Here is a 112,628-nt window from a genome sequence, read left to right as displayed (position 1 = left end):
GAAGACCGCGCCCGACACCCCGGCGATCAGGCCGATGCCGGCGGCGGCCAGCAGCAGGTGCGGTTGCTGGAGCAGGTCGGGGCCGATATGCAGGCCCGTGTAGAGCGGTTCGAGGCCGCCGTGCCACTGGCTGACCATGGTGCCGGCCACCGACGCCAGCAGCAGCGGCATCAGGCGCTGCACGGCCAGGGCGCCAAACACCACTTCGGCCACGAATACTGCGGCCGACAAGGGCGTGTGATAGGCGGTGGCCAGGCCCGCCGCCGCGCCGCACGCGGTCAGCATGCGGCGCATGTTGCTGTCGCCGGCGGCCTGGTCGGCGCGCCCGGACGGAAAGATCGATCCGGCCAGCGCGGCCAGCTGGATCATCGCGCCTTCCTTGCCCACCGAGCTGCCCGAGACGATCGAGCAGAACGACGACAGCGCACGCAGCAGCGTGATGCGTACCGGCAGCCGGCCCGTGCCGCGCGCCACGGCTTCCATGTATTCGCTGGGCAGGGTCTCGCTGCGGGCATAGTGCCGTGCCGCCATCAGCAGGGCGCCGGCCAGGGCGCCGCCCGCCACCGGGATCACGACCCGCCAGGCCAGCGCCAGGCCCGCGAAGATCAGCACGATGTCGGCGTCCCTGCCAAACATGACCAGGCCGCTGGCCTCCAGCGCGTCCTTGAACAGCGTGGTCACGATGCCGGCCAGCAGCCCGACGGGGATGGCCGCAAAGAGCGTGACTTCCTGGTCTTCGACGAAACGGAACCGCATGGCGATGGGGAAGGGCGATGGGAGCGGGCTGGGCGCGCCGGCACCGGGTGGCCGTCATGATAGCGCAGCGCCACCTGGCGCCGACGAGCGGCGCGCCAGTTTCCACAGACTGGTACACTACGGGCCTTTCCAGCCCGGGAACGGGGGCAATCGACCCATCCCGCCGGCCCTGACCCTCAGGTACGGTTCTCTACCCGAGCTGCCCCACGATTGGCGCACATCTGCTGCGCAACGGGCAGCCGAAGCGTCATTTCATGTCTTTTTCCGATCTCGGCTTGTCCGACAAGCTGGTGCGTGCCGTGGCCGAACAGGGCTACACCACGCCGACCCCGATTCAGGCGCAAGCCATTCCCGCAATTCTGAAAGGTGGCGATCTCCTCGCCGGCGCCCAGACCGGCACCGGCAAGACCGCTGGCTTCACCCTGCCGATGCTGCAGCTGCTGGCCGAGGCCGCGGCGCACAATCCGGCGCCTCGCGGCGGCCGCCCGCAGGTGCGCGCCCTGGTACTGACCCCCACGCGCGAACTGGCCGCCCAGGTCGAGGAAAGCGTGCGCAACTACGGCAAGTACCTGAAACTGCGCTCGATGGTGATGTTCGGCGGCGTCGGCATCAATCCGCAGATCGATGCGCTCAAGCGTGGCGTGGACATCGTGGTGGCCACGCCCGGCCGCCTGCTCGACCACGTGTCCCAGCGCACCATCGACCTGTCCCACGTGGAGCTGCTGGTGCTCGATGAAGCCGACCGCATGCTCGACATGGGCTTCATCCACGACATCCGCAAGATCCTGAACGTGCTGCCGGCCAAGCGGCAGAACCTGCTGTTCTCGGCCACGTTCTCGGACGATATCCGCGCGCTGGCCGACCGCCTGCTGAACAATCCCGCGTCGATCGAGGTGGCCCGCCGCAACACCACGGCCGAAACCGTGGCGCAGCGCGTGTTCCCCGTGGACCGCGACCGCAAGCGCGAACTGCTGGCCCATCTGGTGCGCCAGCACGACTGGCACCAGGTGCTGGTCTTCACGCGTACCAAGCACGGCGCCAACCGCCTGGCGGAACAGCTGACCAAGGACGGCCTGTCCGCGCTGGCCATCCACGGCAACAAGAGCCAGTCTGCCCGCACCCGTGCGCTGACCGAATTCAAGGCCGGCACGCTGCGCCTGCTGGTGGCCACCGACATCGCCGCGCGCGGCATCGATATCGACCAGCTGCCGCACGTGGTGAACTTCGACCTGCCCAACGTGCCCGAGGACTACGTCCACCGTATCGGCCGCACGGGCCGCGCGGGCGCCGAGGGCGAGGCGATCTCGCTGGTCTGCGTGGACGAGCATGGGCTGCTGCGCGATATCGAGCGCCTGATCAAGCGCCAGATCGAACAGGTGACGCTGCCCGGGTTTGAAGTGGACCCGAGTATCGCCGCCGAGCCGATCCAGAAAGGCCGCCAGCAACGTGGCGGCGGCGCGCAACAGGGCCGTGGCGGACAGCCGCGCGGCAACGGTGGCGGCGGTGCCAATGGCGGCGAGCGCCGCGCCCCGCGCGCCCCGCAAGGACAGCGCCAGGAATCGGCGGGTCAGCCGAGCCAGCCGCGCCAGCCGCGTCCCGCCCAGGGCACGCAGCCGGCACGTGGCGAAGGCCGCAACGGCAATGGCAATGGTGCGGGCAAGGGTGCAGGGAACGGCGCTGCCAAGCCGGCCGGCCCGCGTCCGCAGCAGGCCCGGGCGCAACAGCAACCGCGTCAGCCGCAGGCTCGCCCGCAGCAGCCGCGTCCCGCACAGGACGCCGTGGCTGCGGCACCGGCCCGCAATCGCCGTCCGGCGCCGCAGGCCGCACTGCTTGGCGGCAGCCGCAAGCCCGCTCCCTGATCGGACCCGACCATGGCCCACCCGGATAACCCGCTGTCAGACGACGATGTCCCGTACGCGGGTCTGACGCCCGAGTGCATCCTCGATGCGCTGGAGGCGGCGGGCTTCTATCCGGATGGCCGTCTGCTGGCCCTGAACAGCTACGAGAATCGTGTCTGGCAGGCCGGCATCGAGGATGCCTCGCCCGTGGTGGTCAAGTTCTACCGGCCCGGCCGGTGGAGCGACGCCGCCATCCTCGAAGAGCATGCCTTTGTGCAGCAACTGGCCGACGCGGAGATTCCCGCCGTGCCGGCGCTGCCGCTGCGCATGGGCGAAGCGCCGGCCAGCACGCTGCTGGCGCACGCGGGCTTCCGCTTTGCCGTGTTTCCGCGCTGCGGCGGCCGCGAGCCGCCGCTGGACCAGGCCGCCACGCGCACCTGGCTGGGCCGCTTCATCGGCCGCATTCACGCCTGCGGTGCGGCCACGGCATACCAGGCACGGCCGGCGCTCGATGTCGACACGTTCGGCGTGGCCCCGCGCGACTATCTGCTCCATCACGACTGCATTCCCGCCGATCTGCTCGCGCCCTGGCGCGCAGCCGTGGACCTGGCGCTCGATGCCGTGCGCCGCTGCTACGAGCGCGCCGGAGACGTTCGCCTGCTGCGCCTGCATGGCGATTGCCATCGCGGCAATGTGCTGTGGATCGACGAAGCCGATGCGCGCGGTCGCGGCACGCCGGGGCCGCACTTCGTCGACTTCGACGACAGCCGCATGGGCCCGGCGGTGCAGGACATCTGGATGCTGCTGGAAGGCGATCGTGCGGCGATGCAGGACCAGCTGGCCGACATCGTGGCCGGCTACGAGGACTTTGCCGATTTCGATACGCGCGAGCTGTGGCTGGTAGAGGCGCTGCGCACGCTGCGCCTGCTGCACTACAGCGCGTGGCTCGCCAGCCGCTGGCGCGATCCCGCGTTCCCGGCCGCGTTTCCCTGGTTCGGCACCGCGCGCTACTGGCAGGATCGCATTCTGGAACTGCGCGAACAGATCGCGCTGATGGACGAACCGCCGCTCTGGGCGGCCTGATCCGTCCGCACCGGCCCGCCTGGGCCGGTCATCGCGTCAAGCCTGCGGCTTGACCTTTTCCTCCGCCTTGACCATCACCACCGGACAGGTGGCATGTGCCAGAACGCGGCCGGCTACCGAGCCGAGTACGGCGTCGAAGAACGACCCACGCCCGTGGGTGCCCATGACGATGGCGCTGGCATTCACCGACTTCGCATGACCCAGGATCTTTTCGGGCGGATAGCCATGCAGCGCATGGCGCTCGAACGGGATCTTCGCGGCCTCCAGGATGGCGCAGACCGACGTCATGGCCTTGTCGCTGGCCTCGTTGTGCCATGCGTCGATGGTTTCCTTGCTGACGAAGGCACGCACCTGGCCCGTGACGTCGGGCGACACGTGAACCACGTGCACCGTGAAGCCGGTCTGCAGCAACTTGCCATCGGCCAGAAAGCGTGCGGCGGCGTCGCTGAAGGCGGAACCGTCGGTGGCAAGCACGATATTGGACATCGGGGGCATGGCGCAATCTCCTAGGTTGAAACGCTACGGGCGCACGGCGGGCGCGACGTGATCATCATGGCACGCAGACCGTGCTCACACCGTAACGTAGATCAAATCAACGCCAAATTTTTAAGGGTTTCACGATTGTCATCTGCGCAGCAATATGTTCCAGCGCTTCGCCGACACACGCGCTTCGGCCCGTTTGTGGACGCAACGGCTCAACATCTGAAATTTCCGTAAGAAAACCCGGAAATTTCAGCATGCATTTTCAGCCCGTTCTGCCGCTGGCAAGGCGCAGGAAAGCCTAAGCTGCCCGCTGTTCGCATTCACGGAGACCTGGCATGCCTAACGCAATCGTTATCGATCCGCATATCGCCGTTCGCAAGACCGTCTGCAACATACTGGAGACCGCTTCCGGCTTCCAGGAAGTCCGCGTTGCCGCCGGCGGCGCCCCCGGGCTGCTGGCGCTGCGCGACCGCCCGGCCGATCTGGTCGTCATGGACCTGCAGCTCGACGACCTGCCCGGCGACGCCGTGCTCGAGGAAGTGGTGTCGACCTGGCCCGTCACCTGCGTGCTGGTGCTGTCGGCGCAGCGGCGGGCCGCGGAGCGTGCATTGCTGGGCGGCGCCCATGGATTTATCGACAAGGGCGCCGGGCTGGAAGGGCTGGCCGACGCCGTGCGCGCGCTGATGAGCGGCTACGCGGCGTTTCCGCTGAAGGCGTTGCCGACCTTCCGCCGCGTGGCGGCCAACCCGGCGGATCCGAAGGCCCTGCTGAGCCGCCGCGAGCTGACAGTGCTGCGTCTGCTGGCGGTGGGCCATTCCAACAAGGCGATTTCGGATGTGCTGGAGATCAGCAACAAGACCGTCAGTTCGCACAAGGCCAGCATCATGGACAAGTTGGGGCTGGGCTCCCTGATCGATCTGGCGGAATTTGCGCGCGTGCATCGGCTCTTGCCCACGGAGGGCGAGCCGGGCCCGCGCGCGCCCAAGCCGCGCGTCAGGCGCAACGACGCCGCGGCGTTCTAGGCGTGTCCCGCGTAAATGGCGGCGTTCAGCCCCGCGTCCCGCAACGACACGGCCCCGATGTGGTTGGCCGCGAGGATGCGGTTCCCGGGATGCGCCGCCGCGAAGCCACGCGCGCGAAAGACGGTCCACAAGAGGACCGGCACTTGCCCGGTCCTGGCGGTCCCTTATCCGGCATAATCCCAGCCACACCGCGCCGCATCCGGGGCGGCACGGTACTGACTGGGTTTTGCAAATGAACGCGCCGAAGACGGAGACGTCAGACAACTCGCACGAACGCCAATTGGACGACGACTGTCCGCTGCACTGGTTCGACGCGGACCGGGGCGCGTTCGAAGACCTTGAGCGACGCATCGCCGAGCATCCGGCCGACTTCTTCGCCAGTCAGGATTTCGATCCGGTTGGCGCGTGCGCCACGCGCGAGGCGCAGTTCTCCTCGGTAGACCTGCCTGAGGATCCGACCGCGCCGCAGGCGCACGCCGACCATCTGTTGCACGATGTGTTCCGTCACGTGATGCCGGTGGCGTCGCCGACCTTCGTCGGACATATGACGTCGTCGCTGCCGTCTTTCATGCCGTCGCTGGCCAAGATCGTGGCGGCGCTGAACCAGAACGTGGTCAAGCTGGAAACGTCGGGCGCGCTCACCGGTCTGGAACGCCAGGTCATCGGCATGCTGCACAAGCTGGTCTTCGCGCGCGACGGCGGCTTCTACGCGCAGTGGCTGCACAACCCCGAGCATTCGCTTGGCGCGTTCTGCGCGGGCGGCACCACGGCCAACCTGGCGGCGCTCTGGGCCAGCCGCAACAACGTGCTGCGCGCACGCGGCGACTTCCCGGGCATCCACAGTGCGGGCCTGATGGCGGCGCTGCGCCACTACGGCTACGACGGACTGGCGATCGTGGTGTCCGAGCGCGGCCACTATTCGCTGCGCAAGGCCGCCGACGTGCTGGGGATCGGCCGCGACAATCTGGTGCCGGTGGCGGTCGATGGCGATGGCCGCATGCGAATCGACAAGCTCCGCGAAACGCTCGCGGACCTGAAGGCGCGCAATGTCCGGACGATGGCCATCGTCGGCATCGCCGGATCGACCGAGACTGGCGCAGTGGACCCGCTGGACGCGATGGCCGACGTGGCGCAGGAAGCTGGCTGCCACTTCCATGTCGATGCCGCCTGGGGCGGCGCGACCTTGCTGTCCGAGCGCGAACGCGGGCGCTTTGCCGGCATCGAACGCGCCGATTCCGTGGTCATCGACGCACACAAGCAGTTCTATGTGCCGATGGGCGCCGGCATGGTGCTGTTCCGCGATCCGGCCTGGACGCAGGAGATCATCCAGCACGCGAACTACATCGTGCGCAAGGGCTCGGTCGACCTGGGCCGCCACACGCTCGAAGGCTCGCGCGGCGCGGCGGCCGTGATGCTCTACGCCAACCTGCACCTGCTGGGACGCAAGGGCCTGGCCAGGCTGATCGATACCGGCATCGACAACGCGAAATTCTTTGCCGGACTGATCGAGCAGCAACCCGATTTCGAACTCGACAGCCGCCCGCAGCTTTGCATCCTGACGTACCGCTACGTGCCCGAAGCCGTGCGCGCGGCGCTGGTGTCGGCGTCAACCCCGGCGCAGAAGCGCGAGCAGCTCCAGCAGGCGCTGGACGCGCTGACCATCAGCATCCAGGAGATGCAGCGCGACGCGGGGCGGTCATTCGTGTCGCGCACGCAACTGACATCGTCGCAGTGGGGCGGCAGGGCGATCGCGGTCTTCCGCGTGGTGCTGGCGAACCCCGATACGACGTACGACATCCTGAAGGGCGTACTGGCCGAACAGCGCGCGCTGGCCGTGCAGAGCCCGATGATGGCGCCGCTGATGGCGCTGCTCTGATCCGTTGGGCGGCAACCGCCGCTACCGCTGGCGCAGATACGTTGCGACTGCCCGGGCCCGGAGACGGGCCGTTGCGCGCGCCCCAAAGCAAAAAGCCGCAATCCCGTGAAGGACTGCGGCTTTTTAAATAGATGGTGGCGAATCAGGGATTCGAACCCCGGACCTGCGGATTATGATTCCGTCGCTCTAACCGACTGAGCTAATTCGCCAACGAAGATCGAAATTATACCTTTGGTTTTCGGCCTGTCAACACCTTTGTGACAATTTTCTGCAAGCTTCGGCGATTGCCCAAAAAAATGGCAGACCCGAGGGTCTGCCTGGAAGGAGCGGCTGGCCGGTAGGCCAGCCATCCTGAGCGAGGGTTACCGGTTGTATCCCTCCGGTGAATGCCTGGATTGCCTGGTCGTTGTCGTGTGGCCGCTTAGTCGTTGGCGTAGATGTCCACGTCCTTGGTCTCGCGGACGAACAGCGCGCCCAGCACGAAGGTCATGGCAGCGATGATGATCGGGTACCAGAGGCCGTAGTAGATATTGCCGTTCTGGGCCACCAGCGCGAACGAGATGGTTGGCAGCAGGCCGCCGAACCAGCCGTTGCCGATGTGATACGGCAGCGACATCGACGAATAGCGAATGCGGGTGGGGAACATTTCCACCAGCATGGCCGCGATCGGGCCGTACACCATCGTGACATAGATGACCAGGATGACGAGGATCACGAGGACCATGATCGTGTTCATCTGGGCCGGGTCGGCCTTGGTCGGATAGCCGTGCGCCGTCATCTCGGTGCTGACCGACTTCTTGAAGTCGGCGATCTGCTTCTTGCTGGCGTCGTCGAACGCGCCGTTGCCCACGGTGGCGTTGAAGGCCTTGATCTCCTTGTCGCCGATCTTGACCGAAGCCACGGTACCGGCCGGGGCGTTCACCACGTCATAGCTGGCCGATGCCTGGGCCAGCGTCCGCTTGACGATGTCGCACGAGCTGCGGAAGTCGATCTCGCGGGCGATCGGGCTGCCCTGGAACGAGCAGGTGGCCGGGTCGGCCGTCACCACGATCTGGGCCGACTGCTGGGCACGCTCCAGCGCCGGGTTGGCGTAGTGGGTCATCGCCTTGAACAGCGGGAAGTAGGTCAGCACGGCCAGGGCGCAGCCCAGCATGATGATCCACTTGCGGCCGATCTTGTCCGACAGCGAGCCGAAGAAGATGAAGAACGGCGTGCCGATCACCAGCGCGCCGGCGATCAGCAGGTTGGCCGTCTTGGCATCGACCTTCAGCACCTGGGTCAGGAAGAACAGCGAGTAGAACTGGCCCGTGTACCACACCACGGCCTGGCCGGCGGTCAGGCCCACCAGCGCCAGGATCACGATCTTCAGGTTGCGCCATTGGCCGAAGGCTTCGGTCAGCGGTGCCTTCGACGTCTTGCCCTCGGCCTTCATCTTCTGGAAGGCCGGCGACTCGCTCATCGACAGGCGGATGTACACCGACATGGCCAGCAGCAGGATCGAGACCAGGAACGGGATACGCCAGCCCCATGCGTCGAAGTTCGGGCCGGTGGCTTCGCGAACCAGCAGGATCACGATCAGCGACAGGAACAGGCCCAGCGTGGCCGTGGTCTGGATCCATGCCGTGTAGGCGCCGCGCTTGCCGTGCGGCGCGTGTTCGGCCACGTAGGTAGCCGCGCCGCCGTATTCGCCGCCCAGTGCCAGGCCCTGCAGCATGCGCAGCAGGATCAGGATGATCGGGGCCGCCCAGCCGATGGTGGCGTAACCGGGCAGCAGGCCGACGATGAACGTCGACAGGCCCATGATCAGGATGGTCACCAGGAAGGTGTACTTGCGGCCGATCATGTCGCCGAGGCGGCCGAACACCAGCGCGCCGAACGGCCGCACGATGAAGCCCGCGGCAAAGGCCAGCAGCGCGAAGATGAATGCCGAGGTCGGGTCCAGGCCGGCGAAGAACTGCTTGGCGATGACCGCCGCCAGCGAACCGTACAGGTAAAAGTCGTACCACTCGAACACCGTGCCGAGGGAAGAGGCCAGAATGACCTTTTTCTCTTCCTTCGTCATCGGCGCATTGTGGGCCGCAGGTACGGTCCCCACGTTTTGCGCGTTTGCCATTTGTTGTCTCCTCCGTTTCCGTTCTTCCGTCGAAAATCTTCAGGTCCCCGCCGTCAGGCCCGTCTGCGTGTGCGCGTACCGGCCCATTGCGCCAAGGTTGGAACGATTGTGGGAGGCGAAACTTACTGAGTTCTGACAGATTCGAGGCAAACCGGGTGGAATCCGTCGGGGTATACGCTAGGCAAATCGGGCCGTTGCCGGGCCCGGGGCGTGCTGCATTGCGAGGCATTCCGGGCGCGGCCCGCCAGCCGCGGCGCCGGGGCGGCGTCTTGCGCCGCAGCAAAGGGCGCGACCCGAGAGGAAACCCTTAGAAGGGCGCGCGGCGGGGTTTTCCGCTGGCGTTGTCAGGCTCGGCGGGAGGCGCCGGATGGGCGTCGATGTCGGCGTCCGTGCGGGCCAGTTCGTGCTCGCGGGCGTGCATCTCGTCGTCGGCGCGATTCATGCGCCAGGCGTACAGCGCCGCCATCAGCACGTAAAGAATCAGCGATCCCTGCGCGGCCATCCAGAACGAAAAGGGCCAGCCCATGAAGTCGAAGCGCAGTTCGCGCGCGAACCAGCTCACGCCGAACGTGATCAGGAACCAGGCCGCCAGCAGGCCCACGATCCATCGCACGTTGTGGTGCCAGGCGCGCCGCTCCAGCGGCGTCATGCGGTCGCGGGGCGTTTTCCTGCTCATGCCGGATTCTCGTCCGGGGCGAGGCGGCGCAGCGTGATGCGCAGGCGCGCGCCGGCCAGCCGCGGCGACGCCTGGTACACGTTGTCGTCGATGGCTACCTCGCCGCCATGCTGCTGCACGATCTCGCGCACGATGGCCAGCCCCAGCCCGCTGCCCTCGGTGTTGGTGCCCAGCACCCGGTAGAAGCGTTCCATCACCCGTTCGCGCTCGGCAGGCGCGATGCCCGGCCCGGTGTCTTCCACGTCCAGGTATGCGAACGGCTCGAAGGCGTCGCTGGCCACGCGCACGGTGGCATGGCCGCCGGCAGGCGTGTAGCGGATGGCGTTGTCCACGAGGTTGTTGAGCATTTCGGTCAGCATCAGGCGGTTGCCGGTGATCATGACCGGGTGATCGTCGGCCTCCAGCCCCAGGTCGATATTGCGCGCCCACGCCTGCGGCAGCCAGTCCTTGACCACGTCGCGAGCCAGCGCGGCAAGGTCCAGCGGCGCCATGCCACCGGCGCCAGCCAGGTTTTCCATGCGCGCCAGCGACAGCAGTTGCGTCACCAGGTGCGCGGTGCGCTCCGAACTGCCGGCGATCTGCGCCAGCGACCGCCGCAGTTCCTCCGGCGACTGCTCGCGCTGCGCCAGTTCGGCCTGCATGCGCAGGCCCGCCAGCGGCGTCTTCATCTGGTGCGCGGCATCGGCAATGAATCGCTTCTGTGTCTGCACGGACTGGTCGAGCTGGGCCAGCAGGTCGTTGAACGACGCCACCAGCGGTGTGATTTCCTGCGGCGCCGCGCGTTCGTCGATCGGGCTCGTATCGCCAGGGTTGCGCGAGCGGATGCGCTGCTGGATGGCGGTGAGCGGCGCCAGCCCTCGTGTGAGCCCGAACCACACCAGCACCACGGCCAGCGGCAGGATCACGAACTGCGGCAGGATCACGCCCTTGATGATCTCGTTGGCCAGCCGGGCACGCTTGTCCAGTGTCTCGGCCACCTGCACCAGCACCGGCTGGTTGCCGCCGACGTTTTTCAGATCGACATAGGTATAAGCCACGCGCACATCGTTACCGGCCACGCGGTCGTCGCGCATGGACACCAGCCCGGCATGGCCCTGTTCCTCTTCGGACGGCAGCGGCAGGTCGTGGTCGCCGGCCACGTACTCGCCGCGCTTGCCCACCACCTGGTAATAGATGTTGTCGGTCTCGTCGGCCCGCAGGATCTCGCGCGCCGACAGCGGCAGCTGCAGCGTCACGCGTCCGTTCACTTCGCGCACCTGCTGCGACAGCACGATGGCGCTGGCCTCCAGCGCGCGGTCGAACGGCCCGTTGGCGATCGACTTGGCCACCAGGTAAGTGACCGCGATGCTCATCGGCCAGAGCAGCAGCAGTGGCGCCAGCATCCAGTCCAGAATCTCGCCGAACAGCGATCGCGGGGCGGGATGGGCCGAAGTTTCCTCGAGATGGGGCAGGGCGTCCGCCAGCGCCGAATCCTCGGCGGCGGCATCGGCCAGCGTGGGGCGCGCGGCCTCGGGCAGCGGGGCGGCGCCTGCGGCGGGATGGCGTCGCCAGGGCAGGCGCAGCAGGCTCATGGGCGGTTCGCGTCAGCCGTGGGTAGCCATGGCCGGCTGGAATTTCTCCAGGCAGTAGCCCAGGCCGCGCACGGTAGCGATGCGGATGCCGCCCACCTCGATCTTCTTGCGCAGGCGGTGCACGTAGACTTCGATGGCGTTGTTGCTGACTTCCTCGCCCCATTCGCACAGGTGGTCGACGAGCTGTTCCTTCGACACCAGCCGGCCGCTGCGCGTGAGCAGGATTTCGAGCAGGCCGATCTCGCGGGCCGACAGGTCCAGCATCTGGTCGTTCAGGAAGGCGATGCGGCCGACCTGGTCGAAGGCCAGCGGGCCGTGGCGCATCAGCGTGGCGCCCCCGCCGGCGCCGCGCCGCACCAGCGCACGCACGCGTGCCTCCAGCTCGGACAGCGCAAAGGGCTTGGCCATGTAGTCGTCGGCGCCCAGGTCCAGCCCCTTGACGCGCTCGTCCACGCCGTCGGCCGCGGTCAGGATCATCACCGGCAGCATCGCGCCGCGCGCACGCAGCCGCTTGAGCACCTCCAGGCCGGGCATGCGGGGCAGGCCGAGGTCCAGGATCAGCAGGTCGAAGCTCTGCGTGGAAAGGGCCGAGTCGGCTTCCACGCCATTGGCGACGTGATCGACGGCATAGCCGGAATGGCGCAGCGACCGAGTCAGGCCGTCTGCCAGCACGTCGTCATCTTCGGCGATCAGAATCCGCATGGTTTGTCTCCACCCTTGTCACCTTTTTTGTGCCGGCATCGCCGGCCGCCGGTTTGCGGTGCCGGTGGGGCTTGCCAAGCATACTGTTTTTTTATACAGTACCCGACATTCCGCGCGAGTCGTCCCGGAAGGGACTGCGCAGGGCCGGGACTGGCGAGTCCAGGCGCCAAAAAACCTTCGAAAGCCCGCCGAAATGGATCGGAAAAGGCTTGAAAAGCAGGCGCCACGCCGCATGCGGCCTATTTATACACCAATTGACCACCCATTGACTGAAGGACGACCATGGACGACAAGAAGGCCGGCGCCGGCGTAAGTGCTGAGAAGCAGAAGGCGCTTGCCGCCGCGCTCTCCCAGATCGAAAAGCAGTTCGGCAAGGGCTCGATCATGCGCCTGGGCGATGGCGACGTCGAACAGGATATCCAGGTGGTGTCCACCGGATCGCTGGGCCTGGACATCGCGCTGGGCGTCGGCGGCCTGCCGCGCGGCCGCGTGGTCGAGATCTATGGTCCGGAATCGTCGGGCAAGACCACGCTGACGCTGCAGGTCGTTGCCGAAATGCAGAAGCTGGGCGGCACCTGCGCGTTCATCGACGCGGAACACGCGCTGGACGTGCAGTATGCCGGCAAGCTGGGCGTGGACGTGGGCAACCTGCTGATCTCCCAGCCGGACACCGGCGAGCAGGCACTGGAAATCACCGACGCGCTGGTGCGCTCGGGCTCGATCGACCTGATCGTTATCGACTCGGTGGCCGCGCTGGTGCCGAAGGCCGAAATCGAAGGCGAGATGGGCGATTCGCTGCCGGGCCTGCAGGCCCGCCTGATGAGCCAGGCACTGCGCAAGCTGACCGGTACCATCAAGCGTACCAACTGCCTGGTGATCTTCATCAACCAGATCCGCATGAAGATCGGTGTGATGTTTGGTTCGCCTGAAACCACCACGGGTGGTAACGCGCTGAAGTTCTACGCCTCGGTGCGTCTGGACATCCGCCGTATCGGCTCGATCAAGAAGGGCGACGAAGTGGTCGGCAACGAGACCAAGGTCAAGGTCGTCAAGAACAAGGTTTCGCCGCCGTTCCGCGAAGCGTTCTTCGACATCCTCTACGGCCAGGGTATCTCGCGCCAGGGCGAGATCATCGACCTGGGCGTGGACGCCAAGATCGTCGAGAAGTCGGGCGCGTGGTACAGCTACAACGGCGACAAGATCGGCCAGGGCAAGGACAACGCGCGTGAATACCTGCGCGAGAATCCGGACATCGCCGCCGAGATCGAAAACAAGGTGCGTGCGGCGCTGGGTGTGGCCCCGACGAACACCGCACTGGGCGCGCCGGCCGAGATCGAAGACTGAGGCTGACGCCTGCCGGCAACAAAAGCCGTCGCATGACAATGCGGCGGCTTTTTTACTTTTCGTCCCCCTCCTTGTCCCCGAAACGCTCTCCCGATTCCTGATGGCCGGAACCCGTCCCCCGCTTTCCCTCAAGGCCCGCGCCGTTGGCTATCTCTCCCGCCGGGAACACAGTCGCGTGGAACTGGCACGCAAGCTGGCGCCGCATGCCGAATCGGCCGAGGAAGTGGAAGCCTTGCTCGATGCGCTGGAGCGCGAAAACTGGCTGTCGAATGATCGCTTCGTCGATAGTCTGGTCCACCGGCGCGCCAGCCGGTATGGCGCGGCGCGCGTGATGCAGGAGGCGAAGACTCACCAGCTTGGTAACGAGCAACTGCGTGATCTCCAGGACCGGCTGCGCGATACCGAAGTGGAACGGGCTGCCGAGGTGTGGCGCAAGCGATTCGGTGTGCCGCCCGATTCACCCGAAGCGCGCGCCAAGCAGATCCGGTTCATGATGGCCCGCGGATTCTCGCGGAGCGTGATCGCCAAGATCATCCGGGGCGCCGAGGACGAACACGAGAGCGAGTAGCAACGGCGAGTAGAAACGCCGAGTACCAACGCCGGGTACCAACGCCGGGTACCAACGCCGGGTACCAACGCCGGGTACCAACGCCGGGTACCAACGCCGGGTAGCCATCTGCATACCTGCGTACGCATAATGGGTATTCGTGCGCGCGTCAAGCAGGTTGTCGTACCACTGATGCAACGCAGCGCGCGGCCGTCTCGGGGGCTGGAAGCCCAGGTGTGAGGCCGGTTTGCCGCCTTTGTCGTTGCAACAATCCGGGCCGGACAGGCTGTCGCGCAGGATGTTCCCGGTCAAAGCAGCGCGGCATGTTAAACTCCACGAGTTATCCGGCCCAGACGGCCGTCCGGCATGCGCCGGGCCGTCCGGACGGAAGAGAATCCGCGAAGTTCGCCATAGCGAACCTCCCGTAAGTACCGCCCCGAATTCCGCCACGTTCAGCCTGCCGCTTCAGCCCCGCTGTCATGCCGCTTTCCCCACCTGTCAACCGTGCCTTGCGTCATCGCCGTGCCATCACGGCCGAAGCGTATTTACGGGATGATGGCCTGTGGGACATCGAGGCGCGCCTCACCGACACGAAGCCGCGCGATATCGAGCTGGCCGGCAACCGCATCCGCCCCGAGGGCCAGCCGTTGCATGACCTCTGGCTGCGCGTGACGATCGATCTTCGCCTGAACATCGTGGACGCCGAGGCGTGTTCCGACTGGGTGCCATATCCGACGCATTGCGACACGATCGGCCCGGCCTACCGCCAGCTGATCGGCCTGAACCTGACAAAGGGGTTCCGCAAGGCCGTGCGCGACCGGCTGGGCCATGTCGCTGGCTGCACCCATCTCACCGAACTGGCCGGCGTGCTGCCGACCGCCGCCATCCAGGCCTTCGCGGGCGACGTGTTCAAGATTCGCGACGGCGCCGACGATCCCAATCCCGAACCGCCGATGCAGCTTCATGGATGCCACGCGCTCCATTTCGAGGGCGAGGTGGTTCGCCAGTTTTACCCGCGCTGGTATGGTCACCAGCCGAAACCGAAAGCCGGCGCTGCGGCGTCGTCCCCCCAGACCGCGTCACGCGCCGATGCCCCCGCATCAGGTGGCGAAGACACCCTGGCCCACCGGCCCAACGGTACGTCGGGCTGACCGTCACGGTCGGCTCAAGGAAACAGGCGCAAGCCCTTCGTCTCCAACTATTTTTCCAATCCCTTTACGCCTACCCGAAAGGAAACACGCATGAATATCCATGAGTATCAAGGCAAGGAAATCCTGCGCAAATACAATGTGCCGGTTCCGCGCGGCATCCCGGCTTTCTCGGTCGAAGAGGCCCTGAAGGCGGCTGAACAGCTCGGCGGCCCGGTGTGGGTTGTCAAGGCACAGATCCACGCAGGCGGCCGCGGCAAGGGCGGCGGCGTGAAGGTGGCCAAGAGCATCGACGAGGTGAAGACCTACGCCAGCAACATCCTCGGCATGACGCTGGTGACGCACCAGACCGGCCCGGAAGGCAAGAAGGTCAACCGCCTGCTGATCGAAGAAGGCGCCGACATCAAGAAGGAACTGTACGTTTCGCTGGTAGTGGACCGCGTGTCGCAAAAGGTGGCCCTGATGGCATCGAGCGAAGGCGGCATGGACATCGAGGAAGTCGCTGCCCACACCCCGGAAAAGATCCACACGCTGATCGTTGATCCGGCCGAAGGCCTGAAGGACGCTGACGCCGACGACATCGCCCGCAAGATCGGCGTGCCCGACGCCAGCATCGCCCAGGCTCGCCAGGCACTGCAAGGCCTGTACAAGGCGTTCTGGGAAACCGACGCTTCGCTGGCCGAAATCAACCCGCTGATTCTGACTGGCGACGGCAAGGTCATCGCCCTGGACGCCAAGTTCAACTTCGACTCGAACGCACTGTTCCGTCACCCGGAAATCGTTGCGTACCGTGATCTGGACGAAGAAGACGCCAACGAAATCGAAGCCTCGAAGTTCGACCTGGCCTACATCTCGCTGGACGGCAACATCGGCTGCCTGGTGAACGGCGCCGGTCTGGCCATGGCCACGATGGACACCATCAAGCTGTTCGGCGGCGAGCCGGCCAACTTCCTGGACGTTGGCGGCGGCGCCACGACCGAGAAGGTGACCGAAGCCTTCAAGCTGATGCTGAAGAACCCGAATGTGCAGGCCATCCTGGTCAACATCTTCGGCGGCATCATGCGCTGCGACGTGATCGCCGAAGGCGTGATCACCGCGTCGAAGGCCGTGCAGCTGGGCGTGCCGCTGGTCGTCCGCATGAAGGGCACGAACGAAGAGCTGGGCCGCAAGATGCTGGCTGAGTCGGGTCTGCCGATCATTTCGGCCGACACGATGGAAGAAGCCGCCCAGAAGGTCGTGGCCGCTGTCGCTGGCAAGTAAGGACAACTTTCGTTGCCGCCTGGCCACAGCCAGGCGGGGCGACTAAAAGGACTAGCAAATGAGCATTCTGATCAACAAGGACACCAAGGTCATCACCCAGGGCATCACCGGCAAGACCGGCCAGTTCCACACCCGTGGCTGCCGCGACTATGCCAACGGCAAGAACGCGTTCGTTGCCGGCGTGAACCCGAAGAAGGCCGGCGAAGACTTCGAAGGCATTCCTATCTACGCCAGCGTGAAGGACGCCAAGGCACAGACCGGCGCCACCGTGTCGGTGATCTACGTGCCGCCCGCAGGCGCAGCTGCCGCCATCTGGGAAGCCGTTGACGCCGACCTGGACCTGGTGGTCTGCATCACCGAAGGCATCCCCGTCCGCGACATGATGGAAGTCAAGGACAAGATGCGCAAGCAGAACAAGAAGACGCTGCTGCTGGGACCGAACTGCCCGGGCCTGATCACGCCGGACGAGATCAAGATCGGCATCATGCCGGGTCACATCCACAAGAAGGGCCGCATCGGCGTGGTGTCGCGCTCGGGCACGCTGACGTACGAAGCCGTGGGCCAGCTGACCGCGCTGGGCCTGGGCCAGTCGTCGGCCGTGGGCATTGGTGGCGACCCCATCAACGGCCTGAAGCACATCGACGTGATGAAGATGTTCAACGACGATCCGGATACGGACGCCGTGGTCATGATCGGTGAGATCGGTGGTCCGGACGAAGCCAACGCGGCTTACTGGATCAAGGAAAACATGAAGAAGCCGGTGGTTGGCTTCATCGCTGGCGTGACCGCGCCTCCGGGCAAGCGCATGGGCCACGCCGGCGCGCTGATCTCGGGCGGTGCCGATACTGCCCAGGCCAAGCTGGAAATCATGGAAGCCTGCGGTATCAAGGTCACCAAGAACCCGTCGGAAATGGGCCGTCTGCTGAAGGCAATGCTGTAAGCAGCCCGCCCGATGCCGTGCATGTGGCCTGGCTGACACATTGCGCGGCATGCCGTCTTTGCGGGGTGCGGGGTCGACATGACGCCTCGCGCACCGCTTTTTGCCCCCGTCCTTGTGGCGGGGGCAATGTCGTTGTGGCGTGGCAATGTCCTAGGGTATATCCCGAGACATGAACCACCCCGGTTGAAACCGAATCGAAAGGTTCGTACGATAAATCTTCATGTCTGGTAGTTCAGACATCCGAAAGTCCGCAGTCGGCCGCAACCGGCAGCTTCCGCGGGCACGGAACATAACTTTGGAATTTCGAGGAGTCTAGCCGTGGAATTGTTGTCCAGCAGCACGTTCTGGATTGCGCTGGGGTCGATCATCCTGACCAATATCGTCCTGTCGGGCGATAACGCCGTGGTGATCGCGCTCGCATCGCGCAACCTGCCCCCCGCCCAGCAGAAGAAGGCCATTTTCTGGGGTAGCGCCGCCGCCATCATCATGCGCGTGGTGCTGACCGTGGCAGCCGTCAAGCTGCTGAGCCTGCCGTACCTGAAGATCGTGGGCGCCGTCCTGCTGGTCTACATCGGCGTGCAACTGCTGACCGGCGATGACGACGAAGATGGTCATGACGCCAAGGACAATATCTGGGCAGCCATCCGCACGATCCTGATCGCCGACCTGGTCATGTCGCTGGACAACGTGGTGGCCGTGGCCGCCGCCGCGCAGAAGGGCCCCGAGGGCAGCCAGCTGATGCTGCTGATCATCGGCCTGGGCCTGTCGATTCCGCTGATTGTCTTCGGCAGCACGCTGCTGCTGAAGGTGATGGAGCGTTTCCCGATCATCATCGTGCTCGGCGCCGCGCTGCTGGGGTACCTGGCTGGCGAAATGCTGGTCAGCGATCCGGTGGATGCCGAATGGTTCCAGGTCCACGTGCCGCATGCGCATCTGGTCTTCGGCGTGATTGGCGCGGTGCTGGTCGTGCTGATCGGCAAGCTGATGCGCCGCAGAAGCGCACAGACCGCCTGACGATTGCATCGGGCAGTATAGAAGTCGTATCGCGAGCCTGAAACGGGCGACCCACTACGGGTCGCCCGTTTTGTTTTTACAACACCCGAATTGCAGCGTCCGCACCACGGACTCCTGCGAATTTCCAAACAATTCCCACATTTCTGTGGGAATTGTCCGAGGTCATTGGAGCCTCCCCAGCGTTCTTCCGATCATGACCCCGGTCACGCGCCACATGCCTTCGGGCACGCGGCACGTGGCTGAACTTCCAATCCACACGTCGGCTCGACGACGAAAACGAAAGGGTCAATATGCAACGCACAATCCACGCCATCCATCACGGCTCGCACCGCACCAGCGGCCATGCCGCGCCCGCATTCCAACGAGGCTTCACGCTGATCGAACTGATGATCGTGGTGGCCATCATCGGCATCCTCGCGGCTATCGCCGTTCCGCAGTATCAGGACTACGTGGCGCGCTCGCAGTTCTCCGAAGGGGTCAATCTGGCATCGGGGCAGAAGGCGCCGGTAACCGAGGCGTTTTCCAACACGGGCAGTTGTCCCAACAACACCAGTGGCGCGGCCAGTGGCATTCCTGCTTCAACGTCCATTTCCGGTAGTTACATCGCCAGCGTGCAGGTCGGCGGCACCGCGACCGAAGCGGGCGGCTGCACGATCACGGCGAACTTCAAAGATAGCGGTATCGCCAAAGGCCTGACTGGCAAGTACGTGACCCTGACCATGGGCAACGCCGACAAGGGCTCGGTGACGTGGAAATGCGAATCGTCGGCCGACAAGAAGTATCTGCCGCAAGCGTGCACGCAGCTCTCGAAGTCGACAGCGGAATGAGCGTCTGGACATACCGCGCCCGCGGCGGCTAGCTGTGCCACCGCCGGAAGCGGCTCGGAGCGATCCGAGCCGCCTCCGGGACAAGGCTGACTGTGGCGATACGTGACGTCTTTGTCGCGCCTGCCTGCAATTGCGACATTGCCTGCCGCCTTGCCCTGTATCAATCCGTAGGCGCCGTCACTCCCTTGAAGATTGCCGTGCCGATTGCCCTGACGGCTGTCGGCGCAATGCCATTCCAACAACTTCTTCAGAAGGGGGTCAACATGCACTATCAACACGGTCGCCACGCCGGCTTCACGCTCATCGAACTGATGATCGTGGTCGCAATCATCGGCATTCTGGCATCGATCGCCATTCCGCAGTACCAGGACTACATCGCACGGGCGCAGGTGTCCGAGGGGCTGACGCTGGCGTCGGGACAGAAGGCGTCGGTCACGGAAACGTTCTCGCAAACCGGGACTTGCCCGAACAACGCAACCGCGATGGCCAATGGCATTCCCGCTGCTGCTGATATCAATGGCAAGTACGTGGAGCGCGTGAATGTTGGCGGGACGGCCAATGACAGTGGCAACTGCACCGTCATCGCGACGTTCCGGCAGTCTGGAGTCTCCAAGGAACTGAAAGGCAAGGCCCTGACGCTGACGATGGAGAATGCCGACAAAGGCTCGATCAAATGGAAGTGCGAGTCAGACAAGATCGCACAACGTTTCCTGCCGCAGTCATGCGTCGGCCAGGGCAAAAAGGCATGATGCCGGCCCCGGATGCCGCCCCGTGCCGTCGTGCATGCCCGCACCCGGGCTGTGGCTTCACCGTGATCGAACTGATGATCGTCATGGCGGTCATCGGCGTCCTCGCCGCTGTGGCCATGCCAATGTACCAGGTGTACGTTGCCCGGGCGCAGTTCGCCGAGGCACTGCAACTGCTGGCGTCGGAAAAGAACGAGGTCGCCGCCAGGTTCGAAGAGACAGGATCCTGCGTGCACAATCCGAGACTTGGGGGCGCACGCGATATGGTCACGGGGCTTCTTGACACTGAAGTCTCGGGAGCATCGGGGCGGTACGTGCAGCCGATTCGCGTAAGCGAGACCGCGCGCGGTCATCGGTGGGTAAATCCGGACCGACCGCAGCAGCCAGGCTGGGAATACTCGCGCGGCAGCTACGCGGTTTACGAAAGAGGGTTTTGCCGGATCGAGACCACCTTCAAGCAGGATGGCGTCGCAAAAGTCTTGCAGTCCAAGAAAATTGAACTCGAGACCAACGGCGACTGGGAAAAATACGCGGACACAAGCCGGACCCTGGGGCGTGTGTGGGTCTGCAAGACGAACGTGGATGCACGCTACAGAGTCGCCGAATGCGAAGGCATGTGAGCCAGGCGGCGCCACGGGGCCGGGGGCACGCTATCATGGCGCCTTTGCCCCCTTGAGCCCCTGCGCGCATGCCGCTGCACCGAGCCACGCTTCCCGCGACGGCGATTGTCGTCGCCTTTACCCTTCCGTTTCTGGTGTCGCGGCATACCCTGCCGCTGGCGACGTTCTTTGGCGAATGGACCGCCGCGCTGCTCGGGGTGGCCCTGGTGGCCGTGCTGGCCCTGGTGCGCGTCGATGTGTCGGGCTCCCGGCCACGCAAGGCGTTTCCGTGGGTTGCGGCATTCCCGCTGTGGCTGATGGCGACCACGGTGCTGCAGGCGGCCTCGGGCATGGCCGATGTGTCGGGCAGCCGCCTGACCACGCAACTGGTGCTGGGGCTGGGCACGGCCGTGATGGTGGGCGCGTGGCGCATGGGGCAGGCGTCGTCGGTGGATCGTCGGGCCAGTATCGTCGATGCGCTGGCGATCGCCTTTCTGGTGGCCGGGCTGCTTGGCACGCTGGCGCAGTGGGTACAGGTCTTCCATTTGGAGGAGCAGGCGTTCGGGCTCGTCTCGGAATATTTCTATGACACCAATCGCCGGCTGTGGGGCAACCTGAATCAGCCGAATCATCAGGCGACGCTCAACGGGCTGGCGCTGGCCGCCGCCATCTGGCTGGCGACGCGCAGCTGGCTGCAGTTTCCGTCTTGGCTCGTGGCGACGATGCTGCTGGAAAGCGGCATTGTGTTGTCCGGATCGCGGACCGGCCTGGTACATGTCGGGCTGACTGTGGTCTACGCGCTGCTGGCGGCCGCCATGGCGCGCGGTACGCCGCGGGGAGCCAGTCCGATGCACCGGGCGCCCGGTCTGGTCGCCGCTGCGGTGCTGCTGGTCGCGGGCATCGTGGCACTGCAGCCGGCCATCAAGATGGCGGGGCAGGCGTTCGACTGGCGGCTGTTCGATACCGTGTCGCAGTTGCAATCGGGCAACCAGATCTCGTATCGCGGCGCGCTGTGGTCACAGGCGCTGGCGATGTTTCATGCGCATCCGTGGCTCGGCGTCGGCTACGGCGAATTCGGCTGGGCACAGTTCCAGGTGGCATCGCAAGCGCAGGTCGTCGCAGAAATGTCGCTGCATGCGCACAATGCGATGCTCGATCTTCTGGCGAAGACCGGGGCGGTGGGCACGGTGGGAGTCGTGGTCGTGCTGGCGGCCTGGTTCTGGCGCGTGATCCGCGACCGCGTCTGGCGTGGCACGCCGACCGAACGAAGCATGGCGGTGCCGGGCCTGATCTGGCTGGCCATGCTCGTGGCGCACTCGATGCTGGAGTATCCGCTGCACTATCTGTACTTCTTCCTGCCGTTCTGCTTTCTGCTGGCTTGGCTGGAGCCGTCGGGCCTTGGCCGCCCGTGGCCGCGCGCCGGCGCTATGCTGGCGAGCCTGGCGTTCGTGGCGGTGTCGGCGGTGGCGCTCGTTACCCTGTGGCAGGACTACAAGCGCGTCGAGGCGCGCGAGTACGCGAGTGAAGCGCATCGCGACGCCTTGCCGATGCCCCGTTTCTGGTTCCGTCAGCATGCGGCATCCGACGTCGCCGAGCACACGACCATCACACCCGATAGCGCGGCCGGCCTGCTGCCGGCCCATATCGACGCGCTGCACCTGCTGCCCACGCCCAACCTGATCCGCCGCAGTGCGTGGCTGCTTGCGCTGACTGGCGAGCAGGACAGGGCACGGCTCTGGATGGAGCGCCTGCGCTATTACTATCAGGGGGATGAGGCGGCACAGTTTGGCGTGCTGTCACGCGATTGCGATGCACTGGGCGCCGATAGCCGGCCGCGCGAGTTCTGCGCGTGGGTCCACCTGCGCGCCCAGCGCGGTCAGCACCGGGCGACGCAGGACAGGACACAGGACAACTAAGGCAGGAATCAGCGTACGTAGCCCGGCGGAGGCGGGGGCGGATAGTACGGCTGGTAGTTGGACGGCGGCATCGCGGCGCGCACCGGCGGCTGTGCCGTCACCATCTGTCCATAGACCGGCACGCGATTGCCGCTGGCGTACATGCACTGGACATAGGCAGCGTCATAGGCGCGCTGCGAGCCGTATCCGGCGTTGTACGAGTTGCCGGCCCCGACTGCGGAGCCGGTCAGCAGGCCGACACCGGCACCCACGGCGGCGCCCTGACCGCCACCAAACGCCGCACCCGCCGCCGCGCCCAGCGCGGTGCCCACCACGGCGCTGCCCACGGCCGCCGCGTTGGCGTTCTGCTGCGGCGTGGTGCCGCCCACCTGCCCGAAAGCGAACTGCCGGCAGTTGTAGTCGTCACCACGGAACTGGTCAAACGTCTTGTTGGTGCCCGGCAGCGCCATCACGCTCGGGCCCGACGGCATCACCGCGCAGGCACCCAGGCCCAGCGACGCGGCCATCAGCAAACTCAGCGAACGCAATCTCATGAGGAGGCTCCAGGAGCAGGGACGGGGGCCGCGGACGACGGCGCATGGGGCTGCTCACGCTGCCAGCCGCCGGGGCATTCCTTCACGTATGGAAAGTAGCCTTCGGGCCGGGCGCAGTGATACCACCAGGCGTTGGGCGACGACCCGTCGGTGACGGTGGGATTGCCGTCGCTGCCCTGTTCGATGTATTGCGGCGGTTCCGCCGGAGGCGCCGCCACGACGGCCGGTGCCGGATAGTAACCAGGGTAGTAGCCCGGTGCGTAATACGGTCCATACGGATACCAGCCGGGGCCCCATCCCGGCCCCCATCCCCAGCCCGGCCCCACGTAGACACCTACGCCCACGTGTCCGTGCCCGTGCCCGCCACGGTAATACCCATGGGCCAGAGATGTCGTGCTGTACCCCGCCGCGCCCATCGCGGCCAATGCCAGAACGATCTGGCAGAGCTTGCGCCCGTTCATGATGTGTACCTCGAGTTCCTGCCTGTGCTTAACGTCCGAAGCTGGCGCCCGGACGACTGGCGGCGGCCGCCATGTCTTGCATTGAATATCAATTTGCCGCCGGCAGGGACCTTTCCGGGCATCCGGAAATGTGGCGTTACCTTCATTACGGGCGGGACGAAGAAGGGGAATGTGGCGGCACGGGCGCGCGACAGGGCGCTACAACCCCGACTTACGGCGCCACCCAATCCCCCGACTTCCCGCCATGCTTTTCCAGCAGCTTCACATTGCCCATCACCATGCCCCGGTCCACCGCCTTGCACATGTCGTAGATGGTGAGTTGCGCCACCTGCACACTCCTTATAAATCAGAGGCTTACGAGCATTGGAGTGTTCGATCTCGACCAAATTCGTTGATCAAATTGGACAGCGCTTGGACAGAACTTGGACAACATTCATCTGTAGCCAAACGCGCCAGTGACAAGTTTACGGGATGCAACGGCGCTTGGCGACAGGTGGTGTACTCTTTGCTGTTGTGAGAGTAATGGATTGCAGGTAGGCATGCCGCACGTGGTTTTACGTACCACAGGGTCTTAGGCGGCTATTGCCCCATCGTCGTTCGCCGCTGCTTCCTGCGGTCGTGTGGCGAATTGCCTGAGGACCTCGCGCATTTCTGGGTTCTTTGACAGCTCGTCCACAAATCCAGCGAGACATGGGTAGCCGCCCATCTTCACCGTTACGTTGTAGAACCATGTCCGTACTAGCTCGGCTAGCTCGCTGCTGGTGTACTCGTCGGGGTTGATCGACCGTCTCTGAGTCCTCTCAACGACCGTGGCGAGGTTGGCGATACTACGGGGAGTGCGAGGCTCCCTGTCAAGCTCTTGTCTCTTTACCGTTTGCTCTGTGCTGGCAAACCGCTTTGCTTCATCGTCCAATTGCTGGAACTCTCCGATGCTGATGTTTCTGAGCTTGAGCAAGGTGACCAGAGGAACCTCAACTCCACCGACGCGAATGCAGAGGTCGTTCCAAGGCGTTCCCGTGGGAGTCGTGTTCCGCTGACGGTATTTGTAGGTGGTCCCATCGATGGAGACACCATCAGCAAAGAATTTCGTGGGTTCCGGCTGGGATGAGCTATCTCCTCCCTTTACGATTCGCTTGATATCGGTGCCTGTAACCAACCCAGCGGCCTCGTATCCATGACGGCCAAGGATGTCAGCAGCGTAGGACTGCTGTTGCGCACTGAGCTTCCTTGACATGATCTTGGGATCGAAGCCAGTCTTGCCTTCATGCTCTTCGATGAGAATGCTCAGCTTGTGGTTGGGTTCCTTCGCAAGCTCGGGGTTCTGGCAGAGGATCTTGGCTAGCGTAGTGGCCCAGTTTGGGAACTCACTGACAGGGAAGACTACGACCTTGGCGACCGCTTCGACCCCCTGCGAGGCAGCGATAGCTACTTGCTCCTTGGCAACTCGTTCGGTTTCTGTGCGGACTGACTCCAGCACGGCTAGTTTTTCGTTGTACATGTGTGAAAGTTTTGTTTTCTGACCAACGGCAGATGATGATTGCGTTGGCAATTGATAGGGCTGAAAGCGACACGCCCCTAATTCACTGTGGAATTCACAGTAGTTTGGTGACCCCCTAACAGACCTATGAAGATCTCAGGTGGGTATGTTTGAATAAGAGGAAGGGTCCTGTTATGGACATAATCCATAATGTGAAATATTAATCACTATCAATATCTCCCTGCTTGTACCTTGCTACGGCGTTTCCTCATCCTTATCCAGTCCTCCCAGAGCTTTACGGGAATAGTGTCGATGTATATGTCCCATGACTCATCAGAGCTGGGCCATCGACCATAACTCCAATAAAAATTGACATCACACTTTGCTGTTGCTTTGGCAAAGGCTGCTTCAATATCTCTGTCTTTACGGTTCCATCCATTTGCGACGCCTGGAGGTCTGCCTATGGGCTTGCCACGTTGCTGTGCAATGCGATGAGGCTCATTCCCCTTTGGTAGGGTCCTTTCGGGATGGTCGGTCCTTACCCTTTGGCCTTTTTTGTGGTCGATGGGTTTGGCTAATCCTGCTGCCGCTAGCCATACCTGTTGCTCGGCTTCCGATACTGTCATTCCGTCTCCAAGGGCAGTGGAGTTTTGACGGTCAGCTGAGCGGGGAATGTCTGGGATGTTTGGAAAGTCGCCTGTGCTGGAAACGCATTGGGCCATCGCTGCAATAACGCAGGCTCCAATTCCTCGCGATAATGGGTTTCATACGCATTTGCCTCCTGGTCCAACCGGTCTCTCAGCACCTCCAACGAGAAATCTTGCGGTGTCCCAAGTGCTTCGGATTCTCGAATAAGCTTCCATTCGTCTTCAGTCGGGCAAGGATCAAAAGCACCTCCAGGGCCACGGTTGGCGGGTCGCTGCCTACGGTAATTCTCGGGTGAGAAATAGGTGCCTTTCGATCGGTTCAATGGCATAGCGATTGCAGCAAGGTTTGCGAAACAGTGAAGGCCTGTTGCCACGTGGACACCGTCTCCGTCTTGCGCCCGTTTGGGAACGCCATGGTCGATTTCCATTCCCTGCCGCACGCCTGTGTAACTGCGCTGTACAGCCGGGCGCTCAATGTCGTGCCAACCGTGCATTACTCCGCCGGTTGTCTCGCGCCAGTTCGCAGCAGCGTTGGCCTCCCGCGCCCTTCCAGCGAATTGCTCATCGGACTTAAGCTTGGTTGCGCGGTGTTCCCGTGCATGGGCGTTCATCTCTTCGCGCTGCCCTGGGGTTGCCAAACGCTTCTCTAAGGCTTCTTCAATCTGTCGTCGCCTGGACGCGCGGTAAGCATCGTCAGAGTGGTATTGCTCCTTCGCTTTAGCATTGCTGCGGCCATTGCGTTTGTCGTTACATGCCTTGCATATGCCGCGACCGCCAGCCACAAGATGTGTCGTCCAGTCGTGCGCCTTGCAGTACCAATCTATGGTCTTAAGACCGGCTTGATGAGCTTGGTCGAATGCCTTTTTCTTCTCGCCCCGTTTTGGGATGGGTCTGTCCGTTTTCATGTATTCATTCCTGACATTTTGGGTGTGGTTCTCTCTGATATGAGGGGTCATTGATAAGTGCTTGATTCGTAAGGGCCGGCGCTCGTGAACTCTGGGGCGATGCTTGCCCAACCAAGCTACATGCGCTGGCTGGCGGGCCGCTCGTTTCCCCGCAGTGAAGGGTCATTGCTAACCCTTTGATTTGGCGGGCATTTCATTAGATAAAATCTAAGTGGCGCTTGGGCCTCATCTAATCGAGTGGTAGGGCTAAAAGGTGGGGAGAAACGAGGAAATGACGCCTGAGGACTGCTAGGCGGGGAGTACCCTTTGGAAGGAACGGGAGCCCCTGCGCGTTGCTGACCCAGTCAGGGGTGTCGCAGTGGGGGCACTGTGGCGGACATGCAGGCTTGGGAGCACTTTCCCGACAGCCGAGCGTGGCGAATTGGGGTTAGCACTTTCCCCAATATGGCAGGGTATTGCTAAACCTCTGATTTCATTGATATTGCATCAGATAAAATCTAAGGCTTCGGGAACGCTCTCAATTGGCGCGACGGGGACGTTATGTAGGCCGCTAGGCCGATCTGCTGAACCCCGACGAGGGACCTTCCACAGGTGGCCGCGAGAGCGAGGACTGTAGTCTTTTTCTCGTAGTGGGCGGGTATTAATAAGCCCCTGAATTCATTAGGATTGCATCAGATAAAATCTAATGCTTATGGAGGGAGCAGAGCAGTCAGAGACGATGCTCGGCAAGTAGCAACCTCAGACATTCTTAGAACTTGCTTGGACCCTGTCTCGCAGACGCATGATGGTTTGACGGCTGGTGCCGAAGTCCCTTGCAAGCTGGGCCACAGAAACGCCTTGGGTGAGCTGTGAGCGCACAGCTTCCTGATCCGCCAACGACAGCGCTGACGGCCTTCCAAAGGCCTTGCCTTCGGCCTTCGCCCTACTGATGCCTGCGGTCGTGCGCTCGATGAGCAGGTCCCGCTCAAACTCAGCCACGGCGGCAAGGACTTGCATGGTCATCCGTCCCGCTGCACTCGTCAGGTCCACGCCCCCCAGAGCCAGACAATGGACCCTGATGCCATCAGCAGCCAGCCTATCAATCGTGCTTCGCACGTCCATGGCATTGCGGCCCAGTCGATCCAGCTTGGTCACTACCAGCACATCCCCGCTCTCCATCCGATCCACCAAGCGAGAAAAGCAAGGGCGCTCAAACGCTGCGACGGACCCGCTTACTACCTCAATCTCAACGCGCTTAGCCTGTATGGCGAAACCTGCCGCTTCGATCTCCCTGGCCTGGTTGTCGGTGGTCTGGTCGGATGTGGAGACGCGGCAGTAAGCGAAGACTCTGGACATTGGGCACAGTGATGTACGAAAAGGATGTACGTATCATACGCGCTGTACGAAAGATGTCTAGGGTTACTTTCGTACATGCCATTTGAGTACAGTCCGAATGGGGTCGGTTTCGTACATCCGTATCAAGCCAGACCTTTTGTCCCTCTTGCACGGGTTTCGATTGATTGAGACCGCCAGGGGACGTGGGGCTTGGCAATTTTTCAACCGGATTGGAAAAGTACCCCCCCCTACGTAGCGGGGCGTACATGATTCAAAAAAAGTGTTAAACCTCTCGCTGTCTTCGTTGTTGTTCGAGCACTCGTTGAGCAGCGGACCATCAAAAAATGGCTGAGCAGACGAAAGTCTCAGCGGTATCGCCTGGATACCCCCCGGAGGTCAGCTTTGACACCCACAAACGCGGATGCAACAATGCCAGCGCCGCGTACCGTTCCTTGGAAAATGAGAAGAATGAAAGGTAAGGAAGTTCTTGATGCTATCGGCGTGAGAGACACCTTTTCGGTGTTCGCCAATGCATTTCGTCAACATGAATTGGACGTAATTGGGCAGGGGTGGAATCGGACACGCGCTAAGCTTGAAGCTCGCCTTGCAGACCCGAAGCACTCCGAGGCTACCTATGATGCGCTGCTCAAGTCTTACGTCGATAACGTGCTCTACACCCACAAGGCGGTCATGCTGTGGGCAGTGGAGCGCAGTCTGGCTCAGGCTTTGGCCAATGAACTCGATGCATTTGTGGCGCAGGATAGTCCCTATCGCGCCTCGTATCCTTTGCCTCTGCCAAGCACTTTGCTGAATGAACCCCTCCCTCTTGGGGTGCCGACCGCAGTGGATCGATCTGATGGGCGTCACACGCTTATCTATGCATCTAAAAGGTCCATCACGGAAGAGGAAGTGCTGCCCCAAGAGAGTATCCCTGAATCCCTTAAAGGGGCAGGATTTACTGAGCTAGTGGCAAAGAAGAAACGGATTTTTCCTGTTTTCGATAGCATTTCGGTGAGTCCCGAGAGGGGGTTGGTAGAAATGCGAATTGATCAGGCGAAAAGCATGTCTGAAAAAGACGTGTTCAAATATCGCGAGACGCTCCGTGCACGTTTCAATGCTCGGGCGAGTGAGTTACTCGGCGTTGACAATTTGTTGGGTAATGCGCTCAATCTTGTAGATGCATTACATGTACTTTACTCAGGAAAAGACTGGGTAGTCCAAAGAATTGGTCACGTTAATGAAGGGGGCTATATTAACTCCAACCGTGGTCGTCATCGAACCAGTGACGTTCGCGTGGACAAGTACCATAAGAATGGCGAGGCGGCGATTGATCATCTTCAATTGTGGAGTATTAGTGCCGTATTTAACTCTCCATCCAAGGGCAGTGCTCCTGTTCTAATCTTGGAGGGTCATTCAAGCATGTTGAGCGCCGTGGAGCCGTTCATGGACTTGGCGAGAGTGATTGATTGCACGAGTCAGCAGGATTACGATCTTGTGTTGGGTACGCTCTTGAATTGCTTGCGGCCGGCGACTGCAACGGCACCAGTGTTGCACACACTCTCAAATGCTCTTGCAAGTGAGCCTCAATGAGCTCAGCCCAAATAATGCGTGATATTAAAAGCCTGGGCATTTCTCAGCCTGAGGTTGCACGCATTTGTGCGGCGATAGTTATTTATCTTGAGGGCGGTGAATTTGATCGCCAACTTCACCTTACGTATTCTATTTTCAAGCGACTTGTTTCTCCAAGGACGGATTCGGATCTGTTGGCGGCCGTGCAATATTTGACTGGAGCTAAAGCTAATCTCTTAGAGATGCGGTATGAGTTTCTTGATGAAGATGGTGAATACCATCCAATCTCCAGGTCGGTGGTATCTACCGCGGCGAAGCTCAATGCCCTTGAGCATCCGGTTAGTGGCGAGTTGGTACAAGATTATCAGGCCTCCGTGCTTGTGTATTTTACTCCGACGGAGCACGCCCGCAATAGCCTTCAGAAGCGAGGAGGTTGAGTGTTAGGAGAGGACTCGCTTGCTAAGCTTGCCGCGCTTGCCGCTGTCGATTCACGTACCGAATTGTTCATTAAGAGGGAGCTTGTTGAAACATACGATGATTTTATCGATGTCCTATATCGAGACCTAGATCGCGTTATTGGAAAGCTGCAAGAAAGAAAACAGCTCTATCACGATTCGACGGAAGATCCCATTACGATGTACATCGTGGATTTACTCGACGAACGAGGCTACTCCGTGGCGCACGACACCAAAATTGGGGGGCATGTTGATATCGTCGTGCGAGGCCGCGACCCCTCTTTCTTATGGCTTTGTGAGGCCAAGCGAGATAAAGGGCCTGAATGGTTGGCGGAGGGCTTCGAGCAATTATGCTTACGGTACTCGAATGGAGGGCACAATCATCGTCACGGAGGGATGTTGGTCTACTGCCAGGGAAAGTTTGCGGCCAGAATCATGACAAATTGGCGGCGGCATCTCGTGAGTTTGGTGCAGTTTGAAGAGATCGACGTAGAGGATTGTCCGAGGAGCCCTCTGGCATTTGTGAGTGAGCATATCCATGATACAAGCGGACTTTCGTATACCGTTCGGCATATGGGCGTGGCCTTATATCATAATCCAACGGTATGATGGATTAGTTAGTTTTTCATGATTTCATTGTGTGAGAACTGTGGCGTAATGATGGTTATGGAAGATGGACGATATCGAGCTGTTTTCAATGGACAGGGTGCGGCACCAAAGTTCCAAGAGGGATGTGGAGCGCTCGTTACGCCGGTTCGCACTCGCCTTTGACGTGAAGGACCGAACATCAGGCGCTTACAAGGCCTGGAAAGACAAGTCCATTTCGCTGGACGTGATCAATAGAATGTTCGGGTCATTCGCGAACGCTTGTTCTGCGTTTGGTATTGATTGTGGCGGGAAAAAAGTCCGCTACACAGATGACGAGTTACTGGTTTTCTTTGAGGAGCTTTGGCGCTGGCGCGGTCACAAACCAGCTTTGGGGGATTTTGCTCGGTTCAAAGAAGAAACGGGAAAGGGAATACATTATGATGTAATTCGTCGACGTTTCGGTCCTTATATAATATTTCAGCGCCTTTTTTCAGAGTACAAAAGAAAAATCATAACTAAGGAGGTGCTTTTAGCCGAGGCGAAGCCGACGCAATGCCGCCGCACCGCAATCGGTCAGCGGGTTCGCTATGATGTCCTCAAGCGAGACGGATATCGGTGCACACTTTGCGGAGCATCGCCGGTCGAAGATGCTGAGACGGTGCTAGAGGTTGATCATAAAGTCCATGTAAGTAAAGGCGGGGGCTCAGAACTCTCGAACTTACGTACCCTCTGCCGCCAGTGTAACAATGGACGGGGTAATCGGGATTAGATACCGGTGGCGGACGCATCGGTCTCACGGTCTGTAGCATAGTCAGCCCGGTCGTATGCGGCAGCCGGATCGGCGGCACCCTCCAATGCCTGTTTTCTGCAATGTTTCATTCCCATTTCTCAGTGATTTAGAAGCGCCGTAGGTGCCCTCAACGCGCCCAGCGATCATCTCAGAGATACATTCTGCAGTATCGCGTCAAAGTAACAGAGCACAAGGTCGGGCTTTGCGATTTCGACTGCCTCCGTTGGATTTTTCTCCACATCACGCCGACTCCGATGTGGGGCTCTGATATTATCTTGGACAGCAGGGCGGGTAGTAACGTATTGCGGGGAGTACGGTTTTACTTTCGAACGATTACCGTTAGGAGTGAATATGTTTGCGGATGCAGAAGTCCAGTTGGAGAAAATTCTGGCTTTGGTCGCGAAATGTCCGGAGAAACTGCAGGAAAGATGCTTTGAGATGCTGCTCAGTGCCTATCTCGCTTCGCTGAGTACGCCTCCCGGCGATGCTTTGGGGGTTGCTACATCAACCGCTGTGGGAGGTGCTTCTCCCGTGCGAACTGCTGTCGAAGCGAATGGCGGCGATGTCATCCCAGAACAGTTGCGGACACGTTTTATGGCAACCGCGACCCGGCTGAAGGTTCCGTCCGAAAGACTCGCGGCGCTTTTTGACTTCCAACTAGACCCGTACAACTATCACGCGCTCGACGTTCCCGGCTCAAATAAGGCCGACAAAGCTCGAAACGTTGCATTGCTTCTCTGTGCAAAGTCTTATTTGACTATGAGCACCTGGATTGCGGACTGGAAGGAGTTCCGAGCTGTCTGCTTGGATCATGGTTGCTGGGACAAGGCCAACGTGGGACGGCATTTGGGTGGACCGATGTTTAAGGTGGCTGGAGCAGCAGACGGTATTGCCTTAGCCCCAGCGGGCGTCTCCGCAGCCGAAGGACTGCTTGCTAAATTGGCTGGCTCGGGCGAGGCGCAGGCATGAGCCCAACTAGCGAAGATCTGGAGGATTTCCACGACAAGGTCAAAAAGATGGATTTGGTCCTGTCAAAGCTAGGCACGACAGAAGTCAATCGATCGGAGATTTTGACTGGCCTAGCCAGCCTCGCAAAGGATTGGTTAAGAGTTGCGTCGGAGTTGAGAAACACAGCAGACGGGTATCTGCCGTCGCTTGACCCTTATGACAAAGCCATGGCTGAGGTGCTGTCGCTTACAAAGCAACGTACACGGGTCTCGACTTTCCGAGCTCGGCTAAAGCCATTTGTTGGGAATCTTCTTGACGACGTTGTAGTGCCTTTGATGAGATTCGAAGGAAGTCCATCTCAAGCCGCAGCCAGACAGCTTCAGGAGCTGTTCGCAACTTCAGTATCGCAGGAAGAGATGGCGTATGTTCAAGAGGCTGCCCGTTGTTCATCCGTTCATGCACACCGAGCTGCAATAATTATGCTATGGGCAGCTGGGGTCGCCAGATTGCACAATCAAATTCAGCTAGTTGGGTTCGCTGCATTTAACGCTGCAGCCGCAGCGGCGTCCGCGAAGAAGGGGGCACCCTACAATCGCATTACGAAAGGCTTAACTGTAAACAGCGTCGCAGAACTTCAACGTAGCAGGGACGCGGATATTCTTGCAGTTGGCATGGAACTGTGGTTGTACGATCTTCAAGCATTCGAAGAGCAAGATCGCCTGCTCAGTATTCGAAATAGTGCTGCTCATCCAGGGATGTTCATGCCTGTGGCACTCGATGTTAGGCAATTCGCAGAGAAGCTGCGTCGATACATATTTGACTTGGTGAAGTGACGAGGCCGGTCGAGACGGACAACCCCCGCGACAGCCTCGATGTTGGCCACTTCGTGATCTATTGGTCTTGGCCGCTCATGGCTTAAGCTTGGTCGTCGTGTACGGCATTTCACGAGGCTCAATTAACCGATCTTCTTCGCTAGGTCGGCCGCAGACGGATGGTAGTACCGCTTCAGCATGGTCAAGCTGCGGTGTCCCGATACTGCCGCCAATTCAATTAAATTCGGCAGCTTGGTCGCCAGTCGGGTAATGGCCGTGTGACGGAGGTCGTGCCAGTGCAGGTCGACCAGTCCGGCCCGATCGCACGCTCGTTTGAATGCTTTGTGATGGGCAGGTGCATTGATCGGGAATACGCTCCCATCGATGCAACGCGGCAGATCGCGCAGTAGGCTCACTGCCTTCCGGGATAAGGGCACGGCCCGTGCTGCTCCATTCTTGGTCGTCGGCAAGAACGCGGTCTGATCTTCAAGGTTGATGTTCGACCAGCGAAGGGCAAGTAACTCACCGCGCCGCAGAGCCGTTTCCAGGCTCAAGATAGCCATGGGTCGAAGCCAAGGATTCCGGCGACCGGTTGCGACCAATGCAGTCAACAATCGGCACTCCTCTTCCGCCAACAGCACCCTGTTTCGTCCCTGCGGAGTTGGTGGCTTGCGAACCGATGCTACGGGGTTTGGGACATTGATACCCCATTCGCGCCGGGCGTGGTTGATGATCGCCGACAGATAAGCCAGTTCGCGGATTACCGTCCCCGCTCTTACATGCTGCAGTCGCTCATCGCGGTACGCAGCGATTGCCATCGGGGTCAGCGCGGCCATGCTCAATTTCGCAAGTCTCGTCCGACACATCGCGCGTAGCCTGATAGTGTCTTCAGTGCCACCCCGCATCGATGGGCACACATCGACTATGTACCGTTCGAGAACATCCCCAAGGGTGGTCGCTTCGGCCTCGCTTCGGCTGACGTAGCTACCCCTGTCCATCTCCGATTCGATAGACCTTGCCCATCGTTCCGCGTCCTGCCGTGTGTCGAAGGACTTAACTTCGGACGGGAACCCGACCCGTGTTACCCGCGCCTGCCACTTGCTTCCTCGATGTCTAATCGATGCCATCTCCCATCCTCACTTGGACAGAATTTGGACAAGATCGATGTTTCGTCACTCCGTAGCGACGTCGCAGGTCAAGCCAGCGATGCTTTGCGCAACTGCGGTAGCCGATGGTGGTGTCGGGCCAAGGCTTACAAAACAATCACTTAGTGCCGCCCGCCACCCAATCCCCCGACTTCCCCCCATGCTTTTCCAGCAGCTTCACGTTGCCCATCACCATGCCCCGATCCACCGCCTTGCACATGTCGTAGATGGTCAGCAGGGCCACCTGTACGCCGGTCAGGGCTTCCATTTCCACGCCGGTCTGGCCGTGGGTTTCGGTGCGCACCACGCACGCGATGGTGGAGCTCGGTTCGTCGAGCGCGAAGTCGACGGCCACGCGGGTCAGGCCGATGGGGTGGCACAGCGGGATCAGGTCGGCCGTACGCTTGGTGGCCATGATGGCCGCCACGCGGGCAATGCCTAGCACGTCGCCCTTTTTGGCGGTGCCGTCGCGGACCAGCGCGAACGTTTCGGGCAGCATCGTGATCGTGCCGGTGGCCACGGCCACGCGATGGGTGCTGGTCTTGTTGCCAACGTCGACCATGTGGGCCTGGCCGGCGGTGTCGAAGTGGGTGAGCTGACTCATGGGCGGCAAAGGGAGATAAGGGGCAAAGGTCGGCGGGCAGCGTGATCGCATGGGGCCGGAACGTGGTGCAAAACAACGGGGGCCCGCGCTGGGGCGAGCCCGATGGGAACGGCCTCCAGAGGCCGCTATCATAGCAACATGCCCAAGACATCATGGACTCGCCGCCTGCCCGCCCGGTCGAGTGTCCGCGCCCCGGCGCCCACCGTGCCTGCCGTCCGTGCGTCACATCTGACGCGCGCCGTCGCGGCTGCGCTCGTGCTGACCATGGCCGCCCCGGCATGGCCGCAGGGCACGTCGCCGACGCCCCCTTCCACGACGACGGCGCAGCCGGGGCGAACCAGTGCCGCGGCGGCCGCCAACGCGAAGCTGGCCACGGCAACACCGGGGGTATCCGCATCCCCCACCACGGCCACGCTGTCCCCATCGGTGCCGGCGCCAGTGCCCACCCTGAACGGCGCGGTCAGCGACCAGGTCTATGACAACCTCAACCGCAGCGTTCGCGCCGGCCAGAAGTCGGAATTCGGCCTGCGCAGCGGCAACACGGTGGTGGAAAGCGCCGGCATCCAGTTGCCGGACCTGGGCGATCCGTCCACGGCGTCGCTGTCGCCGGACATGGAAAAGCGGCTGGGCGACCGCATCATGCGCAGCATCCGGCGTGATCCGGACTATGTGTCGGATGCCCTGCTGAACGATTACCTGAACGCGCTCGGCTATCGTCTGGTGCAGGCCGCGCGGCGCATGAACATCGCCGGATCCAACGGCGCGGGCACCTTTGCCACCGGGTTCGAACTGTTCGGCGTGCGTGACCGGTCGATCAACGCGTTCGCCATGCCGGGCGGCTATATCGGCGTGCACACGGGGCTGCTGGTGCAGTCCGATACGGAATCCGAACTGGCGTCGGTGCTTGGCCATGAAATCGGCCACGTCATGCAGCGGCATATCGCACGCGGCATCACCAGCCAGGACCAGTCGATGTGGATTGCGCTGGCGTCGATGGTGCTGGCCGGCCTGGCCGCCACCAAGAGCGGCGACGCGGCGGCGGCCCTGGCCATGGGCGGGCAGGGCGCGGCCATCGCCAACCAGCTGTCGTTTTCGCGGGGCGCCGAGCGCGAGGCCGATCGCGTCGGCTTCCAGATCATGACCGCCGCGGGCTTCGACCCGCAGGGCATGCCCGATTTCTTCCAGCGCCTGCAGCGCGTGATGGGGATCTCGGACAATTCCGTGCCCGCCTACGTGCGCACCCACCCGCTGACTTCCGAGCGTATCGCCGACATGCAGGATCGCGTGCGGCACGTGGCCGCGCACAAGGTTGGCAATACGCCCGACTATGAATTCGCCCGCGTGCGTGCGGCGGTGTTGCAGTCGCCCACGCCGAACGACCTGCGCAACCTGCTGGCCTCGTTCCAGGCGCAGGTGTCCAAGGCCCCGCCTGTCCGGCTGCCGGCGGTGTACTACGGCATCGCGTTCGCCAACCAGCAGCTCGGCCGCTTCGTGGATGCCGACAAGGCCCTGGCCGAGGCACGTCGCCTTTACGGCACGATTCCGGGCGCCACGTCGGGTACGCCGATGCTGGATGTGATGGCGGTGGAACTGGCGCGCAGCGCGGGCCGCCATCAGGACGCGCTCACGCAGGCGTCCGCTACGCTGAAGGCCTTCCCGCTCTCGCACGCGGCCGCGCTGACCTATGCCGACACGCTGCTGGCCACCAACCGGCTGGATGACGCCGTGACCTTCCTGCGCTCGCGCACGCGCGAGGAAACGGGCCGGTCGGAATGGTGGGAATTGCTGGCGCGTGCCTATGCCGCGCAGGGCAAGCGGCTGCAGCAGCATCAGGCACTGGCCGAGAAATATGCGATGGACGGCTCGTACCAGGCAGCCATCGAACAACTGCAGATAGCGCGCAAGGCCGGAGACGGCGATTTCTATACGCTGTCTGAGGTCGATGCCCGCCTGCACCAGCTCCAGCTGCAGTTCAAGGAAGACCGGCAGGACAACAAGGGCATGCCAAACTAGCGCCCGGCGGCGGGGGGTGACTTCGCCACCAGCGTCCCGGCGGCGGGGGGCGACTCCGCCGTGTTTCGCCTTCCTCCACCGTGTTTCGCCCTCGTCCGCCTTGGTCCGCCCTAGTCCGCGCTGGTCCGCGCTAGTCCGCCTTACTCCGCCGCCGGCGTCCGCACGAAGCCGAACCGCTTCGGCACTTCCGCTTCCGCGATCGGCTCGATGTCGAGATCGCGCCCGGCGTAGTGAAAGACGCCCAGTACCGCCGCGCATGCCTCGCCATGCCAGTCGCTGGCCGTGCTGAAGGCGTCCAGGTCGTGATCGTGCAGCAGCGCTGCCTGCTCGCCCTCCACCCCTTCCACGATTCCGGACAGCACGACATTGCCGTGCTCGTCGGCAAAGCACGCGGCCGGCGTGAATGCCCGGCCGGTGGTCGTGGTCAGCGCGCCGTTGTGCAGGCGCGCGATCCACGGTGCATACGCCAGCGACACGAACACGCGCTGCGGGCCGTTCTGGAAATACCAGCCGCCGCGCCCGTCGTGCGTGTAGTTGCGTTCGATAAAACCGATCAGCGCCTCATGGCGGATCGGGTCGCCGGAAAGCCCGTGCTGCTGCGCGAATTCGTTGCGCATGCGCCATTGACCGCGCCGGTCCAGCGCCAGCCAGCCGAAGCAGTTCGGCACGTTCGGCCAGCGTGCCATGGCTTGCTTGACCACTTCATCCATGGTGTCTCCTTTATATGCCGATGCTGTCGAAGAAGCCCAGGATCCGCTCGGGCAGCCATTCGATATGGCCGGCGCGCGGCAGCAGCGGCAGTTGGCCCAGCAGGCCGCCGCGCGGCGTCATGAAGCCGACGTGGCCGCCGTACTCGGGCTGCTCCAGCAGCACGTCCGCGCTGACATCGGCGGGGCCGGGCAGGTGCCGGGCGGGCAGGAACGGGTCGTTCCGGGCATTGAGCACCAGCGTCGGAATGCGGATCTCGCCCAGGATGGGTTTGCTGGCGGCGCGGGCCCAGTAGTCGTCGGTATCGCGAAAGCCATGCAGCGGCGCGGTCACCACATTGTCGAACGCGTACAGGTCGCGGCTGCGCAGCATGGTTTCGCGGTCGAACAGGCCCGGAAACTGGTCGAGCTTGGCCAGCGACTTGCGCTTGAGCGTCTGCAGGAACATGCGCGTGTAGAGCATGTTGAAGCCGCTCGACAGCGCGGCGCCACCGGCCGCCAGATCCAGCGGCGCCGAGATGGCTGCCGCACCGCGCAGGAAGCTGGCCTCGCTGCCATCCTCGCCCAGGAATCGCAGCAGCGCGTTGCCGCCCAGCGAGATGCCCACGGCCAGCATCGGCCGGCCGGGCCCGGTGGCCCGCTGCTGGTCGCGCAGCCGGTGCAGTACCCAGCGGATCTCGGCCGAATCGCCCGAATGATAGAAGCGCGGCGCCTGGTTCAGTTCACCCGAGCAGCCACGGAAATGCGGAATCACGCCTTGCCAGCCACGGTCGTGCAGCGCCGTCATCAGCGTCTGCGCGTAGTGGCTGCTGGAGTCGCCCTCAAGGCCGTGGAACATCACCACCAGCGGCGCTTCGGGCGCGGTCGGGTGCGTGGTCCAGTCGAGGTCGATGAAGTCGCCGTCCGGCGTGGTCCAGCGTTCGCGGCGGAACGCGATGCGGCGGTGCCGCGTGAAGCGGGCCGGCAGGATGGTCTGGGCGTGGCCGCCGCGCAGCCACCAGGGTGTCTGGAACGTGTCGCCGAACAGCATGGCCCGCGCAGCCGTCAATGCAGGGCCTGCCCCGGTGCGGCGGCCACGGCGGCCACCTGCACGGCGTTGGCCGGGCTGCAGTGGATATGGGCCAGGCGCCAGCCTTCGTGGTTCTGCATCAGCACATAGGTGGTGTGGACGAACAGGTCGGCTTCCACACGGCCTTCGCCAAAGCGCAGCGCCTCGGTGACGTCGAAGATCGACACGCCCAGCGACGCGTGGCTGCTGGTCTCGATGGCGTCGATCAGCACGGGCTGCTCTTCCAGCAATTGCGCAAAGGCCAGGCGCAGGTTCTCATGACCGATCAGGCGCTGGCCGTCGGGCATCACACAGGTGACCGAATCCTCGTCCAGCCAGAGGCGCAGCGCGCCATCGGCGTCGCGCAGCTTCATGGCTTCACGGAAGGCCTCGACGATGTCTTCGGCGGAATCGAACAGACGGGCGAAACGGGGCATGTTGATTGGGTCAGGGACGGTGCAGGAGCTTGCGCAACTCGACGAACACCATTTCGGGTTCGATTTCCTTCAGGCAGCGCAGGTGGCCCAGCGGGCACTCGCGCTTGAAGCAGGGGCTGCACTCGAGTTGCAGCCACATGATACTCGCAGCCTGTGACAGTGGGGGCGTATGGCGGGGGTCGCTCGAACCATAGACGGCCACCTGGGGCCGGTTCAGCGCGGCGGTCACATGCATCAGGCCGGAGTCGTTGCAGACCGCGGCCTCGGACAGCGCCAGCAGGTCCACGGCATCGTCCAGCGATGTCTGGCCGCACAGGTTGCGCACGAAGGGCGCGCCCTGCACGATCTCTTCGGCGATCTCGGCATCCTTGCTCGACCCCAGCGTGACGATCTGTGCATACGGATAGGACCGGCGCAGCATCTGCGCCAGCGCCGCGAAGTGCGCGGCGGGCCAGCGTTTGGCCGGGCCGTATTCCGCTCCGGGACAGAACGCGATCACGCGCGTGCCAGGGGCGATGCCGAAGCGCCCGGCGGTGGCGGCCACGCGCGCCGGATCCACCTTGAGACGCGGATCGGGAATCGATTCGGGCAGCCGGGCGCCGGGCTTGAGCGCCAGCCGGGCGTAATGCTCGACCATCGGCGGACGCTTGTCGCGCGGCGGATTGGCATGGCGCACGTTGAGCATGCCGAAGCGCGCTTCGCCACGATAGCCGACGCGCAGCGGGATGCCGGCCAGGAACGGAATCAGCGACGATTTCAGCGAGTTCGGCAGCACATAGGCCACGTCGTAGCCTTCGTGCTTGAGCTGCTGGGCGAACATCAGCCGCGCGCTGAGCTGCAGCTTGCCGTGCGCCAGATCGCTCGGGAACACCTTGCTGATCTCGGGCATGCGCGCCAGCACCGGGGCCACCCATTTGGGTGCCAGGGCGTCGATGACCAGGCGTGGATGGCGCGCCTTGAGCAGCGCGAACAGCGGCTGCGCCATCAGCGCGTCGCCAATCCAGTTAGGGGCGATGACTAGGGCTTTTTTCATGTCTGTGGGTATTGCCTGGCCCTTTGTTGCGTGGCCCTGATTTGCTTGCCCGGGCATGTCAACGCCCCGGGGCGCGGGGCGGCCCGGGGCGTCAGGTCGAAACGGCAGGAAGAGGCGTTGGCCGGGCGGGTCAGTGGTGACCCTTCAGCACGGTGCCCGGCTTGAGCTTGTACACGGTGCCGCAGTACGGGCACTTCACTTCGCCGGTATCCACCACGTCCAGGAACACGCGGGGGTGGTAGTTCCAGGCCGGGGTGTTGCCGGTGGGGCAATGCAGCGGAATGTCTTCTGCGCCGATTTCGACGACGGTTGCGGTTTGCGTCATGGTCTTGCGGTTGTTTTGCAGGGATGGATGCGGATAGGTGCCGATGGCACCGGATCAGACCGGCGTCAGCCACTTCCCGTACTTCTCGTCGGTACCGCCCACGGCCGCGAAGCACGCGTGGCACAGACAAAAGCCGTAAAGGCGCCATTGTAAGCCGGGGGGCCTTGCGTGCCAACGCGGCGCGGCACACACAGCGTTCTACAATCGCACCTTCGTCCCGACCAGCGCGCCGCCTGTTCCCAGTGCCCCAGCCCGATCCCACCTCCCACGAACCTGACGATCCGACCAGCGGCGACCGCTGGCAGGACGCGCTGGGCGCGCTCGCGGCACTGGCTGGCGGCGAACCCGCCCCGGACGCCACCGGCACGGGCCGCCGCCTGGTGTGGGCGCTGACGCTCGACGCGGACGGCGAGATCGGCACCATCGAGCCGATGGAGCAAAGCTGGGGCGCGCGCGGCTGGACGCGCCCGCGCCCCGTGACGCTGGCGCGCGTGGCCGACGACGACACCCTGCCGCCCTGGGATGCCCGCGTGGCGCGCGCCATCCGGCGCGACGGTTCGCGCAATCGCCGTCTGGTGCTGGACCGCGCGGCCGCCATCATGGCGCTGGTCGGCCACCCTGCCGTGGTACTGGCGCACGCGCCTACCGTGCCGATGGAGGTGCTTGAGGCGACACCCGCGCTGGAGGCCGTGCGCGAAGGCGACCGCTTCCAGCTGCGCATCGCGCCGCCCATGCGCGCGCCGAAGTCGATGGAGGACTTCCTGCCGGCCGCCGCGAAACAGGAAGCCGAAGCCCTGCGCCAGGTGACGGTGCTGCAGGACGGCGCGCGCCGCCTGCGGGTGATCCGCTTCACGCCGGCCCAGCAGGAGGCGGCCAAGCTGATCGCCGGCGGCCTGACCGTGCCGGCCACCGCGCAGGCGCGGCTGGACAGCACCTTGCGCACGCTGGCGGGCCACTTCCAGATCCACGCGGACAGTTCGGGCGAAGCGCGCGAACGCGACCCCGAATCGCGGCTGCGGGCCGAAGTGGCGCCGGTCGGGCGTGGCATCAGCCTGCGCCTGGTGGTGACGCCGCTCGGGCCACTTGGCCCGCGGCTGGCCCCTGCCCATGGCCGCGCCCAGTTGATGGCGACGATTGGCGGCGACACGCTGGTCACCCATCGCGACCTGGCCGCCGAGCAGGCCCATGTGGCCGAGGTGTTCGATGCGCTGCCGTTCCTGGTGCAGCAGGCGCCCGCCGGCGGTGAACATAGCTGGACGCTGGACGACCCCGAAGACGCGCTGACCGTGATCGAGACCCTGCCGGGCCTGGCCGGCGTGATCGACCTCGAATGGCCGCGCGGCCGCGCACTGCGCGTGCTGTCCGCCGACCTGCCGCAACTGGCGGTCAGCGTGGAAACCGGCAGCGAATGGTTCAAGCTGGTGGGCGAACTGCACGTGGCCGAAGGCCTGGTGCTGTCGCTGGAAAAGCTCGTGGCCTGGGCCCATGGCCATGCGGGCCGCTTTATCGCGATGGACCACGGCGTGTACGTGGCGCTGACCCGCCAGCTGCGCGAGCGCCTGCGCGATCTGGCCGCCGTGGGCGACGGCGTGCGCGATGGCATCCGCGTGCCGCTGGTGGCCACGCCGTGGCTCGACGACGTGCTGGCCGGCGTCGGCATCGATCCCGACGCGCACTTCCGCACGCGCGTGAAGCGGCTGCACATCGCGCGCGAGGCCGATGCCCCGCTACCCGCCACGCTGGCTGCCGACCTGCGCGCGTACCAGGCGGAAGGCTATCGCTGGATGATGTCGCTGGCCGACGCCGGGTTCGGCGCCTGTCTGGCGGACGACATGGGCCTGGGCAAGACGCTGCAGTCGCTGGCCGTGCTGCTGGCGCGCGCGGCGGGCGGCCCGGCGCTGGTGGTGGCCCCCACGTCGGTGTGCGGCAACTGGGCGGCCGAGGCGCGACGCTTTGCGCCCGCGCTGCAGGTGCGGGTCTACGCCGAAGGCGACCGGTCGGCAATCGTCGAAGAGGCAGGCGCGCACGATCTCGTGATCGTCTCGTACAACCTGCTGCAGCAGGCGCGCCGCGCGTTCTGCGAGCGGTCCTGGCATACGGTGGTGGCTGACGAGGCACAGTCGTTCAAGAACCCGTCGTCGCGACGCGCGCAGGCGATGTTTGCGTTGCAGGCCGACTGCCGTATCGCCCTGTCCGGGACGCCAGTGGAAAACCGCCTGGCGGAACTCTGGGCCGTGATGCGCTTCTGCAACCCGGGTCTGCTGGGATCGCTGGCGCGCTTCAACGAGCATTTTGCGAATCCGATCGAACGCAACGGCGCCCGCGACCCGCGTACCCGCTTGCGTCGAATGATCGCGCCATTCGTCTTGCGCCGGACCAAGGCGCAGGTTCTGGACGAACTGCCATCCCGCACGGAACTCGTGATCCGTGTGGCCCCTGAACCGGCCGAGGCCGCGCACTACGAGGCGCTGCGCCGCCAGGCGCTGTCAGAGGCCGAACGCGCGCTGTTGCGGCCGAAGAAGGAGCGCAAGGCGCGCGCCACGCTACCCGAGCCGCAGGCGCGCATCCACGTGCTGGCGCAACTGATGCGCATGCGCCGCGCGGCCTGCGATCCGCGCCTGGTCACGCCCGAGACCGCCCGCCCCGGCGCCAAGGTGCGTGCCTTCGCCGAACTGGCGGCCACGCTGGCGGCCAATGGCCACAAGACGCTGGTATTCAGCCAGTTCGTCGATTTCCTGCAGTTGCTGCGCCAGCCACTGGACGAGGCCGGACTGGTCTGCCAGTACCTCGACGGCGCCACGCCCGCCGCCGAGCGCACCCGGCGCGTGGCGGCCTTCCAGGCCGGCGAGGGCGACGTGTTCCTGATCAGCCTGAAGGCGGGGGGCTTTGGCCTGAACCTGACCGCGGCCGACTACGTCGTGATCGCGGACCCGTGGTGGAACCCGGCCGCGGAAGACCAGGCGATGGGCCGCGCGCACCGCATCGGCCAGCAGCGGCCGGTCACGGTCTACCGGCTCATCACCGCCGGCACGATCGAGGAACGCATCGTCGATCTGCACCAGGGCAAGCGGGCTCTGGCCGAAGGGGTGCTCGACGCGTCCGCCGATGAAGCCACCGGCCGCGACGTGCCGCTACCCGATATCGACGAACTGGTGGGTTTGCTGCGGCGCTGAGCTTGCCGATCCGGCAGTTGGCTCCCCGCATCGCGCGGGAAGGGCAGGAGAGGCCGAGCAGAGGGGCGGGCGGGTCCACAATCGACACGCCTGCACCAAACGGTATACAAATTCCTCACAATTTTGGTGCGGGCGCACAATCGCAGGTCTTTCCAGTCAGCCATGCTTTTTGGGCGTGGCGGGCGTGCGATCAGCCCGCCATCTCCCTCCAGGCTCTGTGCTGCAACCGCTGGAGGGAACCCTTCCCGCGCTCGCCCCGCCCTTGCTGCGGTGCATCCAGACTTGGCATAAATACTGCCTTGAGATTCCCCGATTACGGAATATAGTATACCGAGCTGTCGATCCAAGACGCCTCCCTTCCAACATGCCCCCACAGGTGCGGCCACACCTCATGCGCCGCACCCATGACAAAACGGAGCCACTGTGACGCTGCCTGACCCCATGCCGGTCGATCCGTCCCGGCCAGATGTCCGCTGGATGCCCGCCCACGTTGCCGCCGCGCATTTGGCGCGTGGCGAGACCACGGCGGTGGCGCTGGTCGATGCGTGCAAGGCGGCCTGGGACGCCGATCACGGCCAGGTCAATGCGATCGTGCTGGCGGATTTCGAGGCGGCCCGCGAGGCGGCCGCGCAAAGCGATGCCCGCCGGCAGGCGGGCCGTTCGCGCGGGCCGCTCGACGGCGTGCCGTTCTCGATCAAGGAATCGTTCGATGTCGCCGGATGGCCAACCACGTGCGGCGTGCCGGCGCGCGCCGCCCATCGCGCGGGTGCCGACGCCGTGGTGGTGGAGCGCCTGCGCGCGCACGGCGCCGTGCTGCTGGGCAAGACCAACGTGCCGCTGGGCCTGCGCGACTGGCAGAGCTACAACGCGGTCTACGGCACCACGCGCAATCCGCACGACCTGTCGCGCACGCCGGGCGGGTCGTCGGGCGGCAGTGCAGCGGCCGTCTGCGCCGGCATGAGCTATTTCGATATCGGCTCGGACATCGGCTCGTCGCTGCGCAACCCGGCGCATTACTGCGGCGTGTTCTCGCACAAGAGCAGCCACGGCATCGTGCCGTTGCGCGGCCATGGCAACGCCCGCGCCGGGTTTGCGGAGCAGGACATCAACGTGGCCGGCCCCGTGGCCCGCAGCGCGCGCGACCTGGAACTGGTGCTGCGCGCCATCGTCGGGCCAGATGCCGCCGACGCACCGGCATGGCAGCTCGACCTGCCATCGTGCGACCACACCCGACTGTCCGATTTCCGCGTGGCTGTGCTGCCGAGCCACCCGCTGGCCGAAGTCGACGACACGGTCAGCGGCGCCATCGGGCAACTCGGACGCCAACTGGAGGCGGCCGGCGCCCAGGTGGCCTGGAACGTCCGTCCCGACTTCGATGCCGCGCAGCTGTGGCGCATCTACGTGCTGCTGTTGCGCGCGACGACGTCGCTGCATATGGATGACGCCGCGTTTGCCGATGCGCTGGCACGTGCCGGCAACCCTGACGGCGACGACGCCGACTACGCCTTGCTGCAGTTCACCGGTGCCGCGCTGAGCCATCGGCACTGGCTGCTGATGCAGCATGCCCGTGAGACCTTCGCCCGTGCCTGGAATCGTTTCTTCGGCGACTTCGACGTATTGCTATGCCCAGCCGCGTCCACCACGGCCTTTCCGCTCGACGAAGAAGGGGAGCCGTGGCAACGCACGATCACGGTCAATGGCCAGCCGTGGCCGCTGACGTCGCAGCTGTTCTGGGCCGGCCATTCGGGGCTGTGCGGTCTGCCTTCGACGGTAGCGCCAATCGGCCCGGCGCGCGACGGCTTGCCGGTGGGCGTGCAGATCGTGGCGCGCCGCTACGGCGACCTCACATCGCTGCGTTTCGCGCAGTTGCTCGAAGACGCCGGCCATGGCTTCCGGCCACCGCCCATTGCTGCATCGCCAAATCGTTAAATCACCACATCTCAAGTTACGACATCGCTGCATCGCAAAATCGCTAAAAGGGGAGGGCGATCATGCTGGACTGGTTCAAGGAGTTGTCGCGCGCCGAGCGCAAGGGGTTCTACGGGGCGTTCCTGGGGCATGCTGTCGACGTGTTCGACTTCATGATCTATTCGTTCCTGATTTCGACGCTGCTGGCGCAGTGGGGCATGAGCAAGTCGATGGCCGGGGCCATCGTCACATGGACGCTGGTGTCGTCGCTGGTGGGCGCCGTCGGCGCGGGGCTGCTGGCCGACCGCTTTGGCCGGGTACGCGTGCTGCGCTGGACCATCCTGGTGTTCGCGGTGTCCTGCTTCCTGTGCGGCATCGCCAATTCGCCAGAACAGCTGATGGTATTCCGCATGCTGCAGGGCTTGGGCTTCGGCGGCGAATCGTCGCTGTGCATGGTGCTGGTGACCGAACTGATCCGCAATCCGGCGCATCGCGGCAAATACTCGGGCTTCACGGCCAGCAGCTATTCGTTCGGCTGGGGCGGCGCGGCTATCGCCTATGCCATCACCTTCAACCTGTTCGAGCCGGAAACGGCGTGGCGGGTCTGCTTCTTCCTGGGCATCCTACCCGCGCTGGTGGTGGTCTACCTGCGCCGCAACCTGGAGGAGCCCGAAGTCTTCCTGAAGAGCCGGGCGGAGCGCGGCAAGGTGTCGGCCACCGCGGACCTGGCGCGCGTGTTCCGCAAGCCGCTGCTGAAGAAGACGCTGCTGTGCAGCCTGCTGTCGGGTGGCATGCTCGGTGCCTACTACGCCATTGCCACGTGGCTGCCGACGTTCCTGAAGACCGAGCGCGGGCTGTCGGTATTCGGCACCAGTTCCTATCTGGCCGTGACGATCCTGGGATCGCTGGTCGGCTACGTGGCCGGCGCCTATGCCACCGATCGTTGGGGCCGGCGCCTGACCTACATCGCCTTTGCGGCCGGCGCGTTCGTGATGGCCATGATCTACATGGTGATCCCGGTATCGAACACGTCGATGCTGTTCCTTGGCTTTCCGCTCGGGGTGCTGATGCAGGGCGTGTTCTCGGGCATCGGCGCCACGATTTCGGAGTCGTACCCGAGCAGCGTGCGGGCCACCGGCTACGGCGTGGCGTACAACATGGGCCGCGTGATCGGATCGTTCTTCCCGCTGGCCGTGGGCTGGCTCAACAGCGGCCGCACGTCGCTGGCACTGGCCATCGCCATGGTGGCCGGCGTCGGCTACGCGCTGGTGATGGTTTCGGCGGCGTTGCTGCCCGAGACCTCGGGCATCGACCTGGGACAGGCCGGAGGCGGCGACCACGACGATGCCACCGACCCCGTGGGCGCCACCGCCGTGCCGCTGGCGCCTGCCGCGCCAGCCAGCAAGCCCGCCTGAACCGGACCGGATTCGTCCGCACGGTGCGGTCAAAGGGGCGACGTGTGCGGCCGGAGCCGGGTGGGGGCGGCCGATCGACCATGTGACGGCGGCGCTTTGACCTTGAAACAACAGTCGCCCCGCGCGCAATTAAGCCGCTGCTTACCAGCGGCGCCAGCGGCCCTATAATGGCTGTTCCGCCATCGGCCACGCGTTTCGAGCGTGGCCGTTGGTCCTTCCTGACGGCAATGCCGCACACAAGACGGCCTGCCGTACCGTCTCTTCTCATCTCGCCATGACACCCCGACAGTCGTCCCCGGTGTGGTTGCGCCTCTGGCATCGCTTTGCCGAGGTGGAGCGCAACGCCTTTCTCGACGGCGCGCGATTCTTCGCGCCCTCGCTGCCCGCGGTATTTTCCTGGGGCCTGGTCACCGGGGTGGCCATGAGCAAATCGGCGCTGACGGTGCCCGAGGCCATCGGCATGTCGCTGCTGGTCTATGCCGGGTCCGCGCAGCTGGCCGTGCTGCCGCTGTTCGCGGCGGGCATGCCGATCTGGACGGTCTGGCTCACGGCCGCCGTCGTCAACCTGCGCTTCGTGATCTTTAGCGCCGCGCTGCAGCCGCATTTCAACTATCTGCCGGGCTGGCGCCGTACGCTGCTGGGCTTCTTCAACGGCGACCTGCACTTTGTCTACTTCATGCAGCGGTACGCCGAGCCGGGCTACGCGCCGGGCAAGGAGGGGTATTTCTGGGGCATGGCGCTGATCAACGGCGCCACGTGGCAGGTGTCGTCGATCATCGGCATCGTGCTGGCCAGCCTGTTCCCGGACAGCTGGGGCCTGGCGCTGGCCGGCACGCTGGCGCTGATTCCGGTGATGATCGCGACGATCAACTCGCGCTCGACGCTGATGGCCGTGGTGGTGGCGGCGGTGGTGGCGCTGCTGTGCTTCGACCTGCCGTACCGGCTGGCGCTGGTGATTGCCGTGGTGGCCGCGATTGCCGCCGGCATGGCCAGCGACGAGATGGCGGCGCGCGCCACGCTGCGCGGTATCCGCGCCCGCAAGGGCCGCCAGCCGACCGGAGACCAGGCATGAGCCATCTCGATACCTGGATCGCTATCCTCGGCATGACCGTGGTAACCGTGTTCTCGCGGGCGCTGTTCCTCATGGCGGGCGAGCGCGTCACGGTGCCGGACCGCATCCAGCGCGCGCTGCGCTACGCGCCGGCCGCCGCGCTGGCGGCCATCATCCTGCCCGATCTGCTGACGTTCGAAGGCCATTTCACGATCGGCCCCGGCAACGACAAGCTGATGGCGGGCATTGCCGCCACGGTCTGCTATGTGCTGACCAAACGCATGGTCGGGATGATCGTGGTCGGCATGGCGGTGTACACCGCGCTGCGACTGCTGGGCTAGACGGCCTGCGCTTCCCGCTCGGCCGGCTCGGCCAGGATGCTGCTCAGGCGGGTCAGCAGATGGGCCAGCTGGGCCTGGGTGCTGGTACCGGTCTTGGTGAAGATGGCCTTGAGCTGCGAACGCCCGGTTTCGCGCTTGATCCCGAGCTGGATGCACGCATCGGGCAGGCCGATGCCCGTGATCAACAGCATGGCAAGCCGGTTTTCGGCCGGCGTCAGGCCATAGAGATCGCGCAACACCGCCGGCACCGCACGCGGCGGGTCGTGCATCTCGTGGATGGCCACCAGGATTGGCTGTCCTTCCCATTCCGACGACAGGTAGAGCGCCGGCGTCAGCGCCACGGAGACGATCTGTGCCCCGCGGCCATCGGCGCCGGTGGCGTGGATAGCCTGCGCCGGCTGCAGCGTGTTGGGGTCGCACAGCGCGCGCACGACATCGGCGAACGGCCGCGACAGGCGCCAGCCATTGCCATTGCCATGGATGCCGGCGTTGCTGTCGGCGACCTCGCCGGCCAGCAGCCGGCGCGTCCAGGGTTGCCCGGCGGCATTGGCCAGCAGGACCTTGCCCGATTCCGAAAAGACGACCACCCCGAACGGCAGCCGGTCGAGCAGGTCGGCAGAGACGTGGCCGCGCGCCGCGACGGCATGCGTGCGGTCGCGCAGGGCCATGGCTTCGCGCAGGTGCGGAATGGCCCAATCCAGCGCGCGTGCGTCGGCCTCCGCATAGCCCTCCTCGCTGGCCGGACGCTGGAGCACCAGGTAGATCTCATGTGCTGGACGGCGGTCGACCAGACAGGCCATGACCTCTGTCAGCGCCACGTCGTCGAACGATTCGCCGCGAAAGGCCTGGTGCTGCGCCGTGGCGCCGGCGGTGCCGCGCCGGTCGATATACCACCCGCCCACCGCCATGGACCCGGACACCGGCATGCCGCCGTGCAGCCGGTAGGGCGGGGGCAGGATGGCCAGGTTGTCGGGGGCCCGGTTGACCAGGTGGCGAACCTGCACGGTCTGCTGCACGGTATCCAGCACCAGCAGCGACGCCTGAATGCTGCCGCTTTGTTCGCACAGGGCATGAAGACTGCGCTGCCACGCAAGGGGCTCGAAGACGCCGAGATAGAGACCGCGAATGGTCTCATGCATGTCAGATGTGTTCATTACGTTACTTCCTTTGTCCTTTTCGACGACGAGCGCGCGAGCGAGGGCGTCGTCGTGCTTCGCGACCCTCCAAAAGGGGCGACGTGGTCGAGGCGTGGTCGGCGCTGCGGCGCGGAATTGCGCGCGGCGGAGGCGGAAGGGGCGTCAGCCCCCGTCCAGCGTGGCCGCCAGCTTCGTCAGCAGATGGGTGAACTGCGCCTGGCTCGTGCAGCCGGTCTTCAGGAAGACGGCCTTGAGCTGGGTGCGCGCGGTCTCGTGGCGAATGCGCATGTTCTGCGCTGCCTCGGGCAAGCCTTCGCCAGTGGCCAGCCGCGACGCGAGCCGCGTTTCGGCCGGGGTCAGGCCGTAGAGGTTGCGCAGGACGGTGTCGAGGAGGACGGACGGCGCGCCCGGCTCGTGCACCACCACCAGCGCCGCCGGCTGCTGCCACTGCGACGCAAACGCGTGCGTGGGCGGCAACGGCAGGACCAGCACTTCGGCGTGGTTGCCGTGATCGTCGCTGGCGCGCGCGGCTTGCGCGCCTAGCGGATTGCCGGGGTCGCAGGCCGCCTGCACCATCTCGGCAAACGGCCGCGACAGGTGCCACGCCGTGGTCTTGCCCGATGGTTCGAGGCGGCGCGCCCAGCGTTCGCCAGCCGTGTTGGCCAGCAGCAGGCTCCGGTCCGGCGTGTAGACGCCCACGGCGAAGGCCAGCCGTTCGAGCAGGCGGGCCGAGATCGAGGCCATGGTCGACAGCGCCAGCGTGCGGTCGCGCATGGCAATGGCGCTGCGCATGTGCGGGATGACCCAGTCGAGCCGGCGCGTGTCCTCGCCCGAGAAGGCGTCCTGCGACAGCGCGCGCTGCATCGAGAAATACACTTCGTAGTGCGGCTGCCGTTCCACCAGGCAGGCCACGTACGAACGAAGGTCGAACCGGTTGAAGAAATCGCGATAAAACGGATGGCGCGCCATGGCCTGCGGGCCCAGGTCGCGCGCGTCGATGTACCACGCGCCCGGCACCAGCCGGGGCGCGAAGGCCTTGGCCGGATCGATGGCCTGGAAATCGTTCTCATAGGTGGTGAACAGCTCCGCCACCGGGTTGACCACTTCGTTGACGGTCACCTGGTCGCGCACCGTGTCCCACACCATCATCGACGCATGCGCCGTGTCGGCAATCTCGGTCAGCGTCCGCAGGCTTTGCTGCCACGCGGCGGGATCGAGGACGCCTTCATACAACCCGCGAATAGCGCCGTGAATGGCGGCGGCTTGTTCCATCTGACTACCCCCTTGCATTCGCCAACATCGGTTCCTTTCCACGTATCCGTTGCGCACGTCCGTGGAAATGGCGGAGCCAGTCTTTGCCGGCTGTCGTCTGGTGTCATGATGTACCAAAACTGTCAAAAATAGTTCGAGTGTCTGACTATGCATACGTTTAGTACATTAGGGCGTACATTACCGCATACGGGCCGGAAGTTGTTAAGACAACATCCCCTCCTTAAGTAGGGGCGGGGTCAGGCCGCCATGTGATGCGTCAGCGGTACGGGCGCGGGAGGCGCAAATCCGTCACGGCGTTCAGGTAAAATGGCGGTTTTCCCGACTTCTGTGGACGGTTGTATGCCGTCCCCGTCCCGCTCTTATCGCCATGACCTCTGTCCTGCGTCTTACCGATCTCATTTCCCAAGGCAAACTCACCGGCAAGCGTGTGTTTATCCGCGCCGACCTGAACGTGCCGCAAGACGACGCAGGCAATATCACCGAGGACACCCGCATCCGCGCGTCGGTGCCCGCCATTCAGGCCTGCCTGGAAGCCGGCGCTGCCGTGATGGTGACGTCACATCTGGGCCGTCCGACCGAGGGCGAGTTCAAGCCCGAGGATTCGCTGGCCCCGATCGCCACGCGCCTGTCGGAACTGCTCGGCAAGCCGGTGAAGCTGGTGCAGAACTGGGTCGACGGCGTGGAAGTGGCGCCCGGCCAGGTGGTCCTGCTGGAAAACTGCCGCGTCAACAAGGGCGAGAAGAAGAACAGCGACGAACTGGCCCGGAAGATGGCCAAGCTGTGCGACGTCTACGTCAATGACGCCTTCGGCACCGCGCACCGCGCCGAAGCCACCACCCACGGTATCGCCAAATTCGCCCCGATCGCCTGCGCCGGCCCGCTGCTGGCCGCCGAGATCGACGCGCTGGGCCGTGCGCTGGGCCAGCCGGCCCGTCCGCTGGTGGCCATCGTGGCCGGTTCGAAGGTCTCCACCAAGCTGACCATCCTGAAGGCCCTGGCCGACAAGGTGGACGGTCTGGTGGTCGGTGGCGGCATCGCCAACACGTTCATGCTGGCGGCCGGGCTGAAGATCGGCAAGTCGCTGGCCGAGCCCGACCTGGTGGGCGACGCCCGCGCCATCATCGAGATCATGGCCGCGCGCGGCGCATCGGTGCCGATTCCGGTGGACGTGGTCTGCGCCAAGGAATTCAGCGCCACGGCTGCCGCCACGGTCAAGGACGTCAAGGACGTGGCCGACGACGACATGATTCTGGACATCGGCCCGCAGACCGCTGCCATGCTGGCCGACCAGCTCAAGGCCGCCGGCACCATCGTCTGGAACGGCCCGGTCGGCGTGTTCGAGTTCGACCAGTTCGGCAACGGCACCAAGGTGCTGGCCGACGCCATCGCATCGTCGAAGGCGTTTTCGATCGCCGGTGGCGGCGACACGCTGGCTGCCATCGCCAAGTACGGCATCGCCGACCGCATCGGCTACATCTCCACCGGCGGCGGCGCCTTCCTGGAGTTCCTGGAAGGCAAGAAGCTGCCGGCGTTCGAAGTGCTGGAACAACGCGCGGCCGGCTGAAACCCGACCGGGCCGGCGGCGTGAGCCGGCCGGCCCGCAGCCATGCCTTGGAAGCCCAGAAGCCCACACGCCAGCTAACCCCCAGGAAACCGCCAGCATGACCCGTTCCACCAAGATCGTCGCCACGATTGGCCCCGCGTCCAGCTCGCTGGAAGTGCTGACCCGCATGATCGGGGCCGGTGTCGATGTGGTGCGCCTGAATTTTTCGCACGGCACGGCGCAGGACCATATCGACCGCGCCGCGCTGGTGCGTGAAGCCGCCACGGCCTGCGGCCGCGAGGTGGCCATCATGGCCGACCTGCAGGGCCCCAAGATCCGCGTGGGCAAGTTCGAGAACGGGAAGGTCACGCTGAAGGCCGGCGACGCGTTCGTGCTGGATTCGAACTGCGAGACCGGCAACCAGGAGCGCGTGGGGCTGGACTACAAGGATCTGCCGCGCGACGTGGGCCCGGGCGACGTGCTGCTGCTCAACGACGGCCTGATCGTGCTGGTGGTGGATCGCGTGATCGGCACCGAGATCTTCACCACGGTGCGCGTGGGCGGCGACCTGTCGAACAACAAGGGCATCAACCGCCAGGGTGGCGGGCTGTCGGCGCCGGCGCTGACCGCCAAGGACATGGAGGACATCAAGACCGCCATGGCCCTGCACGCCGACTACGTGGCCGTGAGCTTCCCGAAGAACGCCACCGACATGGAAATGGCGCGCCAGCTGGCCAACGTGGCCGGCCAGCCGCACAACCACAAGGCGCGCATGATCGCCAAGATCGAACGCGCCGAGGCCATCCGCCCCGGCGTGCTCGAGGAAATCCTGAATGCGTCGGACGGCATCATGGTGGCCCGTGGCGACCTGGCCGTGGAAGTGGGCAACGCGGCGGTGCCGGCGCTGCAGAAGCGCATGATCCGCCTGGCACGCGAGGCCAACAAGCTGACGATCACGGCCACCCAGATGATGGAAAGCATGATCGTCAACCCGGTGCCGACGCGCGCCGAGGTGTCGGACGTGGCCAACGCCGTGCTGGACGGCACCGACGGCGTGATGACGTCGGCCGAGACTGCCGCCGGGCGCTATCCGGTGGAAACGGTCGAAGCCATGGCAGCGATCTGCCTGGAGGCCGAGAAGTCCGAGGTCGTGCAGCTCGATACCGATTTCCTGAACCAGACGTTCTCGCGCATCGACCAGTCGATTGCCATGGGTGCGCTGTTCACGGCCTATCATCTAGGCGTAAAGGCAATTGCCGCGCTGACCGATTCGGGCGCCACCGCTTTGTGGATGAGCCGTCACCGCATCCATGTGCCGATCTATGCCATGACGCCCAATCTGGCGTCGCAGCGCAAGATGCAGCTGTACCGCAACGTGGTGCCGCTGCCGCTGCAGTCGAGCACCGACCGGGACGAGGCGCTGGAACAGGCCGAGGAGCTGCTGCTGGCGCAGGGTGCCGTGCAGCATGGCGATTTCATTGTGCTGACGATCGGCGAGCCGATGGGCCAGGCCGGCGGCACGAACACGCTGAAGATCGTGAGGGTCGGCAGCAAGTTCAAGTAAAGATTACGTCCGATGTGGTGCGCTGCACGGACGGCGCACCGCGGATGCGCGAACCTGCCCGGCGCAGCATCGAAAAAATACTAGATACCGATTTTTTATTCAGGAGTTTGACATGCCACTCGTATCCATGCGCCAGCTGCTGGACCATGCCGCCGAGAACAACTACGGTCTGCCGGCCTTCAACGTGAACAACCTCGAACAGGTCCAGGCCATCATGCAGGCCGCCGACGAGGTCAACGCCCCGGTGATCATGCAAGCCTCGGCAGGCGCGCGCAAATACGCTGGCGAGCATTTCCTGCGTCACCTGATCGAAGCCGCCGTGGAAGCCTATCCGCACATCCCCGTGGTGATGCACCAGGATCACGGCCAGTCGCCGGCGATCTGCAAGGCCGCCATCGACCTGAACTTCTCGTCGGTGATGATGGACGGCTCGCTGAAGGAAGACGGCAAGACCCCGTCGGACTACGAATACAACGTCGACGTGACCCGCAAGGTCGTGCAGATGGCCCACGCGCTTGGCGTGACCGTGGAAGGCGAACTGGGCTGCCTGGGCTCGCTGGAAACCGGTGAAGCCGGCGAGGAAGACGGCATTGGCGCCGAAGGCAAGCTCGACCACTCGATGCTGCTGACCGATCCGGAGCAGGCCGCCGACTTCGTCAAGGCGACCCAGCTGGACGCCCTGGCCATCGCCATCGGCACCTCGCACGGCGCCTACAAGTTCACCCGCAAGCCCACGGGCGACATCCTGGCCATCGGCCGCATCAAGGAAATCCACGCCCGCATTCCGAACACGCACCTGGTGATGCACGGTTCGTCGTCGGTGCCGCAGGAACTGCTGGCCGAAATCCGCCAGTTTGGCGGCGACATGAAGGAAACGTACGGCGTGCCGGTGGAAGAGATCCAGGAAGCCATCAAGTACGGCGTGCGCAAGATCAACATCGACACCGACATCCGCCTGGCGATGACCGGCGCGATCCGCCGCTTCTTCGCGGAAAACCCGAGCAAGTTCGACCCGCGCGAATACCTGAAGCCGGCCCGCGAAGCCGCCAAGCAGGTGTGCAAGGCCCGCTACATCGCCTTCGGTTGCGAAGGCCAGGCCAGCAAGATCAAGGCCGTGTCGCTGGCCGACATTGCCAGCCAGTACGCGTCGGGCAAGCTCGCCCAGGTCGTGCAGTAAATCGTTTCACCGCCCCGCCCGCCCGGCGCGCGGGGCGTTCGTACTTCATGGGGCTTCGCCAACCGCACGAAGCCCCGCTTGTTTTCAGCCGCAGCCGCTTTCACACCATGTCTGACGCCCTCTACGAATCCTCCATCCAGTCCCTGCCGCTGCTCGGCCACGGCAAGGTCCGCGACAACTACGCCGTCGGCGACGACAAGCTGCTGATCGTGACGACCGATCGCCTGTCGGCCTTCGACGTGATCATGGGCGAGCCGATTCCGGCCAAGGGTCGCGTGCTGAACCAGATGGCCAACTTCTGGTTCCGGAAGCTCGCGCACATCGTGCCGAACCACGAGACGGGCGTGACGGCGGAAAGCGTGGTGGCGCCCGACGAAGTGGCGCAGGTCAAGGGCCGCGCCGTGGTGGTCAAGCGCCTGAAGCCGATCCTGGTGGAAGCGGTGGTGCGCGGCTACCTGGCTGGCAGCGGCTGGAAGGATTACCAGGCCACGGGCAAGGTGTGCGGCATCGAACTCCCGGCCGGCCTGCAGAACGCGCAGAAGCTGCCCGAGCCGATCTTCACCCCGGCGGCCAAGGCCGAGATGGGCGAGCACGACGAGAACATCTCGTTCGACGAGGTGGTGCAGCGCATCGGCCGCGAACTGGCCGAGAAGATGCGTGACATCTCGATCCGCCTGTACAAGGAAGCGTCCGAGTACGCGGCCACGCGCGGCATCATCATCGCCGACACCAAGTTCGAGTTCGGCCTGGACGAAGACGGCACGCTGACGCTGATGGACGAAGTGCTGACCGCCGATTCGTCGCGCTTCTGGCCGGCCGATTCGTACCAGGTGGGCACCAACCCGCCGTCGTTCGACAAGCAGTTCGTGCGCGACTGGCTGGAAGCCGTGCGCATCGACGGCAAGCCGTGGCCGAAGACGGCGCCGGCGCCGAAGCTGCCCGACGACGTGGTGCAGAAGACCGCCGACAAGTACAAGGAAGCACTGACCCGCCTGACCGGCGAGCAGCTGCAGTAAGGCGGAAGGGAAAAGAACATGAGCAATGCAGCAAAGCCGGTGGTCGGCGTGGTGATGGGCAGCAGTTCCGACTGGGACGTGATGCAGCACGCCGTGGCCATGCTCAAGGATTTCAACGTGGCATTCGAGGCGCAGGTCGTGTCGGCGCACCGCATGGCCGACGACATGTTCCGCTACGCCGAGTCGGCACGCAGCCGTGGCATCCGCGCGATCATCGCCGGCGCCGGCGGCGCCGCGCACCTGCCGGGCATGATCGCCGCCAAGACGATCGTGCCGGTGTTCGGCGTGCCCGTGCCGTCGAAGTACCTGCGCGGCGAGGATTCGCTGCTGTCGATCGTGCAGATGCCCAAGGGTGTGCCCGTGGCCACCTTCGCGATCGGCGAAGCCGGTGCCGCCAACGCGGCGCTGCACGCCATCGCCACGCTGGCCACCACCGACGACGCGCTGGCCAGCGCACTGGAAGCATTCCGCGCGAAGCAGACCGAAGCCGCGCGCGCGATGACCCTGCCTGTCTAAGTTTCAGCCGTAACAAAAGCCCGAGCCATGCCGACCGATATCCATCCCTACCTGTCCGAAGCCCATACGCCGGAGTCGCGCGCCGAATTTGGCGTGGACGCCCCCGGCGCGCCCATCCTGCCCGGCGCCTGGCTGGGCATGCTCGGCGGCGGCCAGCTGGGCCGCATGTTCACGCACGCGGCGCAGTCGATGGGCTATCGCGTCTGCGTGCTCGATCCCGACCAGGACAGCCCGGCGGGCAACGTGGCAGACCGTCATATCTGCGCCACCTACACCGATGACGCCGCGCTGGCCGAGCTGGCCAGCCTGTGCCAGGCCGTGAGCACCGAGTTCGAGAACGTGCCGTCGATCTCGCTGGACCGCCTGGAGCAGGCCGGCGTGTTCGTGGCGCCGCGCGGCTACTGCGTGTCGATTGCGCAGAACCGTATCGGCGAGAAGAAGTTCTTTGCCTCGTGCGCCGAGCGTACGGGCGTGCCGCCGGCCCCGCACTGGGTGATCCAGCATGACGCCGACGTGGACAACGTGCCCGACAACGTGCTGCCCGGCATCCTCAAGACCGCGCGCATGGGCTACGACGGCAAGGGCCAGGCCCGCGTGAAGACGCGCGAGGACGTGCGCGCCGCCTGGAAGGCCATGCAGCACGTGCCGTGCGTGCTGGAGCAGATGCTGCCGCTGGCCTACGAGGTCTCCGTGCTGGCGGCCCGCGCCGCCGACGGCACCACGGCCACCTGGCCGCTGGCCGAGAACGTGCATCGCGACGGCATCCTGTTTTCCACGACGATGCCGTCGATGAGCGTGTCCGACGACATCGCCACGCGCGCCCGCGCCGCCGCCGCCACCATCACCTCGGAAATGGGCTACGTCGGCGTGCTGTGCATCGAGTTCTTCGTGCTGACCGACGGCACGCTGGTGGCCAACGAGATGGCCCCGCGCCCACACAATTCCGGCCACATCACGATGGATGCCTGCGAGACAAGCCAGTTCGAGCAGCAGGTGCGCGCCATGGCCCGCCTGCCGCTGGGCAGCACGCGCCAGCATTCGGCCGGCAAGATGCTGAACCTGCTGGGCGACTGCTGGTTCGAGTTCGGCCTGGAGCGCACGCCCGCATGGGACGAGGTGCTGGTGCAGCCCGGCGCCAAGCTGCATCTGTATGGCAAGAACGACGCGCGCCCGTCGCGCAAGATGGGCCATGTAAACTGCGTGGGCGATCGGGCGGAGGCCGCGGCCGCCGCGTTCGACGCCGCCGCCACCGCCCTGCATATCCCACTCTGAGATTCGATGTCTTCACGCATGCCCACGGCCGCCGAGCTTGACGAGGCGGTTCGCCTGCTCGAAGCCGGCCAGCTCGTGGCGTTTCCGACCGAGACCGTCTACGGCCTTGGCGCCGACGCCGAGAACCCCGAAGCCGTGGCGCGCATCTTCGCCGCCAAGGGCCGTCCGTCGAATCATCCGGTCATCGTTCACGTGGTGGATGGCGGCGACGTCAGCTACTGGACCGATGAGGTGCCTGACGCGGCGCAGAAGCTGATCGACGCTTTCTGGCCCGGTCCGCTGACCATCATCCTGAAGCGCGCCGCGCATATTCCGTCCGCCGTGGCGGGCGGGCAGGACAGCATCGGCCTGCGCTGCCCGTCGCACCCGGTGGCCCAGGCGCTGCTGTCGCGTTTCAAGCGCGGCCGGGGCGGCATTGCCGCGCCGTCGGCCAACAAGTTCGGCCAGGTCAGCCCGACCACGGCCGAGCACGTGCGCGATGAATTTGGCGGCGCCGTCTACGTGCTGGAAGGCGACGGCGTGGATGTCGGTATCGAATCGTCGATCATTGACCTGTCCCGCCTCGATACGCTGGGACCGGTGCTGCTGCGCCCGGGCGCGATCACGGCGGCAATGATGGCCGATGTGCTGGGCACGCTGCCGCTGCCGCCCGATGCCGCCGCGCCGCGCGCGTCCGGCACGCTCAAGGCCCACTACGCGCCGCGCACCACACTGACGCTGGCGCAGGCCGAGGCACTGCCGCAACTGCTGCACGGCTTGCCCGAGGGCGGACGGCTGGCGTTTGTCGGCAAGACGTCCGCCAGCGCCGATCCGCGTTGCGTGTTCGTGGAAGCGCCGGCCACGCCGGACGCCTATGCCCAGGCGCTGTACGGCCTGCTGCGCAAGCTCGACAAGGAAGGCTATCAGCGGCTGGTGTTCGAGCCGGTGCCCGATTCGCACGAGTGGGACGGCGTGCGCGACCGCCTGGGCCGCGCCGCGGCTGCGTTCGAAGACAACTGAGATGTAGACGCTGGCCCTCTCCCCCGGCCCTGTCCCGCAGGGCGGGAGAGGGGAGCAGACCGGCGGTGTTTGTATTTTCTCTTCGCAAACCAAGCAGCCGGGCGCTCATGATGCCCCCTGGTTTTCTCCCCTGTCCCGCCCGCGGGGAAGGGGCGGGAGAGGGGCAGGAGAGAGGGCAGGCGTGTCAAATCCTCGCCACGCCCGGAGCCGACCTCACGGCGCGCCCTTGTAGACCCACTGCATCAGCGCATCGTGCGCTTCCTGCGCACCCGACGCGTTGGGGTGGTTGATATAGGCCACCACCACATAGCGTTCGCCATTGAGCGCATCGACATAGCCGGCCAGCGCGCGCACATCGGCCAGCGTGCCGGTCTTCAGATAGGCGTTGCCTGCCGCATTGGCGCGCGTCAGGCGGTTGCGCAGCGTGCCGTCCACGCCGAGGATCGGCAGCGAATCGATCAGCACCGGCCCCACGTTGCTGGCCAGCGCCTGCTGTAGCAGGCGGGCCATGTCGTAGGCGCTGATGCGCTCGTCACGCGACAATCCGGAGCCGTTTTCCAGTACCAGGTTCGGCATGTCCAGGCCCTGCTTGGCCAGCCACTGATGGATCACCCGCGATGACTTGTCGGTGCTGGCCGGGCCCTTGCGGTCCATTTCCGCCCCGATCGTGAGGAACAGCTGGCGGGCCATCACGTTGTTCGAGAACTTGTTGATGTCGCGCACGATGTCGCCCAGCGGCTGGCCGTAGTGGCGGGCCAGCAGGAAGGCGTTGCGCGGCACCGGACCGCTGCGCAGGCCGGGCGGGCGTGCGAAGCGGCCGCCGGCGTTCTGCCATTCGGCGACGAAGCCGCCCCAGATGAAGTCGCTGTGGCTCAGCGTGGCCAGGTTGACGATGTGTTCGCCGCAGTCGGCCGAGTAGCTGCCATCGAACGATGCCACGACCGTGCCGTCCGGCTGGGGCATGATGCTGGGCGTGGCGCGCGACTTCCAGTCGCCGCAGCGGCCGTTGGCCAGCGTCATCCGGTTATCCACGCGCAACTGCGCCAGCGCGGGCGTGACGGCCACGTCCACGGTGCGGTTGGCGGCGTCCGGGGTGATCGTGAACGACAGGGTCTTGAACGCGTAGAGCAGGGCGTCCGGATTCACGTTGTAGGCGCGCTGCGTCTCGCCGTCGATCGTGTAGCTGCCGTCCATGCCATCGGCAAAGAAGCTGCGGTCCAGCACGACGTCGCCATTGATAGTGGTGGCGCCCGCGGACCGGGCCGTGGCCACCAGCTTGGCCATTTCCTCGGGCACGAGCTTGGGATCGCCCCGGCCGCGCAGATAGACATTCCCATTGATCGTGCCGTCGGGGCCGGGCTGGTTGTCGGCATAGAGCGATGTCAGCCAGCGGAATTCGGGCCCGAGCAGCTGCAGGCCGGCGAAGGTGGTGACCACCTTCATCGTCGAGGCCGGATTCATCGGCGTCTCGGCGTTCCAGCTCACGCGTGCCTGCGGGGCGCCCACCTTGACCACGTAGAAGCTCGCGGCGGACAGCGGCACATGGGCGCGGCGCAGCGCGGCGGTCACGGTGGCGGGCAGGCCGCTGCGCGCGGCGGCGGGATCGGCGGGTTCGGCCTTGGCACGGGTGGCACCGGCAGTCGCGGCTACCGCCGTGGCGGCCGTGGCGGCGCGCGCGGCCTTGGCATTCTTGACGGGTTTGGCCTGGGCTCCGGACAGACCGAGGATGAGCAGCGTGGCCGCAACGATGGCGGGCGACAGGCTGCGGCGGAGCAGGGGCGGGCGGATGGGCATGGCGAGCATGTTAACGCATGGCCCCTGCGTGCCGGGTGACGTCATGCGGCCGTTTCCGGCCGCTTTTCGTGAGCGAGGTCGACTACGCGGCGCTCGGTCCGCTCAGTTGGCCGACTGGCAATCGGACGCCGACGGCGCGGCATTCGGAATCGGGAAGATGGCGTCGTAGGCCCAGTTGTAGAAGAACGCGTAGACCATGTAATAGCCGGCCACGGCGATGTCCATGATGAAGGCTTCCACCAGGCCGATCTTCAGGTACCACGCCACCGAGGGCAGGAACACGATCAGCAGGCCGCCCTCGAACAGGATCGCGTGCAGCACGCGGATCGGCGTCGACTTCTTGAGCTGGCCCGTGAAGCGCAGCATCGCGCGGTCGAACAGGATGTTATAGATGTAGTTCCACGTGGCGGCGATCAGGGCAGCCACCGCGCCGACGATGCCCATCTGGTGCAACTCGTACCCGAACACCAGACTGGCCAGCGGCGCGAATGCGATCAGACCGATCACCTCGAAACCGACGGTGTGACGAATACGGTCTGCAGTGGTACGCATGAGGCCCTCCAATTTCAATGAATTTCAACGATGGAGGGCATTCTATCGGCGCGACAGCTGATCGCAAGTTGGATACCATCTGAAAATCCGATAGATGGCGGCGGGACGCGCCGCATATCCCTATGTCTCTCTCTCTAGATCAGCTCCACGCGTTTGCGGCCGCCGCCGAAACCGGATCGTTCTCTGCGGCCGCCCGCCAGCTTGGCAAGGCCCAGTCGGTCATCAGCGCCGCCGTGGCCAACCTGGAAGTCGACCTAGACGCCACGCTGTTCGACCGCAGCGCCCGCTACCCGGTGCTGACACCGGCTGGTGAACGGTTGCTGCTGGAAGCGCGCGTGATCCTGGAACGCTGCGAGCATTTCCGTGGCGTGGCCAAGAGCCTGGGCGAAGGGGTGGAGTCGCGCCTCACGCTGGCCGTGGACGAGCTGTATCCCGAGGAAACGCTCGGCGAGCTGCTGACCGAGTTTTCCGAGCGATTCCCGTCGGTCGAACTGGAAATTCTGTTCCCGCTGATGGAGGACGTCAGCCGCCTGGTGCTGAGCCAGTGCGCGGACCTGGGCATCATGTGGCGCCAGGAAATCCTGCCGCCGGAACTGGGCTTCCACGCGCTCGGCTGGGTGGCGATGCCGATCATCTGCGCACCGGACCATCCGCTGGCCGCACAGCCGCGCGTGGATTTCGAGGAACTGAAACGCTACCGCCAGCTGATGGTGGCCACGCGTAGCGACAGCGAGGAAAAGAAGCGCCTGCGCGTGGCCGCCGAAGTCTGGTGGGTGGAAAGCCAGTGGGTCATCGTCGAACTGGTGAAGCGCCGCCTGGGCTGGGCCTTCGTGCCCTGGCACGTCGCCGCCAACTCGCCGGCCGCGGCCGGGCTGGTATCGCCACAACTGACGTTCCAGGACCAGGACTGGCCCGTCGCCATGGAAATCGTCTGGCACAAGCAGCGACCACTGGGCAAGGCCGCCACGTGGCTGAAGGAACGGGTCAGCCAGCAGGCGCTGCCGGTGCCGGAGGGGCGGTAAAGGACGGCGGCCAACGCTATCTGTCGAGGAACAGTCGGGAGAAGTTGGCTGCCCGCCAGTCGGCCGAAGTGGTGGCAGCTACCGCCGTTCGCGCCGACGAATGTCGCGTACGCCAAAAGCAACCCTGGCATTGCCGATCACGCCATATTTGATAATTCGCATGAAACGCTGAATTTGGATTGCCTACGGCAGACGGCTGGTCGCCGCATCGATATAGATACTTGCATTTCAACGCAAGGAGGTAACGATGCGGGTATCTGTCTTGTCGTACATGCGCGCGGCCATGCTGGCGGCGATGTTGATGCTGGTAGTCGGGTCGGCATTCGCCGCGCCGCCGGCCTTTGTCTATCGCGGTTCGAATTTGCCGCCGGAGCAGGTGTTCCAGAATGGATTCCCGAGTCCGGGAATCAACAACGACGTGTACGAGCACGTGGGCGGCAACTCATGCATGGAGAGAACATCTGCGTTCGTTCCGACGTCGGCGCAGGAATCCGTTGCGCATCAGTTTGCCAGCCGATGGCTGGTGGGGCGCGGCAGCCGCAGTTATGTGTATCGCATCCGGGCGACGGCAAGGTTCTATAGCGCCTATGCGTCGTTGCGGGACGCGTACACGCGGCTGGGGAACGTGATTTTCCGAACCACCGCCGAGCGTTTTCGGCACGAGGACGAATGGATGGCCTTCAGCGGCGTGCCGAACAACCTGGTGGAATCCGTCCAGATATTCGAGCGCAATGCCGACACGGGGCAAATGGAAGTCGTCGCCGAGCAGCGGAATCCGGCTTACGTCGCGGGGAACACGGTAGCCAACCAGGATCCGTTCCCGATTCGCAGGGCCCCGACCACTACGGTGCAGCTTGTAGCCCCAGCGTTGGCCGGCACATCGGGTGCGCTTGCGTCGGTGTGTTCGCTGTGCAACATCACCGAGGAAGAAGAAGAGGATCGCCGCCGCAAGCGGTCGGTGGACGTTTCCACCGGTGCCAAGGCCTGCAATTACTTTTCGATTCGCGAGGACGACTCGCCAGCGGCGGTTGTCGATCCGATCACCGGCGAGGAAGTCAAGCGTTATGTGCCATGGCAGACGCGCGTCAAGCGCGAGGGCTATTCCAGCATCGAGACGCCTCTGGGGTGTCAGACGGTGACGGGCGCCGCACCGCTGGCCGATCTGGTCGCCGTCAAGTGTGATGGCCTGCGCAATGTCAGAAGATTCCGGGTTTCCATCGGGGCAGGAGGTAACGCCAACACATGGGTGGACAAACGCTTCGACGATGGTGTCGAGGGCGAATGGTGGGGTCGCAAAAGCTCGGAAATTCCGGTCGTCAATACGCGTTACACGCTGGCCGACTACGGCTATTCGATCTATGACGTCTTCGGCAATACCACCGGCAACTGGTGGTCGGGGCTGACGGTACGGCCGTTTTACCCCGATCTGCCGTACACCGAATCGGGCGTGTGTGCCTATGACGCGGCCCGACACAAGACCTTGCTGCTGTGTCTGCCGCCGAGTGGCATTGTTGCCCGGCTGGAAGGCCGCAGCAACAATGCGATCAGCTCTATCGAGGCGCCTGCCGATCATGCCTACAAGATCTGCGAAGACGCCGGCTTTGCCGGGCGATGCCATATCCTGAGAGGCGACGCGAGTCAGACAGATTTGGGCCGATTGGGCATGAACGACAATATCTCGAGCATCCGGGCCTGCTACAAGCCCGTCCCGAACAGCTGGCGGCCTGCCCCGGACAATCGGGGCCTGATCGGCACGGTCTATTACCAGGTCAACGCAACGTCCGGGCTGCGCGAGTACTACCAGCTCAACAAGAGCAGCTATGGCCCGATGCCGGCCAGCCAGCGCAGCAACGCCGACTGGACCTACCTCCCGGACTACGACGAGTGCTGATCCGGCGCGGGTGCCGATGACGCCGGCGCGGGCTGTTGCTGCGCCGCCTCGGCGTCATACCCATGCCATCCGCCCCCCAGCGCCTTGATCAGTGTGATGGCGGCCGTGTACTGGCGATCCATGATGCGCAGCGTCGTGGTTTCGGCGGTGTAGGCCGCCGTCTGGGCGGTCAGCACGTCGAGCAGGCCCGCTGTGCCGGCCTTGTAGCGGTTGTTGACCAGCGACAGCGCCTCGCGCGCCGAGCGCAGGGCGTCGCCCTGGACCACGGCTTCCTGCTCGAGCACGCGTGCCGAGGCGAGGTTGTCCTCGACTTCCTGGAAGGCGCTCAGCACGGTCTGGCGATAGTTGGCCACGGTCTGGTCGTAGGCGGCCACGGCCTGGGCCTTGGCGGCGCTGCGCAGGCCGCCGTCGAACACCGTGCCGGCCAGGCCGGCGCCGACCGACCACACGCGGTCGGGTAGCGACAGCCAGCGCGCCAGCGTGCTCGCCGTGAGGCCACCCGTGGCCGACAGCGACAGGGTGGGATAGTAGGCCGCTTGCGCCACGCCGATATCGGCATTGGCCGACGCCATGCGGCGTTCGACAGCGGCGATGTCGGGGCGGCGTTCCAGCATTTGCGAAGGCACCGCCACTGGCACCACGGGCACCGGTGTCTGCAGATCTGCCGGCGCGATGTTCAGTTCCGAAGGCGGCCGTCCCACGAGGATGGCGATGGCATGTTCCAGCTGCGCGCGGCTGATCTGGATATCGAGCTGCTGGGCCTGGGCCGACTTGAGCTGTGTTTCCGACTGCAGCACGTCAGAGCGTTGCGCGGTGCCGGCCTTGTACTGGTTCTGCACCAGTTGCAGCGACCTCGCATAGTCGGCCACGGTCCGATCGAGCAGCGCGCGCTGGGCGTCGGCCACGCGCAGCGAGAAGTAGCTCTGCGCCAGCGTGGCCTGCGTGGACAGCAGCGTCGATGCCAGGTCGGCCTGGCTGGCCTGCGCGCCCGCTTCGGCGCTTTCCACCTGGCGGCGGATGCGGCCCCAGATATCGATTTCCCAACTGGCCGACAACGTGGCGTTCTGGCCGTCGATCACATGTCCGGCCGCGCTCGACTTGCCGCGCGATACGCCGACGTTGGCACCGACCGTAGGGAAGTAGCCGGCGCGTGCGGCCGCCAGCGATGCGGTGGCCTGGCGGTAGATCGCCTCGGCTGCCTTGATGTTCTGGTTCGACACCTGCACCTGCGATATCAGGTCGTCCAGCGTGGGGTCGTTGAACACGCGCCACCAATCGGGGCGGCCGGCGGCGTCCTGCGGCTCGGCGGTCTTCCAGTCGCCGGTCCAGACGGGCATGGCCTCGCCGGCTTCCTTGAAGGCCTTGGGTACGGGCGCGTCGGGGCGCTTGTAGTCGGGGCCGACCGCGCAGCCGGCCAGCAGGGCACAGGCCAGGGCCACCACCGAAAGAGAATAGGAGCGTCGGAACATGGCAGATGCCTTCTTCAGTGTTCGAGTTGCGGCGCGGCGCCGCGTTGCTGCCGGCGTGCGCGCCAGGCATTGACCTTGAGGCGCCAGCGGTCCAGCGTCAGGTAGACCACCGGCGTGGTGTACAGCGTCAGCAACTGGCTGACCACCAGGCCACCGACGATCGAGATGCCCAGCGGCGCACGCAGTTCGGCGCCATCGCCGCGGCCCAGCGCCAGCGGCACCGCGCCCAGCAGCGCCGCGGCCGTGGTCATCATGATGGGCCGGAAGCGCAGCAGGCAGGCGCGGTAGATGGCGTCGCGCGGGCTCAGTCCGTCGCGTCGTTCGGCGTCGATGGCGAAGTCGATCATCATGATGGCGTTCTTCTTGACGATGCCGATCAGCAGGATCACGCCGATCAGCGCGATGATGCTGAACTCGGTCTTGAACAGCAGCAGCGCCAGCAACGCGCCTACGCCCGCCGAAGGCAGTGTCGACAGGATGGTCAGTGGGTGGACATAGCTCTCGTAGAGAATGCCCAGCACGATGTAGATGGTGATGATGGCGGCCAGGATCAGCAGCGGCTGGCTCTTGAGCGAATCCTGGAATGCCTTGGCGCCGCCCGCGAAGTTGGCCTGCAGCGTCTCCGGTGCGCCGATCTGCGCCATCGCCAGCTTGATGGCGTCGGTGGCCTGCGACAGCGAATAGCCCTCGGCCAGGTTGAACGAGATGGTGGACGCGGCAAACTGGCCCTGGTGATTCACGCCCAGTGGCGTGCTGGTGGGCGTCACGCGCGCGAAGGCCGATAGCGGCACGCGCTTGCCGCCGCCCGTGACCACGTAGATGTCCTGCAGCGCATGCGGGCCCTGCAGGTATTCCGGGCTCAGTTCCATCACCACGCGGTACTGGTTCAGCGGGTGATAGATCGTCGACACCAGCCGCTGGCCGAATGCGTCGTTCAGGATGGCATCGACCTGCTGGGCCGTGACGCCGAGCTTGGATGCCGTATCGCGGTCGATGATGACCGACGTTTGCAGGCCCTTGTCGTTGGTGTCGGTATCCACGTCTTCCAGACCCTTGATGTTCGAAATCGCCGCGCGCACCTTGGGTTCCCACGCGCGCAGCACATCGAGATCATCGGACTGCAGTGTGAACTGGTAGGCCGAACTGCTCTGCCGCCCGCCGATGCGGATGTCCTGCACCGGCGTCAGGAACAGGCTCGCGCCGGGTTCCCTGGCCAGCTTGCCGCGCAGCCGCGCGACGATCTGGTCGGCCGTCTCCTTGCGCTCGGACAGCGGCTTGAGCGTGACGAACATCTGGCCCGTGTTGCGCTGCGACCCGCCCGTGAAGCCCGTGACGTTGACGACGGCCGGGTCCGACTGGACGATCTTGATGAAGTTGTCGAGCTTGCTGCGCATCAGCTGGAACGACGTGGCCTGGTCCGCACGGATAAAGCCGATCAGCCGCCCGGTGTCCTGCTGCGGGAAGAAGCCCTTGGGCACGATCACGTACAGGTAGACGTTCAGCGCGATGGTCAGCAACAGCACGATCCAGACCACCGGGCCATGGCGCAGCGCCACGCCAAGCGTGCGCGCATAGCCATTCTGCAGGCGCACGAACAGGTGTTCCGTGGCCCGGTGGAAGCGGCCCTGCGTCTCTTCATGCACGGGGCGCAGCAGCCGGGCGCACATCATCGGCGTGGCGGTCAGCGAGACCACCAGCGACACCAGGATGGCCACCGACAGCGTGATCGCGAATTCCTGGAACAGCCGGCCCACGATGCCCCCCATCAGCAGCAACGGAATGAACACCGCAATCAGCGACAGGCTCATCGACAGCACCGTGAAGCCCACCTCGCGCGCACCGCGCAGCGCGGCGGCCATCGGCTTCATGCCTTCCTCGATGTGCCGGGAGATGTTTTCCAGCACCACGATGGCGTCGTCGACCACGAAACCCGTGGCGATCGTCAGCGCCATCAGCGAGAGGTTGTTCAGCGAAAACCCGGCCAGGTACATGATCGTGAACGTGCCCACCAGCGACACCGGCACGGCCACGCTCGGGATCAGCGTGGCACGCACGTTACGCAGGAACACGAACACGACCATGATCACCAGCGCCACCGAGATCATCAGCGTGTGCTCCACCTCGCGCAGCGACGCGCGAATGGTGGGGGTACGGTCCATCATCACGTCCAGCGAAATCGTGGCCGGGATCATCTTGCGCAGCTGCGGCAGCATGTCGTTGACGCGGTCCACGGTCTCGATGATGTTGGCGCCCGGCGACCGGTTCAGCACCAACAGCACCGACGGCTTGCCGTTGGCCGAGCCCGCGTTGCGGATGTCCTGCACCGAATCCACCACATTGGCCACGTCCTGCAGCCGCACCGGTACCGCGAACGAGTTCGGGCCGCCGCTGTTGACGTTGCCCCCCGTGGCACCCGTGCTGATGGTGGTGGTGCCGCTGCTGGTGGTGATCGTGGTGGTGGTGACGCCGTTGACGGTCTTGGTGCTGACATTGCCGCCCGCGGCGGCGTTGGCCGTGCTGGCGATCAGCGCGCCGGCCGATGTCGACGAATAGGTGCCCGGCGTGGCGTAGCGGATGATCAGCGGCATGTAATCCTTGGCCGCCATCGCCTGGTCGTTGGCATAGACCTGCCATGCCGTGTTGGGGTTGTCCAGGATGCCCAGCGGCCGGTTCGCGTTGGTGGCGCTGATCGTGTTGCGCACGTCCTCCAGCGAAATGCCGTAGTGGTTCAGCGCGGTCGGATTCAGTTCCACCCGCACGGCCGGCAGCGACGAGCCGCCGATCGTCACCTGGCCCACGCCTTCGACCTGCGACAGCTTCTGGGCGAGGATCGTCGACGCCGCGTCGTACAGCTGGCCGCGCGTCATCGTCGGCGACGTCAGCGCAATGATCATGATCGGCGCGTCGGCCGGGTTCACCTTGCGATAGGTGGGGTTGTTCGGCAGGCTGGTGGGCAGCGTGGCGCGCGACGCATTGATGGCGGCCTGCACGTCGCGGGCGGCGCCGTCGATGTCGCGCGACAGGTCGAACTGCAGCGTCACGCGCGTGGAGCCCAGCGAACTGCTCGACGTGATCTCTGTCACGCCCGCGATGGCGCCCAGCGCACGCTCCAGCGGCGTGGCCACGGTGGCGGCCATGGTCTCGGGGCTGGCGCCGGGCAGCGACGCGGAGACCGAGATCGTGGGGAAGTCCACCTGCGGTAGCGGCGACACCGGCAGCAGCCGGAACGCGGCGATGCCGGCCAGCAGGATGCCGATGGTCAGCAGCGCGGTGGCTACCGGGCGGTGGATGAAAGTGGCCGAGAGGTTCATCAGGCGTTCGGCTCCTGCGGACGCGGCGTCACGCGGTGGCCGCCCTCGTCACCGTCGTTGCGGTCATCGTCGCCGTCATTCGGGTTGCCGAACCTGCGGACGCGCCAGTCCTTCAGGCGGTACGCCACGCGGTCGAACGCCAGGTAGATCACCGGCGTGGTGAACAGCGTCAGCACCTGGCTGACCAGCAGGCCGCCCACCATCGTGATACCCAGCGGCCGGCGCAGTTCCGAGCCGATGCCGGAGCCCAGCATCATCGGCAGCGCCGCCAGCAGCGCGGCCATGGTGGTCATCAGGATGGGCCGGAACCGCAGCAGGCAGGCCTGGAAGATGGCGTCGTACGGCTTCATGCCGTGCTCGCGTTCGGCTTCGAGCGCGAAGTCGATCATCATGATCGCGTTCTTCTTGACGATGCCGATCAACAGGATGATGCCGATGATCGCGATGATGCCCAGGTCCTGCTGGAAGACCAGCAGCGCCAGCAGCGCGCCGACACCCGCCGACGGCAGCGTGGAAAGGATCGTTACCGGGTGGATGGTGCTCTCGTACAGCACGCCCAGCACGATGTACATGGTGATCACGGCGGCCAAAATCAGCCACAGCGTGTTCGACAGCGATGCCCGGAAGGCCAGCGCAGCGCCCTGGAATTCGGTGGCCATCGAGATCGGCAGGCCGATTTCCTGCTCGACCTTGGTGATCTTGTCGACGGCGGCACCGAGCGATTCGCCTGGCGCCAGGTTGAACGAGATCGTGGCCGCCGGGAACTGCCCCTGGTGGTTGATCACGAGCGGGCCGGTGCGTTCGGAAATCCGCGCGATGGAGCCCAGCGGCACCTGGCCGCCCGACGACGACGGCAGCCGCAGCTCGGCCAGCGATGCGGGGCTGGTGCGGAATTCCGGCATCGTCTCCAGCACCACGCGATACTGGCTGGCCTGGGTAAAGATGGTCGAGATCAGGCGCTGGCCGAACGCGCTGTAAAGCGCGCTGTCGATCACGGCCGTGGTGATGCCGAAGCGCGCGGCGGCGTCGCGGTCGATCTCCACGAAGGCACGCAGGCCGTTGTTCTGCTGGTCGCTGGCCACGTCGCGCAGTTCGGGTTCCCGCTGCAGGCGTTCGACCAGCTTCGGCACCCATTCGGCCAGCACGGTCGGGTCCGGGTCTTCCACCGTGAACTGGTACTGCGTGCGCGCCACGCGGTCTTCGATCGTCAGGTCCTGCACGGGCTGCATGTAGAGCGACACGCCGCCCAGCTTGTGCACTGCCTCCTGCAGGCGGTCGGTTACCACGGCCATCGAATCGCGGTCGCCCTTGGGCTTGAGGTTGATCAGCATGCGCCCGGCGTTGACGGTCTGGTTGGTCCCGTCCACGCCGATGAACGACGACACGCTGGCCACCGCCGGGTCTTCCAGGATCACCTTCTGCACGGCTTCCTGCTTGCGTCCCATCGACTGGAACGAACTGGTCTGCGCGGCTTCGGTGATGGCCTGGATCACGCCGGTGTCCTGCACCGGGAAGAAGCCCTTGGGCACCAGCAGGTACAGCAGGCCGGTCAGCACCAGCGTGCCGATGGCCACGACCAGCGTGGCGGTCTGGCGCGCCAGCACCCATTCCAGCGCCTGGCCATACCGTTCGATCACGTTGTCGAAGAAGCGGCCCGTGGCCAGGTGGAAGCGCGACTGTTCGCTTTCCGGCACATGGCGCAGCAGGCGCGCGCACATCATCGGCGTCAGCGTCAGCGACACCACGGCCGAGATCAGGATCGACACCGCCAGCGTGATCGCGAATTCACGGAACAGCCGCCCGACCACATCGCCCATGAACAGCAGCGGAATCAGCACCGCCACCAGCGAGAACGTCAGCGAGATGATCGTGAAGCCGATCTGCTTCGACCCCTTCAGCGCGGCCTCCATCGGGGAATCGCCTTCCTCGATGTAGCGCATGATGTTCTCGATCATCACGATGGCGTCGTCCACGACGAAGCCCGTGGCGATGGTCAGCGCCATCAGCGTGAGGTTGTTGATCGAGAAGCCGGCCAGGTACATCACGCCGAACGTGCCCACCAGCGACAGCGGCACGGCCACGCCCGGGATGATCGTTGCCGACAGGTTGCGCAGGAAGACGAAGATCACCATCACCACCAGCGCGATGGCCAGCAGCAGTTCGAACTCCACGTCCTTGACCGAGGCACGGATCGTCGTGGTGCGGTCGGTCAGCACCTGCGCATGGACCGAGGCCGGCAGTGCCGACTGCAGCTGCGGCAGCAGCGTCTTGATGCGGTCCACCACCTCGATCACGTTGGCGCCCGGCTGGCGCTGGATATTGACCACGATGGCCGGCTTGGCATTGGCCCAGGCGGCCAGCCGGCTGTTCTCGGGGCCGTCGATGATGTCGGCCACGTCGGTGATGCGGATCGGCGCGCCGTTCTGGTAGCCGATGATGATCTGCCGGTACTCGTCGGCCGACTTGAGCTGGTCGTTGGCGTCGATGGTCGACGCGCGCGACGGGCCGTCGAAGCTGCCCTTGGCGCCGTTGACGTTGGCGCTGCCGATGGCGGTGCGCAGGTCGTCGATCGACATGCCCAGGTTGGCCAGTGCGGTCGGGTTGGCCTGGATGCGCACGGCGGGGCGCTGGCCGCCGCTGATGGTGACCAGGCCCACGCCCTGGATCTGCGAGATCTTGGCGGCCACGCGGGTGTCGACCATGTCCTGCAGCTTGGGCAGCGGCAGGGTGTCGGACGTCATCGCCAGCGTCATGATCGGCGCGTCGGCCGGATTGACCTTGCTGTAGACCGGCGGCATCGGCAGGTCGGCCGGCAGCAGATTGCCGCCGGCGTTGATGGCGGCCTGCACCTCCTGCTCGGCCACGTCCAGCGACAGCGTCAGCTCGAACTGCAGCGTGATGACCGACGCGCCGCCCGACGACGACGACGACATCTGCTTGAGGCCCGGCATCTGGCCGAACTGGCGCTCCAGCGGCGCCGTGACCGACGAGGTCATCACGTCGGGGCTGGCGCCGGGGTACAGCGTGGTGACCTGGATGGTCGGGTAGTCGACCTCGGGCAGGGCGGAGAGCGGCAGCAGCTTGAATGCGACCAGCCCCGACAGCAGGATGGCCAGCATCAGCAGGGCCGTGGCAACCGGCCGCTCGATAAAGATGCGTGAAGGATTCATGCCGCTTCCCTGTCCTCTTGCTTACTGCTGCGGCCGCTGGCCCACGCTGGCGCCCGGGTTCGCCGGCGTGCTGGTGGCCGGATTCGGGCTGGTGTCGGCGTCGCGCATGCGACGGCGTTCGCCCGGTGCGCCCGCCGCTGCCGAGGCGCTGGCGCCATCACTGGCCGCGCCTGGCGCCGCGTGGGGGCCGCTTGCGCCACCATGCGCCCCGCTGGCCCCGCCCCAGTTGCCGCGGCGGCCACGTGCCCGCGGCGCGCTCGACGGCTGCAGCTGCGCGGCGCGCGCGGCGGGGTCCACCGCTTCCACGACCATGCCTTCCTTGAGGCGGTCTGCGCCGTCCACCACCACGCGCTGGCCGGGCTCCACGCCCTTGAGCACGGCGGTGCGGGCGCCATCGCTCGGGCCCAGCGTCACCACCTGAACCTTCACGGTGTTGTCGTCGCCCACCACGTAGACAAAGGTGCCTTGCTGGCCACGCTGGATGGCGGCCACGGGAATCACCGTGGCGTCTTCCATGGTATCCACGCGGGTGCGCACGTTCACGAACTGGTTCGGGAACAGCATGCCGTCGGTGTTCTGGAAGATGGCCTTGAGCTTGACCGTGCCGGTGGTGGTGTCGATCTGGTTGTCGGTGGTCAGCAGCGAGCCCTCGGCCAATTGGTTGCGCATCTGGCGGTCCCACGCCTGCACCTGGAGCTTCTCGCCGGCGTTCAGCTTCCTGAGCACGGCGGGCAGGTTGTCCTCCGGGATCGTATACAGCACGGTGATCGGCTGGATTTGCGTGATCAGGGCGATGCCATTGGTGTCGCCGGTGCTGACGATGTTGCCCGGATCCACCTGGCGCAGGCCGATGCGGCCCGAGGTGGGCGCCACGATGCGCGTGTAGCCCAGGTTCAGCCGCGCGTTGTCGACGTTGCCCTGGTCGGTCTTGACCACGCCTTCGTACTGGCGCACCAGCGCGTCCTGCGTGTCCACCTGCTGCTTCGAGATCGAATCCTGCGCGAGCAGCGTCCTGTAGCGTTGCTGGTCCAGCCGGGCGTTCTGCAGCAGCGCCTGGTCACGGGCCAGCTGGCCCACGGCCTGGTCCACCGCGGCCTGGAACGGGCGCGGATCGATCTCGGCCAGCACGTCGCCGGCCTTGACCATCTGGCCTTCCTTGAACAGCACCTTCAGCAGCGGGCCCGAAACCTGCGCACGCACGGTGACATTGGCCACCGGCGTCACGTTGCCCAGGCCGTTGAGCACCACATCCATGTTGCGCTTGCTGACCGTATTGACCACCACGGGCGAGCGCGGCATGGCGTTCGGCCCGCCCTGGCCGCCGGGCCCGCCCGGCCCGCGTCGGCCGGCCCCCATGCCCGGCGCCCCGCTGGCGGCGCCGGGAGCGGCGGCCGCTGCATCCTGCGCCGCCTTGCGGTGGCTGTGCCAGTACCAGCCGGCGCCAGCCAGCACGACAATGACCGCGACGGCAATCCAGGTGCGGCGGCGCGAAGGGACCGGGCCGCGCGGCGGGGTGGGGGGAATAGGCTGACCTTGTTGTGGGTGGGACATGAACGGAATCCTGGGAACCGGCACGACATAAAAGGAGCGCGCGCCAAACGGTATTCGCACAGCGACTGTGACGGTGAAGTGGCAGCAGTATGCCGCATCGCGAGGGCAGGGCGACCCGCCGTCAGGTGGGATGGCGCCCGGCGGGGCGCGTCATGGATGCAAGCATAATGTGCAGCCGTGGCCCCACGTATTTCGCGGTTTCCCGCTTTTATTACAGCGGGTTACGGGCGGCGTGGGTGTAACGTCCAGAAACAAAACCGTCCCGGGCATTTGCAAAGTTGGATGCCCGTCCTGACTATCATGTGCCTATGCGTACAAACCAGCCCACACAGATTCTTGTCGTCGACGACGATCCCGAATTGCGCGACCTGCTGCGCGAATACCTGACCTCGCAAGGCTTTGCGGTGTCGGTGCTGCACGATGGCGATGGCCTGCAGGCCCGGCTGGAGCGCGAGCGCCCCGCGCTGATCGTGCTGGACCTGATGATGCCCAAGGTCGATGGCCTGACCGCCCTGCGCAACCTGCGTGCCAAGAACGACGACATCCCGGTGATCCTGCTGACCGCGCGCAGCGACGAGATCGACCGCATCGTCGGGCTGGAGATCGGCGCCGACGACTACCTGGGCAAGCCTTTCTCGCCGCGCGAGCTGCTGGCCCGCATCAACGCCGTGCTGCGCCGCAAGCTGGCCCGCCCGGCCGCCGCGCCGGAAGACCGCGAATCGATTGCCTTCGGCCCGTTCCGGGTGAATTTCCGCCAGCGTTCGCTGGAACGCAGCGGCCAGGCCGTGTCGATCAGCGATACCGAATTCGCGCTGCTGAAGCTGCTGCTGATGCATCCGCTGGAAGTGCTGTCGCGGGAGCGCATCGTCGAACTGATGTATGGCACCGCCAACGGCATCAGCGACCGGGGCATCGACGTCCAGATCTGGCGCCTGCGCCGGCTGCTGGATGAAGACGCGCAGCGCCCGCGCTATATCCAGACCGTACGTGGCCGGGGCTACACCTTTGTGCCCGACGAAGCCGAGGACAGCGTTCCGCAATAAGGCTCCCGCGACGGAACCTCCGCATGAAACCAAGGCATGAAGCTAAGAATTGATACCCTGTTCGGCCGCATGGCGCTGCTGATCGCCGCCGTGCTGATGATCAGCCATTTCTCGTGGCTGGCCATCCTGCGCATGGACCGGCGCCAGCAGCAGATCGATTATTCGGTCGAGCAGATGCTGTTCCAGCTGGACAGCATCCAGCGCGCCCTCGATGCCAGGCCGCCCGTGCCGTTGCCGAGCCTGGTCGAAGTGGCCGATACCGCCGTGGCGGACGAGCACGCCGGCCCCCCGCACGGAGGGCGTCCGCGCCGCCTGGTGGACCAGTTCACGCGCCGCCTGCCGCCGGGCTCCGAGGTGCGGCTGGAAGACGAACTGTCCACGCCCCGGCTCTGGATCAAGCTGCCCAACCGTAACCGCTGGATCGCCATGCCGATCCTGTTCGTGCATAACCCGCCGCCCGACAATCGGCTGATTCCGGGCGTGGTGCTGGTGGTAGGGGTGGCGATCGTCTTCGCGCTGTTCGTGGCGTGGCAGATCCAGCGCCCGGTGCGCGATATGGCCGAAGCGGCCGAGAAGCTGTCGCGCCAGCAGGCCGTGCCGCCGCTGCGCGAGCGCGGGCCGCACGAGTTGCGCCAGCTGATCGTGCGTTTCAATCGCATGGTGGCCGACCTGTTCCGCATCGACCAGGAGCGCAATACGATGCTGGCCGGCATCGCGCACGACCTGAAGACGCCGCTGGCGCGCCTGCGCCTGCGGGCCGAGATGCTGTCGGACCCCAAGGCGGCGGCCGGCGTGACGCGCGACGTGGATTCGATGTCGGCCATCGTCGAGCAGTTCCTGACCTTTGCGCAGAGCAGCGAGCCCACGGCCCGGCCGGTGCCGGTGGACAAGCGCATTGGAGAGCTGGCGGCGTCGCTGCAGGAGCAGGACAGGCTGGTCGTGCTGGAACTGACCGCCGGCGACGGCTTCCGCATGATCGCCACCCAGCTGGACCGCATCATCGGCAACCTGGTGGACAACGCGTATGCCTACGGGGCCCCGCCGGTCTATGTGGCGACGTCGCGCACAACCGACGGCTGGTGCCTGACCGTGGAAGATCAGGGCCCGGGCATTCCGGCCGATGCCATCGAGCGCGTGACCATGCCGTTCGTGCGGCTGGATCCGGCACGTGGCGGCAATGCACATTCGGGACTGGGCCTGGCCATTGTCGACCGTCTGGTCAGGCAGGGCGGCGGCAGGCTGACGATCAGCAACCGCGATGAAGGCGGCCTGCGGGTGGAGATGGTGTTCCCCTTCACGGCGCTGGCGCAGGCGGCCTGAGCGCGCTTTGGCGCGTTGTATTTCGTCCCCTCTCCCAGCAGCTGGAGAGGGGCGGCCCCCACCGGCGGCTCTGCCTCAAACCTTCTTCTTTTCCCCGATCCGGCTTTCCTTGCCGGCCAGCAGCTTGGCGATATTGCTACGGTGGCGGGCAATCAGCAGGACGCCGATGACCAGCACTGCCCCGGCGATGATATCCACGCCAAACATCAGCACGTAGAAGAACGGCGCGAAGATCGCGGCCACCAGCGCGGCCAGCGACGAATAGCGGAAGAAGAACGCGATGATGAGCCAGCTGGCCAGCGTGCCGGCCCCCAGCAGCGGGTCGATGGCGAACAGGATGCCGGCTGCGGTGGCCACGCCCTTGCCACCCGCGAAGCGGTGGAATAGCGGAAACAGGTGGCCCAGGAACACGGCCAGCGCCGCCAGCGCGATGCCGGTATCGTCCACGCCGTAGCCGGGGCCCAGGTGCTTGACCAGCATGACCGCCACATAGCCCTTCAGGCCATCGCCGATCAGCGTCAGGATCGCGGCCTTCTTGTTGCCGGTGCGCAGCACGTTGGTGGCGCCGGGGTTGCCGGAGCCGTAGCTGTGCGGGTCGGGCAGGCCCATGACCTTGCTGACCACGACGGCGAACGACACCGATCCGATCAGATAGGCGATGACGGCAAATATCAGGTTGACCATTGTGTGGGAATAGGGACAAGGAATTTCAGGCTGGCGCGATTGTAGCGCGGCACGGCGCCGGCGCACGCCGTGGTTTCCCCGGCGTGCGCCAATCCGGCATCCGGCCTGATCGCCATCAGTCAGGCAACGCGCAAGCCACCGGCCTGGCGTCCAGCAGGTCGGTCAGCACGCCCGGGGCGATGCTGACCAGGTAGCCGCGCCGTCCGCCGTTGATATAGAGGGTGTCCAGCGCCAGCACGGTGCCTTCCACGTAGACCGGCATGCGCTTCTTCGTGCCGAACGGCGACGTGCCGCCCACCATGTAGCCGCTGTGGCGCTGTGCCACCTCGGGCTTGCACGGCTGCACGCTTTTGGCGCCGATCTGCCGCGCCAGGTTCTTGGTCGATACCGAGCAGTCGCCATGCATGAGCACGATCAGCGGCTTGGCGGCCTCGTCTTCCATCACCAGCGTCTTCACCACGTTGTGCTCGGGCACGCCAAGCTGGCGCGCCGATTCCCCCGTGCCGCCGTGGTCGACATAGTCGTAGGTGTGCTCGCCGAACGCCACGCCCTGCTTGCGCAGCATCTGCGTGGCCGGTGTCTCGGAGATGTGTTTCTGCTTGCTCATGGAACGGAATGTCAACGCCGGCTCAGCCGCGCGGATGGTGATGCTGGTGCAGCTCGCGCAGGCGCTCGCGCGCCACGTGCGTGTAGATCTGCGTGGTGGAGATGTCGGCATGGCCCAGCAGCAGCTGCACCACGCGCAGGTCGGCGCCGTGGTTCAGCAGATGCGTGGCAAAGGCATGCCGCAGCGTATGCGGCGACAGCGGGGCGTGGATGCCGGCATCGCGCGCATGCTTCTTGATCAGGTGCCAGAACGTCTGGCGTGTCATGCCTTCGCCGCGCTGGGTGACGAACAGTTCGTCGCAGGCGCGGCCGGCCAGCAGCGCGGGCCGGCTCTCTGCGAGATAGCGGCGCAGCCAGTCGCCGGCCTGGGCGCCAAACGGCACCAGCCGTTCCTTGTTGCCCTTGCCGCCCACCACGCGCGCCACGCCCTCGTTGAGCCCGATCTCGATCGTCTTCATGTTCGTCAGCTCGGACACGCGCAGCCCGCTGGCATACATCAGTTCGAGCATGGTGCGGTCGCGCAGGCCCAGCGGGGTGCCCTCGTCCGGCGCTTCCAGCAGCGCCTCGACCTGACCTTCGGACAGCGTCTTCGGAAAGCGCGGCGGCTGTTTGGCCGGGCGCAGCAGCAGGCACGGGTCAGCGTCGATCATGTGCTCGCGCAGCGCCCACTGGTAGAACCGGCGGAACACCGTCAGGCGACGGTTGGCCGACGACGCGCGGGTTTCGGTGTGGCGCGCCGCGAAATAGCCGGACAGCGCCGTGTCGTCGACGGCCAGCAGCGCGCAGGTGTCGCTTTCGTGCAGCCAGCGCGCCAGCAGCGCCAGATCGCGCCGATAGGCGTCGATGGTGTTCTTCGACAGCCCGTCTTCGAGCCACAGCGCATCGCAGAAGCGGTCGACCAGCGCCAGGTCTTCGGCCAGTCCCGCGCTCATAGGAGCATCGCCCGCTCGTGGCGCAGCAGCCATCGCTTGACGCCCAGGTGGAAGCCTTCCTCGCCGTGATGGGCGAAGCCGCCCAGCCCGTTGGCGGCCACCACGCGGTGGCACGGGATCACGATCGGGAACCAGTTCTGCCCGCACGCCTGGCCCACCGCGCGCGGCATGCTCTGCAGCGACCTGGCGATGGTGCCGTAGGTGGTCAGCCCGCCGCGCGGCACGGCGCAGATGGCATCCCAGACCTTGCGCTGGAAATCGGTGCCGCGCGTGGACAGCGGCAGGTCGAAGACGATGTCGGGATTGTCGTAGTAGGCCGCGAGCTGTTCGGCCACGCGCCGCGTCAGCGCGTCGGCCGGCGCGATGTCGGCAAACGAATCGGGCAGGTAGACGATCTCGTGGACCTGCGTGCCATCGACGCGCACGCCGACCTTGCCGAATGGCGCGGGCAGGACGGCATCGAAGGGACGTTGCATGGTGGGGGGAAGCTGTGGCGGACAGACAGCGATTTTATGCCCATTTGCCAGGCGTGCCGCCAAAAGATAAAGGACCACCAAAGTGGTCCTTCCGTCCGGCAGGTCAAACCGCGACGCTGGCTTACTGCTCCAGCTTGATGTTCTGAACCTTCACCAGGTTCTTCATCTTGTCGAATTCCTTCTTGATTTCGGCGGCGTGCTGGGCCGGCGTGTTGCCCGACGGCTCGGCCCCAGCGGCTTGCAGGCGATCCACGAAGCCCTTGTCCTGCAGCGCCTTGACCACCGCGCCGTTCAGCTTGGCGATGACGTCGTCAGGCGTGCCGGCCGGGGCCACCAGGCCGTACCAGGCCGGATCGTTCGGCTCCTTCAGGCCCATTTCGCCGAAGGTCGGCACGTTCGGCAGGCCCTCCACGCGCTTGTTCCAGGCCACCACGATCGGGCGCAGCTTGCCAGCCTTGATGTAGGGCATCGACGACGGCAGGTTGTCCACCATGATCGGCACCTGGCCGGCCAGCACGTCGTTCAGCGCCGGACCCGCGCCACGGTACGGAATGTGCACCATGAACGTCTTGGTGGACACCTTGAACTGCTCGCCCAGCATGTGGCCAAAGCCGCAGGTGCCCGACGACGCGTACGAATACTTGCCCGGGCTGGCCTTCAGCACGGCCAGGAATTCCTTGTAGTCCTTGGCCGGGAAGTTCGGGTTCACCGCGATCACGTTGGCCACGTTCGCCACGTTGGCGATGGGCTTGAAGTCCTTGATCGGGTCGTACGACAGCTTCGGGTTGCAAGCCGGGTTCACGGCCATCGTCGACACCGTCGAGATGCCGATCGTGTAGCCGTCCGGGGCCGACTTGGCGATGGCGTCGGCGCCGATCGAGCCGCCGCCGCCGGCGCGGTTTTCCACCACCACCGGCTGACCCAGGATACGGCTCATCTGGTCGGCCACGCCGCGGCCGACGATGTCGGTCGTGCCGCCCGGCGCGAACGGAATGATCAGGCGGATCGGCTTGGTCGGATAGTTGCTCTGTGCTTGTGCTACGGATGCCACGGAGGCGGCGGCCGTGAAGACCGTCGAAGCCAGGATCAGTGCTTTCTTGTGAGCTTGCATTGAGGAGAGTCTCCCGTCGTTGAAGCCGGGCGGATCGCGCCCGGGGAGGTCATGAAACACCGGCGTGCCGCTGCGGTTGCAGCGGTGCGCCGGCGTGCTTCGGAATCAGCCGCCCAGCAGGCCGCGCTTCAGGTTGCGGTCCACCGGGTGTTCGCCCAGGAAGATGCGCAGCACGGCCTGGTAGAAGTCTTCGCCCGGAATGGCCTGGCCGCGCGGAATGCCGTTCAGCGTCACGGCGGTGCCGCCACTGGGCGTGAAATCGAAATTGATGATGTCGCCGCGCTGGGCCGTGCCCAGCTGGCTCATCGTGCGTTCCAGCTGCGTCACGCGGTCGGAGAGCAGCTGCATCTGCAGCGCCGAGTGGTTTTCGCGCAGCCCCTCGTTGAGGGCTTTCACGAACTGCGCCGATTCCACCTCGCGCAGCGGGCGGATCTGCAGCCGCTTCGGGCCCGGCGAGCCCAGCACCACGGTGGCGTTGCGGGCCCGCTCGGGCAGGTACAGCCCGGCCGCGTAGCCCTTGATCACGAATACCTGCCGCAGGCCCGTGCCGTTGAGCGGCAACTGCCGGCCGCCCAGGCGCGCCATGTCGTCGAAGCGCACGCCGTCGATCTCCATCGCCGATACCGACGGCAACAGCAGGCCGAGCGCCAGCGTCGCGCACAGCGAAACGGCAAGGCGGCGGGGAAGCGTGGCTCGGCGGGACGAAGACTGCGTGGACTTCATGATGCGACAGGCGGCGGCAAAGCCGCGGGCAAGGCGAAATTCAGCGTGCCATGTTGGGGGAATTCTGAAAAAATACCCATCCGGATCTGCCCTAGGCTTCACTTTTCGCGAAGCCTGCCGTCGGGCGCCACGATAACGACAAAGCATTCGAGACATGTCTGCCGCCCTGCTGCTGGTGCCGGACTTCAGCCTGATCCTCATCGGCTGGCTGCTGGTTCGATTTACCCCCTTTGACCGCGCTTTCTGGGCCGGCGTGGAACGGCTGGTCTATTTCGTTCTGTTCCCTGCGCTGCTGTTGCAATCCACCAACAGTGCGAAGTTCGATGTCTCGTCGACCTCGGCCATGCTCGGGCTGGCGCTGGCCACGATGGCCTTCGGCATGGCCACCGGCTATCTGGTGCGCTACGTGCTGCGGCCCGCCCCGATCGACTTTGCCTCGGGCTTCCAGACCGCTTTCCGCTTCAATTCCTATATCGGGCTGGCCCTGGCCGTGCGGCTGGGCGGCGGAGAAGGGCTGGCGCTGATGGCGCTGGTGGTGGGCGTGACGGTGCCGCTGTGCAACGTGGCGGCGGTCTGGGCGCTGGCCCGGCATGGCGAATCGAAGCTGCTGCGCGAACTGGCGCGGAACCCGCTGATCCTGGCCACGGCCATCGGCCTGGCCACCAACCTGCTGGGCCTGCATCCGCCCGAGGTGATCGGCATGACGCTGGACCGCCTGGGCTCCGCATCGACCGCGCTGGGCCTGATGACCGTGGGCGCCGGCCTGCAGATGAGCGGTGCCACGGGCTCGGCGGGCCCGATGGCCTGGTGGAGCGGCGTGAAGCTGCTGGCCATGCCGTGCTTCGCGTGGCTGGTCGGGAAATACCTGCCGCTGACCGCGCTGCAGTACCAGATCGTGGTCATCTATGCGTCGCTGCCGACGGCGTCCAGCGCCTATATCCTGGCCGTGCGGATGGGCGGCAACGGGCCGATGGTGGCCGCCACCATCTCCGCTATGACGGTGGCGGCCGTGTTGACCACGCCGGTCTGGCTGTCGCTGGTCAGCTAGGTTCCTGGCTCCGGGGCTCTGGGCTTCCGGGCTTCCGGGCTTCCGGGCTTCCGGGCTCCGGGCTCCGGGCTCCGGGCTCCGGGCTCCGGGCTCCGGGCTCCGGGCTCCGGGCTCCGGGCTCCAGCCCTCGGCCGTCCAGGTCGTTCGGACCGTTCAGCCGGCGGTGTCCTGGGCCAGGGCCCAGTCGATATGCTCGCGCACGAGCGGCGTGGCGGTGTCGCGCCGGGCCAGCAGGGCGGCGCGAATGCGCTGTGCCAGGGCCGGATCGCTGGCCGATGCCGCGCGCAGGCTGTTGCCGAGCCCCACCGCCAGGTTGCGCAGCCAGCGTTCATGGCCAATGCGACGGATCGGGCTGCCTTCGAGCCGCTGGTTGAATTCCGCTTCGGTCCAGCCGAACAGTTCGGCCATGTCGGGCGCGTCGAAGCCATTGCGCACGTCGAAATCGGGCAGCGTCGCACGGTGCGCGAACTTGTTCCACGGGCAGGCCAGCTGGCAGTCGTCGCAGCCGTAGACGCGGTTGCCCATCGGCGCGCGCAATGCCTCGGGGATCGCGCCCTTGTGTTCGATCGTCAGGTAAGAAATACAACGGCGCGCATCGAGCCGGAACGGTTCCAGGATGGCCCCGGTGGGACAGATGTCGATGCAGCGGCGGCAGTTGCCGCAATGGGGCGCTTCCGCCGGGTCCGCCGGCAGCGGGATATCGACCAGGATCTCGCCCAGGAAGAACATCGACCCGCCGTCGCGGTCCAGCAGCAGCGTGTGCTTGCCGCGCCAGCCCAGCCCACCCTGGCTGGCCAGCGCCACTTCCATGACCGGGGCCGAATCGGTGAACACGCGGTAGCCGAACGGACCGATGGCGGTCTCGATGCGCGCCGCCAGCTGCTGCAGCCGGTTGCGCAGCACCTTGTGATAGTCGCGGCCGCGCGCATAGAGCGAGATCACGGCGGTGGCGGGATCGTCGAGCCGCGCGAGCTCGTGGCGACGCCAGTCGTCAGGCCCCTGCGCCGGCAGGTAGGGCATGCGGGCGACGATGGCGCGCACCGTGCCGGGCACCAGTTCATGCGGCCGGGCGCGCTTTGCGCCGTGGTTGGCCATATAATCCATGTCGCCGTGGTAGCCCGCCTGCAACCACGCCAGCAGGCCCGCCTCGGCGTGCCGCAGATCGACATCGGCAATGCGGATTTCATCGAATCCGAGCGCGCGGCCCCAGCCGCGCAGGGACGCCGCCAGCGACGCCAGGTCCACGTCCGTGGTGACGGAGGCGGAATCTGGGCGCGCCGGAGCGGAATCTTCTGCGGGGTGCGCGGTTTGCGCGGGGGTAGGGGCGGGCACTGCACGGTCGATCATCCCTGAATTGTACGCAATGCCCCTGCTCGAAGAACGCATCCTGCCGCTGCCCGACGAAATCGCCACCGAACGGTTTGGCGCGGCCCTGGCCGGGGCGGTGCGCAACATGCCGCCGCGCACGGTGCATGTCCAGCTGTCCGGAGACCTTGGCGCGGGCAAGACCACGCTTTCACGCGCCGTGCTGCGCGCGCTGGGGCATGCCGGCAAGGTCCGCAGCCCTACCTACACGCTGTGCGAGCCCTACGACGTGCAGCGCGCCGATGGCTCGCCGCTGACCGTCTACCACTTCGACCTGTACCGTTTTGCCGACCCCGAGGAATGGATCGACGCCGGTTTTCGCGACTGTTTCGCCGAGCCGGCGTTCAATCTGGTGGAATGGCCGGAGAAGGCCGGACGCCTGCTTGGGGAACCCGATCTGCACGTGTTGCTCCAATCGGACAACCGCGTGCCACAAACTGCCGTTAATGGGGACGAAGATGGCGCGGATCGCCGCATGGCCACGCTGCGCGCCTATACTCCCACTGGACTTACCCTGCTGAACGCATGCTGATCAAGCGACTTGCCACCGACCGACCCGATGGACCCGACGGACTGCTCCAGGCCCGCCGAAAATGGATGGCGCAGGCCCTGAAGGCTGGCGCCGGGACGGTGGTGCTGTCGCTGGCCGGCCCGCAGATCGCCTTCGGCGCCGGCATCGTGGCCGTGCGCGTCTGGCCCGCCGAGGATTACACCCGCGTCACGATCGAATCGGACGAGAAGCTCGTGGCCGTCCACCAGATGATCCGCAACCCCGACCGGCTGGTGGTGGACATCGATGGTCTGGACCTCTCGCCCACGCTGCGCGAGCTGGTGGCCAAGATCACGCCGAACGACCCCTATATCCAGTCCGTACGGGTGGGCCAGAACCGGCCGCGCGTGGTGCGGATGGTGTTCGACCTGAAGGAGGACGTTTCTCCGCAGGTGTTCACGCTGCTGCCGATTGCCGAGTACAAGAACCGGCTTGTGTTCGACCTGTATCCGGTCAATCCGCCCGATCCGCTCTGGAAGCTCGTGCGCGACACCGAAGACAAGCAGCGCCGCTTTGCCTCGACCACGCCGCCCGCGGGCAGTGACGCCACGGTTGCCGGCGCGCCCGCCGGGGCCGAGGAAGACGCCATTGGCGCCATCGTGCGCAAGTTTGAGGACCGTGGCCAGCTGCCGCCGGCCACCACGGCACCGCCGCCCGCCATCGCCGCCGTGAAGCCGAAGCCGTCGGCACCGTCCACGGTGGACAAGCCGGCCGCGCCGCCCGTGCCGCCCCCGATCGCCCAGACCAATGTGCCGCCGCCGAGCCAGTTCAAGATGCGCCGGCTGCTGACCGTGGCGCTGGACCCCGGCCATGGCGGCGAAGATCCCGGTGCCATTGGGGCCGCCGGGTCGCGCGAAAAGGACGTGGTGTTGCAGATCGCCTCGCGCCTGCGCAAGAAGATCGATTCGGAGCCCAATATGCGCGCCATGATGACGCGCGATTCGGACTTCTTCGTGCCGCTGAACGTGCGCGTGCAGAAGGCGCGCCGCGTGCAGGCCGACCTGTTCGTGTCGATCCACGCCGATGCCTTCGTGTCGCCGGAAGCGCGGGGGGCGTCGGTATTCGCGCTGTCCGAGCGCGGCGCATCGAGTTCGGCCGCGCGCTGGCTGGCCAACAAGGAAAACAATGCCGACCTGATCGGCGGCACCAACATGGGCAACAAGGACGCCCAGGTGTCGCGCGTGCTGCTGGACCTGTCCACCACGGCGCAGATCAACGACAGCATGCAGGTGGGCAAGTCGGTGCTGCAGGAAATCGGCGGCATCAACCGGCTGCACAAGGGCAGCGTCGAGCAGGCCGGGTTTGCGGTGCTGAAGGCGCCCGATATTCCTTCGATCCTGATCGAGACGGCGTTTATCTCGAATCCGGAAGAGGAGCGCAAGCTCAACGACGACGCACATCAGGAGCAACTGGCCAACGCCATCCTGCGCGGCATCAAGGCGTACTTCGCCAAGAATCCGCCGCTGTCGAAGAACCCGTCCGTGTAAGACATCGGAACGCAACAAAAAACGGCGCCGAAGCGCCGTTTTTTGATTGTCTGGACGAACGGCGATCAGGCACGCACCGCGTTGCGGGCTTCCTTGACTTCGTCGCGGCTGGCATAGCGCGCGGCAATCACCGAGCACACGATCAGTTGCAACTGGTGGTAGACCATCAGCGGCAGCACCAGCAGGCCCAGCGCCGGGTGGCCGGCAAACAGGATCTTGGCCATCGGGATGCCGTTGGCCAGGCTCTTCTTCGAGCCGCAGAATACGGCGGTGATTTCATCCTCGACCGAGAAGCCCAGGCGACGCGCCGTGAACGTGGTGGTGCCCAGGATCACGAACAGCATCACGGCAGCGATGCCCATCACCGCGCCAATGGTCTGCCAGGAATACTGGTGCCACAGGCCGGCGGCGGTGGCATCGCAGAACGACGAATATACGATCAGCACAATCACGCCACGGTCGACCTTGTTGGTGATCTGCTTCTTCTTGGCCAGCCAGTTGCCGATCAGCGGGCGGAATGCCTGGCCCAGTGCAAACGGCAGCAGCAGTTGCAGCGCCACGCCCGTCAGCGCGCGGCCCAGCGGCATCGAGGCACCGCTGGCGCTGATCACAAGGCCCATCAGCAGCGGGGTCAGCGCCATGCCGATCAGGCCCGAGATGGTGGCGTTGAAGATGGCGCCCGGCACATTGCCGCGTGCCATCGACGTCATGGCCACCGACGACGACACCGTGGACGGCAGCGCGCACAGGTAGAACACGCCAAGCAGCAGTTCGGGCGGGAGCGTGTTGCGCAGCGACAGCATCAGCAGTACACCCACGATCGGAAACACGATGTACGTGAACGACTGCACGAAGACGTGCAGGCGCCAGTGCTTGGCCCCGGCGACGAGCTTGTCGCGCGACAATGCCGCGCCGTGCAGGAAAAACACCAGCGCGACGCCGAGACTGGTGACGATGCCGAGATGCAGCGGGCCGTCGCCGGCGCCGATCTCCGGCGCAAGCAGCGCAATGCCGATGGCGCACAGCATGATGAGAACGAACCCGTCGATCAGGTCGTAGATCTTTTTGAATGGGGCGAGAAGGGTAGACATCGGGGATAGTGCGTAAGGGTTTCCGCTTGGTATTGGACGCTTGTCTTGCTTAGAATGCAAATTCATTTATCGCATTTATTCATTTTTTAGTTGCATGAATTACACACTTCGGCAGTTACGGGTCTTTCTTGCGGTGGCGGCGCACGGCAGTTTCAGCCGGGCGGCGGACGCGGTTGGCCTTACCCAGCCCGCCGTCAGCCGGGGTGTGGCCGAACTGGAAGAGGCGCTTGGCGTCCGTTTGCTGGACCGCACCACGCGTGAAGTGGTGCTGACTGACGCCGGCACCGCGTTGGTCCCGGCATTGGAGCGACTTTTGGGCCAGCTCGACGACACACTCGAAGAAACCCGGCAGTTAGGGGAGCGCTATCGGGGGAGGGTAGTGATAGCCAGTGCGCCGACCATCTCGGCGCGGCTCATGCCGATGTATGTGGCGGCCTGCGCCAGCCAGTACCCGGAGATCCGGTTGTTTGTGCGCGACAACGTCCAGGCCGACGGGCTCGAACAGATCCGCGCCGGGGCGGTGGACTTCGGGGTGCTGATCGATCCGCTGGCGCGGGAAGGGCTGACGATTGCCCCGCTGGCCACCGATCCATTCTGCTTCGTGTGCCGGCGCGATCACCCGCTGGCCGGTGCCGATTCGGTGCCGTGGAGCGCCCTGCATGGCGAGCGCCTGGTGCTGCTGGACTTCGCGTCGGGCAGTCGGCCGCTGATCGACCGCATTCTGGCGCGCCACGGCGTGGCGCCGCAGGTGGTGCAGGAACTTGGCCATTCGGCCAGTGTGTTCGGGATGGTGGAGGCGGGGATCGGCGCCTCGGTGCTGCCATCGTTCTCGCTGCCGTTGCCGGCAGCGTCGCCCTTGGTGTCGAAGCCGCTGACACCGCGCGAGGAACGCCGCATCGTCATGGTGCGGCGCGAAGACAGATCGCTGTCGCCGGCCGCCGCCGCGGTCTGGGAAATGGTCCAGACCATGCCGATCCCGGCCGAAGTGGTGACTGACTAAGTCACCAGTGGCCCCATCGCCGTGAAGCTGCCGCGCATCAGCCCGCCGGCACGGCCGTGACCAGCGCGGCCTCCAGCGCGAAGCTGCCATCGGCCTGCACGCGGTAGCGGTCGCGCACTTCGGCAGGCGCCTTGTCCCACAGGTGGAGAATGGCGGCCTGCGCCACCTCGGGGGTGCGCATGCGCGACACCCAGCTCTGGAATTCGATCTCGATGCGCCAGACCGGCGACACCTCCACCTCGAATCCCGCCTGCCCGAACAGGCGCGCCCAGCCCACCGGCGTGTAATCGCGGATATGCGACGGATCGCGCAGCAGTTCCACCGATTGCAACCAGGTGTCGCAGAGTGGGTCTTCGGCGCCGACGATATCGATCAGCACCACCTTGCCATTGGGCTTCAGCACGCGGCGGATTTCGCGCAGCGCGGCCGGCACGTCGCGCCAGTGATGCGCGCTCATGCGAGAGACCACGGCGCAGAAGCTGGCGTCGTCGAACGGCAGGCGCTCGGCCGCACCGTGCCGGGTGCTGATATTGGACAGGCCACGGTCCCGGGCGGCAGCGGCCACGACGTCGAGCATTTCGGCCGACAGATCGTAAGCCACCACTTCGTTGGCAACCGTTGCGGCGGCAAAGCTGGCATGGCCGGCGCCGCAGCCCAGGTCGAGCACGCGGCTGTGCGCCACCGGCTTCAGGTGCGCCAGCGCCTGCTTGAGTTGTTCCAGATCCGCGCCCTGGGCGTGGACGGTGCTGGTGAGATACGCACTGGCGGTGGCGCCGAACTGGGCGGCGACGAGTTCCTGCTGTTGCATGAGGGGTGCCTCGTTCTTTTTGGAGGGATGAAAGGGAGGGGGATTGCCCGGGCCCGGGGGTTCACGTACTGTAGACGCCGTGTTTTCCCGGTACAAGTCACTCATTTATCCTGGTATAAGCGCCACCACCCATGTCCGTCGAGCCACTTCCCACTGCATCACGCGAAGCCGAACTCGGTGCTTTCCTGCGCAATCATCGCGAGCGGCTGAGCCCGGCCGACGTTGGCCTGCCGCCTGGCCGGCGGCGCCGCACACCTGGCCTGCGCCGCGAGGAAGTGGCGCAACTGGCCGGACTCAGCGCAACGTGGGTAACGTGGCTGGAGCAGGGGCGTCCAGTGGCGATGTCGGCGCGGGCGTTGGCAAGCCTGGCTCAGGCCCTGCGCCTGTCGCGCGCAGAACGCGCCTACCTGTTTGCGCTGGCCGGCAAGCCCGAGCCCCGGCACGACGCCGAGCCGGCGGTCCCTCCGGCGCTGCTGGCCAGCGTGCAGGCGATTGCAGCGCCGGCCTATCTGCTCGATCGGCAATGGACGGCCCTGGCCTGGAACGATGCGGCGGCCGATCTGTTCGTGGGATGGCTCGACGATGCCAGCACCGAGCGCAATCTGTTGCGGGCCATGTTCCTGTCGCCCGGCCTGCAGACGCTGGTGGAGGACTGGCCGCACCGGGCGGCGCGGCTGGTGGCGGAATTCCGCGTGCACAGCCTGCGCCATGCGGAAGATCCGGCCACGCGCGCGCTGGTGGAGCAATTGATGGCGGACAGTCCTGCATTTGCCAACGCCTGGCGGTCGCAGGATGTAGAGGAGCGGCAGGGCGGCCGGCGCGGCTTTCATCATCCCGCGCACGGCATGGTCTATCTGGAGCAGCTGACGCTGGTGCCGCCGGCCGTGCCGGGCCTGATGCTGGCGATGCTGCTGCCGGCGGCGGCGTAGGGCCGGGTTGCCTTACTTGGGCTGCATGCGGATCGCGCCGTCGAGGCGGATCACTTCGCCGTTCATCATCGTGTTGCCGATGATGGCCTGCGCAAGCCTGGCGAACTCCGCCGGACGGCCCAGACGGGGCGGGAACGGCACCATCTTGCCCAGCGCGTCCTGCACTTCTGGCGGCATGCCCAGCAACATCGGCGTTTCGAACAGGCCCGGCGCGATGGTCATGCAGCGCACGCCGTCGCGCGCCAGGTCGCGAGCGATAGCCAGCGTCATGCCGACCACGCCGCCTTTGGACGCCGCATAGGCCGCCTGACCGATCTGGCCGTCGAATGCCGCCACCGACGCCGTGTTGATGATCACGCCGCGTTCGCCTTCGGCATCGGGCGTGTTTTCCACCATCGCCGCCGCCGCCAGCCGGATCATGTTGAACGTGCCGATCAAATTCACGCGGATGGTCTTCTCGAACGCATCGAGCGGATGCGGGCCGTTCTTGCCCACCGTCTTGGCCGCCACCGCAATGCCGGCGCAGTTGACCAGGCCGGACAGCCGGCCGAGCTTGCGGGCTGCATCGACGGCGGCCTGGCCATCCGCCTCTGACGTGACATCGCACTTCACGTACTGGCCGCCCAGTTCCTGGGCCAGCGCGGTGCCGGCCGCCTCGTTGAGGTCGGCGATCACGACCTTGCCGCCCGCCTGCGCCAGCATGTGCGCGGTGCCCGCGCCCAGCCCCGACGCGCCGCCGGTGACAATGAATACGTTGCCCTGGATGTCCATCGGTCTGTCTCCTCGTGGTTGGGGTGCGGCGATCCGGGTGCCGCGATGTGTGTGCCCCGATTTGTGTGCCGCGATTGTGTGCCGTTTACGTTAACGTAAATCGTCGCCCCACGTAAGCCGGGTCAGCCCCAAAAACAAAAACGGCCCAGGAATGCCTGGGCCGTCTCCGGTGTACTGCAGGGCAGGGCTGATTACTTCAGCGCCTCGAATACGCTTGCCGTGATCTTGTCCACGTCGCCCACGCCCGAGATCTTGCGATATTGCGGCGGCGAAACCTTGGCCGACGGATCACCCTTGGTGGCCCAGTCCGAGTAGTAGTCCACCAGCGGGCGCGTCTGCTGCGAATAGACTTCCAGGCGCTTGCGCACGGTGTCTTCCTTGTCGTCGTCGCGCTGGATCAGGGGTTCGCCGGTTTCGTCGTCGACGTTCGCCACCTTCGGCGGGTTGTAGCGCACATGGTAGGTACGGCCCGACGCCACGTGGACACGGCGGCCGCTCATGCGCTCGATGATGGCATCGAACGGCACGTCGATTTCCAGCACGTAGTCGATGGCCACGCCGGCTTCCTTCATGGCCTCGGCCTGCGGAATCGTGCGGGGGAAACCGTCGAAAAGATAGCCCTTTTCGCAGTCCGGCTGCTTAAGACGGTCCTTCACCAGGCCGATAATGATGTCATCCGACACCAGTCCGCCCGCGTCCATCACTTTCTTCGCTTCGATGCCCAGCGGCGTACCGGCCTTCACCGCGGCGCGCAGCATGTCGCCGGTGGAGATTTGCGGAATGCCGAACTTCTCGCAGATGAACTTGGCTTGCGTGCCTTTGCCGGCGCCAGGCGCGCCCAACAGGATCAAACGCATTTACGGGTCCTCAAGGTATTTGAATTCGGTCTGGCGGGATCTATGGAAGGAGGGTACCGCTGCAACTTGACGCGGGACTTACGTCCGGCCATGCCTCGACGTCTTCACGTGAAGGCCAAGGCATATGCCGGCGTCCGCTCATGCGCGGCGCCCGAAGCGCAGCGTCGTCCGACGGTCGTGCGAAGGTCCTGCAATCGCGGCGACGGGCCAGCGGCGCGCATCCGGGCGGCTCGATCTCTATCTCCCCACCGAGCCTTTGCAGACGTGTTGCGCACGGCTGCGGGCTCTGTATCGGCAGGCATTATGCCATGGGCAATGCCGGTTCGGCCTTCGTCCAGGTTGCAGCAGTATGAACTCCAGCGGGAAACCGGGGTCTACGGCGCCGGCCGTGTGAATCTCACGGGCCGTCCTGTGCCATGCCCTGCGCCCAGAGGGCGCGTACACGCTCCAGATCGGCCGCGGTGTCCACGCCCGGCGCCGGCGCCGCCGCCGTCACCAGCACGCCAATGCGCTCGCCGTGCCACATGGCGCGCAGCTGTTCCAGCGCCTCCACCTGTTCGACCGGCGAGATCGCCAGCGTCGGAAATCGCCGCAGGAAGCCGGCGCGATAGGCGTAGATGCCGATGTGGCGCAGCACGGGCATGGCTGGCATCGGCACCTGCGCGGTGGCGGCCGGCTGCGTCGGCACGGCGGCCCACGCGTCGCGCGCCCAGGGTATCGGCGCGCGCGAGAAGTACAGCGCGCGGCCCGCGTTGTCGCACACCACCTTCACGACATTGGGATTAAAGACCTCGGCCGCATCGTCCAACGGATGGGCGGCGGTGGCGATGGCGCAATCGGGGTGCGCGGCCAGGTGCAGGGCCACCTCGTCGATCAGGTTCGGATCGATCAGCGGCTCGTCGCCCTGCACGTTGACGACGATGGCGTCGTCGGCCAGACCGAGCTGGGCGGCGACTTCAGACAGGCGGTCGGTGCCCGACGGATGGTCGGCACGCGTGATCACGGCCTCCACGCCGCGCGCGGCGCAGGCTGCCGCCACTTCAGGCGCATCGGTGGCCACCACGGTGCGATGCGCCGACGACGCGTGCGCGCGTTCGGCCACGCGCACGATCATCGGATGACCGCCAATATCGGCCAGCGGCTTGTTCGGCAGCCGGGTAGAAGCCAGGCGCGCCGGAATGACGACGGTAAATGCGGGAATGCTCATGATGGTTGCCTGACTGCGCCGACGTGGGGCGGCGCGGGGGGACGCTCAGTTGTCGGACGGTTCCACGGGCACCACGCGGCCCGGCACCGACTGGCGCGCTTCGTCGGCCAGCATGACCGGGATACCGTCGCGAATCGGGTAGGCCAGCTTGTCGGCGTGGCAGATCAGTTCCTGGGCGGCGCGGTCGTATTCCAGCTTGCCCTTGCACAGCGGGCAGACGAGGATTTCAAGCAGCCGGTTGTCCATCCTGGTGTTCCTTGTCGAGTCCGGTCGCCGCGCCGGAGGAATGTCCCGTGGTAACGGGGGTGGCGACGGCCGGGTTGCGCGCCAGTACGACGCGCCGGATTTTGTCGATCAGGCCCGCGTCGATCACGGGCGTGGTGGGGACGACCCAGATCCTCGGGTCGTCGAAACGCTCGCATTTTACGGCATCCTTCTCGGTGATCAGGATCACGTCAGCATGGAGCGCATCGTCGTTGCCGGCGAACGGATCGTCGGCGAAGTCGTAGTGATCGGGCAGCGGCATCGTTGCCGTGGGCATCAGCCCCGCGCGGCGCAGGCTGGCAAAGAACCGTTCCGGGTTGCCGATGCCGGCTGCGGCCAGCACGCGCTTGCCCGCGAACTGCGCGACCGGGCGTGCCATGGTGGGGTCGTCGAGCTGCCAGGCGTCATCGAGTTCCAGCCGCATCCCATAGACATCGGGCTTGTCCGGCGTGGCCTTGAAGTTCGGGTCGTTGATCAGCGTGGCGTCGCGCGGGCGGCTCAGCGGCTCGCGCAGCGGCCCGGCCGGCAGCAGCATGCCATTGCCGCCCATGCGCGAATCGAACATGACGATCTCGAAGTCGCGCTGCAGCCGGTAATGCTGCAGCCCGTCGTCGAGCAGCAGCACGTTGACCCCGGGGTGCGACACCAGCATCGTCTGCGCGCACAACGCGCGGTCGGGGAACACCCACACGGGCACATCGGTGGCGCGCGCAATCAGTAGCGGTTCGTCGCCCACGTCCACGGCCTTCGAGGTCGGCTTGACACGGCGCGGGTGCTTCAATTCCACGCCGTAGCCCCGCGATACCACGCCGGGACGCAGCCCGGCTTCGCACAGCGCATGGGCCAGGGCGATCACGGCCGGCGTCTTGCCGGTGCCGCCCACCGTCACGTTGCCCACCACGATCACCGGCATCGGCAGGCGCGTCGACTTGAACCACCCCTGGCGGTAGCCGTAACGGCGGATGCGCGCGATCAGGCCGAACAGCAGCGACAGTGGCCACATCAGCCAGGCGAACCAGCCGCGGCGCTGCCACTGGGCGGTGACGAAGTCGGCAAGGGCGTGTCGGGGAGCGGGCATGAACGGGAGGATGGAAAAAGGCGATGCCACCCTGGGGTGGCATCGGCCCGATGCAGACATTATGGGCACTGCGCAGCGCATGCGGCAAGTTTGCCGCCCATCCGGCCCTGCGCGCCCGGAGCAGGCGTCAGCGTTGCGGCGTGCTCTGCGTGGCGAAGGTCAGGCGCGACAGGCCGGCCACGCGGGCCGCTTCCATCACGTTGATGACCGCCTGGTGGGTGGCCTGGGCATCGGCATTGACGATGACCACGGGCTGCTGTCCGCTGCCCGCCGGGCCGGCGGCGCTGCGCAACTGGTCGGCAAGGCTGGTGACATCCTTCTGCTCCAGCACCTGCTTGTTGACGGAGTAGACCCCGCGTGCCGATACCGATACGACGATCTCGGTCGGATGTTGCTGCGCGCGGTCGGCATCGGCCGTGGGCAGCTGGATCTGCAGCTCGGTAAAGCGCGAGTACGTGGTCGTGATCATCAGGAAGATCAGGATCACGAGCAGCACGTCGATGAGCGGGATCAGGTTGATCTCCGGCTCCTCGCGCCGCTGGCGGGAACGGAAACGCATGGCGTGCTCCTGGCCGCGTCAGGCCCTGCGCTGCGGCAGGATGGCGTCCAGGAACGCGGTGGCGCGGAATTCGAGCTCGGCCACGTAGTCGTCCACCAGGCGCCGGAAGTAGCGCCAGAAGATCAGCGCCGGAATCGCCACGATCAGGCCGAAGGCCGTGTTGTACAGCGCCACCGAGATGCCGTGCGCCAGCTGTTCGGGGTTGGCGCCGGTGCCGCCCTGGTTCCCGAAGATCTCGATCATGCCGATCACGGTGCCCAGCAGGCCCATCAGCGGCGCCACCGAGGCAATCGTGCCCAGCGCGTTCAGGTAGCGTTCCAGGTCGTGCGCCACGACGCGGCCGGCTTCTTCCACCACGTCCTTGGCGGCGTCGCGCGACGTCTGCGGCTGCAGCACCACATGGCGCAGGCCGGCGGCCAGCACGCGGCCCAGCGGGGAGTTCTTTTCGAGATTGTTGACGACCTCGGGCGTGGCCTTGCGCTGCTGGGCGGCGGAGAGTGCCTCCTCGTACAGCTTCGGCGGCAGGATCTTGCTGCGCTTGAGGGAGACGAAACGTTCGACGATCAGCGCGAGCGCAATGACCGAGGCGAGCAGCAGCGGCCAGATCGGCCAGCCGGCCGCTTGAATGATGGAAAACACGTGGACCCCCGAAATTCTACGAAAGCGACAGACCCGAAATGGAACGGCTATGACGACAAACTGCGCGGCAGCCTTTGATGCGCGCGCTGGTTCCGCGTGCGCAGCGGCGATGCTCGAAAAATTGCAGGCGCCACTCTAACCCGCTCCCGGCCAGCCCGGCAAGCCGCGTCCGGTGCGGCTGTCTGCGGCTTTCCACACTGACGCGGGACAGCATTGTGGAGCACTTGTGGAAAGCCTTCGGAAAAATGCGATAACCCATTGATTCGAAAGGATTGCGGCGCCGTTGCCTGTTTTTTGTGCAGGACGGGGAAAGCACGCGGGACCGACAGGATTTGGCGTTTCGACGGCCGCCATCGAGCGTTTCCGGCGTGACTTTCCACACTCCGGCGGGACAGTGTTGTGGATCGGCTGTGGAAAGCCGTCGAAAAAAGTTGGCAAGCCATTGATCTGAAAGGAAAAGCGTTGTGGTGCTTAATAAACGGGCAACGCGGCGGCGATGAGGGCGCCACTTTCGGGCCGGCAAGGGGGTCAACTTTCCACATCGGCGCAGGACAGGATTGTGGATCGGTTGTGGATAAGGCCGGGAGAAGCCGGCTAACTCCTTGATCCCTATGGCGGTATACGTATCTGCCCAAAAAATAGGCAGTCAGACCACCTGGGCGGGCCGTGCGGTGAGGTCGACTTCGGACCCGTCCAGGCGTTGCCACAGCGAGCTTTGATACGCAACGTATACGTTGTCCACAGGCAAGACCCTTGACAAATCCATTATCCAAAGCTTCTGTGGATAACTTTGTGAACAAGCCTCGGCTCGTTTTGGTAAGTCGTTGACGCGTAAGGTTTTCTCTTACATTGCCTGTTTTTTGGTCCAGTCAGAAAGCTCAAATGAATCAATAGCTTGTACCGACTCATGCGGATTGCGGGCGAACACCGCGACCCTGCCCAATGGCTCTTGACATAGCGGTTATGCTGTGGACATGTCCATCTCACGCCGCCTGCGCGGTTGTGCACCATGCCAGAGAACGAGAACCTTTCGCGTTTTGCGCCGTCTCAGCCGCCCTCGCGCACGCGCGACGTGATTCCGGTCAGCGAACTCAACCATGCGATTGCCGGCGTGCTCGAACGCAGCTTTCCGTTGGCGTGGGTCAGGGGCGAGATCTCGAACTTCACTCGCGCGGCCAGTGGCCACTGGTATTTCTCGCTCAAGGATGCCCGGGCGCAGATCCGTTGCGTGATGTTCCGGGGCCGTAACCAGCACGTGGATTTCGCGCCGCGCGAGGGCGAGGCCGTCGAAGTGCGCGCCGTGGTGTCGATGTACGAGGCGCGCGGCGAGCTGCAACTGGGCGTGGAAGCCATGCGTCGCGCCGGCCTGGGCAATCTCTACGAAGCATTCCTGCGGCTCAAGGAAAAACTTGCGCAGGCCGGTATGTTCGATCCCGCACGCAAGCGTCCGATCCCGTCGCATCCGCGCACCATCGGGGTGATCACGTCGTTGCAGGCCGCGGCGATGCGCGATGTACTGACCACGCTGCAGCGGCGTGCGCCGCACGTCAACGTGATCGTATACCCGGTGCCAGTCCAGGGCGCCGGCGCTGCGGACAAGATCGCCGCCATGCTCGATACGGCCAGCGCACGCGATGAATGCGATGTGCTGATTCTCTGCCGCGGCGGCGGCAGTATCGAAGACCTGTGGTCGTTCAACGAGGAAGTGGTCGCGCAGGCCATCGCGCGCAGCCGCGTACCGGTGGTGTCCGGCGTGGGTCACGAAACCGATTTCACGATTGCCGATTTCGTGGCCGATGTACGAGCCCCCACGCCGACTGGCGCGGCTGAAATGGTCAGCCCGGACCGCGCGCATCTGCTGCAGGCCGCCCGCCGCGCACGCGAGTCGCTGGCACAGTGCATGGACCGCCAGCTCGAACGTCGCGCGCAGCATCTGCAGTGGCTGTCCCGCCAGCTGCGCAGCCCGCAGGCGCAAGTGCAGGAACGGCGCGCGCAGGTCGACAATCTGGCCCGACACTTGCGTGCGGCACTGCGGGATACGGTGTCCGCCCAGCGTCATCGGCACGACATGCTGGCCATGCGCTGGCGGGCCTGCCAGCCCGACACCGGTGCGGCACAGGCGGCGCTGGATCGTACGGCGGCGCGGATGGACGCCGCGCTGGAACGCCGTCACGAACGTGAAACACAGCGGCTGGCGCGCGCAGCCGGGGCGCTGGAACTGCTGGCCCCGCAGCGCACGCTGGAACGTGGCTATGCCGTGCTGCTCGACAATCGCGGGCGCGCCCTGCGGTCGCCCAGCGAACTGCGCGCCGGCAGTATTGTCGAGGCGCATCTGGCGGACGGCACGGCGGACCTCGAAATTGCCAATGTACAGGCCAAACTGGCGGCTTTCTGAGGGTTCGCGCGGCGCGTGCGCCGCCCTGGTTGCGACTGATTCTCAGTCGATTGGAATTGCTCCCCTGAGCGGCCGCAGGGGAAACTAACATGAGGTCAGGGGGCTTTCCGGGGCCGTTTGCGCGGGTCTGGCAAGTCACCTACAATCGGCCATTCTCCCCACCAAAACCGTAGAGACAGAACAATGGAACACACGCTCCCTCCTCTCCCGTACGCGCATGACGCCCTGGCTCCGCACATCTCCAAGGAGACCCTGGAGTTCCATCATGACAAGCACCACCAGACGTACGTCACGAACCTGAACAACCTGATCAAGGGCACCGAGTTCGAGAACGCTTCGCTGGAAGAAATCGTCAAGAAGTCGTCGGGCGGCATTTTCAACAACGCTGCCCAGGTGTGGAACCACACGTTCTACTGGGAATCGATGAAGCCGAACGGCGGCGGCCAGCCGACCGGTGCCCTGGCTGACGCGATCAACGCCAAGTTCGGTTCGTTCGACAAGTTCAAGGAAGAATTCACGAAGACGGCCGTTGGCACCTTCGGTTCGGGCTGGGCCTGGCTGGTCAAGAAGACCGACGGCTCGCTGGACCTGGTGTCCACCTCGAACGCCGCCACGCCGCTGACCACCGACGCCAAGCCGCTGCTGACCTGCGACGTGTGGGAACACGCCTACTACATCGACTACCGCAATGCCCGTCCGAAGTATGTCGAGGCATTCTGGAACGTCGTGAACTGGGACTTCGCTTCGAAGAACTTCGCCTGAGCGCCTGCGCTGGCCGCACGGGCGGCCAGGTGCCTGCCCCGGCAAAAGCCCCGGAAATTCCGGGGCTTTTTCATTTGGGCGGGGAGTGACGTGCGGGGTTACGGTTCGCGCGCCCAGCCCGCGCGCCGCCACACTACCGGCCCAACCGACGCCAGCATCACGCCTGCCACGATGAGCGCGCAGGCCAGAAAGATCATCGACCAGTCGCGTTCGGTGACCTTGCCCGCCAGCGCCAGGCACAGCATCGACAGCACGGGTGTGCCGTAGCCGAGGATGCCGATCTGCGCGGTGTTGCCATGCCGCATGGCGTAGTCCCACAGCACGAACGAGATACCGAGCGGCCCCAGGCCGATCGCCGCGACCCATGCCAGGTCGCTGGCCGATGGCACGAAGCGCGGCTCGATCAGCAGGTGACTGGCAATGGCCAGCAGCCCGGCCCCCAGGCAGAAGCCGCCGACGGCCCACGACGAGAACGGCGGCAACCAACGCGCGCCCAGCGAATAGACCGCCCAGACGATGGCGGCCAGCAGCGCCAGCGCATAGCCGGCCATATGCGTGCCGCCTCGGCCGCCAAGGCCCGCGCCGAATGCGTCCGCGCCCGAGCCCGCCGTGATGGCCACGATGCAGCCGCCAAAGCCAACGAGCGCGCCGGCGACCTTCGTCATGCAGTCGATGCCGCGCCAGAGCGTGGTGCCAAGCAGCACCAGGATCAACGGCCAGAGGTAGTTGATCAGGTTGGCCTCGGCAATCGGCGCCAGCCTGAACGCCATGACCAGACCCGCGTTGTACACGAACAGGCACGTCACGCCGAACGCCAGCGTGCGCGGCGGCACACGCCATTCGCGTACGCGGTGCAGGCAGGTCGCGCTGCCCAGGCACAGCGCCAGACCCGTCAGCAGCAGCGGCGGCACGCCGGGTGCGTGGGACACCAGCGTTGCGAACGACGCCCAGAGCAGGATCGCGCCAGCGGCGCAGAGCCATGCGGCGGGCTTCATGCCGCCGCTCCCAGGGCGGTGCCTTCGCAGTCGTCCGTCACGTTGAAGTCCGTCAGGCAGTTCAGCTTCATGGCGCGGATCTGCTCGGTCATGAAATCGATGAAGACGCGGATGCGCGTGGGCAGATGCTGGCGGCTCAGGTAGCAGATGTAGTGGCCCCGGTCGTCGGGCGCATGGCGCGCCAACGAGACCACCAGTTCCCCGCGGGCGATGTGGTCGCTGATCTGGTAGCCGGCCATCTGCGCGATACCCCAGCCCTCCAGCACCGCGTGCAGCACCAGGTCGGCGTCGTTGAACGTCATGCGGGCGCGCGGCAGGAACTTGCGTACGATGCCGTCGCACTTGAACTCCCATTCGAAGATGCGCCCGCTGGAAAAGCGGAAGTTGATGCATTCGTGCTGCGGCAGGTCGTCCAGCGTCTGCGGCAGCCCGTGGCGGGCCACGTAAGACGGCGCGGCGCATAGCGCCATCTGCATCGGGATGAGCTGTTTGGCGATGATGCTCGAATCCTCGATCCGCCCGTTGCGGAAGGCGACGTCGATCTGTTCCGACGCGAAGTCCGTGGGTCGGTCGTCCAGCAGCAGGTCGATGGCGATGTCCGGGTAGAGCTGGACGAACTTGTCGAGCAGCGGCGCCACGATCTTGCGGCCGAACCCCACTGTGGCACTGATGCGCACCAGGCCGCGGGGCGGGCCCTCGCGCAGTTCCAGCATGTCGTTCATGGCCTCCACGATATGCGTGACGCCCTGATGGCAGTTCTCGAAGAAGCGCTGGCCTTCGCGCGTGAGTTGCGTGGTGCGCGTGGTGCGCAGGAACAGCCGCGTGCTCAACTGGGTTTCCAGCTTCTGCACGTTGCGGCTGACCGCCGAGCGGCCGATGCCCAGGCGCTCGCCAGCCTTGGCGAAGCTGCCTTCGCTGGCCACGGCCATGAACGCCATGATGCCGGCGTAGCTGGCGGCAAAGCTCGTCGACAGTGCGTCGGCGCGGTTTGGCAGGCTGAGCCTGAAATTGCGGTCCGACGTGTCGGCCGGCTGTATCGATTCCATGGTTTCCCCTGAGATTCCCGGCGCTACCTTGCTGCGGCGCGGGAAACCGTTTTTTGATCCTGCCGGGGCAGGCGAATTTCGAAGCACGCGCCGCCTTCGCGGCAGCTTTGCGCGCGGATGCTGCCGCCGTGGTCGGTCACGATGCGATGGCAGATGGCCAGCCCGACGCCCAGCCCTTCGTCCTTGGTGGTATGGAACGCGTCGAACAGGCGTGGCAGGTCGTCGGCTGCGATGCCGCAACCCCGGTCGCTGATGGCCACCACTGCATCGTCGCCGTCCACCCACTGATCCACGGTCAGATGGCGGTCCTGTATTGGCGTTTCGGCCATGGCTTCCATCGCGTTGACGATCAGGTTGCCGAACAGTTGCTGCAGCGCGGCGGGCTCGGCCATCACGACGACATCGTCGTGGCGCACCTTCGCCGCCACGTGGATACCTTCACGCCGCAGGTCGTCGTCCAGCCAGTGCAGCGTGTCGCGCAGCACCGCGTGGAGCGGCACCGGCTGCAGTGGCCGTTCCACGGGCGACGCCAGCGCCCTGAGGTCGGCCAGCAGCGTGCCCGCGCGCTGCGCGTCGGCCACCACGCGTTCGAGCGAGGCGATGGCTGCCTCCACGTCGGGCGGGTCGTGTCGCAGCCAGCGCAGCGCCGACTGCCCCCGTGTCACCACCGAGGCCACCGGCTGCACGGCGTCGTGGACCACCATCGCCATGCACCGACCCAGCAGCGCCAGCCGGTCCGCGTGCACGGACGGCGGCTGCAGGCGCGCGTGTCCATGGTCGCCCGTGCACCCCTGGGCGCCGCGAACTGGTTCAGTCATGTTCTTCTCGCTGTCGATATGACCGCCGGCACCCCTGACCACCCCCTGGCCGACCTGCACTTGATGTTAATTACCGCTTAATAGACCGTAAATGACAGCGTTCCCGTTTTTTCTGCCAGACTGCCAGCCGCTCGCGGCACGTCGGGTGAACGTCATGCGCGATTGGTGCATTTGCGGAAACAGCGCTGCGCGTGGCGCTGGCTTGTGACTGGCCCACTCACTCACTAGACTCGCGCCCAACTTGCCTTGCCGCCACGATTCCCGCCGGACCTAGCCGTCGCGGAGATGTCGGGCCCAAGCCCCGGGCGCCGCGCCAGGCCCCCTACGTGACACCGAGCCCGTGATACACGGGAGGAGACGAGAAATGACCGCCTTGCCAACGCTCACGCGCATCCTGCCGGGTGTGCCGGCGGTGAAACGGCCGTGCCGCCCGCGCGCCGCTTCACGGACGGGGCGCAAGCTTGCAAGGGATCGTCCCATTGACATAGCATCGTTTGTCTACCGCAATACCCCTCATGCTTCAGACGCAGCCGCCCCCCTCCGCAGGAAACATTGAAGACATGCCGCGCAACATCCTGTTCGTGGCGTACCCCGATGTCAGCCTGCTCGACCTTGCCGGACCCCAGACCGTGTTCTGGGCCGCGTCCAATTACGCGCGTGCGCGCGGGCTGGCCGGCTATCGCTGCCACACGACCAGCTTCGCCGGCGGCATGGTGGCGACGGTGGAGGGCACCGCGATGAGTTCGGTGTCGCTGGCATCGTTCGACTTGCGGGAGATCGACACCGTGGTCGTGCCGGGGTCGCCGATCATCCTGGAGGTGGCGAAGAACGAGACCGCGCTGCTCGACTGGCTGGCCAATGCGTCCGGGAAGATACGCCGCATGGCGTCGGTGTGCAGCGGTGCCTTCCTGCTGGCGTTCGCGGGTCTGCTCGACGGCAAGCGCGCTACCACGCACTGGGCCATGGCGGACCGTTTCCGGCAACTGTTTCCCACGGTGGACCTCGATCCCGAAGCGATCTTCGTGCGGCAGCAGAACCTGTGGACATCGGCCGGCGTCACCACGGGCATCGACCTCGCGCTAGCCATGGTGGAAGCCGATTATGGCCACGAGGTGGCGCTCAATGCCGCCAAGGAGCTGGCGGTCTACATGAAGCGGCCCGGGGCGCAGCCGCAGCTGAGCGAAATCCTGATCTCGCAGAGCCGGCAGGTGCCGGTGTTCGAGTCGCTGCACTTGTGGATCGTGCAGAACCTGGCAACAGAGGAATTGTCGGTCGAGCAGCTGGCCGGATACGTCGGCATGAGTCCGCGCAACTTCGCGCGGGTCTACAAGGAAAAGACCGGACGCACGCCGGCCAAGGGTGTGGAGCACTTCCGGCTCGAAGCGGCGCGGCGGCAGTTGCAGGACCCCGGCCGGCCCATCGACGTGATTGCCCACGAGTGTGGCTTCGGCAGCGAGGAGCGCATGCGCGTGACGTTCCAGCGCCATTTCGGGCTGTCGCCCAGCGAGTACCGGCTCAAGGTCAACCGCTAGCATCGCGCGCGGTCCGCTCCGGCGTTCTTTCCGATCCGATTGGTGCAAATCGGGAAACACCGTGCGCCAGGCGCCGGGCTGGTGGCCGGCTGCGGCCGCACCTAGCATGCAATGCATGTGGACCCGTTCCACTCCCAAAGCATGGAGATGCATCATGAAGATCGTTGTCGTAGGTGGTACCGGCCTGATCGGCAAGAAGGTGGTGGCGCGGCTGGCCGCGCAGGGGCACGACGTGCTGGCGGCGTCGCCGGGCACCGGCGTCAATGCGCTGACGGGCGAAGGCCTGGCGCAGGCGCTGGCCGGGGCGCGGGTGGTGGTGGACGTGGCCAATTCGCCATCGTTCGAAGACCAGGCAGTGCTGCACTTTTTCGAAACCTCGGGCCGCAACCTGGCGGCTGCCGAGAAGGAAGCCGGCGTGGCGCACCACGTGGCGCTGTCCGTGGTGGGCACAGACAAGCTCGCGCAAAGCGGCTACTTCCGCGCCAAGATCGCGCAGGAAGCGCTGATCCGGCAGGCAGGCATTCCATACACGATCGTGCGCTCGACACAGTTCCTCGAATTCCTGGGCGGCATCGCCCAGTCGGCAGGGCAGGCGGACACGATCCACCTCACTCCGGCCCTGATCCAGCCGATCTCATCAGACGACGTGGCGGATGCGGTGGCCGATGCCGCGCTGGCCGCCCCCGTGAACGGCATGATCGACATCGCCGGCCCCGAACGCTTCCGCATGAGCGACCTGGTGCAACGCTACCTGCAGGCCACGGGCGACCGCCGCACGGTCGTGGCCGATCCCGCCGCGCGCTACTTCGGCGCCGATCTGCAGGAAGGCACGCTCGTGCCCGAAGGCGAGGCGCGTCTGGGCCACATCCGCTTCGAAGACTGGATTCGTCAACAGCAGAAATAGCCTGGGGACGACGCAATGGAGAACGAGAGGTTGCAACCTCCGCCATTGACGCTGCTCGACAGATACCGGGGCCAGGGCTTCACGGCGCTGTACACGACGATCGTCACGGTCGCCGGAGGCCAGACCGCGCATGGCCGCGCATCTGGCATCGCCAGGTCCGACGATGGGAATCTCGTCCTCGATCTGCGGTTGCCGGCGGCCATGGGTGGCCCGGGCGGCGGCACCAATCCCGAGCAGTTGTTCGCCGCGGGCTTCGCCGCCTGCTTTCACGGCGCGCTAAGCCTGCTGGCCAGACGCGCGCAGGTGGATACCGCCCAGGCCACCGTGGCGGCCGAGGTCTCCTTCGGCCGCGATCCCGTTGACGGCGGTTACGCGCTGATTGCCGAGATCCGCATCCGCATGCCCGGCGTGGCCCGGCATGTGGCCGAGGAACTGGTACGTAACACCGAACGGCTGTGTCCGTACGCGAAGATGGCCCGCGAGGGCATCTACAGCATCGTGCGCGTGATCGACTGAGCTTTGGGTGGACGCATGACGTCCCGCCGCACCGGGCAACGCGCGATTGGTGCCCGCGCGGCAACAGACTGGGCACCTTGGCGGTACTACCGGTACGGCGGGCCGCCCACTACGATCTAAAACAAGCCGATCCCGTTGCGCAACGCGCTGCGGCGGGTCGGCGAACGTATTCCCCTTGGTTCCGCAGGAGAGACACATGTCACAACGTTTGAACTACTTCCAGCAATCGCCGGAACTGACGAAGAAGCTCGTCGAACTCGGTACGCTGTTCCAGAAGACCACGCTCGAGCAGCACATCCGCGAGCTGGTGGAAATCCGCGCGTCGCAGCTCAATGGCTGCGCGTTCTGCGTCGATATGCATGTCAAGCAGGCCAAGATCCACGGCGAGCGCGAACTGCGCCTGCATCACGTGGCCATCTGGCGCGAGTCGACGCTGTTCTCGCCGCGCGAACGCGCCGCGCTGGCCTGGACCGAGGCGCTGACCCAGCTGCCCGCCCACGGCGTGCCCGACGATGTGTTCGAGCGCGTACGCAGCCAGTTCTCCGAGAAGGAGCTGTCCGACCTGACGTTCCAGATCGGCGCCATCAACGCGTGGAACCGGCTCAATGTGGCGTTCCAGATGGTGCCGGGCTCGGCCGACAAGATGTTTGGTCTCGACAAGGCCGGACTGGAGTAAGGCCATGAGACGCGTCCTGTCCATCGCGGCCATGCTGGCTGCCTCGTGTGCGCTGCTGGCGCCGCCGGCCCTGGCCGCGGCGCCCGAGGTGAAGGTCACGCCGCTGACCACCGAACCGCTGCCCGAGTATCCGGGCAAGGAGGTGCAGATGATCATGGTGGAGTACCCGCCGGGCGGCTACGACCCCGTGCATCGCCATGACGCCCACGGCTTCATCTACGTGCTGGAGGGCACCATCATCATGGGCGTGAAGGGCGGCAAGGAAGTCACGCTCAAGCCGGGCCAGACCTTTCACGAAGGCCCCAACGACATCCATACCGTCGGACGCAACGCCAGCACCACCAAGCCGGCCCGGTTCATCGTATTCCTGATCAAGAACCAGGGCGCGCCGATTCTGACGCCCGTGAAGTAGCCGGGTCCATCGGGCCGGCAGGCGTGCCAGATTCGTGCGCGCCTGCCGCACCGTCGTTCCACCCGTCGTTCCACCCATCCCCGCAGCGATCCGCCGGCGCCTGCTTGCCAGGCGGCTGGGGTCGCTCGTCCTGTGCAACCGTAGAAGTGAGGTCATCCAAATGAAGCGAAACATCCTGATTGTCGGCGGCGGATTCGCCGGACTGTGGGCCGCCCTGGGCGCGGCGCGCGTCGTCGACCAGCAAGGCGCTGCCGCCTCGGACGTGGCAATCACGCTGGTGTCGCCCCAGCCCGCGCTGCATGTGCGCCCGCGCCTGCATGAAGCCCATCCGGAGCAGATGGCCGTGCCGTTCCAGCCGCTGCTGGACGCGGTGGGCGTGAAGTACATCGAAGGCATGGTCGAACGCATCCATCCGAACGATCGCAGCGTCGATATCGTCCTGGCCGCCGGCGGCGACACATCGGTGGGCTATGACCGCCTGGTGCTGACCAGCGGCAGCCGCCTGTTTCGCCCGCCGCTGCCGGGCCTGGTGGAGCACGCCTTTGCCGTCGACCAGATCGACGAGGCCGTGAAGCTGCGCCAGCACCTGGAGGGGCTGGCATCGAAGCCCGAGACGGCTGCCCGCAATACGTTCGTGGTGGTGGGCGGCGGCTTTACCGGGCTGGAGGTGGCCACCGAACTGCCCGAGCGGCTGCGCGCGATTTTTGGCGATGCCATGCACCCGCGCATCGTGGTGGTCGAGCGCGCCGAGGCTATCGGCCCCGATCTCGGTCCCGGCCCGCGCCCGCAGATTCTCGAAGCCCTGGAACACCTGGGCATCGAGACGCGTGTGGGTGCCGGTGTCGTGTCGTTCGATGCCAACGGCGTGGTGACGGGCACCGGCGAGCGGATCGACGCCAGCACCGTGATCTGGACGGGCGGCATGGTGGCCAGCGCGCTGACGGGGCAGATCGGGCCGCAGGTGGATCGGCAGGGCCGCCTGGAGGTATCGGGCGACCTGCGCTTGACCGGCGCGAAGGACATCTTCGGTGCCGGCGACGTGGTGCGTGCGCTGACCGATGACGAAGGCCACTACTCGCTGATGTCGTGCCAGCACGCGCTGTTCATGGGCCGTTTTGCCGGCCACAACGTTGCCGCCGACCTGCTGGGCCTGCCCACGCTGGAATACCGGCAGCCGTTCTACGCGACCTGCCTCGACCTCGGCGCATGGGGCGCCGTGTACACCGAAGGCTGGGATCGCGAGGTCAAGCTGACGCACGCCGAAGGCAAGGCACGCAAGGTACTGATCAACACCCAATGGATTTATCCGCCCGCACCTGAGCGCGCCCAGGCACTGGCCGCCGGCGATCCTCATATCAGCTACGCGTAACGCGTATCGATCGTTGTTCGGTCCCGTTGGCCGACGCTTTCCACCTCCGGGGGCGTCGGCCTTTTTTGTTGTAACGGTGGGCCGCGATTGGTGCGTATGCGGAAACGCGGCTTCCTGCACCGGCGTCTTGTTGGGCCATGGCACGCTGTCTAGACTCCGAGTCATGCCGTCGCACCGGCCCTGGCCCTGGCCCGGCGCGCGGTTCCGCAAGGCCATACCCGCAGAGATACCGGAGTCCATCGTGAACGCCATGACGTCAAAGCCCAGCCGCCGCGGCGAGGCCATCGAACCCGTGGTCTACATCGTCGACGATGATGTGGACATGAACGACGCGCTGGCCGACCTGCTGCGGTCGGTTGGCCTGCGGGCGCGTTCGTTCCTGTCGGCCGACGCGTTCCTGAAGACGTCGCTCGAACCCGTGCCCGGCTGCGTGGTGATGGACGTGCGGCTGCGCGGCGCCAACGGCCTGGAAGTCCAGCGCGAGCTGATCCGGCGCGGCATCTGCCTGCCGGTGGTGTTCATCACCGGCCATGGCGATATCGAGATGACGGTGCGGGCCATGAAGGCCGGTGCGCTCGATTTCCTGGCCAAGCCGTTCCGCGACCAGGACTTTCTCGACGCCGTGACCGAGGCGATTGCCGTGGACCGCGGCAACCGGCAGGCACTGCAATGCGGCGACGATCTGCGCGCGCGCTTTGCGACGCTGAGCAGCCGCGAGCGCGAGGTGATGGCACTGGCCGTGTCGGGCCTGATGAACAAGCAGATTGCCGGCAAGATCGGCATCAGCGAAGTCACGATCAAGATCCACCGCAGCCGCGCCATGCGCAAGATGGCCGCGCGCACGTTTGCCGACCTGGTCAAAATGGCGATCGACCTCGATCTGCAACTGGATGCCGAGACCGCCCATATGGCCGCGACGCTGGCCGCGCCATCGCCCGCCCTGTCGGCGCGCGCCAGCCGGGGCGAGGTGGCCCAGCCGATGGTCGCGCACTGAGGACGGCGCCCTACGTGACCGCCTGCCCGGCCACGGCCGTGCGGTTCCGGCCCGCCTGCTTGGCCTGGTACATCAGCGTGTCGGCCTCCTTCAGGGCTTCGGCCAGCGACGCGGCGTCGCGGGGCCAGGTGGTGACGCCCAGCGATATGGTGATGTGACCGACCGGTTCGATGGCGGTCTGCTCGACCAGCCGCCGCAGGCGCTCCGCGGCCTCGCGTGCGGACCCGGCATGCATGTCGGGCAGCAGCATCAGGAATTCCTCGCCGCCCACCCGGAACGCCAGGTCGGTGGAGCGGCTCACCTGTCGCATCATCTCTGCCAGCCGTTGCAGCACGACGTCGCCAACATCATGGCCGTAGGTGTCGTTGACCCGCTTGAAGTGGTCGATGTCGAGCACAATCACGGCCACCTGCTGGCCGCTGGCCTCCAGGGCCGCCATGCTGGCTTCCAGCGCGCGGCGATTGAGCAGTCCGGTCAGCGGGTCTGTCTGCGACGCGATCTCGAGCCCCGTCACTTGCGTCCTGGCCAGGTCGATGCCGTGCAGCAGCGCCTGCTTCAGATGGCTGGCCTCGAAGTACCAGGCATTGACCTGCGCCACGGAGCCGGTGCTTTCGATCAGGCCCGTGGACGTGGTGCTGTCGGCCAGCTGGCGCAGCGGCCTGGCAATGTATCGCGTCAGGATCCAGACCAGCACGAAGCCGATCGCGGCAATCGGCGCGCTGGCGACCAGAAACCGTTTCATCAGCATGTCGACCGGTGCCAGCACCGAAGCCAGCGGCTGCTGGCTCACGATGGCCCAGTGCGCGGTGGGGATGCTGGCATAGCCCGCCAGCATGGCGTGGCCTGCGGCGTCCACCGTTTCCACGCTGCCTTGCCCGGCGCTCAGCGCATGTTCGGTGGCCGGATTGGCGGCCGCGACCGAACCGATCCGCGCCGTGGCCGGATGGAACAGCAGCTGGCGCCGGCCATCCACCACGTAGACTTCGGAATCGGTCAGAAAAAAATGGTGGCTCATCAGTTCATTGAGCCGGCCGCCCTTCAGCAGGTGGATCGATCCGCCGATCAGCCCCAGATAAGTGCCATGGCGGTCGAAGATCGGCACCGAGACAAAGATCACCAGGTTGCCGGCAATCGACTGATACGCGTTGCTGACCATTGGCTTGCGCCCACGGACCGCGCTGATCTGTTCCGGCGACTCGACCGTGCGTTGCTCAAGATGCAGTGTCTCGGGCAGGGCGGCGACGATGCGGCCCTCGGCATTGACGATGGCGACGGCGTCGAAATCCTGGCCCAGCGAAGTCAGCCGCTCCAGGGCGTCGTGGCGGGCTTCGGGGTCGTCGAAGCGATCGGCAAGCCGTTCGCCGGCTTGTTGGAACCGAAACTGCGCTTCGCGCAGGAACCCGTCGATCGAGGACGCAACGCGCGCACTGTAGGCGCGGTTGGCCTCCAGCGACCGCTCCACCAGCGTTTGCCGCTCGATCCGGTACGCGGCGTAGAGGCAGTTGGCCAGCGTGACCACGCACGCTGTCAGCGTCAGGCCCAGGATCAGGGTTCGCAGGTCGATTTTCTGGCGTGCCATGGGCGTGCGGAGGTTACGTTCCGACCGGGGAGCGCTTGCCGCAGCCTGCGCAGGCTAACGGCCAACGGGGGGGACTGACGCCAGAAGCATACAAGCTGGCAGCCGATTATGCGAAAAAAATGGCCCCGGCGGGGTGCCGGGGCCATCGATCAGGCGACGAGGGGAGCAGACGGCTATTGCGCCGTCCAGCCCCCATCCATCGCCCAGGCGGCGCCGCGCACCTGATCGCCGAACGGCGAGCACAGCATCAGCACCAGATTGCCCAGTTGCTCGGGCGTGACGAATTGCCCGGAGGGCTGCTTGTCCGACAGCAGGCGGGCCTGCGCGGCCTCGGCGGTGATGGCGTCGCGCTGGGCAATCGCGTCGATCTGGGCGGCGACCAGCGGCGTCAGGACGAAGCCCGGGCAGATCGCGTTGCAGGTGATGCCGGTGGCGGCCGTTTCCAGCGCGGTGACCTTGGTCAGGCCCACCAGCCCGTGCTTGGCGGCCACATAGGCCGACTTGCCGGCGGAGCCCACCAGCCCATGCACCGAGGCGATGTTGACGATGCGGCCCCAGTTGGCGGCGCGCATGCCCGGCAACGCCAGGCGCGACGTATGGAAGGCCGACGTCAGGTTGATCGCCAGGATGTCGTCCCACTTCTGCACCGGGAAATCCTCGACGGGCGACACATGCTGGATGCCGGCATTGTTGACCAGCACATCGACACCGCCGAATCGACCGGTCGCCAGCGCGAACATGGCCTCGATCTCGTCGGGGCGACGCATGTCGGCGGCGTGGTGGATCACTTCGGCACCGAGGGTGCGGATGCTTGCCAGGGCGGCGTCGATGTCGCCGAAGCCATTGAGCACGATATTGGCGCCGGCCTGCGCCAGCGCCTGGGCGATACCCAGGCCGATGCCGCTCGTGGAGCCGGTGACCAGCGCGGTCTTGCCATGCAGATTGACCATGATGCTTTCCTGGGTGCGGTCAGACCAGACCGGTCGCGTAGAACACGAAGATCACGAAGAACACGGCCATCGTCTTGATCAGCGTGATGGCGAAGATGTCGCGGTACGACTCGCGGTGCGTGAGGCCGGTCACGGCCAGCAGCGTGATCACCGCGCCGTTGTGCGGCAGCGTGTCCATGCCGCCGCTGGCCATCGACACCACGCGGTGCAGCACTTCCAGCGGAATCTGCGCGGCCTGCGCGCCCTGGATGAACACGTCGGACATGGCAGCCAGTGCAATGCTCATGCCGCCCGATGCGGAGCCGGTAATGCCGGCCAGCGTGCTGACCGACACGGCGGCGTTGACCAGCGGATTCGGAATGCTGCGCAGGGCGTCGCTGACCACCAGGAAGCCCGGCAGCGCGGCGATGACGCCGCCAAAGCCGTATTCCGATGCCGTATTCATCGACGCCAGCAGCGCGCCCGACACGGCGCTCTTGGTGCCCTCGGCAAAGCGGGCCTTGACGGCGCCGAATGCGGTCAGCAGCACGATGACGATGCCCAGCAGCAGGGCGCCTTCCACGGCCCAGATGGCGGTCACGCTGGCGATCTTGGTTTCCACCGGCTTGGGCAGGCCCGGCAGCGACACGCTGTTGGACTGGCCGTACCAGAGCGGGATCATCCGCGTGAGCCAGAAATTGGACACCCCCACCACTACCAGCGGCAGGATGGCCAGCAGCGGCGGCGGCAGCTTGCCGCCTTCCACGCGCTGCGGCTCGTTCAGCAGGTTCGTGCCGTAGCCCTCGCCACGGGCGGCAGCCGCGCGGCGGCGCCATTCCAGATACGACAGGCCGACGATGATGATGAACAGCGAGCCCGCCACGCCCAGCGCAGGGGCGGCCCACGAGGTGGTCTTGAAGAACGTGGTCGGGATGATGTTCTGGATCTGCGGCGTGCCCGGCAGCGAATCCATCGTGAACGAGAACGCGCCCAGCGCGATGGCACCCGGCATCAGGCGCTTGGGGATGTTGCTCTGGCGGTAAAGCTCGGCGGCAAACGGGTAGACCGCGAACACCACCACGAACAGCGACACGCCGCCGTAGGTCAGCAGCGCGCAGACCGCCACGATCACCGCGTTGGCGCGCGAGCGGCCGATGTAGCGAATGGCCGCGGCCACGATCGACTCGGAGAAGCCCGACAGTTCGATGACCTTGCCGAACACGGCACCGAGCATGAACACCGGGAAGTACAGCTTGACGAAGCCGACCATCTTCTCCATGAAGATGCCGGAAAACACGGGCGCCACGGCCGACGGGTCGGTCAGCAGCACCGCGCCCAGCGCAGCCAGCGGCGCGAAGAGGATCACGCTGTAGCCGCGATAGGCGGCGAACATGAGAAAGGCCAGTGCGGCGAGCACTATGACAAAAGACATGAGGTCTCCATTGCTTGTTCTTGAATGCGGTCGAGCCGTGGCAGGTTACCCCGGTGCCGTGTAATGCGAGGGTCCCCTGTGCAGATGACAGGGGACCGCTTCATTAGCAGGCTCCGTGCCACATTCAAAAGTTAAGAATACGGCGCAAATAGTGTAGTCTGCCTCCCCTTGTCTCATCATTGAGACAAAGCAAGCGATACGCACGGCGTCGGAGTCTCCGTTGTGAGACACTTCGCGTCTACAAATCGAGACAACCCTTCCCGGACCCGCAGCCATGCACAAGATCGCCGACCCAGGTGGCGCCCTGCTGTTCGACTACGACTACGTGGCGCGACGCGCCATGGAGTCGCTGTTCCGCACCTTTGAAAACTTCAGCGAAGGCACGTTCGTGGTGGACGAGCACGCGCGCGTGGTCTGGATCAACAAACGCTATGCGGCGCGCTTCGGGTTCACCAACCCGCAGGACGCAATCGGACTCGATTGCGAGCAGGTGATTCCGAACAGCCTGATGCGCGAGGTAGTGACTACGGGCAAGCCGATCCTGCTTGACCTGCTCGAAACCGACCGCGAACCGATGATCGTCACGCGCCTGCCGATCAAGGACGACAGCGGCCGCACCATCGGCGGGGTAGGGTTCGCGCTGTTCGATGAACTCAAGGCGCTGACGCCGATCTTTGCGCATTACTCGCGGGCCCAGGCCGAACTGGCGGCGGCGCGCCGTTCGCTCGATCACGCGCGCCGGGCCAAGTACACGTTCGCCAGTTTCGTCGGTGCCAGCCCGGCGGCCCAGGAGGTCAAGCGCCAGGCCCGGCGGGCCGCGCTGGTGGAGTCGCCGGTGCTGCTGCTCGGTGAAACGGGCACGGGCAAGGAACTGCTGGCGCACGGCATCCACGCGGGTTCGGCGCGTGCCGAGCGGCCGCTGGTCACCGTCAACGTGGCAGCCATCCCCGATACGTTGCTGGAAGTGGAGTTCTTCGGCGCTGCGCCGGGCGCCTACACGGGCGTGGACCGCAAGGGGCGGGTCGGCAAGTTCGAGCTGGCCGACGGCGGCACGCTGTTCCTGGACGAAATCGGCGATATGCCGCTGGCGCTGCAAAGCAAGCTGCTGCGCGCCCTGCAGGACCGCGAATTCGAGCCGCTGGGGTCGAACCGCATCGTGCGTAGCGACGTGCGGATCATCGCGGCCACGTCCGCAGACCTGCCGGCGCTGGTGGCCGAAGGCCGCTTTCGCGCCGATCTCTATTACCGGCTCAATGTGCTGTCGATCGACCTGCCGCCGCTGCGGCAACGCAAGGCAGACCTGCTGCCGCTGGTTTACGCCATCGTCGAGGAGCTGAGCATCAAGGCCGAGCGCCATCCGATGGGGCTGCGCGACGACGCCCTGCGGCTTCTGTACGACTATGACTGGCCCGGCAATGTGCGCGAACTGCGCAACGTGCTGGAACGCGTGGTGATGCTGTGCGACGAGGATTCGGTGGACGCGGCCACGCTGGCGCCGCTGCTGGGCGCGCGCCGCAACAGTCCGGCGCCGGTGGCCGAGGCCGCGACGCCGGCGGGCGAACCTTCCGCCCCGTCGGCGCCTTCCGTACCCTCTGTACCTTCCGTACCTTCCGCACCCTCCGTACCTTCCGCACCTTCTGCGCCGTCCGCGCCCGCAGCCGAGACCCCTCAGGCCGTCATGTCCGTGCCGGCGCCGGCAGCCCCCGCGCAGACCTACGCGGAGGCCATGGCGCAATTCGAGGCCGCGTTCCTGGCCCAGGCGCTCGATGCATGTGGCGGACGCGTCGCAGAGGCCGCTGCGCGCGTGGGCATCAGCCGGGCCGCGTTCTACAAGAAGTTGGCCGCCTCGCGCAGCAGGCTGTGATAAGGTCGCCGGCAGAGAGGCTCCGCCCTGGTGTTGATCGCGGCGAGAGCGCCAGCCAGGAGACCGCCGATGCGCAATGCGCTGACATTCCAGGATGCCCTGCAGGCCGACGTGCTTGCCGCCGGACACAATGACGTGGCCGGCCGCAGCGAACTGCTGCGGCGTGCACACGGCCGCTCGGCCGGTTTCGGGCTCGACGCCACCCAAGTTCCCGACTATCACCCGCTGAGCCGCCGCGCGCTCGGCGAACGCGTCGATGACAACCGTGCGCTGTACCGCCTGGCGCTGCCCGTGATGGCGGACCTGTACCGGCAGGTGGCCGGCACCGACAGCCTCGTGCTGCTCAGCGACAGCGGCGGTGTCATCCTGCATAGCGTGGGCGACGCCGATGGCGGCGGCTTTGCCGCGCGTGCGCGCGACGTGGCGCTGGCGCCCGGCGTGT

102 protein-coding genes, 1 tRNA gene and 1 pseudogene (2 of these 104 only partly in view) are annotated in these 112,628 nt (G+C 65.5%); 53 read left to right on the top strand and 51 right to left on the bottom strand.

Translation table 11 applies throughout. The annotated features are described in order from the left end of the window. Positions 1 to 756, bottom strand: partial view of a ClcB-like voltage-gated chloride channel protein gene (locus tag BLQ58_RS05380; RefSeq protein ID WP_092595270.1) — the start only. Its footprint begins 933 nt before the window's first position; the window shows 756 of its 1,689 coding nt (coding positions 1–756); the start codon lies at positions 754 to 756; its stop codon lies beyond the left edge, outside the window. A gap of 254 nt (positions 757 to 1,010) precedes the next feature. On the opposite strand from BLQ58_RS05380, the gene BLQ58_RS05375 reads away from it, so the two are divergent. Next, positions 1,011 to 2,615, top strand: coding sequence for a DEAD/DEAH box helicase (locus BLQ58_RS05375; protein ID WP_092595268.1), 1,605 nt, complete (start codon positions 1,011 to 1,013; stop codon positions 2,613 to 2,615). A gap of 12 nt (positions 2,616 to 2,627) precedes the next feature. Next, complete coding sequence (locus BLQ58_RS05370) at positions 2,628 to 3,677, top strand: serine/threonine protein kinase (RefSeq protein ID WP_092595266.1); 1,050 nt, start codon at positions 2,628 to 2,630, stop codon at positions 3,675 to 3,677. Between the two features lie 36 nt (positions 3,678 to 3,713). On the opposite strand, the gene BLQ58_RS05365 is transcribed toward BLQ58_RS05370, so the two are convergent. Beyond that, positions 3,714 to 4,163: a universal stress protein gene (locus tag BLQ58_RS05365; RefSeq protein WP_092595264.1), complete on the bottom strand. Its 450-nt coding sequence runs from the start codon at positions 4,161 to 4,163 to the stop codon at positions 3,714 to 3,716. A gap of 332 nt (positions 4,164 to 4,495) precedes the next feature. Between BLQ58_RS05365 and BLQ58_RS05360 the strand changes: the two genes are divergently transcribed. Further along, entirely contained in the window at positions 4,496 to 5,182 is a 687-nt protein-coding gene (locus tag BLQ58_RS05360; RefSeq protein ID WP_092595262.1) for a response regulator transcription factor, read from the top strand. 280 nt (positions 5,183 to 5,462) lie between these two features. Continuing rightward, entirely contained in the window at positions 5,463 to 7,058 is a 1,596-nt protein-coding gene (gene panP / locus BLQ58_RS05355) for a pyridoxal-dependent aspartate 1-decarboxylase PanP (RefSeq protein WP_254775813.1), read from the top strand. 132 nt (positions 7,059 to 7,190) lie between these two features. Here the strand turns inward: panP and BLQ58_RS05350 are convergent. The 5 genes from BLQ58_RS05350 to BLQ58_RS05330 all read right to left on the bottom strand — a co-directional run bounded on the left by BLQ58_RS05350 (position 7,191) and on the right by BLQ58_RS05330 (position 12,120). Then, positions 7,191 to 7,267, bottom strand: a tRNA-Met gene (locus BLQ58_RS05350). Positions 7,268 to 7,479: 212 nt separating this feature from the next. After that, positions 7,480 to 9,171 carry an MFS transporter gene (locus tag BLQ58_RS05345; protein WP_092595258.1) on the bottom strand — a complete coding sequence of 564 codons (1,692 nt, stop codon included), beginning with the start codon at positions 9,169 to 9,171 and terminating at the stop codon, positions 7,480 to 7,482. 307 nt (positions 9,172 to 9,478) lie between these two features. Continuing rightward, on the bottom strand, positions 9,479 to 9,847 hold the full coding sequence (locus BLQ58_RS05340) for a DUF4212 domain-containing protein (RefSeq protein WP_254775812.1): 369 nt from the start codon (positions 9,845 to 9,847) through the stop codon (positions 9,479 to 9,481). Then, positions 9,844 to 11,418: a sensor histidine kinase gene (locus BLQ58_RS05335; RefSeq protein ID WP_092595254.1), complete on the bottom strand. Its 1,575-nt coding sequence runs from the start codon at positions 11,416 to 11,418 to the stop codon at positions 9,844 to 9,846. Before BLQ58_RS05335 ends, BLQ58_RS05340 begins: the two co-directional genes overlap by 4 nt. Before the next feature lie 12 nt (positions 11,419 to 11,430). Next, on the bottom strand, positions 11,431 to 12,120 hold the full coding sequence (locus BLQ58_RS05330; protein WP_092595252.1) for a response regulator: 690 nt from the start codon (positions 12,118 to 12,120) through the stop codon (positions 11,431 to 11,433). Positions 12,121 to 12,402: 282 nt separating this feature from the next. On the opposite strand from BLQ58_RS05330, the gene recA reads away from it, so the two are divergent. From recA to BLQ58_RS05280, 10 genes are all read left to right on the top strand, one after another. Continuing rightward, a complete protein-coding gene (gene recA / locus BLQ58_RS05325; protein WP_092595250.1) occupies positions 12,403 to 13,464 on the top strand; it encodes a recombinase RecA in 1,062 nt (353 codons plus the stop codon). Positions 13,465 to 13,564: 100 nt separating this feature from the next. Next, positions 13,565 to 14,032, top strand: coding sequence for a recombination regulator RecX (recX, locus tag BLQ58_RS05320; protein ID WP_092595248.1), 468 nt, complete (start codon positions 13,565 to 13,567; stop codon positions 14,030 to 14,032). A 458-nt stretch (positions 14,033 to 14,490) separates the two neighbouring features. Continuing rightward, positions 14,491 to 15,162, top strand: coding sequence for a DUF2889 domain-containing protein (locus BLQ58_RS05315; protein ID WP_092595246.1), 672 nt, complete (start codon positions 14,491 to 14,493; stop codon positions 15,160 to 15,162). Between the two features lie 90 nt (positions 15,163 to 15,252). Further along, the gene (sucC, locus tag BLQ58_RS05310) at positions 15,253 to 16,419 is read left to right on the top strand and encodes an ADP-forming succinate--CoA ligase subunit beta (protein ID WP_092595244.1); all 1,167 of its coding nucleotides are present in this window, start codon (positions 15,253 to 15,255) and stop codon (positions 16,417 to 16,419) included. Between the two features lie 58 nt (positions 16,420 to 16,477). Then, positions 16,478 to 17,359 (top strand): succinate--CoA ligase subunit alpha, encoded by an 882-nt coding sequence (gene sucD / locus BLQ58_RS05305; RefSeq protein ID WP_092595242.1) that lies wholly within the window; start codon positions 16,478 to 16,480, stop codon positions 17,357 to 17,359. Between the two features lie 318 nt (positions 17,360 to 17,677). Then, complete coding sequence (locus tag BLQ58_RS05300; protein WP_092595240.1) at positions 17,678 to 18,373, top strand: TerC family protein; 696 nt, start codon at positions 17,678 to 17,680, stop codon at positions 18,371 to 18,373. A 290-nt stretch (positions 18,374 to 18,663) separates the two neighbouring features. Then, positions 18,664 to 19,200, top strand: a complete 537-nt coding sequence (locus BLQ58_RS05295; RefSeq protein WP_092595238.1) for a pilin — start codon at positions 18,664 to 18,666, stop codon at positions 19,198 to 19,200. Positions 19,201 to 19,463: 263 nt separating this feature from the next. After that, the gene (locus BLQ58_RS05290) at positions 19,464 to 19,949 is read left to right on the top strand and encodes a pilin (RefSeq protein ID WP_092595542.1); all 486 of its coding nucleotides are present in this window, start codon (positions 19,464 to 19,466) and stop codon (positions 19,947 to 19,949) included. Further along, positions 19,946 to 20,566 (top strand): pilin, encoded by a 621-nt coding sequence (locus BLQ58_RS29660; RefSeq protein WP_368086168.1) that lies wholly within the window; start codon positions 19,946 to 19,948, stop codon positions 20,564 to 20,566. Before BLQ58_RS05290 ends, BLQ58_RS29660 begins: the two co-directional genes overlap by 4 nt. Before the next feature lie 68 nt (positions 20,567 to 20,634). Then, positions 20,635 to 22,461: a PglL family O-oligosaccharyltransferase gene (locus BLQ58_RS05280; protein ID WP_092595234.1), complete on the top strand. Its 1,827-nt coding sequence runs from the start codon at positions 20,635 to 20,637 to the stop codon at positions 22,459 to 22,461. An 8-nt stretch (positions 22,462 to 22,469) separates the two neighbouring features. Here the strand turns inward: BLQ58_RS05280 and BLQ58_RS05275 are convergent, their stop codons facing one another. The 7 genes and pseudogenes from BLQ58_RS05275 to BLQ58_RS05255 form a co-directional block, all read right to left on the bottom strand. Further along, positions 22,470 to 22,994, bottom strand: a complete 525-nt coding sequence (locus BLQ58_RS05275) for a glycine zipper family protein (RefSeq protein WP_092595232.1) — start codon at positions 22,992 to 22,994, stop codon at positions 22,470 to 22,472. Beyond that, complete coding sequence (locus BLQ58_RS29390) at positions 22,991 to 23,455, bottom strand: hypothetical protein (protein WP_092595230.1); 465 nt, start codon at positions 23,453 to 23,455, stop codon at positions 22,991 to 22,993. Before BLQ58_RS29390 ends, BLQ58_RS05275 begins: the two co-directional genes overlap by 4 nt. A 211-nt stretch (positions 23,456 to 23,666) precedes the next feature. Continuing rightward, positions 23,667 to 23,789 (bottom strand): annotated as a pseudogene (locus tag BLQ58_RS05265) (cyclic pyranopterin monophosphate synthase MoaC); the annotation flags it as partial. A gap of 237 nt (positions 23,790 to 24,026) precedes the next feature. Next, on the bottom strand, positions 24,027 to 24,953 hold the full coding sequence (locus BLQ58_RS05260; RefSeq protein WP_092595228.1) for a hypothetical protein: 927 nt from the start codon (positions 24,951 to 24,953) through the stop codon (positions 24,027 to 24,029). 209 nt (positions 24,954 to 25,162) lie between these two features. Continuing rightward, positions 25,163 to 25,558 carry a hypothetical protein gene (locus tag BLQ58_RS28695; protein WP_139186060.1) on the bottom strand — a complete coding sequence of 132 codons (396 nt, stop codon included), beginning with the start codon at positions 25,556 to 25,558 and terminating at the stop codon, positions 25,163 to 25,165. Then, positions 25,555 to 26,535, bottom strand: coding sequence for a hypothetical protein (locus tag BLQ58_RS28690; RefSeq protein WP_139186059.1), 981 nt, complete (start codon positions 26,533 to 26,535; stop codon positions 25,555 to 25,557). The genes BLQ58_RS28695 and BLQ58_RS28690 overlap by 4 nt, the downstream gene beginning before the upstream one ends. Before the next feature lie 687 nt (positions 26,536 to 27,222). After that, on the bottom strand, positions 27,223 to 27,819 hold the full coding sequence (locus BLQ58_RS05255) for a recombinase family protein (protein WP_092595226.1): 597 nt from the start codon (positions 27,817 to 27,819) through the stop codon (positions 27,223 to 27,225). 447 nt (positions 27,820 to 28,266) lie between these two features. On the opposite strand from BLQ58_RS05255, the gene BLQ58_RS28685 reads away from it, so the two are divergent. The 6 genes from BLQ58_RS28685 to BLQ58_RS28670 all read left to right on the top strand — a co-directional run bounded on the left by BLQ58_RS28685 (position 28,267) and on the right by BLQ58_RS28670 (position 32,981). Further along, complete coding sequence (locus BLQ58_RS28685; RefSeq protein ID WP_029051287.1) at positions 28,267 to 29,388, top strand: hypothetical protein; 1,122 nt, start codon at positions 28,267 to 28,269, stop codon at positions 29,386 to 29,388. Continuing rightward, entirely contained in the window at positions 29,385 to 29,804 is a 420-nt protein-coding gene (locus BLQ58_RS28680; RefSeq protein WP_029051286.1) for a hypothetical protein, read from the top strand. The genes BLQ58_RS28685 and BLQ58_RS28680 overlap by 4 nt, the downstream gene beginning before the upstream one ends. Next, on the top strand, positions 29,805 to 30,431 hold the full coding sequence (locus BLQ58_RS05250; protein WP_049815910.1) for a hypothetical protein: 627 nt from the start codon (positions 29,805 to 29,807) through the stop codon (positions 30,429 to 30,431). It begins immediately after the preceding gene. 64 nt (positions 30,432 to 30,495) lie between these two features. Then, positions 30,496 to 31,179 carry an HNH endonuclease gene (locus BLQ58_RS05245; RefSeq protein ID WP_092595224.1) on the top strand — a complete coding sequence of 228 codons (684 nt, stop codon included), beginning with the start codon at positions 30,496 to 30,498 and terminating at the stop codon, positions 31,177 to 31,179. A gap of 372 nt (positions 31,180 to 31,551) precedes the next feature. Continuing rightward, on the top strand, positions 31,552 to 32,169 hold the full coding sequence (locus BLQ58_RS28675; RefSeq protein ID WP_029051285.1) for a hypothetical protein: 618 nt from the start codon (positions 31,552 to 31,554) through the stop codon (positions 32,167 to 32,169). After that, positions 32,166 to 32,981: a hypothetical protein gene (locus tag BLQ58_RS28670; protein ID WP_029051284.1), complete on the top strand. Its 816-nt coding sequence runs from the start codon at positions 32,166 to 32,168 to the stop codon at positions 32,979 to 32,981. The genes BLQ58_RS28675 and BLQ58_RS28670 overlap by 4 nt, the downstream gene beginning before the upstream one ends. A gap of 122 nt (positions 32,982 to 33,103) precedes the next feature. On the opposite strand, the gene BLQ58_RS05240 is transcribed toward BLQ58_RS28670, so the two are convergent. Together BLQ58_RS05240 and moaC are read right to left on the bottom strand one after the other, a co-directional pair. Continuing rightward, positions 33,104 to 33,796, bottom strand: coding sequence for a tyrosine-type recombinase/integrase (locus BLQ58_RS05240; RefSeq protein ID WP_254775811.1), 693 nt, complete (start codon positions 33,794 to 33,796; stop codon positions 33,104 to 33,106). Positions 33,797 to 34,223: 427 nt separating this feature from the next. After that, on the bottom strand, positions 34,224 to 34,709 hold the full coding sequence (gene moaC, locus BLQ58_RS05235; protein ID WP_029051282.1) for a cyclic pyranopterin monophosphate synthase MoaC: 486 nt from the start codon (positions 34,707 to 34,709) through the stop codon (positions 34,224 to 34,226). A 264-nt stretch (positions 34,710 to 34,973) separates the two neighbouring features. Between moaC and BLQ58_RS05230 the strand changes: the two genes are divergently transcribed. Next, positions 34,974 to 36,722 (top strand): beta-barrel assembly-enhancing protease, encoded by a 1,749-nt coding sequence (locus tag BLQ58_RS05230; RefSeq protein ID WP_254775820.1) that lies wholly within the window; start codon positions 34,974 to 34,976, stop codon positions 36,720 to 36,722. A 140-nt stretch (positions 36,723 to 36,862) separates the two neighbouring features. Here the strand turns inward: BLQ58_RS05230 and BLQ58_RS05225 are convergent, their stop codons facing one another. From BLQ58_RS05225 to BLQ58_RS05205, 5 genes are all read right to left on the bottom strand, one after another. Next, positions 36,863 to 37,432 (bottom strand): DUF2946 family protein, encoded by a 570-nt coding sequence (locus BLQ58_RS05225; protein ID WP_029051280.1) that lies wholly within the window; start codon positions 37,430 to 37,432, stop codon positions 36,863 to 36,865. A gap of 10 nt (positions 37,433 to 37,442) precedes the next feature. Then, positions 37,443 to 38,459, bottom strand: a complete 1,017-nt coding sequence (locus tag BLQ58_RS05220; RefSeq protein WP_029051279.1) for a YheT family hydrolase — start codon at positions 38,457 to 38,459, stop codon at positions 37,443 to 37,445. A 14-nt stretch (positions 38,460 to 38,473) separates the two neighbouring features. Beyond that, on the bottom strand, positions 38,474 to 38,914 hold the full coding sequence (locus BLQ58_RS05215; protein WP_029051278.1) for a YybH family protein: 441 nt from the start codon (positions 38,912 to 38,914) through the stop codon (positions 38,474 to 38,476). 10 nt (positions 38,915 to 38,924) lie between these two features. Beyond that, positions 38,925 to 39,947: a lipopolysaccharide heptosyltransferase II gene (waaF, locus tag BLQ58_RS05210; protein ID WP_029051277.1), complete on the bottom strand. Its 1,023-nt coding sequence runs from the start codon at positions 39,945 to 39,947 to the stop codon at positions 38,925 to 38,927. 130 nt (positions 39,948 to 40,077) lie between these two features. Continuing rightward, a complete protein-coding gene (locus tag BLQ58_RS05205) occupies positions 40,078 to 40,272 on the bottom strand; it encodes a zinc-finger domain-containing protein (protein WP_029051276.1) in 195 nt (64 codons plus the stop codon). A 242-nt stretch (positions 40,273 to 40,514) separates the two neighbouring features. Between BLQ58_RS05205 and BLQ58_RS05200 the strand changes: the two genes are divergently transcribed. The 5 genes from BLQ58_RS05200 to BLQ58_RS05180 all read left to right on the top strand — a co-directional run bounded on the left by BLQ58_RS05200 (position 40,515) and on the right by BLQ58_RS05180 (position 48,160). Next, positions 40,515 to 43,445: a DEAD/DEAH box helicase gene (locus BLQ58_RS05200; RefSeq protein ID WP_029051275.1), complete on the top strand. Its 2,931-nt coding sequence runs from the start codon at positions 40,515 to 40,517 to the stop codon at positions 43,443 to 43,445. A gap of 441 nt (positions 43,446 to 43,886) precedes the next feature. Then, on the top strand, positions 43,887 to 45,374 hold the full coding sequence (locus BLQ58_RS05195; protein ID WP_029051274.1) for an amidase: 1,488 nt from the start codon (positions 43,887 to 43,889) through the stop codon (positions 45,372 to 45,374). Between the two features lie 62 nt (positions 45,375 to 45,436). Continuing rightward, positions 45,437 to 46,768 carry an MFS transporter gene (locus BLQ58_RS05190; protein WP_254775809.1) on the top strand — a complete coding sequence of 444 codons (1,332 nt, stop codon included), beginning with the start codon at positions 45,437 to 45,439 and terminating at the stop codon, positions 46,766 to 46,768. A gap of 274 nt (positions 46,769 to 47,042) precedes the next feature. Beyond that, positions 47,043 to 47,840, top strand: coding sequence for an AzlC family ABC transporter permease (locus BLQ58_RS05185; protein ID WP_092595220.1), 798 nt, complete (start codon positions 47,043 to 47,045; stop codon positions 47,838 to 47,840). Then, positions 47,837 to 48,160 carry an AzlD domain-containing protein gene (locus BLQ58_RS05180; RefSeq protein ID WP_092595218.1) on the top strand — a complete coding sequence of 108 codons (324 nt, stop codon included), beginning with the start codon at positions 47,837 to 47,839 and terminating at the stop codon, positions 48,158 to 48,160. Before BLQ58_RS05185 ends, BLQ58_RS05180 begins: the two co-directional genes overlap by 4 nt. Here BLQ58_RS05180 and BLQ58_RS05175 read toward each other — a convergent pair. Together BLQ58_RS05175 and BLQ58_RS05170 are read right to left on the bottom strand one after the other, a co-directional pair. Continuing rightward, entirely contained in the window at positions 48,157 to 49,314 is a 1,158-nt protein-coding gene (locus BLQ58_RS05175; RefSeq protein ID WP_092595216.1) for a helix-turn-helix transcriptional regulator, read from the bottom strand. The genes BLQ58_RS05180 and BLQ58_RS05175 overlap by 4 nt on opposite strands. A gap of 144 nt (positions 49,315 to 49,458) precedes the next feature. Next, on the bottom strand, positions 49,459 to 50,568 hold the full coding sequence (locus tag BLQ58_RS05170) for a helix-turn-helix transcriptional regulator (protein ID WP_092595214.1): 1,110 nt from the start codon (positions 50,566 to 50,568) through the stop codon (positions 49,459 to 49,461). Between the two features lie 367 nt (positions 50,569 to 50,935). On the opposite strand from BLQ58_RS05170, the gene BLQ58_RS05165 reads away from it, so the two are divergent. The 7 genes from BLQ58_RS05165 (at position 50,936) to BLQ58_RS05135 (ending at position 58,655) form a co-directional block, all read left to right on the top strand. Then, positions 50,936 to 52,132, top strand: a complete 1,197-nt coding sequence (locus tag BLQ58_RS05165; protein ID WP_092595212.1) for a phosphoglycerate kinase — start codon at positions 50,936 to 50,938, stop codon at positions 52,130 to 52,132. A gap of 97 nt (positions 52,133 to 52,229) precedes the next feature. Then, on the top strand, positions 52,230 to 53,675 hold the full coding sequence (gene pyk / locus BLQ58_RS05160) for a pyruvate kinase (protein ID WP_092595210.1): 1,446 nt from the start codon (positions 52,230 to 52,232) through the stop codon (positions 53,673 to 53,675). Positions 53,676 to 53,787: 112 nt separating this feature from the next. Continuing rightward, positions 53,788 to 54,852, top strand: coding sequence for a class II fructose-bisphosphate aldolase (gene fba, locus BLQ58_RS05155; protein ID WP_092595208.1), 1,065 nt, complete (start codon positions 53,788 to 53,790; stop codon positions 54,850 to 54,852). 107 nt (positions 54,853 to 54,959) lie between these two features. Continuing rightward, positions 54,960 to 55,868 (top strand): phosphoribosylaminoimidazolesuccinocarboxamide synthase, encoded by a 909-nt coding sequence (locus BLQ58_RS05150; RefSeq protein ID WP_092595540.1) that lies wholly within the window; start codon positions 54,960 to 54,962, stop codon positions 55,866 to 55,868. Between the two features lie 18 nt (positions 55,869 to 55,886). Next, positions 55,887 to 56,384, top strand: a complete 498-nt coding sequence (gene purE / locus BLQ58_RS05145; RefSeq protein WP_066739411.1) for a 5-(carboxyamino)imidazole ribonucleotide mutase — start codon at positions 55,887 to 55,889, stop codon at positions 56,382 to 56,384. 27 nt (positions 56,385 to 56,411) lie between these two features. After that, complete coding sequence (locus BLQ58_RS05140) at positions 56,412 to 57,656, top strand: 5-(carboxyamino)imidazole ribonucleotide synthase (protein ID WP_092595206.1); 1,245 nt, start codon at positions 56,412 to 56,414, stop codon at positions 57,654 to 57,656. Between the two features lie 6 nt (positions 57,657 to 57,662). Then, the gene (locus BLQ58_RS05135; RefSeq protein WP_092595204.1) at positions 57,663 to 58,655 is read left to right on the top strand and encodes an L-threonylcarbamoyladenylate synthase; all 993 of its coding nucleotides are present in this window, start codon (positions 57,663 to 57,665) and stop codon (positions 58,653 to 58,655) included. Positions 58,656 to 58,868: 213 nt separating this feature from the next. Here BLQ58_RS05135 and dacB read toward each other — a convergent pair whose 3' ends face one another. Then, the gene (gene dacB / locus BLQ58_RS05130) at positions 58,869 to 60,458 is read right to left on the bottom strand and encodes a D-alanyl-D-alanine carboxypeptidase/D-alanyl-D-alanine endopeptidase (RefSeq protein ID WP_092595202.1); all 1,590 of its coding nucleotides are present in this window, start codon (positions 60,456 to 60,458) and stop codon (positions 58,869 to 58,871) included. A 93-nt stretch (positions 60,459 to 60,551) separates the two neighbouring features. Beyond that, on the bottom strand, positions 60,552 to 61,001 hold the full coding sequence (locus BLQ58_RS05125; protein WP_092595200.1) for a PACE efflux transporter: 450 nt from the start codon (positions 60,999 to 61,001) through the stop codon (positions 60,552 to 60,554). A 122-nt stretch (positions 61,002 to 61,123) separates the two neighbouring features. On the opposite strand from BLQ58_RS05125, the gene BLQ58_RS05120 reads away from it, so the two are divergent. Beyond that, a complete protein-coding gene (locus tag BLQ58_RS05120) occupies positions 61,124 to 62,023 on the top strand; it encodes a LysR family transcriptional regulator (protein ID WP_092595198.1) in 900 nt (299 codons plus the stop codon). 247 nt (positions 62,024 to 62,270) lie between these two features. Further along, complete coding sequence (locus BLQ58_RS05115) at positions 62,271 to 63,914, top strand: hypothetical protein (RefSeq protein ID WP_092595196.1); 1,644 nt, start codon at positions 62,271 to 62,273, stop codon at positions 63,912 to 63,914. Here the strand turns inward: BLQ58_RS05115 and BLQ58_RS05110 are convergent. The 4 genes from BLQ58_RS05110 to BLQ58_RS05095 are packed head-to-tail and all read right to left on the bottom strand — an operon-like array spanning position 63,899 to position 73,415. Further along, entirely contained in the window at positions 63,899 to 65,383 is a 1,485-nt protein-coding gene (locus BLQ58_RS05110; RefSeq protein WP_092595195.1) for an efflux transporter outer membrane subunit, read from the bottom strand. The genes BLQ58_RS05115 and BLQ58_RS05110 overlap by 16 nt on opposite strands. Positions 65,384 to 65,397: 14 nt before the next feature. Then, the gene (locus BLQ58_RS05105) at positions 65,398 to 68,694 is read right to left on the bottom strand and encodes an efflux RND transporter permease subunit (RefSeq protein ID WP_092595193.1); all 3,297 of its coding nucleotides are present in this window, start codon (positions 68,692 to 68,694) and stop codon (positions 65,398 to 65,400) included. Continuing rightward, on the bottom strand, positions 68,694 to 71,864 hold the full coding sequence (locus tag BLQ58_RS05100; protein WP_092595191.1) for an MdtB/MuxB family multidrug efflux RND transporter permease subunit: 3,171 nt from the start codon (positions 71,862 to 71,864) through the stop codon (positions 68,694 to 68,696). The genes BLQ58_RS05105 and BLQ58_RS05100 overlap by 1 nt, the downstream gene beginning before the upstream one ends. A 21-nt stretch (positions 71,865 to 71,885) precedes the next feature. After that, on the bottom strand, positions 71,886 to 73,415 hold the full coding sequence (locus BLQ58_RS05095) for an MdtA/MuxA family multidrug efflux RND transporter periplasmic adaptor subunit (RefSeq protein ID WP_092595189.1): 1,530 nt from the start codon (positions 73,413 to 73,415) through the stop codon (positions 71,886 to 71,888). A gap of 308 nt (positions 73,416 to 73,723) precedes the next feature. Here BLQ58_RS05095 and BLQ58_RS05090 point away from each other — a divergent pair, with 308 nt between their 5' ends. Together BLQ58_RS05090 and BLQ58_RS05085 are read left to right on the top strand one after the other, a co-directional pair. Beyond that, complete coding sequence (locus BLQ58_RS05090) at positions 73,724 to 74,458, top strand: response regulator (RefSeq protein ID WP_066739401.1); 735 nt, start codon at positions 73,724 to 73,726, stop codon at positions 74,456 to 74,458. A 36-nt stretch (positions 74,459 to 74,494) separates the two neighbouring features. Next, positions 74,495 to 75,778 carry an ATP-binding protein gene (locus BLQ58_RS05085; RefSeq protein WP_092595187.1) on the top strand — a complete coding sequence of 428 codons (1,284 nt, stop codon included), beginning with the start codon at positions 74,495 to 74,497 and terminating at the stop codon, positions 75,776 to 75,778. A 75-nt stretch (positions 75,779 to 75,853) separates the two neighbouring features. On the opposite strand, the gene plsY is transcribed toward BLQ58_RS05085, so the two are convergent. From plsY to BLQ58_RS05055, 6 genes are all read right to left on the bottom strand, one after another. Next, on the bottom strand, positions 75,854 to 76,462 hold the full coding sequence (plsY, locus tag BLQ58_RS05080) for a glycerol-3-phosphate 1-O-acyltransferase PlsY (RefSeq protein ID WP_092595185.1): 609 nt from the start codon (positions 76,460 to 76,462) through the stop codon (positions 75,854 to 75,856). Between the two features lie 115 nt (positions 76,463 to 76,577). Continuing rightward, a complete protein-coding gene (gene ybaK, locus BLQ58_RS05075; protein WP_092595183.1) occupies positions 76,578 to 77,069 on the bottom strand; it encodes a Cys-tRNA(Pro) deacylase in 492 nt (163 codons plus the stop codon). 22 nt (positions 77,070 to 77,091) lie between these two features. Beyond that, positions 77,092 to 78,000, bottom strand: coding sequence for a site-specific tyrosine recombinase XerD (xerD, locus tag BLQ58_RS05070; protein ID WP_092595181.1), 909 nt, complete (start codon positions 77,998 to 78,000; stop codon positions 77,092 to 77,094). After that, positions 77,997 to 78,476 (bottom strand): methylated-DNA--[protein]-cysteine S-methyltransferase, encoded by a 480-nt coding sequence (locus BLQ58_RS05065; RefSeq protein WP_092595179.1) that lies wholly within the window; start codon positions 78,474 to 78,476, stop codon positions 77,997 to 77,999. The genes xerD and BLQ58_RS05065 overlap by 4 nt, the downstream gene beginning before the upstream one ends. Before the next feature lie 121 nt (positions 78,477 to 78,597). Further along, on the bottom strand, positions 78,598 to 79,587 hold the full coding sequence (locus BLQ58_RS05060) for a tripartite tricarboxylate transporter substrate binding protein BugE (RefSeq protein ID WP_092595177.1): 990 nt from the start codon (positions 79,585 to 79,587) through the stop codon (positions 78,598 to 78,600). A gap of 105 nt (positions 79,588 to 79,692) precedes the next feature. Further along, a complete protein-coding gene (locus tag BLQ58_RS05055; RefSeq protein WP_092595176.1) occupies positions 79,693 to 80,310 on the bottom strand; it encodes a chalcone isomerase family protein in 618 nt (205 codons plus the stop codon). Between the two features lie 154 nt (positions 80,311 to 80,464). Here BLQ58_RS05055 and BLQ58_RS05050 point away from each other — a divergent pair, with 154 nt between their 5' ends. Next, on the top strand, positions 80,465 to 81,358 hold the full coding sequence (locus tag BLQ58_RS05050; RefSeq protein WP_092595174.1) for an AEC family transporter: 894 nt from the start codon (positions 80,465 to 80,467) through the stop codon (positions 81,356 to 81,358). A gap of 153 nt (positions 81,359 to 81,511) precedes the next feature. On the opposite strand, the gene queG is transcribed toward BLQ58_RS05050, so the two are convergent. Beyond that, entirely contained in the window at positions 81,512 to 82,705 is a 1,194-nt protein-coding gene (queG, locus tag BLQ58_RS05045; RefSeq protein WP_254775808.1) for a tRNA epoxyqueuosine(34) reductase QueG, read from the bottom strand. A gap of 16 nt (positions 82,706 to 82,721) precedes the next feature. Here queG and tsaE point away from each other — a divergent pair, with 16 nt between their 5' ends. Both tsaE and BLQ58_RS05035 read left to right on the top strand, forming a co-directional pair. Next, entirely contained in the window at positions 82,722 to 83,255 is a 534-nt protein-coding gene (tsaE, locus tag BLQ58_RS05040; RefSeq protein ID WP_092595171.1) for a tRNA (adenosine(37)-N6)-threonylcarbamoyltransferase complex ATPase subunit type 1 TsaE, read from the top strand. Next, positions 83,249 to 84,760 (top strand): N-acetylmuramoyl-L-alanine amidase, encoded by a 1,512-nt coding sequence (locus BLQ58_RS05035; RefSeq protein ID WP_092595169.1) that lies wholly within the window; start codon positions 83,249 to 83,251, stop codon positions 84,758 to 84,760. The genes tsaE and BLQ58_RS05035 overlap by 7 nt, the downstream gene beginning before the upstream one ends. Positions 84,761 to 84,825: 65 nt before the next feature. On the opposite strand, the gene BLQ58_RS05030 is transcribed toward BLQ58_RS05035, so the two are convergent. Continuing rightward, complete coding sequence (locus tag BLQ58_RS05030) at positions 84,826 to 85,851, bottom strand: bile acid:sodium symporter family protein (protein ID WP_092595167.1); 1,026 nt, start codon at positions 85,849 to 85,851, stop codon at positions 84,826 to 84,828. A 94-nt stretch (positions 85,852 to 85,945) separates the two neighbouring features. Between BLQ58_RS05030 and BLQ58_RS05025 the strand changes: the two genes are divergently transcribed. Next, positions 85,946 to 86,851 (top strand): LysR family transcriptional regulator, encoded by a 906-nt coding sequence (locus BLQ58_RS05025; protein ID WP_092595165.1) that lies wholly within the window; start codon positions 85,946 to 85,948, stop codon positions 86,849 to 86,851. Between the two features lie 37 nt (positions 86,852 to 86,888). Here the strand turns inward: BLQ58_RS05025 and BLQ58_RS05020 are convergent, their stop codons facing one another. Continuing rightward, positions 86,889 to 87,659 carry a class I SAM-dependent methyltransferase gene (locus BLQ58_RS05020; protein ID WP_092595163.1) on the bottom strand — a complete coding sequence of 257 codons (771 nt, stop codon included), beginning with the start codon at positions 87,657 to 87,659 and terminating at the stop codon, positions 86,889 to 86,891. 131 nt (positions 87,660 to 87,790) lie between these two features. Between BLQ58_RS05020 and BLQ58_RS05015 the strand changes: the two genes are divergently transcribed. Next, the gene (locus BLQ58_RS05015; RefSeq protein WP_092595161.1) at positions 87,791 to 88,588 is read left to right on the top strand and encodes a helix-turn-helix transcriptional regulator; all 798 of its coding nucleotides are present in this window, start codon (positions 87,791 to 87,793) and stop codon (positions 88,586 to 88,588) included. 12 nt (positions 88,589 to 88,600) lie between these two features. Here the strand turns inward: BLQ58_RS05015 and BLQ58_RS05010 are convergent, their stop codons facing one another. The 7 genes from BLQ58_RS05010 to BLQ58_RS04980 all read right to left on the bottom strand — a co-directional run bounded on the left by BLQ58_RS05010 (position 88,601) and on the right by BLQ58_RS04980 (position 93,963). Beyond that, complete coding sequence (locus tag BLQ58_RS05010; protein ID WP_092595159.1) at positions 88,601 to 89,359, bottom strand: 3-hydroxyacyl-CoA dehydrogenase; 759 nt, start codon at positions 89,357 to 89,359, stop codon at positions 88,601 to 88,603. 191 nt (positions 89,360 to 89,550) lie between these two features. Then, on the bottom strand, positions 89,551 to 90,216 hold the full coding sequence (gene adk, locus BLQ58_RS05005) for an adenylate kinase (protein ID WP_092595157.1): 666 nt from the start codon (positions 90,214 to 90,216) through the stop codon (positions 89,551 to 89,553). Between the two features lie 397 nt (positions 90,217 to 90,613). Continuing rightward, positions 90,614 to 91,423 carry a 3-deoxy-manno-octulosonate cytidylyltransferase gene (gene kdsB, locus BLQ58_RS05000; protein WP_092595156.1) on the bottom strand — a complete coding sequence of 270 codons (810 nt, stop codon included), beginning with the start codon at positions 91,421 to 91,423 and terminating at the stop codon, positions 90,614 to 90,616. Positions 91,424 to 91,468: 45 nt separating this feature from the next. Beyond that, on the bottom strand, positions 91,469 to 91,669 hold the full coding sequence (locus BLQ58_RS04995; protein ID WP_092595154.1) for a Trm112 family protein: 201 nt from the start codon (positions 91,667 to 91,669) through the stop codon (positions 91,469 to 91,471). Continuing rightward, entirely contained in the window at positions 91,650 to 92,765 is a 1,116-nt protein-coding gene (lpxK, locus tag BLQ58_RS04990; RefSeq protein ID WP_092595152.1) for a tetraacyldisaccharide 4'-kinase, read from the bottom strand. The genes BLQ58_RS04995 and lpxK overlap by 20 nt, the downstream gene beginning before the upstream one ends. Before the next feature lie 127 nt (positions 92,766 to 92,892). Beyond that, positions 92,893 to 93,324 carry an ExbD/TolR family protein gene (locus BLQ58_RS04985; protein ID WP_092595150.1) on the bottom strand — a complete coding sequence of 144 codons (432 nt, stop codon included), beginning with the start codon at positions 93,322 to 93,324 and terminating at the stop codon, positions 92,893 to 92,895. Between the two features lie 18 nt (positions 93,325 to 93,342). Further along, positions 93,343 to 93,963: a MotA/TolQ/ExbB proton channel family protein gene (locus BLQ58_RS04980; protein ID WP_092595148.1), complete on the bottom strand. Its 621-nt coding sequence runs from the start codon at positions 93,961 to 93,963 to the stop codon at positions 93,343 to 93,345. Between the two features lie 1,009 nt (positions 93,964 to 94,972). Here BLQ58_RS04980 and xseA point away from each other — a divergent pair. Together xseA and sodB are read left to right on the top strand one after the other, a co-directional pair. Further along, positions 94,973 to 96,358, top strand: coding sequence for an exodeoxyribonuclease VII large subunit (xseA, locus tag BLQ58_RS04975; RefSeq protein WP_092595146.1), 1,386 nt, complete (start codon positions 94,973 to 94,975; stop codon positions 96,356 to 96,358). 183 nt (positions 96,359 to 96,541) lie between these two features. Further along, on the top strand, positions 96,542 to 97,120 hold the full coding sequence (gene sodB, locus BLQ58_RS04970) for a superoxide dismutase [Fe] (RefSeq protein ID WP_066739371.1): 579 nt from the start codon (positions 96,542 to 96,544) through the stop codon (positions 97,118 to 97,120). Positions 97,121 to 97,218: 98 nt separating this feature from the next. On the opposite strand, the gene BLQ58_RS04965 is transcribed toward sodB, so the two are convergent. Genes BLQ58_RS04965 through BLQ58_RS29050 form a run of 3 tightly spaced genes read right to left on the bottom strand, consistent with a single transcriptional unit; the run spans position 97,219 to position 99,979 of the window. Further along, positions 97,219 to 98,115 (bottom strand): DMT family transporter, encoded by an 897-nt coding sequence (locus BLQ58_RS04965; RefSeq protein WP_092595144.1) that lies wholly within the window; start codon positions 98,113 to 98,115, stop codon positions 97,219 to 97,221. After that, positions 98,112 to 99,161, bottom strand: coding sequence for a LysR family transcriptional regulator (locus BLQ58_RS04960; RefSeq protein WP_092595142.1), 1,050 nt, complete (start codon positions 99,159 to 99,161; stop codon positions 98,112 to 98,114). The genes BLQ58_RS04965 and BLQ58_RS04960 overlap by 4 nt, the downstream gene beginning before the upstream one ends. Positions 99,162 to 99,184: 23 nt before the next feature. Continuing rightward, positions 99,185 to 99,979 (bottom strand): sensor histidine kinase, encoded by a 795-nt coding sequence (locus BLQ58_RS29050; protein WP_175459837.1) that lies wholly within the window; start codon positions 99,977 to 99,979, stop codon positions 99,185 to 99,187. A 560-nt stretch (positions 99,980 to 100,539) separates the two neighbouring features. On the opposite strand from BLQ58_RS29050, the gene BLQ58_RS04945 reads away from it, so the two are divergent. From BLQ58_RS04945 to BLQ58_RS04915, 7 genes are all read left to right on the top strand, one after another. Then, a complete protein-coding gene (locus tag BLQ58_RS04945) occupies positions 100,540 to 101,511 on the top strand; it encodes a GlxA family transcriptional regulator (protein WP_254775807.1) in 972 nt (323 codons plus the stop codon). A gap of 154 nt (positions 101,512 to 101,665) precedes the next feature. Next, entirely contained in the window at positions 101,666 to 102,415 is a 750-nt protein-coding gene (locus BLQ58_RS04940) for an SDR family oxidoreductase (RefSeq protein WP_092595134.1), read from the top strand. 15 nt (positions 102,416 to 102,430) lie between these two features. Then, a complete protein-coding gene (locus BLQ58_RS04935; RefSeq protein WP_092595132.1) occupies positions 102,431 to 102,931 on the top strand; it encodes an Ohr family peroxiredoxin in 501 nt (166 codons plus the stop codon). 196 nt (positions 102,932 to 103,127) lie between these two features. Beyond that, positions 103,128 to 103,607, top strand: a complete 480-nt coding sequence (locus BLQ58_RS04930; RefSeq protein ID WP_092595130.1) for a carboxymuconolactone decarboxylase family protein — start codon at positions 103,128 to 103,130, stop codon at positions 103,605 to 103,607. Between the two features lie 4 nt (positions 103,608 to 103,611). After that, complete coding sequence (locus tag BLQ58_RS04925) at positions 103,612 to 104,019, top strand: cupin domain-containing protein (protein WP_092595128.1); 408 nt, start codon at positions 103,612 to 103,614, stop codon at positions 104,017 to 104,019. Positions 104,020 to 104,179: 160 nt separating this feature from the next. Next, complete coding sequence (locus BLQ58_RS04920) at positions 104,180 to 105,388, top strand: NAD(P)/FAD-dependent oxidoreductase (RefSeq protein WP_092595126.1); 1,209 nt, start codon at positions 104,180 to 104,182, stop codon at positions 105,386 to 105,388. A 250-nt stretch (positions 105,389 to 105,638) separates the two neighbouring features. Next, positions 105,639 to 106,382, top strand: coding sequence for a response regulator transcription factor (locus BLQ58_RS04915; protein WP_092595538.1), 744 nt, complete (start codon positions 105,639 to 105,641; stop codon positions 106,380 to 106,382). A gap of 10 nt (positions 106,383 to 106,392) precedes the next feature. On the opposite strand, the gene BLQ58_RS04910 is transcribed toward BLQ58_RS04915, so the two are convergent. The 3 genes from BLQ58_RS04910 to BLQ58_RS04900 all read right to left on the bottom strand — a co-directional run bounded on the left by BLQ58_RS04910 (position 106,393) and on the right by BLQ58_RS04900 (position 110,322). Next, positions 106,393 to 107,961 (bottom strand): sensor domain-containing diguanylate cyclase, encoded by a 1,569-nt coding sequence (locus tag BLQ58_RS04910; RefSeq protein WP_092595124.1) that lies wholly within the window; start codon positions 107,959 to 107,961, stop codon positions 106,393 to 106,395. A gap of 173 nt (positions 107,962 to 108,134) precedes the next feature. Next, positions 108,135 to 108,911: a 3-hydroxybutyrate dehydrogenase gene (locus BLQ58_RS04905; RefSeq protein ID WP_092595122.1), complete on the bottom strand. Its 777-nt coding sequence runs from the start codon at positions 108,909 to 108,911 to the stop codon at positions 108,135 to 108,137. Between the two features lie 19 nt (positions 108,912 to 108,930). After that, positions 108,931 to 110,322, bottom strand: coding sequence for a GntP family permease (locus BLQ58_RS04900; protein ID WP_092595120.1), 1,392 nt, complete (start codon positions 110,320 to 110,322; stop codon positions 108,931 to 108,933). A 274-nt stretch (positions 110,323 to 110,596) separates the two neighbouring features. Between BLQ58_RS04900 and BLQ58_RS04895 the strand changes: the two genes are divergently transcribed. Both BLQ58_RS04895 and BLQ58_RS04890 read left to right on the top strand, forming a co-directional pair. After that, positions 110,597 to 112,186 carry a sigma-54 interaction domain-containing protein gene (locus BLQ58_RS04895; RefSeq protein WP_092595118.1) on the top strand — a complete coding sequence of 530 codons (1,590 nt, stop codon included), beginning with the start codon at positions 110,597 to 110,599 and terminating at the stop codon, positions 112,184 to 112,186. Positions 112,187 to 112,255: 69 nt separating this feature from the next. Next, positions 112,256 to 112,628 carry the 5' portion of a sigma-54-dependent Fis family transcriptional regulator gene (locus BLQ58_RS04890; protein ID WP_092595116.1) on the top strand. Its footprint extends 1,520 nt past the window's final position, so 373 of the gene's 1,893 nt are visible here — the first part of the coding sequence; the start codon lies at positions 112,256 to 112,258; its stop codon lies off the right edge, out of view.

Source organism: Ralstonia sp. 25mfcol4.1 (genome assembly GCF_900104095.1).
Classification (GTDB): Bacteria; Pseudomonadota; Gammaproteobacteria; order Burkholderiales; family Burkholderiaceae; genus Cupriavidus.
This window is presented reverse-complemented; position numbering and strand designations above follow the sequence as displayed.

Bases quoted from the DNA above. Each gene is read 5' to 3' on its own strand.
- BLQ58_RS05100 (WP_092595191.1), bottom strand. From the start codon at position 71,864: ATGAATCCTTCACGCATCTTTATCGAGCGGCCGGTTGCCACGGCCCTG.
- BLQ58_RS05030 (WP_092595167.1), bottom strand. From the start codon at position 85,851: ATGTCTACCCTTCTCGCCCCATTCAAAAAGATCTACGACCTGATCGAC.
- BLQ58_RS28695 (WP_139186060.1), bottom strand. From the start codon at position 25,558: ATGACAGTATCGGAAGCCGAGCAACAGGTATGGCTAGCGGCAGCAGGA.
- xseA (WP_092595146.1), top strand. From the start codon at position 94,973: ATGCCAGAGAACGAGAACCTTTCGCGTTTTGCGCCGTCTCAGCCGCCC.
- BLQ58_RS05345 (WP_092595258.1), bottom strand. From the start codon at position 9,171: ATGGCAAACGCGCAAAACGTGGGGACCGTACCTGCGGCCCACAATGCG.
- BLQ58_RS05195 (WP_029051274.1), top strand. From the start codon at position 43,887: ATGCCGGTCGATCCGTCCCGGCCAGATGTCCGCTGGATGCCCGCCCAC.
- dacB (WP_092595202.1), bottom strand. From the start codon at position 60,458: ATGCTCGCCATGCCCATCCGCCCGCCCCTGCTCCGCCGCAGCCTGTCG.
- BLQ58_RS28690 (WP_139186059.1), bottom strand. From the start codon at position 26,535: ATGACCCCTCATATCAGAGAGAACCACACCCAAAATGTCAGGAATGAA.
- BLQ58_RS04930 (WP_092595130.1), top strand. From the start codon at position 103,128: ATGTCACAACGTTTGAACTACTTCCAGCAATCGCCGGAACTGACGAAG.
- BLQ58_RS05090 (WP_066739401.1), top strand. From the start codon at position 73,724: ATGCGTACAAACCAGCCCACACAGATTCTTGTCGTCGACGACGATCCC.
- BLQ58_RS05245 (WP_092595224.1), top strand. From the start codon at position 30,496: ATGGACGATATCGAGCTGTTTTCAATGGACAGGGTGCGGCACCAAAGT.
- BLQ58_RS05010 (WP_092595159.1), bottom strand. From the start codon at position 89,359: ATGGACATCCAGGGCAACGTATTCATTGTCACCGGCGGCGCGTCGGGG.
- BLQ58_RS04900 (WP_092595120.1), bottom strand. From the start codon at position 110,322: ATGTCTTTTGTCATAGTGCTCGCCGCACTGGCCTTTCTCATGTTCGCC.
- BLQ58_RS05135 (WP_092595204.1), top strand. From the start codon at position 57,663: ATGTCTTCACGCATGCCCACGGCCGCCGAGCTTGACGAGGCGGTTCGC.
- sodB (WP_066739371.1), top strand. From the start codon at position 96,542: ATGGAACACACGCTCCCTCCTCTCCCGTACGCGCATGACGCCCTGGCT.
- BLQ58_RS04960 (WP_092595142.1), bottom strand. From the start codon at position 99,161: ATGGAATCGATACAGCCGGCCGACACGTCGGACCGCAATTTCAGGCTC.
- BLQ58_RS05165 (WP_092595212.1), top strand. From the start codon at position 50,936: ATGACCTCTGTCCTGCGTCTTACCGATCTCATTTCCCAAGGCAAACTC.
- BLQ58_RS05315 (WP_092595246.1), top strand. From the start codon at position 14,491: ATGCCGCTTTCCCCACCTGTCAACCGTGCCTTGCGTCATCGCCGTGCC.
- BLQ58_RS05335 (WP_092595254.1), bottom strand. From the start codon at position 11,418: ATGAGCCTGCTGCGCCTGCCCTGGCGACGCCATCCCGCCGCAGGCGCC.
- waaF (WP_029051277.1), bottom strand. From the start codon at position 39,947: ATGAAAAAAGCCCTAGTCATCGCCCCTAACTGGATTGGCGACGCGCTG.
- BLQ58_RS05205 (WP_029051276.1), bottom strand. From the start codon at position 40,272: ATGACGCAAACCGCAACCGTCGTCGAAATCGGCGCAGAAGACATTCCG.
- BLQ58_RS05255 (WP_092595226.1), bottom strand. From the start codon at position 27,819: ATGTCCAGAGTCTTCGCTTACTGCCGCGTCTCCACATCCGACCAGACC.
- BLQ58_RS05065 (WP_092595179.1), bottom strand. From the start codon at position 78,476: ATGCAACGTCCCTTCGATGCCGTCCTGCCCGCGCCATTCGGCAAGGTC.
- BLQ58_RS04910 (WP_092595124.1), bottom strand. From the start codon at position 107,961: ATGGCACGCCAGAAAATCGACCTGCGAACCCTGATCCTGGGCCTGACG.
- BLQ58_RS29390 (WP_092595230.1), bottom strand. From the start codon at position 23,455: ATGAACGGGCGCAAGCTCTGCCAGATCGTTCTGGCATTGGCCGCGATG.
- BLQ58_RS29050 (WP_175459837.1), bottom strand. From the start codon at position 99,979: ATGACTGAACCAGTTCGCGGCGCCCAGGGGTGCACGGGCGACCATGGA.
- BLQ58_RS04965 (WP_092595144.1), bottom strand. From the start codon at position 98,115: ATGAAGCCCGCCGCATGGCTCTGCGCCGCTGGCGCGATCCTGCTCTGG.
- pyk (WP_092595210.1), top strand. From the start codon at position 52,230: ATGACCCGTTCCACCAAGATCGTCGCCACGATTGGCCCCGCGTCCAGC.
- BLQ58_RS05290 (WP_092595542.1), top strand. From the start codon at position 19,464: ATGCACTATCAACACGGTCGCCACGCCGGCTTCACGCTCATCGAACTG.
- BLQ58_RS04995 (WP_092595154.1), bottom strand. From the start codon at position 91,669: ATGGACAACCGGCTGCTTGAAATCCTCGTCTGCCCGCTGTGCAAGGGC.
- BLQ58_RS04925 (WP_092595128.1), top strand. From the start codon at position 103,612: ATGAGACGCGTCCTGTCCATCGCGGCCATGCTGGCTGCCTCGTGTGCG.
- BLQ58_RS05185 (WP_092595220.1), top strand. From the start codon at position 47,043: ATGACACCCCGACAGTCGTCCCCGGTGTGGTTGCGCCTCTGGCATCGC.
- BLQ58_RS28680 (WP_029051286.1), top strand. From the start codon at position 29,385: ATGAGCTCAGCCCAAATAATGCGTGATATTAAAAGCCTGGGCATTTCT.
- BLQ58_RS04945 (WP_254775807.1), top strand. From the start codon at position 100,540: ATGCCGCGCAACATCCTGTTCGTGGCGTACCCCGATGTCAGCCTGCTC.
- BLQ58_RS05225 (WP_029051280.1), bottom strand. From the start codon at position 37,432: ATGGATGAAGTGGTCAAGCAAGCCATGGCACGCTGGCCGAACGTGCCG.
- BLQ58_RS05360 (WP_092595262.1), top strand. From the start codon at position 4,496: ATGCCTAACGCAATCGTTATCGATCCGCATATCGCCGTTCGCAAGACC.
- BLQ58_RS05180 (WP_092595218.1), top strand. From the start codon at position 47,837: ATGAGCCATCTCGATACCTGGATCGCTATCCTCGGCATGACCGTGGTA.
- BLQ58_RS05375 (WP_092595268.1), top strand. From the start codon at position 1,011: ATGTCTTTTTCCGATCTCGGCTTGTCCGACAAGCTGGTGCGTGCCGTG.
- BLQ58_RS05150 (WP_092595540.1), top strand. From the start codon at position 54,960: ATGTCTGACGCCCTCTACGAATCCTCCATCCAGTCCCTGCCGCTGCTC.
- BLQ58_RS04920 (WP_092595126.1), top strand. From the start codon at position 104,180: ATGAAGCGAAACATCCTGATTGTCGGCGGCGGATTCGCCGGACTGTGG.
- BLQ58_RS28685 (WP_029051287.1), top strand. From the start codon at position 28,267: ATGAAAGGTAAGGAAGTTCTTGATGCTATCGGCGTGAGAGACACCTTT.
- BLQ58_RS05370 (WP_092595266.1), top strand. From the start codon at position 2,628: ATGGCCCACCCGGATAACCCGCTGTCAGACGACGATGTCCCGTACGCG.
- BLQ58_RS04985 (WP_092595150.1), bottom strand. From the start codon at position 93,324: ATGCGTTTCCGTTCCCGCCAGCGGCGCGAGGAGCCGGAGATCAACCTG.
- BLQ58_RS05015 (WP_092595161.1), top strand. From the start codon at position 87,791: ATGTCCGTCGAGCCACTTCCCACTGCATCACGCGAAGCCGAACTCGGT.
- BLQ58_RS05365 (WP_092595264.1), bottom strand. From the start codon at position 4,163: ATGTCCAATATCGTGCTTGCCACCGACGGTTCCGCCTTCAGCGACGCC.
- BLQ58_RS05105 (WP_092595193.1), bottom strand. From the start codon at position 68,694: ATGAACCTCTCGGCCACTTTCATCCACCGCCCGGTAGCCACCGCGCTG.
- BLQ58_RS05110 (WP_092595195.1), bottom strand. From the start codon at position 65,383: ATGTTCCGACGCTCCTATTCTCTTTCGGTGGTGGCCCTGGCCTGTGCC.
- BLQ58_RS05230 (WP_254775820.1), top strand. From the start codon at position 34,974: ATGGCCGCCCCGGCATGGCCGCAGGGCACGTCGCCGACGCCCCCTTCC.
- BLQ58_RS05220 (WP_029051279.1), bottom strand. From the start codon at position 38,459: ATGCTGTTCGGCGACACGTTCCAGACACCCTGGTGGCTGCGCGGCGGC.
- tsaE (WP_092595171.1), top strand. From the start codon at position 82,722: ATGCCCCTGCTCGAAGAACGCATCCTGCCGCTGCCCGACGAAATCGCC.
- BLQ58_RS05175 (WP_092595216.1), bottom strand. From the start codon at position 49,314: ATGAACACATCTGACATGCATGAGACCATTCGCGGTCTCTATCTCGGC.
- BLQ58_RS05280 (WP_092595234.1), top strand. From the start codon at position 20,635: ATGCCGCTGCACCGAGCCACGCTTCCCGCGACGGCGATTGTCGTCGCC.
- BLQ58_RS05050 (WP_092595174.1), top strand. From the start codon at position 80,465: ATGTCTGCCGCCCTGCTGCTGGTGCCGGACTTCAGCCTGATCCTCATC.
- xerD (WP_092595181.1), bottom strand. From the start codon at position 78,000: ATGAGCGCGGGACTGGCCGAAGACCTGGCGCTGGTCGACCGCTTCTGC.
- sucD (WP_092595242.1), top strand. From the start codon at position 16,478: ATGAGCATTCTGATCAACAAGGACACCAAGGTCATCACCCAGGGCATC.
- BLQ58_RS29660 (WP_368086168.1), top strand. From the start codon at position 19,946: ATGATGCCGGCCCCGGATGCCGCCCCGTGCCGTCGTGCATGCCCGCAC.
- BLQ58_RS28670 (WP_029051284.1), top strand. From the start codon at position 32,166: ATGAGCCCAACTAGCGAAGATCTGGAGGATTTCCACGACAAGGTCAAA.
- BLQ58_RS05085 (WP_092595187.1), top strand. From the start codon at position 74,495: ATGAAGCTAAGAATTGATACCCTGTTCGGCCGCATGGCGCTGCTGATC.
- BLQ58_RS05340 (WP_254775812.1), bottom strand. From the start codon at position 9,847: ATGAGCAGGAAAACGCCCCGCGACCGCATGACGCCGCTGGAGCGGCGC.
- queG (WP_254775808.1), bottom strand. From the start codon at position 82,705: ATGATCGACCGTGCAGTGCCCGCCCCTACCCCCGCGCAAACCGCGCAC.
- BLQ58_RS04895 (WP_092595118.1), top strand. From the start codon at position 110,597: ATGCACAAGATCGCCGACCCAGGTGGCGCCCTGCTGTTCGACTACGAC.
- BLQ58_RS05240 (WP_254775811.1), bottom strand. From the start codon at position 33,796: ATGGCCGCGCTGACCCCGATGGCAATCGCTGCGTACCGCGATGAGCGA.
- BLQ58_RS04940 (WP_092595134.1), top strand. From the start codon at position 101,666: ATGAAGATCGTTGTCGTAGGTGGTACCGGCCTGATCGGCAAGAAGGTG.
- BLQ58_RS05295 (WP_092595238.1), top strand. From the start codon at position 18,664: ATGCAACGCACAATCCACGCCATCCATCACGGCTCGCACCGCACCAGC.
- recX (WP_092595248.1), top strand. From the start codon at position 13,565: ATGGCCGGAACCCGTCCCCCGCTTTCCCTCAAGGCCCGCGCCGTTGGC.
- BLQ58_RS28675 (WP_029051285.1), top strand. From the start codon at position 31,552: ATGTTTGCGGATGCAGAAGTCCAGTTGGAGAAAATTCTGGCTTTGGTC.
- adk (WP_092595157.1), bottom strand. From the start codon at position 90,216: ATGCGTTTGATCCTGTTGGGCGCGCCTGGCGCCGGCAAAGGCACGCAA.
- moaC (WP_029051282.1), bottom strand. From the start codon at position 34,709: ATGAGTCAGCTCACCCACTTCGACACCGCCGGCCAGGCCCACATGGTC.
- BLQ58_RS05275 (WP_092595232.1), bottom strand. From the start codon at position 22,994: ATGAGATTGCGTTCGCTGAGTTTGCTGATGGCCGCGTCGCTGGGCCTG.
- BLQ58_RS05035 (WP_092595169.1), top strand. From the start codon at position 83,249: ATGCTGATCAAGCGACTTGCCACCGACCGACCCGATGGACCCGACGGA.
- BLQ58_RS05170 (WP_092595214.1), bottom strand. From the start codon at position 50,568: ATGGAACAAGCCGCCGCCATTCACGGCGCTATTCGCGGGTTGTATGAA.
- recA (WP_092595250.1), top strand. From the start codon at position 12,403: ATGGACGACAAGAAGGCCGGCGCCGGCGTAAGTGCTGAGAAGCAGAAG.
- BLQ58_RS05025 (WP_092595165.1), top strand. From the start codon at position 85,946: ATGAATTACACACTTCGGCAGTTACGGGTCTTTCTTGCGGTGGCGGCG.
- BLQ58_RS04935 (WP_092595132.1), top strand. From the start codon at position 102,431: ATGGAGAACGAGAGGTTGCAACCTCCGCCATTGACGCTGCTCGACAGA.
- sucC (WP_092595244.1), top strand. From the start codon at position 15,253: ATGAATATCCATGAGTATCAAGGCAAGGAAATCCTGCGCAAATACAAT.
- lpxK (WP_092595152.1), bottom strand. From the start codon at position 92,765: ATGCCCGCTCCCCGACACGCCCTTGCCGACTTCGTCACCGCCCAGTGG.
- BLQ58_RS05120 (WP_092595198.1), top strand. From the start codon at position 61,124: ATGTCTCTCTCTCTAGATCAGCTCCACGCGTTTGCGGCCGCCGCCGAA.
- BLQ58_RS04905 (WP_092595122.1), bottom strand. From the start codon at position 108,911: ATGGTCAATCTGCATGGCAAGACCGCGCTGGTCACCGGCTCCACGAGC.
- BLQ58_RS05115 (WP_092595196.1), top strand. From the start codon at position 62,271: ATGCGGGTATCTGTCTTGTCGTACATGCGCGCGGCCATGCTGGCGGCG.
- purE (WP_066739411.1), top strand. From the start codon at position 55,887: ATGAGCAATGCAGCAAAGCCGGTGGTCGGCGTGGTGATGGGCAGCAGT.
- BLQ58_RS05095 (WP_092595189.1), bottom strand. From the start codon at position 73,415: ATGTCCCACCCACAACAAGGTCAGCCTATTCCCCCCACCCCGCCGCGC.
- BLQ58_RS05125 (WP_092595200.1), bottom strand. From the start codon at position 61,001: ATGCGTACCACTGCAGACCGTATTCGTCACACCGTCGGTTTCGAGGTG.
- fba (WP_092595208.1), top strand. From the start codon at position 53,788: ATGCCACTCGTATCCATGCGCCAGCTGCTGGACCATGCCGCCGAGAAC.
- BLQ58_RS05055 (WP_092595176.1), bottom strand. From the start codon at position 80,310: ATGAAGTCCACGCAGTCTTCGTCCCGCCGAGCCACGCTTCCCCGCCGC.
- BLQ58_RS04915 (WP_092595538.1), top strand. From the start codon at position 105,639: ATGACGTCAAAGCCCAGCCGCCGCGGCGAGGCCATCGAACCCGTGGTC.
- BLQ58_RS05260 (WP_092595228.1), bottom strand. From the start codon at position 24,953: ATGTACAACGAAAAACTAGCCGTGCTGGAGTCAGTCCGCACAGAAACC.
- ybaK (WP_092595183.1), bottom strand. From the start codon at position 77,069: ATGAGCAAGCAGAAACACATCTCCGAGACACCGGCCACGCAGATGCTG.
- BLQ58_RS05215 (WP_029051278.1), bottom strand. From the start codon at position 38,914: ATGCCCCGTTTCGCCCGTCTGTTCGATTCCGCCGAAGACATCGTCGAG.
- plsY (WP_092595185.1), bottom strand. From the start codon at position 76,462: ATGGTCAACCTGATATTTGCCGTCATCGCCTATCTGATCGGATCGGTG.
- kdsB (WP_092595156.1), bottom strand. From the start codon at position 91,423: ATGAGCATTCCCGCATTTACCGTCGTCATTCCGGCGCGCCTGGCTTCT.
- BLQ58_RS05330 (WP_092595252.1), bottom strand. From the start codon at position 12,120: ATGCGGATTCTGATCGCCGAAGATGACGACGTGCTGGCAGACGGCCTG.
- BLQ58_RS05060 (WP_092595177.1), bottom strand. From the start codon at position 79,587: ATGCAAGCTCACAAGAAAGCACTGATCCTGGCTTCGACGGTCTTCACG.
- BLQ58_RS05190 (WP_254775809.1), top strand. From the start codon at position 45,437: ATGCTGGACTGGTTCAAGGAGTTGTCGCGCGCCGAGCGCAAGGGGTTC.
- BLQ58_RS05020 (WP_092595163.1), bottom strand. From the start codon at position 87,659: ATGCAACAGCAGGAACTCGTCGCCGCCCAGTTCGGCGCCACCGCCAGT.
- BLQ58_RS05140 (WP_092595206.1), top strand. From the start codon at position 56,412: ATGCCGACCGATATCCATCCCTACCTGTCCGAAGCCCATACGCCGGAG.